The sequence below is a fragment of the Roseibium algicola genome (assembly GCF_001999245.1).
In the GTDB taxonomy this organism is placed as follows: domain Bacteria; phylum Pseudomonadota; class Alphaproteobacteria; order Rhizobiales; family Stappiaceae; genus Roseibium; species Roseibium algicola.
Map to the genome: position 1 here is coordinate 2,167,123 of NZ_CP019630.1, position 115,343 is coordinate 2,282,465.

Genomic DNA, 115,343 nt, shown 5'->3' on the forward strand with positions numbered 1-115,343 from the left:
TTGCTTCCGCACCGTCGCCAATCGCCCATTGACCGGGACCGATCTGTTCGACCAGGCCAAGAGCCTCCAACTTGCGCAGGCGTCCGACCTTCAGGGCGTGGTATTCATCCGGCTGCCTATCGGGATCAGGAGCCATATCAACGATGCCGGAGCTGCGGCCATCTCGAACAAGCTGACGATCGAGCTGTGTCCAGCGCTCAGCCTCGACCTGGCGCTCCAGATGAAGACGGATGTCGAGGTCGGTGCGCGGTCCGAGCTCCAGTGTCGCCAGATCCTGGGCGCGGGCACGCATGCCTTCCTTGATGTAATCCCGGGAGATCACCAGGTCCTGGCCGTCGTCAAGCTTCCCGCGCAGGATGATATGGACGTGGGGATTGTCCGTGTTCCAGTGATCGACGCCGACCCAGTCCAATTCAGTGCCGAGATCCTTTTCCATCTGGCGCATCAAGTCTTGGCTGAAAGATCTGAGATCGGCCAGGTCCGTGGCGTCTTCCGGCGAGACGATGAAACGGAAATGGTGGCGGTCATCCTGGCAACGCTCAGCAAACTCCTTCGGATCGACAGCATCATCGCCTGGACTAAACATCCGCGCCTTTTCCCCGTCACGGGTCACGCCTTCCCGGCCAAGATATTTGAGATGTGCAGCGAGCGGTGCGGATCGTGCCGAATGACGAACGACCCGCGTCTTGATGACCACGACGCGGGACCTGCCGGTCAGCAGCCTATTGGCCTGAACACTGGCCCTCCGGCCGCGTCCGAAGCGCGAGCGCCTGCCGGTGCTGATCCGGCCCGAGCGCGACACATGTCCGCCAGCCTTCTGGGCGGCCGCCAGTGCCTGGGCAATGAATGGGCGGCCCCTTTGCGCACGCGATGACCGTACGCGCCCGGGCCGGATGCGAAAATCGTGCTCATCGGACATGGCGCATCTCCGCAAGGTGCAAAAATCCAAGCAAGTTCAGAACGATAAGCGTTGACCGCACGTTGCGGATTTTGGCAGCACATTGCGAAACACAACAAAAAGACCAACAAAAACAACCGACCGACCCAAGCGCACCTTGCGCCCTTTTATCTCGCCATCCCTCGGCCGCGTCACACGCCGCCGGCTCTAATCCGCTCTGTCCTGCGCGGGAGTACTCCAATCTGCGAAATGCGCCATTCGTCCTCATCGAAAACCCTCACCTGAAGATCTGGAGACAAACAGAGTTCCAGCCGTCCCGGAGCGCGGGTACCTGCGGTCCGTTTCAGCTGCACGCGGGGTTGCACTGGACCTACCGTCGAACTGCTGCCGATTTGCCGTCGCGTTGGCGGTTTTGGGACCCACAAAGAGCGGCGCATCACGCCAATCCGGCGGGCACACGGATACACCGCTGGCATCCGGAAGTGGGCGACCGCCAAGTGCCGGGGCAAGCAGCGCGACATAGGTCCGCGTTTCAACAGGCAATGCTCGGCAGGTTTCCAGATAGGCATCGTAGTGCGCCGGGCCGGCATTATAGGCGGCCAGCATGCCGGTGATATCGCCGTACCGGTCGAACATCTCGCGGAGATATGCGGTTCCCGCGAGGATGTTGTTGCGCGGTTCAAACGGATCGGCGCTAAGGCCGTATCGACCGCGCATCTCCTCCCTGGTTCCGGGCATCAGCTGCATCAGTCCCATGGCGCCGGCGGCGGAGACGGCATTCGGATTGCCGTCGCTTTCCATGCCCAGGACCGCTCGGATCCAATGCGCCGGAACGCCAAAACGCTGCGAAGCCTCTGCGATGTAAGCGGTAAATGGATCGCCTGGTATTGGTTGCCCGGACGTTGCGGTTCCTGCCGACACCACATCTGCCGAAATGCAATCGAGGAACAGGCCGGTAAGGAGAAGGAAGGCAGTGTGACGCATGGCGTTACTCTTGCCCGCTCGATCGGGAAGGCGAGCGGCGGTTCGGTGATTGCTCGAAGCGAGCCGGCTCTTCAGTCCAGACCGGCGTGAGCGTGGCAGTAATCGCAGAGACCAGAAGCGGCCCGAAATACCGGCCGTCAAAACTGTCCGGTGCGTCCGGGTTCATGAGAAAGATTTCGCCGTCTTCGAGCACACTGCAGCCCTGCCATCGCGGCAGAGAACGGTCCAACCGGTCCCGTTCCCGCGCCTGTCCATATGGCCTGCCCTCGACGAAGATTGTTGCCCGCTTGCGACAGACACCGGTACCGGGCAGCGCAAGCACATGCTTGAGCAACGGCACACCGCGCGGAAGGTATCCACGCTCAGCAAGGAAATCGGCGAGATCCTTTGGCGGCGTGACAGCAACCAGATCACCGACCTCCAACCGGCCAGTTGTCGACGCATGATAAAGTCCGACCGGCACACTGGCGGACGCATTCCAGATCAGGCGTGGTTGCCATGTGGAGACGAGCGACGACAGGGTGAGTGCTGCCGACAATCCGGTCAGCACGAAGATGAATTTGCGCCGGCGCATCACAGTACCCGCCGCCGTTTAAGCCAGGCATGATGTTCGGGCCGCGTATAGGGATGGGCTTCTTCCCCGACGGTCAGCCGGTTGTGAAGGTGCCGCCAATAGTCCGGTGAGGCGTCCGCGGGATCGATGGCGAGCGCCTCGATCGCATCGATCGCCTGCAACACCCGCTCGACTTTCGGCCAGCCGTGGATCTTCAAAAGCAATTCCCCGCCGGGGCGCACGAAGGGCAGCGTCTGGTAGGGTGCGCCGCGTCCTACCGCACTCAGGATATCGATGCGCGAGACGATGGTGCCGTAGCCATTCGCCGCCCAACGGACAAAACAGAAGATCGATCCGGGCGCGAAACCGACGATACGATCGCTGCCGCTGAGGATGTGCTCATAGGAGTGGCGTCCAAAGCGGATCCAGTGTTCGATCTTGCCTTTTTCCCAGGTGAGTTCGACCAAGGTCATCTCCGAGGTGACATCGTCAGGCAAGGGATGGCCCATCCATTTGCGGTGCGGTTTCTCGCTCATGGCTTCTCTCCATCGGTGATCGGGAATTCTCGCGCGAAGAGATCGCGCAGCATGTCGGCAACGGTGACCCCGCGCTGAAAAGCCACGATCTTGATCCGGGCACGCTGATCGGGTGTCACATCGATGGTGAGACGTGCGGTAAAACCGTTCGCGGCGCTGGCATTTAATTTGCGCTCAGCCGACTTGATCCAACTTTCGGGATCGGCTGGCCGCGATGCAAAGCCTTGACGCGAGGACTGATTGCTCATGACCCAGACCTTTCGATCCTGAGCCTGTCGATCTCCGACACCAGGGCTGCGATTTCCTGGGCACCAGGCGTGTCCTTGTCCAGTTCGCTCACAAGCCGGCCAGACTGCGCGGCACTCGCAAAGGCAACACGCTGGCCGACGGTTTGGACAAGGACCGGAGGATCGTTGTCGGAAAGAGCTTCAGCCGTATCGCGGGCGATCAGGGTGCGGGCACCGCAGCGATTGAGAACGAAGCGCGCCGTCAGTTGCGGCCGATAGATCCGCGCTTCGTTGATGAGGGCGAGCATCTCCGCCGATGCCCAGCCGTCGAGCGGCGATGGCTGCACCGGAATCAGAACCAGGTCTGCAGCCAACAGCGCCGAGCGCATCAGACCGGCAACACGCGGCGGTCCGTCGATGACAACATGATCTGCGCTCTGGGCGAGATCCGGAGCTTCCCGGTGAAGCGTGTCTCGGGCAAGACCAACGACCCCAAACAATCTCGGCAGGCCTTCCCGACTGCGCGCTTCCGACCAATCGAGGGCCGAGCCCTGCGGGTCGGCGTCAATGAGCGTCACACGCTTGCCGCGCCGTGACCATTCTCCCGCGAGATTGAGCGCTAGCGTCGTCTTGCCGACACCGCCTTTCTGGTTGAGCAGCGCGACGATCATGACGCAAATCCGCGGCGGTTCGGGGACTTATCCGCAGAGGCCCAAAACCGCTCCGGCGTTAGAAGAATTCCAAAGGAATTCTGGTTAGGAAAGTTACGGGAAGCGTAAGCTGTTGACCTGGCATCGAAATTAGGCGTTTTCGGTCCCCGATAGCACGAGGTTCGGGTCCCCGATGGCACGATAGTTCGGGTCCCTGATAGCACGAGTGAATTCACAGCTTTCCCCCAGGGCGAGTGTTGGCGCGGCGTCGATGGCGCGCGCGGGAGACAGACGCCTCACTGGTCGGAGCGAATAACAGGCGCGGCGGTGCATCGGACGCCCGCACCAATTCCAGGCGATAGCCCGGCAGAGGCTGCCGGTAGACAATGTCGCGCAGGTCGTAGGTGAAGTGTTTCAGCGGCGAGAGGCTGCCGGACTTGGCGTGGAGGTGCCTGAGCGAGAAGCTCCAGCCATGTTCCTGGCGTCCGCCATGTTTGCGCACGAGCCGGTAAAGCCACCGCTCAAGACCGCCGGTCAGGCTGAAATACGCCCGGTCGATGGTCAGAACGAGGGCATCTTCAAGAACGGTGGCGTAGAACCAGTCGGGCAGGATCAGCTCGAGGCCAAGAGGACGACCACAATGGTCAGCTCTCTCCTTCCATTCGTTGATCCAGGAAAAACGGTGCATGCGCCGTTCGGCCGGCTGACGGATCGAGGTCGCAACTGTCGTGGATTGCAGTCGATCGAGAGCGGACTTAAGCCTATCGTAATCTCTCCGGCTCACACCCCGGCCGATAAACGTCAGGATCTCGTAAGGAGTGGCTGCCATCAGGCGCGAGGTCCGAAGGCCGGCGTCGCGTGCCTCGACGATCTGCGATGCGGCCCAGATCAGAATATCCGCATCCCAGATTGTCGCCATACCGTGCTCGGCTACTGCCTCGACGCGAATGACGATCGGCCCCGCCTTGAAGTCTATCGGCTTCAGGCGCCTGGATTTGGCAAGCGAGAAGAAGGGATAGGCCATCAGATCCTGCGCATCGCGCGGAGCAAGATCTCCGGGCAGTGCCCGGAAGAAGTCGAGCTGATCGTGAGGCGAAGGCGCCTTGTAGTTCACCACGGCACGCCTCATCGCACAGCGCGGCGGGAACCGCTTGCCTGCTGCGCATTATGGCGCTTTGCCGGAAGCACCTGTCCGCTCGGGTCCGAGGTTGACGTCACAGCACCACGATTGGCCCATGCCTGCAGATCCTCGAGCGAATAGACGACACGGCCACCGAGTTTGCGATAGGCAGGCCCCGTTCCATAGGTCCTATGCTTTTCGAGCGTGCGGCCGGAAAGGCCAAGAAAACGGGCAGCTTCGGGGGTGCGCAGAAAGCGCGGCGGCATTCCGGCGAGCGGATCGGGCATGATCGAACCTCCAGGGACTTGTGAGCACCGCTGGTCAGCAGCGGCCGATGGAGGTCACGATGGCGGAGGGAAGAAGCGGAGGGGGAGTGCGAAGATGAGGATGCGAAAATCGCACCCCTTCGAACTTTCGGGCTTTCTAGCGGCGAAGCAAGTCCAGATAGCCGCCGGCAACCATGGCGAGGCCGTCCCGCACAAGCCTTATGGTCGTGTCGCGAAGGGGAGAGGTTTTCCAGGGCTCTGACGCCACCCGCCTGGCCCCGAAGAGGTTTTCGGCGATTTCCCTGTAGGAGGCACCGTTTGTGCGGCCATCGACCGCGCGCAGCATGGATTTGAACCGAAGGCGTTTCTGTGGGGTGAGACGGCTGTCCGCGCCGATCTCTTTGCCTTCGAGGAAATCCAGGAAGCGCCCCATCGCCCTGTGCCGGGCGCGAGCACCATCGTCCAATGGAGACAAGATCGAGAGCGGATATTCGGTAAATCGAGAGTCCTGAAGCAGAAGATGGACGGATTTCAGCCCTTTTCCGATGATGACATGCAGCCCTTCAGGGCTCTGGCGGGTGATCCCGCTGCGGAGGGTTTGAATGTCGAGAATGCTGAGTTCGTCCGGTTTAGAACCGGTTTCCGCTTTTGTCAGTATTACCTTCGACTTATCGGCTGTCGGCTCCCAGTGAATAGGTTCATCCAGAGCGGTCAGGTCGGGACTTGTCGCGAAATGAGATCCCCCAGCGTGCGCGGAGCATTATGTCCATCTCGTCGGGAGACCTCCCTTCGGCTTTCAGTTCGGCATATTCGCGCTGATATTCGGTATTTCGTCTAAGGCCTTCCCAGCAAAGGTCGGGGACACTCGAATCGTCAAAATACTCGTACGCAGCGGCTGATCGCCACTGCGAGACATCCGGCACCATCGGCAACCTCCTGAAATGCAGGAAAAATGCAATTGGAGGCCGGAACCATCATAAGTTGCAATGGCGAAGGGAACCCCTTGGGTTGGGAGAACATGATGCGCGGAATGCATCGCCAACAGAGGTCACTTCCCCTCGCCTTCCGCCAGGAGTAGCCGATAGCCGTGTTCCGTCATCCAATGCGCACGTGCCAGATGGCTATCGTGAATACGCCTTGCCCGCTCAGGCTCCCGAGCCGGATCGAGACCAAACAAAATCTGTGTGGCTTCTGTCCAGTCCGCACCGTCTGCCTTGGCGTCCAGGAGACGCATATAGAGCTTGAAGTGCTTTTTGTCGTAGTCGGTGAGTTTATCTGTGTCCGGTGCCTGATCGAGAAATCCCGGTTCAGTCATCGCGCGCCCCCTTTACCTTGTGCCGCCGTGAAAGCGGTGGTGCCCATTTCTTTGTAACAATAATTGAGAATAGTTGTAAGGTTAGCCCAATGCATCGCGTGATGCACACGGCGCATCGAAACACGCAAAAAACGCCGAATTTGACCCACGTTAACCGTACAATACGCAGAGATTTTTCTCGGGACGCAAAAAGCCAGCCTCGTAATCAAATTCTTCGAGGTTCTTTTGTAGAGAATACTCCGTGGTAAAATACTCTTCAAGGCGTTGCTCTCCGATTTATGGAAATCCGAGAGGTTTTTGCAAAAAATCTGAGAGCGTTGCGGCAGGCTAAAGGCCTGTCACAGGAGGAACTTGCCCATCAAGCAGGGATTGATCGGACCTACATCAGTGCCCTAGAGCGCAACGTGTATAACGCCAGCATTGATGTGGTTGATAGATTGGCACGAGTGCTGGGGGTGGAAGCCGCACAGTTGCTTAAACCAACGACCACAGACCATGAAGAATTGAAGCTTGAGGCCGATACTTAAAAACAATATGTACTCAGCGATTCTTCAATGGATGATTGTATGAAAGCTCCTCGACGGAGATTTCGTCTTCTTGCGTCAGAAATCGGCTTCGCAGAAGGCCAAATGGCAGTTCGTACACGAATCTGATGGCGCTATCTCACACTTTCGATGGAAGCGTTTCCAACCAGAACGGGTGCGTATCCTGAGCGAAAATGAACCGCAGACTGGTAAGGTTCACTTGCTGGAACTCAGCTCGAAGCGGCTCCTCAACGAGGGCAGATAGAACCCACCAGCAAATAAAATTTTATTCACGACCTCGTTTTGTATTTCCAGATGCGAATATACGGTTAGAACATCTCCGTTGGTCGCTTGAATGCGGCCGTGGCAAAGGCTATCCGGCTAAGTCGGAACATCATGTTGCAGCACCACGTGGGTGTGCAAGTCACCAGCTGACCGCCGCTCGGGCGCTCCGTCTGGCTGCGGCACATTTTTACGGCATCAACCGTGCACTTGTTTTCAGCATCGATATTCGCCAGATCCATCAGCCGCGAGACAAGGACACGACAACTCTCGTTCTTGCCAAAGAGTGGCGCTTAGTCTGAACCGTAAACTTTTCCTGCCAGATGGGCCGATTTGCCCCAAACGAAATTTTCCAAAGCTAAGTCGAAAGTATGGAAAATCACATACAACTATGCACTATGACCTCCTGTTTACTTGGCACAAAGGGCGACATCACGCGTGCTTATTACAGAACTTTCAAATCGATCTGCGCCCGACGGAAAATAATGGATTTCAGAACAGCTTGGTGACCAGTGACCTGTAGAACTTCTGGTCTTCGCCTTCGGACTTGTCGATGCGGTCGAGCAAGTCCTTCAAAGTGACGTCTACCCTGGTCGTCGTACGCGTATTCGGCCGATCAGTCCGGCTGATGCCAGTCACGCCCACATGCGGGAGAATTGCGGCAATCACGCGCTCAACGGTGTTGAACAGGAAGTCGGTGCTGTAACCGGCAAGGAAACCGAACGCGGCGGTGCTGAGATGGATGACCCCACTCTCCTCGGTCGTTATGGTTTCGGCAAAAAGGACAATGGCACCGCCCGAAATCGTTCCCAAGAGAATGCGATTGAAATACTCGGGTTGCCGGCGCATGTCGAAGCTGCGCTCGTAGAGATAAACATGCGCTGAACGCAAGAGGTAGACTGAAGCGCCGAGCCCCCCGTAGAGATAGGGTGCGATGATGCTCGCAAATGCCGTCAACCCGGCCTTCCAGCCCGAGGCGCTGTCACTCTCGAAAGGAAGATGTGCACCGCCCCAATCGAATGCCACGATCACCACGGCAAACACGATCGCCATGATCCAGATCTGGCGCGTAAATTTCTGCGCAAGGGATACTTTTGGAGCATTGGTGTCGCCAGTTTCCGTGTTGCGCAGTGTCTCGGTGGTTACCGGTGCGGTGAACTGTGCCAGCGCCATGTATTGCATCTGGAAGTCGACAAGGTCCGCAACGGCGACGGTTACCGGCAACTCGTTTTCTCCCGGCTTCGATGAGCCTTCAGTCAGCGCGGCGAACCCCTGAAGGGCCGCGACCAACTCCCGCGGCACCGTCTGGCCCTCCGGATTCACGTAGCCGGTCTGAACGACGAATTCCAGAAGCTCGACAGCATCTCGAACCTCGCACAGATTGTCTTCACCCAGCGGAACCTGGCCAGTATCCGGGTCGGCAGGTGGTTTCGTGGTCATCTCGGTCCTCCGTTTCAGGAAAAGGGGATCATTCGTGCAATTCGGAGCTGCTCCCTGATCATGAGGTCGGACCCGGCGTTGGGAATTCCAGCTATTGGGCAGAAGCCGCCGGTTTCTGCCGTGCCGCATCAGTTCTCCGGCAGGGGCTCCGGCTCCGAGACCACGCCGATCATGCCGGGTGGCTGACTGTCCGGAGCGCCCCGTGAAATCCAGTCCCGGATATAGTCGATCCGGACCTGTGCAATCCTCGGCCGATAACGCGGCATTCGCAGAGGGTTCTCCTCAGGCAACCCGATACGCTGAATGATCGCCGAGCCGTCCGGATCGCCGGCCTTGACCGGATTGACGGAACTGGCCAGGAACTGCTGCAAATCGGTGTCTCTCCAGAAGGCCTGATGAGGCGGGCCGACGGAAAAACCGCGCACGGCCTCATCCAGGATTTCAGCAACCTTTCGGAACTCATACGCGGCACCGGATGCGGGCAGATGTCCGCCCGAGCCGAGGAGGTCCGCCACGGCAATGCTGCCAGCATCGTCTTCGACCAGAAACGCCAGGAATGGATCATCCCGGTCTTCATCGGTCGAAGTCAGCTCTCGTGCAAGGTTCTCCGCAGCGCGAAAAACGTCTGCATGGCCCCGCCAGCAATCCGTATCATCGGGGGGCAGATCCAGCCGGTAGGGCAATTCGAACGGTGGTCCGGCCCTGGATTCACCGCCGGCGTCGTTCAGCGGCATCTGAACGAGCTTGCCCGCGATTTTCTTGAGCCGCCGCATCTCCTTGAAGGTCCAGTAGGCAAGCACCCCCTTGGGCGTTCGATCACCGGACTGCACGCCCTGGCGGACGAATACCGGGCCTTCGGACCTGAGTGCGTGGGCCAGGAAACGCAGAAGCAATCTGTATCTCAGGTTGAACAGCTGGGCCCAGGCGCGCGTTCGTGAGGCCGTGATCCGGCCGTCCGGCGCATCACCGGCTCCCTGCCCGGAGGACACGGCCACCGTGACATTCGGGTCGGACACGACCGGCCGGACCGGCACCGTACCCGTTTCCTGCTCGATTTCCGCGAGCAACTTGTAGGAGGCAAGGAACCGCTCGAAATGGGATTCGCCATCCCCCATGTCGACATTGGCCTCTTCTCCCTGGTCACCGATTTCCTGAAGCGCAGACACTGCTGCCCGTCGGGCGTCAGCGCTGTCCACCTGGTCGAACGTGTGCACCAGCACCCTGAGATCGATATCCTTCACGGGGAAAGGATGCGGCCTGTAGCCCCAGTCGTCCCAGCGGGCCTGGCGCGATACCCGGTCAAGCCGGAAATCCTCATCCCTGAGGTCATTGGCGAAAAGCTCACGCAATCTGGCGAACAAGGGACCGACGTGCCGGACCATGTGGCCGTCATTGCTTTTGCGCGCCCTGGGTTCCAGCTCGGTGTCGTAAAGCCGGAGTTCTTCCGCCGTTAGCCCGGCATCAAGCGCGGCCCGGTCGACCGGGCTCTCCGCGATGGCATACTTTGCCAGGCTGTCAAGCGAGACGCGTTCCAGCGCAAACCGAAACGGATAGATCTCGCTCGCATGTGGCGAGTGCTCCCGCCCCAGATGCAAGGGAGCTCCAAGGAGGGTCAACAGGTTCTGCACGGTTATCAGATGCCCCATTTCCTCCCTGGCGATCTGCCGAAGGATGTCCTTGAGCATCCGGACCTTGTCCGCTGCATCACCACCCCGTCCTTCATCCAGCGAGTAGGATGCGAACAGGTAATGCACCATCAGGAAGTGCTCGATTTCCGCGGCCGCCGTAAGCCAGAACACCGCCTCGTCTCTTGGCGCAAGGGGTGGGCTGACAACGGGTGTAGCAGCCGGCGACGCGACGGCCGCAGCCGGTTTTGCCACGGGACGGGCAAACACGTCCGGCGATATGTAGGAACTGATCTTCATCTCCAGAGCGCCTCCGTCGCGCACCGCTTGGTCAGGCCGGCTTGCCAGCGTCGATCCAGCGCTTGAAAAGGGCGATGTCCGTCTCCGGCCATTCCCCGTCGCAGGGCATGGTTCCGTCTTCAAGCCGGGCAAGAATACGATCGGCAGCCTTTGCGACGTCCTCGTAGACGTGAAGGTCGAAGCCGCTGATTGCCTTCATCACCGCCGCGTCCCGCACGCGGAACAGGGGTTTGATGTCGGCGTCGAAACTCGGCGATGCGATCTCGCCGCCTGACGTCGATGCAACCAGTCGCATTTCCGGCATGCCCTTGGGGGCCTTTCCGACAAGAGCGGTCTTCGCGTTTGCAGCGGCGTGAATCCGGACACCGGTCAGAGGTTGGTCCGGTCCCCAATAATTCTCGACATTAGCCAGGAGAATATCCGCGCTGACCGGGACAAGGACCGGCAGGACGATCTGCCCCGGCGCCGCGGGCGTCCCGACCATGTCACAGTCCAGAATGCCGTCCGCGGGTGGCTGGACATAGATGAAGGGACTGAGCCCGATGTTACTCCAGCCGCTGCTGCTGGTGCGACCGGTGGCCATAACCAGAAGTTTGGACGGAAGGCTTTTCAGAAGTGTCAGATCAATTAGATCAACACTGTAAATTCTCGTCGACATGGCTTGCCTCGCTGTGCTGGCTTATTTCCGACTGCGGTGGTGAACGATCTGGCTGACTGAGGTGTCATCCGTAACGATCCGGACGATGAAACTGCCCGGATCGCTTGTCTCGCCGCGTTCATCGGCGAAATCCCAGGTGATCTTGCGTGTCCCGGTGGCCGGAGCGGTCTCGGACAGAAGGTGACGGACTTCCCGGCCGAACCGTTCCCAGATCCGGACCTCCAGCCTCTCGGTGCCTTCGGGAACATCGATGTCGAAGGTGACTACGTTGTCGGCCGCCAGTTCGGTCGGCGGGACGTGCACCATGTCGCGTCGGATGGGCGCCTCCGCCAGCTTGTAAACCGTGTCGCCGCTCGCATAGGCCACACGGACCGGGTCACCGATAAACCGGAACCGGTTCAGTCGAAATCCGACATGGTTGGCGTTGTTCCAGGTCTTGCCACCGTCGAGGGTTTCACTTGTGTAGCCACCCTGGAAAAACAGGTCCCCCCAGCCCCCTACCCAGCCGACGCTGTCATCGAGAAAGCCGATACCCTCCAGATTGGCATTACGTTGTCTGTCGTTGATGGCCAACCTTTCCCAGGTCTGCCCCAGATCGTTGGAACGCAGGATCGCACCGTCATGGAGGTTCTCCAGGGACACCAGCAGGGTGCTCTCGCCAAGCTTCTGGATTTTCCAACCCCATTCCCCCCGGGGAAATTCCCCGATGCCGGTATTGACTTCGATCGCGTTGCGCCATGTGGCCCCGCCATCTTCGGTGGCAAGCACGACAGGCACGACGTCACGCCGCACCGTGTCCCTGTCCGGGTGAAGAACCTCGTCCACACCTCCGACAACCCAGCCTGTACGCTCGTCCTGAAAGAAGATGTCGACCAGGAGTGCCGGCGTGAGCCCGAGATCAAGCAGTGTCCATGTGTTTCCCCCGTCCGTACTGCGCAACACGCCGGCGGTCTCGTCGGGGTAATTGGTGCCGGCGGCGAAAACGACGTCGTCGGTGACCGCAATCAGTCCACATATGCGGGCCGGGCTGTTGTCGGGCAGGCCACGGACCGGTTGCCACGTCTCGCCACCATCCTCCGTTGCGTAGAGCCTGTGTGGTCCCGACAATGTGCCGATCCACCCGCGCATCGGCGAGGAAAAGGTGACGCAGCGAAGATAGCTGTCTGGGAAAAGCTGCAATTCCTCCCAGGTCTGCGCACCGTCCCTGGTACGGAACAGCTTGCCGTCCGAGTTCACCGCCCAGCCAAGCAGATCATCGTGAAACCAGACATCATCCGTTCGCGAGTTCGCCGTCGGCAAGGGTGTGGGGTACCATGTCAATGACACGTCATTGTCCTCCGGTTGTGTATTTTACTTCCGGCTGCACTCACGCTTGAGCGGCCGGCTCCCTCACCCGGGCGGCCACGGCTTCAGGCCGCCGGGAAATCCGGGTCTCGCTGAATGGGCGCATCAACTCGACCGGCGTGCCGTTGATTTCGAGCAACCGGCCGGACCAGACATGGGAATAGAGAACCATCAGGTCCGAGCGGTCCGTGTCGGTGAGACGGCTATCCGGGCCGTAGTTCATGATCGAAAACCGCTCGTGCGTTCCGAAGATCTCGCTGGGAAATGCGGCTTCACCCGTCTTGGCGAAGAAATGGCGAAGCCCGAACACATGCCCCAATTCATGGGCCATGGTCTCGATCTGTTCCTGGCGGCTTTGCTCGAACAGCAGCGGATACAGCGTCAGTCGATGCTGTCCGCCGTCGGGGAAAAAGGCGCTGGCAAGCGTGCAACGTTGTGCGGCATCACAATCGTTTTGCGATGACACGACGATTTCAAAGTCCCAGGGCTGCTGTGCCTCGGTGAATTTCACGGGTACGGCCGGTCCCCACTCGAGCAGAGCTTCACCAAACAGTTCGCGCACAAATCCCTTGACGGCCTCGGGATCGAGAAACCGGGTCAGGGATTGCTCGTTGAACCGCCAGTGAAGCGTCACGTCCCGGCCCCAGAGCGGGATGAACCCCTCGCTCGCATCCACCACCAGTTCTAGTGGCGACCTGTTTTCGGGTGTCGCGTGACCCATGCTGTCGGTCACGCACCTGGCGCCGCCATGATAGATGTGCGTCAGTTCTTCCTCATCTCGCGCGCAGTCGCGCACGTCGCGCAGTGCAAACTGGCTGCGTCCGGATGTCTTTTTCTTGACCATCTTGATGTCCCCCGCGTGGCAGGTTTCTGGATGCTGTGGATGTGGCCGATGGGGCCGGAACCCGGCGGTAGGAATTTCCCGGGCGATATCGTTCCGCCGGGCAGCGCGCCTGAGCGCCGCCCGGCGGAACGGGGCTCATTGCCGCGGTGTGGCCGGAGCGGCTTCCAGGTGGCCGTGCCGGTTGATCCTGACGGCGTCGACCTGTTGATCCGGACCGATCGAACTGCCGCTCAGCAGGCTTGCCGGCAACTTGCGACGAACGAGGAGAGGAACCGTCATGGAGACATTTTCCGCGGACTCGTAGGCCAGCATCTGTTCACGCAGGATGCCGATCGTGATTGCCTCGCCCAGCAACGCGGATTCGATGTAGTCGGTGTAGTAGTGAACCCCGGCGATGTTGCGCGCGTTCGAGATGTTCCAGAGAAGCTTGTTGAGCTCGCCTTCGAGGGTCAGTCCCTTGCCGACCGCGACACCCAGCAGATCGATACTGGTGTCTTCGGCACCTGTCCCGCAGTCGGGCACAAGCGCAGTCCCACCAGGTTCGACCAGATAGGCCGGCTTGTCCGGATGGTCGGGATTGCGCATGTTGAAGAACGCCTTCAGCAGTGTCACGCAAGCCCCCGCTACGGTTGCGTGTCCCGCGCCATAGGCCGGGTGCATCGGGGATCCCTCTGGAAAAGCCATCGGCAACAGCCATTTGGCGATGTCGTAGTCTGACGGATCTTCCCCGTTCTGGCTGGCGTTGTGTTCGCGGATGTCCGTCAGGATGTCTTCCAGGGGCGGCTCCGTCCCGCCACCATTGGGAAAGCTGTAGGTGGCGAACGTCCGGCCGAGCTGGGCGCGTACGCGTGCTTCGGCAGAATCGCCGCCGGTCTCGAACGGCTTGCTCGCGTGTTCGCGGTTCGGGTCGTAGCCCGAATAGATGGTGTGGAACAGGGCGCCGGCCGCCTCGGGCCGCAAACGACGGTGCACCGTGAACTTCTGTGCCCGGACAGCCTTCAGCGCCCGGCTCGACACTTCCGTCAAGAGCGTCAGAAGATGCGGACCACCAAACAATGCGAACGGTTCCCGGTTCCAGCGCGGCGTGTCGTTGCCTGTCTTGCCGTGATACGGAATTCCCGGGTCGAAACTGTATTTCTCCTGCAGCAGGATCAGGGCCGCGTTCAGATAGGCCTGGTAGAGCTGGTCGTCGTGGACATAGGTCGCCATGTCGCGCAGGCGGCTCATGGTTCGGTACTGGACCTTGCCGGCAGGTGCCAGATACTGGCCGATCCCGACAAGCGGCCGCGCGTTCAGGGCGTTTTGCACGTCCAGCCAGTCGCGCCAGGTGGTCATGTAATCCTTGCCGGGCTTGGCAATCCTGACCTTCTGATCGATACGCTGTGCGCCATAACGAATGACACCTCCCGCCCGTCCTTCGGTGTCGCGCGTGCAACCGCCATCGCCCATCACCATAAACTGTGACAGGAAGGGCGAGTGCCACGGATCTTCACCGAGACCCCGGAAAACGGTGGAGGGCGTCATCTCGGTTCCGAACCGCCTGCGCGCACGATGCTCCCGCGCGGCCGTGTCCAGTCCGTTTCCAACTCCACGGAACCAGCGCATACCGGAAAGACGCTTGGCCGCGTCACCGACGTCGCCATTCGCTTTCTGCAGGCGCCCCTTGGTCGCATTCGAAAGGACAGTGCCATCGGCCTTGGTCAGGTCGCCGACCAGGCTGTCGTCCATGAAAGCCGCCACCGGCCAATCGCGCGACAGCGCCATCTGGTAGATTTCGGCCATCTCCGCCGCGAATTCGGCGGAACCCGCCTTCGGTGCGGGTGGCATGGTGACAGCAAAGGGATCCGGCCCCTCGAGAACGTAGGCATGGCCTGCCGTGGGGCTCTCCCATTCCCGATAGGTCTGCTTGTCCGCCGGACATTCCAGGCCGTCGAAATCCGACTGGCTGGCACCGTGGATCACCTGCAGGTCGACATTGAGCGGAACCATCTGGAAAACGGTCGGATCTGATGTCCGGGTGCCCTCGGCAAACAGCTCGAAATCGCCCGGATGGTCCAGCAGCCCATTGTCGAGGTGCAGCAGCCCCTTGGTGAAGCTGAAAACATACGGGAACTGCTCATCCTGATTGGAAAGATGCCGGTCCTGCGGGTTTGCAGTGGAAAGCGCGGTCGCGCGGTTACGAATCTCAGCGGCTTTGGTTTGCCGGTCGGGATCAGGGAACATGTCATGCCTCCGGTTCAAATCGGTGCGGAAAGCATGATCGAGATGCTGTGAGCGCAGCATGAGTGCACCATGAGCACTGCGTGAATATTTCGTGAAAAGTGCAATTACAGGGAGTTGCGACTAAAATTTACATGGATATCCGCCGTATACTGCCGCTACGGCAATGGGCTGAACGGGCTGGTTCACGAGCCGAAGTCACGAGAGTGACTGCCGGCTGCCGGAAATGCCGAACCAGAAGCAATTTTGAAATTCGATATCCAACCGGATGGGCTAAAATGATTTCCAGATCTTTATTTTCCTTCTCTTCGCGCAAGCCGTTGCTTGTCTGCGGTTTGCTGATCGCGGTCGGCATCGATACATCCGCCGAGGCCGCGGAAGTGTGTGCCGGCTTCAGGATGCCGAAAGAGCATTGTCCGGCAGTGGACCTCAGTGTATGTGGCCCGAAAGATCTCAAGTGCCGGGCCGAGCGGCTGATGGCCTGCCCGTCACTCCAGGCACCGCCTTCGGGATATGAGCCCTACCAATTGAAGATCGATTTTCCGCAGACCGAACCCGAGGTGGAAGAACGGCCCTGGCTGAAGTTCGCCCCCTTCAAGGCAGGGTCGCTTCAGGAACGGGCGGACCAGTCCAGAGCCTACCTGTCGGCTGTGCTCTCCTATGTAATGGAAGGAAACAGGGAGGTTGATTGGCGCGTAGAGAAAAACGAGGTGCGTGACTGGTACTATGCACCCTGGATGCATTTCGATGGCGCCAATGGCCGGGAACCTCTGCGCGGCCTGACCAGGGAACTCTGCTCCGCGCCGGGCGTGCTGCACTCCCTGCAGAAGACACCGACGGATTCCTGGGCGGTGGGTTTCTACAACGCTCCCGGCGGCTACCAGATCGGCCAGGTCTGGAAGTCCTGGGTCGAAGCTGCAACCTGTCCTTCCGAACCGGCGGAACCGGTCGACATCGGTTTCCCGGAAGGCACGGTGTCCTTCAAGCTGCTCTTCATCACGGCCACTGCCGATCAGGTCCCCTTTCTCAAGGAGGCGCCGGGATGGGAAGCCTACATCTTTCCGACACCGCCGAAACCGGAAAGGGATTTCTGCGACGCCGGCTATGTACAGGATGTGCACGAACTCCGGCTGCTCCAGCTTGACATCGCCGTCAAGGACACGCGTTCCGGCAATTCGACCGGATGGACATTCGGGACGTTCATCTACATGTATGATGACAAGATCACGGACGTCTGGGAAAGGCTGAAGCCGGTCGGGCTCCAGTGGGGCAACGATCCTCAACGGGAACAACAGGACCTGGCTGGTCTCGAGCCCTCGAAGTGGTGGCAGGTGCCCCTGCTTGAAGGCTGGATCAACCCGGAAGTCGCCGCCTTGTTCCGCTCTGAAGGCCGCGAATGGCTTGGCCTGCACGGGCGGCTGAACGGCCCGGTCGACAACTGGAAATCCGGCTGCACGTCCTGTCACTCGGCCCAGGCCGTCGGTCACAAAGAAGGCGATAGCATTCTGGAGCGCCCGGGCGAAGACACGCTGCCATGGCACGCATGTGGAACGGCTGACCCGAAAATAGGTGAACCGTGCGAGGTGAATTCTCTTTTCACGAAATTCTTCGCCAATCGAAGAGGGGACGTGTCCTACGAGCCTGGCTACCTGCCCCTGGACTATTCCCTGCAACTCGCCAAAAGCCTTCAGTTCTACGTCGACTGGCTGAATTCGGCTCGAGTTTCAAACACCTCCACAGGGAGCTACACCAAGTCCGACGGCCCCTACCTGACGGGTTCCGAAACCGGCACCTACCAGGATCTGCAAATCGAGGTTCCGGCCCCCAAGGGCGCCAATATCCGCCGCTAGCCCTATTGAAGTCGGCGTCAGATATCGCGTTTCAGGTCACCTGCACGACCGGTACCCTTCCCGGCCCCTGCGTTTGAATGAAAAGGACCGGGATGAGTACTCCCCGGAGCTCACGATCAAGACAAGGCGGACTTCACGCGGTCTGCAATCTCCTTGACATGTTCGTGCGTGAACCCCTGGTGGAGGGTCATGCAGATGGACGTATCATGGTAGAACTCGGCATTCGGGAGCTGGATATTGTTGTAATCGTACTTCCGTCCCGAGACGACTTCCGCAGGCCACACGCCGCCCGGGAAAAAGGCCTTCTGCTGAACGACGGGATAGCGGTGAAGCAGGTTCTGATATCCCCGAGACGCATCCCATCTGCCGCTGGCGTCAAGCAGAAGCCTTTCAAGTACGGCTTCCCGGGTCGCATTGTCTGCGAGACGGAAAGTAAACAGGAAATAGGAAGACGAGGAGTCCCCGGGGTCTGATTGGGGCACGACACCGGGAAGTCCGGCCAGCAGATAGCGCAAGGCATCACCTGCGGCCTTCCGGCGCGCCACGAGATCGGCGAGCCTCGGCAATTGGTCGAGCGCAAGAGCGCTTTCAAGTTCGTTCAGCCTGTAATTCAGCCCGATGCGATGGTTCTTGACGTTCTTGCCGGAGTCCGGCGAATTGAGCCGATCCCAGTATTTGTCGGCAAAATGGTGACACTTTTCAAACAGTGCCCGGTCCCGGGTGGCAACGAAGCCTCCCTCACCAGTGGTGACATGCTTCCAGTGATTGAGACTGAATGCTCCGAGGGTCCCGAGCGTACCGCAGGGTTTCCCCTTGTATGTCGCACCAAGTGCCTGCGCCGCATCCTCGATCACCGGGATGTTTTTTTCATTGCAGAGTGCAAGGATCGGATCCAGGTCAACTGGCGTTCCCGAATGGTGCATCACGATGACGGCCTTGGTGTGCTCGGTAAGAACCGCCTGGATTGTCTCGGCGGTCACCATGCCGCTGTCCCGGTCCACATCGGCAAAGACCGGAATGAGGTTCTGGAAGATCGCGGGCATCAGCCCGCCGACATCCGTAATCGGCGGTACGACGACTTCCATACCCGCATCGATTTCGAGGCTGGCGAGAGCGGTATGAATGCTGGCCGTGCCCGAGGACGTCGTAGCGACGTAGTCGATATCAAGATGGTTCCTGAACGCTTCAATTGCCTCGTCCGCAAAGGACTTCGTACCGTCGAATCGTCTGTAAAACAGATGATTTGAACTCAACACGCTTCCTATAACATCAAGTGTTTTCTGATCGAACCGGGCTGGAAGCGGCGGTGTGCTTGTCATGACGTCCTCCTTGAAAATTGCTAAAAACCGGAAGGTTGCTGAATTTCCTCCATCAGCGGCAAACGCCGCAGGGTTGTAACTGGATAGGTCGGATCAAGAAATTTCGATGCTGTGAAATCAGGCTCGTATCGCTGCATGGACGTGATTGACCTGTCCGAAGCCGGCGCATGGTGCTGTCTCAGGGTCAGTGCGATTTCATAGCGCCTCACCGAGACAAATTCCGGCTTCATGAACAGCGCCATTCTGGCGTGTGCGAGCGCCTTGTCGTATTCGGCTAGCGAGGCAGCGGCCATGCAGGCAAAATGCTCGAAGAAGAATTGCTGGTAACTGCCGGTGGCAAGCCTCACGGACCGCTCCGCAGCTGCATAGCTGTCTGTCTGCGCGCCATTGACCGCAAGGGCGTTAGAATACATGGCCCAGCTGAGCGGATTCGAGGCATTCGCGTTGACAGCGCTTTGCGAGAGTTGCAGCGACGTGCGCGTGTCGCCCTCGTGAACATATTCAAGTTGTGAGGCAATCGCTTGAACCGTCACGCTCTCCGGTGAATACCTATAGGCTTCAACGGCCAGTTCCTGCAGGCTTGCGCCTTGCCCGAAATCGAGGCGGCGATGCTGGAAAAAGGCAAGGTTTCTCAGGAAGGCCCTCCAGGCGAGATGCGCTCCATGCGGCGTGATCTCGAAGGCACGCTGAAGCAGTTGATCTGCGGATGCCAGACTGTCCCAGTCCAGCTGGAAGATCCTTCTGTGCGCACGACGCGCCAGCACGGAAGCGAACTGGGTGGCGGAGAGTTCGGATTTCGGGTCAGAAATCGCGTCCAGAACTTTCTCGGACGCGCGAAAACAGAACCTGTCGAAGCTGAGGGATGTTGCCGCGTCCGCAAAAAGGGCCGGCACCAGCGCACCCTCGGACCAGAGCTGCATTCCGCTGGTCGGCAGGAAGGTCGAGAAGGACATGTAGGTCGCGTCATCCGCGGAATTGACGCAGACGCGAAGCGCAACGCAATTGCGGTTCCTGTTCGAGCTTTCCAGAACAAAGCCCGTTCCAGCGATGACAATGATGTCATGTTCCGAGAGCTGATTGTGCAGCCTGTCCCTTGCGAGTTGCAGGATCAACTGGTTGTCGCTCTCGTCGCCCGACACGAATTCAAGGATGATTACGGGCTTGTCGCTCCGGGGTGCCGTAAAGTCAGGGACCGTGTGGGAGTTTTTCCCGAGCAGCATTCGAATGTCACGCAGCAGATGCTCAAATTCACGATCCTTGATTTCGTCCAGACCTTCAAAGACATCCGCGCGAAGAGTGACATGAGAGTCCACCGGCGGTGTTGAGAAATCAATCTTGATCCGATCCCGGTCCAACGAAACGACTGAGCCGTCGGTGAGCAAAATATCTCGATGAGGTCCGAGTGCAGTTCTGATGTCGCTCAAGGCTCTGCGCAGACTTCCTGCGGCCTGCGCACTCTGCCGATCACTCCATAGCCGTGTTTGCAACCAGGAGCGGCTTCGCGCCTGATCAGGCGCAACCGACAGGAGCGCGAGCACCGCGCGCGCTTTCGCGCTGCGCGGAGCGTGCTCTTTCCCGTCTTCGTCCAGTATTCGGAACTGTCCTACAGCGCACAGAGTTAACAAATTCGCCCCCAAGCGATACAACCTGTGATAACTATATAAGCAGAAATTCGGTAAACTGTCTAAGCCTTAGATAGATTGACGTAAAGTAACACTAGAAAGTAGCATGTATTGATATTTGCATAATCTAAGGTTGTATTTCAGCTTCGGCTGCTTCCCAGTACTTCCAGCGCGCGGCCACATGCTGGAAGGAACGTTCTGCCGAAGACCGGGCACCCGGGATAACATAATGTTCCGGCTATTGAGCCGGGGGTTTCATGGCTTACAAATTGATCAAGGGCGAGTTTCATATCTTTTATCCCGACCTTCCAAGACAAGGTCCGGAACCGGACGGCGACACCCTGAAATTCAAACCTTACAATCGGTCCTTCGTGGAAACGCTTTGGCGACCCGGTGTCCCCAGACCCGGTTTCAACGGACGCGACATGATCAATTTGCGCTTCGAGGGCCTGGACGCGCTCGAAACGCATTTTTCCAACGGGCATCAGAACCTTGAACTGGCGGAAGCTTCGCGTGATTTTCTTCTCGAAGCCGCCGGCTACGGGTCGGTGGCCTTCTGGGATGACCTGCCCAACAAGGTCAAGTCGGTTCAAAACCACCCAGTGCCTGGATACATCATCTCGAATGGCCTCGACGGTCACGGCCGCATTGTTGCCTTCGTCTATTTCGGTGAAATCGAAGAAGCGGACGGAAGTGAACTCCATCTCGACCCAGCCCGCGTTGCACAGAGCTTCAATGCTCTCAGCCTAGCAAATGGCCAATCCTATCCATTGTTCTACATGTCTCTTCCGGTTGACCTCACTCGGCCTCTAGGCGCCATTGCGCGCGAGGCGCGCAGCAACGGCGAAGGCCTTTATCCGAACGACGCGTCACTACCTGGAAAGACCTTTGAGGTGACGCTCCAAAAGTACCAGCAGCTCGCGATCTGGCTAAACTATTCCGGCGACTGCACAACTATTTCTCCGACGAGTTCTTCGACCTGTCCGGCTTTGACACATGGCTGAGAGCCGACTTAAAGGATCGCGGCGACCGTGTATTTTTGCCGGAAAATTATGATGCGCATTTTCACAATGTCGTCGAGGTGATTTCTCCAACACAAATGCGCCTGAAGGTGGATCCTACGGACATCGTCATAGTACCCGACGATTTTATCATGCCGGACCTGGGTTTGCATCCCAGCTAGACTACTCGAGTTGGCTTATTTTCCTATTGTTCTCGACGACGCGTTAATTCTGTTCACAGTGTCAATTACATAATTAAATTTAACCAATGGATAGTAGTCGTCTGATTCGCAACAACTGAAACAAGACATTCGGATTTCGGCCCCGTTTCAGTCATTCGCAACGGATACGATTGACGCCAAGTAGAGACAATGCAATTTGACTCCAAAAAAGAGCCCGGCGAATTCCTCCGTCGGGCTGAAGATACCCGCCTCAAAACGGGATTTCATCCTGGTCACCAGGCTCGTCGCCTTCGGTCTCGGTCTGCTTCGCCCGACTCAGGAAATCGACCGTCTCGGCGATGATCTCACAGCCGTAGCGGTCGACGCCCGCCTGATCAGTCCACTTGGTGTAGTGAATGCGGCCACGGACCATGACCTTCATGCCCTTCTCGCAATATTCCTGGACCGTCTTGCCGAGACCGTTGAAGCAGGTGATGCGGTGCCATTCGGTGTCCTGGACGCGGTGACCTTTGTCATCACGGATCACCTTGCCTTCGGAGTAGCGCGGGCGCGAGGTGGCAAGGGTGAAGTGGGTGATGGAGGTGCCGCCCTGGGTGATGCGGGTTTCCGGGGCCTGACCGATGTTGCCGGCGAGAATGACGATGTTCTGCATTTTAGTGTCTCCGTTGCTTCAACCGGAGGAACCGTCCCTCCGATGATGCCCGGCCAAGACCGTCGGGAGAAGCCTGCACGGATGCCCATGGCATCCGCTCGACCCCCAAGACGGGACGTGGTGCGGGCAGGCGCGGCACGCGACAACACGGGTCCCGCCGCGGGGGTTGCCGGCCGAAACCGAACGGGCTTAGGGGATCACAGAAGAGGAGGGATAGGGTCTTTCGGGAAAGCGTCCTTGGAGACGTGGTGCGGAAACATCATTCCCGCTGGCAGGATTGCATCGGTTGCCTCGGCCACCCCGGCGACAATCGCGGTGCCGGGCCACGTCGTTATCCGCCACCTGCGCCGCAACTCCCGCAGTCAGTAGACGCGCGCGAGTAGTTTCGCGTTTGGACACCTGACACCGAACTTGTCGGAAGTCCGCAACGAAACGGCGCGCAGTATTGCGGAAATGCATGAAGTTTGGGTCCGGTGCGGTGGCGGCACCCACTAACCCGTGCCGGCGCGCAACGTCCTTTGGCACTGCGGAGATATTCGACACCTCGAACCCCACATCCGGCCGGGGCAGGCCAGAACCAGGTGGAGAGGCAAAGACCGGTTGTTAGTCGCTCGGGAACGGAAGGTCCCAAGGTCCCGGCGAGGTGTCCGGCGTCTCTGCCATGCGAAGCAGCGGATGCCTCATCAAGCCTTTACCTTGTGCCTGGTTACCGGGACAGCACATTCTCACCGAGCGCGCTGTGATTGATGATCGCGGCGATTGCCACGATCAACCCGCAAGCTCCGCAGAGTAGATTGAGCGCGAGCGCGGAGTCGAGAGCGTGTTTCGCGACCCCATGAGCAAGCGCATAGCCCGCGACCGCCGCCGGTGCGGCGAACATCGTCAGCGCCGCAAGGCGAAGAAGCGGGTTCCTGGCAAAACCCAGGACCGCGATCACCAGACCGACAGAAAATACTGCCCCACCAAGTGCCGCGAGCGCCGACAGGCCAAATCCAGCTCCAGCGGCGTGAACGTGCTGGAACACCGTGGTCCCGGCCATGACCGGCAGCGCGTAGATCGCGAAGTTGAAAGCGAGCACGCAGAGCATGATGGAAAGAGAGATGACGAGCAGAATAAGCGTCATGACAGCCTCCGGCGTCAGTGATTTTGAGGGATCACGTCAGGCTGCCGATGGATACGCTCCGCCTGCGACTATGCTGCTTCGCCGGTTCTGCAAGTCTGATCATTTGACTTCAGGACGACGTCCGGGGTCAAGGGTGTCGAAAACGAAAAGGGGGCGCTCACGCGCCGCCCTCGTATTTCAGGATGGGGATGCCGAGCTTGCGGGCCTTGTCGGCTAGGTTTTCCTGGATGCCCGTGCCGGGAAAGACCAGAACGCCGATCGGGAGCGCGTCGAGCATGGCGTCGTTTCGCTTGAAGGGCGCGGCCTTCGCGTGTTTGGCCCAGTCGGGGCGGAAGGCCACCTGCGGCACCTTGCGATGGTCCGCCCAACGGGAGGCGATGAGTTCAGCACCTTTCGGCGAACCGCCATGCAACAGCACCATGTCCGGATGCTTGGTATGGACCTGATCGAGCCTTGACCAGATCAGGCGGTGGTCGTTGAAGTCGGTCCCGCCGGTGATCGCGACCTTCGGCCCCTGCGGCAGGAGCACCTCCGCCTCAGCCCGGCGTTTCGCAGCGAGGAAATCCCGGCTGTCGATCATCGCCGAGGTGAGGTTGCGGTGACTGACCCGCGAGCCGTTGCGGGGCTGCCAGGGCTTGCCCTGATGGCGCTCGAAACCTTCGACGGAGAGGTCCCGGAAGAGCTCCAGCGCGTTCCTGCGTTCGATCAAGCTCTGCCCCTCGGCTGTCAGGCGCTCCAGTTCGACGGACTTTACCTCCGAGCCGTCCTGTTCGCGCTGCAGCCGGCGCTGTGCCTGCTCGTTGTCGTCGAGATCGCGCTCGGTGCGCGTCGTGGCGCGGTGAAAGAGATTGACCGTGCCCCAGAGCAATTCGTCGAGTTCGGGTTCGAGGCGTGTTTCGCCGAGTGTCGCGATCAGGGCGTCGAAGATGTCGGCGACGGCGCTGGAGACCATGCTGTCCTCGGGGAGCGGCCTCGGATCGGGTTCGTCCTCGAACGGACGCCAGCCGTAGAGCTGGAGTTCGGCGAGGACGTGACCAGTCTGGGAGGAACTATGGACTGGTTCATTGGCTGCCAATTCGTTTAAATAGGTCATTTCGGGGTGCCTCGTCGGGTGAGCCGCGCCCATCGCGGCCTTCGTGGCAGCGACCAGCCCACAGGCGGGACGGCCGGGCAGCCCGAGAGAAGCGAGGGTCCCGATGGCCAAGCCCGGCTATTTTGCCTCGCGATGCAAAGCGCCTCCCTGGAGGCGCGGCGGAAAATAGCCGGAGCGCGGCCATTGCCCGGCCGTCCCGTTTGTGGGCCGCCTGCCCTCTCAAGAAGGCCGTGGGCGGCGACGTGTCCGACGAGGAAGACCGGGAGGACCGGATATGACAGGAGGGCAGCAAGCGGCCCGCCACGGTCCTGACCTGTCGCGCCCTCACGCCGCCAGGAACCGCGCCACGTCGTCGGGATGAAGCTGAAGCCGCAGCCGCTCCCGAAGGGCATCGATCCCATCGCACCTCAGATCGTCATTGAAGTCGCCAAGCCTCGACGTCAGCACCAGCGCCTCGATTCCGGCCTCGGCGGCTCTGGCCAAAAGAACCTCCCACGCGCCCTCGCCCGCAGGATCGCGGTCACACAGGACATAGAGCCGGCGGAGACCTTTCGGGAACTGGATGGCGGCAAGATGAGCCGCCGAGAGCGCCGCCAGCACCGGCAGTTCGACACCGGCGGAGCGGGCCGACAGCACCGTCTCGATCCCCTCGCCGGCGGCGAGAACATCTTGCGCCACTCCGAACCGCACCCCGTGGCCGAGCAGGTCTCCCATTGCCCGCCTCGGTGTCTCGACAACCGCTTTGCCGGAGCCGTCCACCGCGAGCCAGGTGCGATGCGCACCGGTCTGACGCCCGCCGAGATCGGTGACGGCGGCGACCATCGCCGGGAGCTGTCTGGTCGCGCCGCCTCCCTCCGGCCGGTAGTAGCAGGCAGGATGGAAGCGCAGGCTTGCGGTTTCATGCAAAGCCGTAATGCCGCGATTGCACATATACGTCTCCACGAGTGTTCCGTTGATCGGTTGCGACATGGCAAAGAGACGCCGTGCGGCCGCGGCAGAACCGGACGGGACCGGCGACACTTGCGGCAACCGTGGCTGTTCTTCCGGCTCCGGACGCGGCAGGTTCAGAAATCGCCGTGCCTCCTCGGCGACATCGCGAAAGTCGGTGAGGCCACAGCGTTCGCGGATGACATCGAGGAGATCGCCATGTTCGCCAGTCGCTGCATCGGTCCATTTTCCCGCAACGCCCTTGCCACGATCCGGTCCCTTGAGCCGGACGAACATCGACCGGCCCGGCGAACCCTGCACATCCCCCACCAGCCAGTAGCGGCCGGATCTTCGGCCGGCCGGCAGGTAGTGGCGGCAGACCGCCTCGGCCTCTCTTGCAAGACGCGCCGCAAGCTCGGAGGCGTCAGCCCGGGACATCAGGCTACCCCGCGATCCGAGATGCGCTCGATCGGCCAGGTCTCGATCAGCTTGTCGAGCACTTCCACACCACTCTCATCGACTGGCACGAAGAAGCGCAGCTTCCAGGAGATGATTTCCGAGAAGAGCCCAAAGGCCTTGAGCCGCTCGCGCATGCCTTCCGTAAAGCCGGATAGCTCGATCCGGTTTGCCCCCATGACGCGGCCCCGCCGGAGCTGCAGACCTTCGGCAAGATCCAGGATGGTGTGACCATCGAGTAGCGCGGCATGGGCTTCATCGGGAGACAGCGTCACCGACCCGGTCGCGGCTACATTGGCCGCCCAGGCCGGCGAGACGCGGCGGCCGATGATGCGCTCACCCTCGTCCGTTTGCAGCCGGTAGATCCTTGTCGACTCGTTCGGCAGACACTTCCACACCGGCAGGAGCAGACCGCTGACCATGTGCAGCGTGCTCTCGGTGAATTCCGGAACCTCCGACAGTTCGTGGTCCCAAGCGGACGCGAAGGTCTCCCGGTCCACCTCGCGCCAATGGCTGCCGGTGAGTGCCTTGAGCGAAAGCGGACTGTGCTCCATCGGCCGGATTAGCCGGACGCGGCGCTCGATCTCACCATCGTCGAGCATCATGGACGGCGCCGGCACCTGAACGGCCGACCGCCCCGACTTGCCGTTGACCAGCAGCCTGGCACCGGGCTCCGCGCCCGCACGGGCAATCGCTTCCTCCAGCGGCATGGGCTGATTGCGGCGCTTCTCGGCGATAGTGAGAAGCCGGGTCTCCGCGCCGGTCGCCGGATGGGTATGGATCGTCCGCCGGTCGGTGACCACAAAGCTCTCGGCCGTCAGTGTCTCCAGCCCGAGATCATAAGTACCGCTGGCGATCGCTCCCTCGACCCTGGCGTCGAGAAGTTGCTCGAAGGCGGCAAAGAGGATGCCCTGAAGCTCGATGGTCAGCGCCAGCAGGCGGTTGAGGAAGGTGGTGATCGGCGGCAGATCGTCCCTGATGCCGTTCGCGTCCGTCAGCTTCAGGCCGGTGGCGGTCTCAAACCGCTCCAGCGGACAGCCCTCGACCTTGCCGCGCACAATCAGGAGGTAAAGCTGGCGTAGCGCGTCGCGGGCATAAAGGCTTTCGAGATTGTCCTCGGGGCGAAAGAGCCCCTGTCCGCCGGTCTGGCGCTGGCCCCGGGTGATGGCTCCGAGCGTGTCGAGCCGGCGGGCGATGGTCGACAGAAACCGCTTTTCCGCCTTTACGTCCGTCGAGACCGGCCTGAAAAGCGGCGGCTGCGCCTGATTGGTGCGGTTTGTCCGCCCGAGCCCCTGGATCGCGGCATCGGCCTTCCAGCCGGGCTCGAGCAGATAATGGACCCGGAGCCGCCGGTTCCTCGCCGACAGGTCGGCGTGATAACTGCGCCCGGTGCCACCGGCATCGGAGAAGACAAGAATGCGTTTGAGGTCGTCCATGAAGGCCGCCGTCTCGGCAAGATTGGCCGAAGCGGCGCGGCTTTCGACTGCAAGACGATCGCCTTTTCGCACGATGCGCCGCGAACGGCCCGTCACCTCGGCAACCGTGTCTGTGCCGAAGCGCTGGACGATCTGATCGAGCGCACCGGGGACAGGCGGCAGCGAAGCGAGCCGCTCGATCAACTCGTTCCGCCGGGCGACCGCCTCGCGGCATTCGACGGGCTGACCGTCCCGGGTAACCGGGCGCGAGGAAAGATTGCCCTCGCTGTCGGTGAAGGGCTCATAGAGCTGCACCGGGAAGGAATGGGCGAGATAGTCGAGAACATATTCGCGCGGGGTGATGTCAACCTGGACGTCATTCCATTCCTCGGTGGGGATCTCGGCGAGCCGCCGCTCCATCAGCGCCTCGCCGGTCGAGACGATCTGGATGACGGCGGCATGGCCAGCCTCCAGATCGCGCTCGATCGACCGGATCAACGTGGGCGTCTTCATAGAGGTCAGCAGATGGCCGAAGAAGCGTTGCTTGGCGCTCTCGAAGGCGGATCGCGCCGCGGATTTGGCCTGCCGGTTGAGCGTGGCTCCACCTCCCTTTGGGCTGCCGGTGATGTTGGCGGCTTCCATCGCCGCGTCGAGATGGTTGTGGATGACGGCGAAGGCGCCGGCATAGGCGTCGTAGATGCGGCGCTGCTCGGCGGTGAGCCGGTGCTCGACCAGCTCGTATTCGACGCCATCATAAGAAAGCGAGCGGGCGGTGTAGAGCCCAAGCGACCTGAGGTCGCGAGCCAGAACCTCCATCGCCGCGACGCCGCCCTCCTCGATCGCCTCGACGAACTCTGCCCTTGTCACAAACGGAAAGTCCTCGCCGCCCCAGAGACCGAGCCGTTGCGCATAGGCAAGATTGTGCACACTGGTGGCACCGGTCGCCGAGACATAGACCATGCGGGCATCAGGCAGCGCATGCTGCAGTCGCAGTCCCGCACGACCCTGCTGCGAGGGCGCGACATCGCCGCGTTCCCCTTTGCCGCCTCCGGCATTCTGCATGGCATGGCTTTCGTCGAAAATGATCACCCCATCGAATTCCGTCCCGGCTTCGGCGCCGGAACCGGACTTCAACCAATCAACGATCTGCTTCACCCTGGAAACCTTGTCGCCACGATCGTCGGAGCGCAGCGTGGCGTAGGTGGTAAAAAGGATGCCTTCCGACAGCGTTATCCTTGCGCCTTGCTGGAAGCGCGACAGCGGCGTGACCAGCAACCGCTCCATGCCGAGCGCCGACCAGTCGCGCTGCGCGTCCTCTAGGAGCTTGTCGGATTTGGAGATCCAGACGGCCTTGCGACGGCCGCGCAGCCAGTTGTCGAGGATGATCGCGGCCGACTGACGGCCCTTGCCCGCACCGGTGCCGTCACCGAGCATGAATCCGCGGCGGAACCGGACAGCATCGCTGGCATCATCAGGCGCGGCCTGGACGAGATCGAAGGTCTCGTCGACGGCCCAGCTGCCGGCGAGATGGCCGGAATGGGCCTCGCCCGCGTAGATCACCGTCTCGAGCTGCGCGTCCGACAGCAGCCCGTCGGTGACGACTTCCGTCGGCAGCATCGGCCGGTAGCCTGGCTTCGGCGGAGCAACGGACGCCATCGCGGCCGACTGCACCAGTTTTGTGGGATGAGCCTGAGACCCGGGAATACGGATCGACTGCAATCCGTAAGCCTCGTAGATCGCGTCGGTGAGCCCGGCGCCGTCGGGCGGTGTCCAGTCGACGGTCTCATAGGATAGCTCAGCGGCCTCGGGGTCGGCGATGGCAGGCCCCGCCGAACGGGACTTTGCAGGGCGCGCCAGAACACCTCGCACCGTACTGCCAGCAGCGGGGGCTGGTGATCGAGAAATCTCGGGACGCGAAACCGGAAGCCGCGGTGGAACCTGGTCCTCGATCCAGCCAAGCAGCGTCGCGACATCCGGCGCCATACCTGGCGAGGTCGGGAACAGTGCCGGATCCTTTGCGGGTACCTTGTCGATGACCGTGAGCCGGGTTGGGAATGTTGTTCCGTGCTTTGAATATGCCGATCCGGCGATCGCGGCGGAGAACACGACGGTGCCGCGCTCCTGCAGGCGTGCAAAGGCTTCGCGCCAGCCGGGCAGTTCCGGACCGACATTTGCCCCGGTGATCGTCACCAGCCGTCCGCCCGGAGCGAGGCGGCTCAGCGCCGAGGCGATGTGCCGGAAACCGGCATCGGCGACACGGCCGGAAACGTTCGCGAGCGCCGTGAAGGGCGGATTCATGATGACGACGGAAGGCACGACGGCAGGATCGAGATGATCGTCGATCTGCGCGGCATCGAACCGCGTGACGTCCAGGGCCGGAAAGAGGGAGGTGAGCAGATCGGCGCGGGTTTCCGCCAGTTCGTTGAGAATCAGCGATCCACCGGTGATCTCGGCCAATACCGCCATCAGGCCGGTGCCGGCCGACGGTTCCAACACAAGGTCGGCGGCGGAAACATGAGCTGCGGTTAGCGCGGCAAGGCCAAGGGGAACGGGCGTGCTGAACTGCTGGAGCGCCTGGCTTTCCTCGGACCGACGGGTCTGCGTCGGCAGCAGCGCCATGATCTTATCGAGCACAGAAAGCCGTGCAGCCGGCGTTGCGGCTTTACGGAAAACCGCCTTGCCGTATTTACGCAGGAACAGAACCGTCGCCACCTCGCAGGCGTCATAGGCGCTCTTCCAGTCCCAGGCGCCGGATGCATCGGACGCGTCGAAAGCAGTTTCCATCGCGGCGCGCAGCATGGCAGCATCAACGTGCTGGCCTTGTTCAAGATGCTCAAAAAGATCATGGGCGGCGGCCAGGATGGCGGGCGCGGGAGCGATCGGTGTGGCCTGGACGGCCACGGGTGCGGTTATGTTCATGTGGGGAATTCCTCGAGAGCAGCAACGGGAAAGCCCGGCCAGCGCTCTCTCGACCGCCCGGGCTCACCCCGTCCCGGCAGTCCTCTCCCTCTCAGGGCAAAAGAAATCGCGCCACACCGGAGCGTGGGCGCGATCAGGCTGGAAGAAGGTCAAAGGTCGGTTTCGGGAAGCAGGAGGCGAGCCTGGCTCCTCGAGAGCCCTTGAGCCCGCCTCGGCCCAATGCGGCAAGTGAAATCAGGAACCGGGGCTCAACGGCCCCGGCCGGCCTGAGGCGATCGCCTCACGAGAAGGGATCGATTTCGAACATCACGGCCACCTCGTCGCCGTCGATTTCGTCGGCGGTCACAGCACCGAAAGATCCGTCGCCGGCCTGGAATACGACGATGGAAACCATCAGCGTGGCGGCGAGGCTGGCGGCGTATGCGGTGGCGTCATGAAGGGACATTGTTCCGGCTCCTATCTTGGGAGGCGGGGGACCATCCCCCGCGCGACAGGCGCTCGATGTGTCTGATCGAGGACGGCAATCACCGCGTGCGTTCGGGCTCGTCCCGGCACCGCGCGGCGGCACGCTCGCGTAAGCCGACCCCATGCGGGTTGAATGCCAAAGCCTCGTTCAGACCAAGGTCAGCGATTGGAAGCGGGGGAAGGTTTTCCGTATCTGTCAGAAGCCGGAAAGGCGTAAATACGATTGCACAGCCGCCTCTGTCCCCTGCCAGCCTCGCAAGAAGGAATGCAACGATGGGCAGGAGCGAAGACGTGAGGCAGGCAACCCGGCGTAACACCAACGGAGCACAATGGTCTTGATGATGCTGGGTACCTAGATAGGTCCGGTAATTGCTGCCCGGCTTGCGCCACCATGAAAAACCCCGGAGCCTTGCGGCTCCGGGGTGAAATCGCGTTACTCGGCCGCCACGAGGGCAGCATCTTCGTCTTCGGCTTCCGCGTTTTCATCGTCGCTGTCATCATCACCGAGAAATGCCGGAAGAGTCTCATCCGCTCCGCTCTCCTCGTCTTCCGTCTCGACCGGCACGGCTTCGCAATCGTCCGTCATGCGCAGCGGCTCCGGCAGCCAGCCGGTGCCGGCCAGCAACCGTTCGGCCTCCTTGGCCATGTCGCCCTTCTTGAGATGGTCGATCAACTCGGCGGCGCGCTCGCCCGCTCCTTCGCGCACAGCTTCGAGAATGCGAGGCTTGGTGACGCGGCCAAGATAGTTTTCGACCGTCGGCGTCCAGCCGGCTTCCACCATGTCGAGATCGACAGCGCGAGCGAGACGATCCGCCTCGGCGAGACGCTGCTGGATGCCGTGCACGGTGACGGTGCCGCCGCCGTAGCGGTCGGCCTTCTCGTAGAGGGCGTTGACGCCGAACGCCGCGCAATGCGCGAAGAGCTCCGCCTGCTCGGTGCCTTCGAGGGAAACAAGCCAATCCCAGAGAGCGGCCTCGTCGTCCGGCATGCGTGCCTCCCAGGCCTTGTGGCGTTCCTCGATAGCCTGTGCCACCGGAGTGTCCTTCAGACCAGGCGCTTGCAGCGCGAAGTCGGTGTTGCGCACCGAGACTTCCATGGCCGGGCTATAGGTCGTGTAGCGGGAAAAGACGTCCCGGCATAACTTGTGCAGCACGGCCAGGAACGCGACGGACGGATTGTTCGCCAGCCTGTCGCGCAGCGCCAGCGTCCGCTCGGCGGTCAGCTCGGTAACCAGGCGTTCCGGAAGCGGCTTGATGACGTCGCCTTCGTCGTCATCTGCATCCATCGGCTGGCTGCCGATGGTGATGACAGCGCGCCGCGCCGAAGAACCGACACCAGTATCAACGTGGTCGATGCCAGCGGCTCCACCGGCCTCTGATCCGTTACTCTCGACGGCGACGTCAAGCTCATCCTCGGGACGGACATAGCCATGATCGACGACAAGTTCACCGTCCCGGCCGATGCTGAGGAAGACACCGGCGCGGGCAACCTCGTCCGGATCGAAGCTGACAGGACGGTTTTCGAATGCTTGAAGTGCGGCCTCGATTTCCGCGAGACGCCGATCGACCTCTTCGGGCAGATCGTCGGCCTCCGCGTATTCCGATTCGAGATTGTCATGCTCGTTGCGGAGTGCCTCGCGGGTCGCCCGTTCCTCTTCGGTGAGGTCCTGCGTCGTGCCGGTGAGTTTGCGCAGGCCGTTGGCGTGGCCGTAGGGAAGTTCAACCGAAGCGTCGATCCACCGCCAGCCTTCGGCCGCAATCTCGTCAGCCTTAACTTTCAGCTTCTCGTCAACCAGGCGGTCGAGAAGGGAGACATCCTGCAGCCAGCCGTCGTCATGTTGAGAGAAGAGGTCGCGCAGGATTTCGCCGCCTGCCTGCTCATAGGCTTCGAGACCGACGAAGCGGGCACGTTTTTCGGAAGAAGGCACCGTGGTTTCAGTTAACAGGCGCCGGATCTGCCACGGCTCCTTCTGCCAGGAATTGCGAATGCTCTCCCAGACTTGTTCCTGACGGACATGATCGGGATTGACCGTAAAAGCCATCAGCATCTCCAGCGTCATGCCGTCCTCGGCATAGACGTCGAGCAGCACGGGGGAGACGGTGGCAAGGCGCAACCGCTGCCGGACGACCTGGACCGTGGTGAAGAAGGCCGCCGCGATCTCCTCCTCGCTCATGCCTTTTTCGCGCATATCAAAGAAGGCGCGGAACTGGTCGAGGGGATGAAGAGCTACGCGCTGGGTGTTTTCGGCCAGACTGTCGTCTTCGGCGAGGATATTCGTCGCGGGATCGCGGACAACGCAGGGCACGGGCGCGGTTTTGGCGAGACGCTTCTGCTTCACAAGGATTGCCAGGGCCTGATAGCGACGGCCACCGGCCGGCACCTCGAACATGCCGGTCTCGTGGCCAGCCTCATCGAGCAAAGGGCGGACATTGAGGCTCTGGAGGAGTGTGCCGCGGCGGGCGATATCCTCGGCCAGTTCCTCGACAGAAACGCCGGACTTGATGCGCCGGACGTTGGACTGGCTGAGGACGAGCTTGTTGAAGGGAATATCGCGTGAGGGCGACAGGGTGAGTTTCTGATTGGCAGTTGCCATTGGGATAGTCTCCGCGACGGGCGCCGAGAGCCTCTCTCTCAACATCCAACCCGTCGTGAAAACCCCACCCCTCCTCTCACTCTCGTAGAGCGCGGTCTGGCCCCCTGCGATTAGAAACCACTGCTTCGCGAATGACGGACGAATGCGGCCGAGGTCAACCAGCCCATCCGCCAATCCATCAGATTTCGCCGCGGGCGCGCAGGCTGACCTCCCGGCCGATGCCGACGATGATATGGTCATGCAGCATAAGGCCCAGAACCTTGCAGCCCTTGTTGATTTCCTTCGTCATCGTGATGTCGGCGCGCGAGGGCTCAGGATCGCCGGACGGATGATTGTGGACCAGGATCAGCGCGGTCGCATTGAGCTCTAGGCCACGTTTCAGGACTTCCCTAGGATAGACCGGAACGTGATCGACCGTCCCGGTCGCCAGGCACTCGTCCGAGATAAGCCGGTTCTTCTTGTCGAGATAGAGCACATGAAACCGCTCCACCTCTCCGCGAATGGTGAGAGCGCAATAGTCCAGCACGGTCTGCCAGGACGACAGCACCGGATTCTGGTTAAGGTGGCGCAACAGAATCTGGCGTGCTTCGTAAATGACAACCTGCTCTTCAGCCGAAATCGGTGCGTGCTGCGGGTCCATGGCAAATGTCTTCTGATGCCGGGTCATGGTCTGGTCTCCCGACGGGCAGCAGGCCCCTTGCCAATGCTCTCAACCCGTCACGAGGAACCGCGCCGCCCTCTTCCTCTAAGAGAGCGACGCAGACCCGCAGAGCAGGGCAGCCGGAGTTCAGGTTCTGCGGTTTTGCGTATCGACGGAATTACTGTTGTGCGCATCAACACTTCGAGGCCGGGCATAAAGCACGCGCTCAGCTGCGCGGATACTGCCGGCTTGCCGGGCCGTTTCCGCCCACACCGAAATCGAGACATCCGTTTGAAACACGATGTCGCGCTCGATGCCCATTCCGAACGGGAGGCGAATTGACTTGAGTTCCTCCAGCGAAAAGCTGCCCAATTCCGGATAGCCGAGATCGGCAAGGCCGAACAGAGTGTCACCGTCAGGATTGAGCTCGGTTGCGAGCCAGACACCCTGGCCGAAAGGATTGAAGAATTTGACGACCGGCACATGGTCGATGTCGCGCTCACGACCGTTGGCAAGCAGGCGTTCGCGCTGTTCGGGTGTCAGGAGGATCATGCCGCCCTCCTGTCCGCAGAGCCGGCGTCAGCGGAACCTGTCTCATCCGCAAGGAAGGAAAGAATCCAGTCGGCCGCCTTGCTGGCCTGCGAGGCGGCCCGAACGATGGCGCGGGAATCCTCGCGCATGACCTCAAGCCACGAGCCGATGTAATCTGCATGGCGCACGGTCGGGACGATGCCGAGCGACGCACAGCAGAAAGCGGAAATCTGTTCGGCGATCAGTTCTTCGAAGGCGTATTTCTTGGTACCGAAGGACCCGGAAAGATCACGATTGAGCCGGCTGTGATGCCCGCTGGCGTGACCGATTTCGTGCAGGGCGGTTCTGTGCCAGTTGATCGGCTCGAAGTAAGCCTGTGGCGGCGGCACGACCACATAGTCCTGGGCCGGAACGTAGAAAGCCTTGTCGCCGCCGATACGAAAATCGATGCCGGTCGCCCTGATGAGCGTCTCGACCTTCGGCTCGATCAGGCCTGATGGCGAGGGGGGGATGGTGACGGCAATATCGTCGGGCAGCCCCTCGCATTGCGCCGTGTTGAACACGGTGAACCTTTTGAGGAACGGGATGGCCTGCGCCTCCTCGCCGGTCTCGCGGACACGCTTCTTCTCGTCCTCGGAAACGAAGCGGTCGGCATAGACGACGGTGGTGCCGCGTTCACCCTTGCGCACATTCCCGCCAAGGGAAAGAGCCTGCCGGAACGTGAGCCATCCCTGATCAGGGAAGCCGTGCTGCACCACGGCGCCCCAGAGAAGCAGGATGTTGATGCCGCTGTAGCTTCGACCCGTGCTGGCATTCTTCGGCAAGCTGAGCGGAGCTTTCGCAGCGGACGTGCCCCAGGGCTGCACCCAGGGCACGCGGCCCGCTTCCAGCTCGGCGATGATCTTGGTGGTGATTTCGTCGTAAAGGTTCGCCCTCGCCGTGTTGGTGCGTGGGGTACGATCATATCTGGACATCGCGGTTCTCCGCGACGGGCGCCGGAAACCTCTTCTCCAGCCCTCAACCCGTCACGGCAAACCGCGCCCGCACTCTTACTCTCAGGGTGCGTTGCGGGGTCTCCCCGCAGAAGGGGTGCGCTGGCAACGCAGTGCCGGTCAAGGGGAAGGCCCTCCCCCAACCGAATACCCTCAGTCAAAAACGAACCAGTTTTCGAGGATCAGAGCAGAAAAATTCCTGCACACAGTATTATTTCGCGCCCCTATAATTTATACTACCACGCCAAAATTTTCGCTCGATCGTCTAATGTAAAAAACGGAAGGCAACCAAGAAAAATTAGTGCTGTCCGCCTTACTTTATCCTATAGCGTCTCACATAAAATCTCTCCGGCGGGACATCGGAACGTCGGCTCTCTGTAAAGCGATGACCAAGGCCCGATTCGGTTACGTATATAAGCGACGGGTCGGCCATATCGATCATCAGGTTGACTGGAACATCAAGATTTTCGGCCAGTGTTTCAACTGGACGGGGACCTCTAGACAGAGGATCGACGATACGAGTCAGCTTGCCATTTCCGCTCACAATACCGCTTTCGACCAACAGGAGATCTCCGTTACTTGCGACAACAAAGCCATCAGGGTTTTCAATGGGGCGTTGGAGTTCGAGACGGCGTAAACGCGAATGACCCGCTTCAGTGCTTTCAACTGCAAAGATGGTCCCAGAACCCAGTACTCCCACAAGAAGAGTGTGGCCGTCCCCGGCCACGGCAATCCCGGCCGCACCGATGCCATTGATGCCGCTGCCATTCGATGCAAGTTGGTTATCGGCAATGAGAACAGACAGCCGGTTTGCATCAGGTGGTAGCGTCAGGATGCGCGGAATGCTTGTGTCTGTTATGAAGAGCGAGCCGTTTTCACCCACTGCGATATCATTGGCAAAGCCTCCGTCAGGCACGAGCATCACAATATCGACTGCGCCTGTTTCGACGTCGCGTGCGAAAATGCGATGCGCGCGCCGCTTGTTGCTTCCGTCTGGCTGCTCTACTCCGAGAAAATCTGGCGAAGCGCCCCACAGCCGACCTGATCCACGGTCATATTTCAAAGTAGTACCTGCGAAGACCGATGGGTCATCTATAGCAAAGCGCTTTTTGCCGTCACTATCGATTTTGAGGATTTGTCCACTGACGACCGAACCAATGAGAAGTGCTCCATCAGGCGTTTGAGCAATCCCATTTGGATACTGGAACCAGGAAGGCAGTTCGATCGGTTTGAGCATTTCAACTTGGGCGGATGTAGGAGATGAAGACACCGCAAGAAAAATGAAAAAGGCTATCAAGCAGCAGATATTCATTTGACTGCCGGTATTTCGCTCCATCGCGCAAATTTCCGTTCGCTCTCGATTGGTTGGTGACTTCATAAGATACCTCCAAACTTGCCAAGTTGCCTGATTACAAAGATTTGGGACGGTTGGAATAGTCATTCGCTGAGATCCAAAGGGGGCGGTCCGGCAGAGTGGAGCCTGCCGAACCGCGAGACTGATTGGCGATCACCTATCTCAGTCAGGAGCTTCATAGGAAAAAACTAGAAGGTTCATTGCACACGGACGCCAATAGGAGTTCGTCGGCATTCCTCCCTGTCAGTGTCTTTCTTGGCGTAGCCCACGTAAGCATCGAACTCTATGCCCGAAACCTGCTCTCTTGGCACGTGAGCGTCAATCACGTGCTGGATCACATCGCTTCCGCAGTGGTAATTCCATACATTGCATTTGATCCATCTAAAACCGAGCCTGTTGTGCTTGTTGCTTGAACAAACAATTGCGAGACCATCTCTTCACCAAGGTTTCAGAAGCAGCAAAAGCGGATAGCTTCCAGGGTCAGGCATTGACCGTTTCTCCCATGTATACGGGCTTTAGGCTGTTAACCAGCGCAACTTGAATAGGTGCAACTGCTTCGTTGACAGCGGTCACACCCATATCGTGCCCCACCTGTGTGCGGACCGGGCGCGGGGCCGACATTTCAATGAGTTCGGCGATCCGTGTCGCAATGTTGCCCGCATCGGTACTGCCATCCTCCTGATCAAACATCCCCTTGAACATACCAAGAAGGCGGTCACGTCCGTTGGAAAGGTCACCATATTGGCTAACGCAAATTTCGTCAGATGGTGATGGCGCGGTAACCACAAGATCGGTGCCGTGCCCGCTTGGCTCGACCAAAATCGATTCAACGCCAAAGGATTCGAGTTCATAATGAAGTGCTTCGGCATAAGCCTCCACGGCCCATTTCGATGCGCAATACAACCCGAAGAATGGCATCCCGAAGCGACCAGCTGCAGAACTGAGGTTTATTACCAATCCTGACTTGCGCGACCGCATTGCCGGAAGGATCGCGCGGTTCATGCGAATGATGCCATAGAAATTGACGTCAAAGAGTTCTTTTGCCTGATCCAGAGTGAACCCCTCAGTCAGACCGACGGGCATGATACCGGCATTGTTGACCAAAACGTCCAGCGGCGCTTCCTGTTCGATCCGCGCAACAGCGGAAACGACCGTGGAGTCGTCGGTCACATCGAGCTCGACAGGTACGATTTGGTGATCGAGGGCTGCAGAGAATTGAACAAGCTCGCTTGCGACGTCTTTGTTGCGGCCTGCCATGTCGCGAAGACCCGCATAGACCCGGTGGCCACGGCGAGCCAATTCTCTAGCAGTCAAGAGACCGATACCTCGGCTCGCACCTGTAATCAGAACTGTTTTGGATGTTGACATGTTTTTTCCTTCAAGACTTAAAGATGGTGCGCATGAATAGCGCCAGGGGTTCGTCGGAACGGCTTGCCTTCATCCGGGTCAGCGCACCACTCCACGAATTCATCAACCAGTCGGCCGCCTGCTCGGGCGTGAGATGCGCCAGGCCGATCTGATCAAGGTCGGAATCGCGCAGACAATCCGCGACTGTCTCGACCATTGCCCTCCAATGACTGGCCAATTCCTCTTGAAACTCGGGGCGTTCGTCGGCGAGTTCGGTTGTCAGGTTGCACATGAGACAACCATGCGCGAACTCGCGCTGCTTCATTTCCGCGCGTGCCCCCTCAAAAAACGCGCGTAGGCGATCCACGGGCGCAAGCGAGGGATCGGTTAAGAACGCGCGTGCCTTTTCGAGTTCTCTTTCGTGATAATGCTGGGCGACGGCAATCCCGAAACTCTCTTTGCTGTCGAAATAGTGGTAAAATGATCCCTTGGGCACTGAACTTTCTTCTAGAATGTCCTTGAGACCGACTGCACCATAACTTCTTTCCCGAAAAAGGTTTTGCGCAACGTCCAGCAGCTTGTCTCGTGCTGCCAAGTATGTGCCTTCGTTTCGTGTCCGTGCCATTAAATCAATTCCCCCTTGCAGGTCTTGAGAATGCCATTTCAAACCTGCGTCATGCCGCCGTCGGCAACGAGTTCGGCACCCGCGACGAATGAGGAGGCGGAAGAGGCAAGAAACAGCGCCGCCTGTGCCATTTCCTGAGGATCTCCAATCCGAGCGAGAGGAATTTGCTCGCTTTGACGGCTTTGAAAGGCGGCAATCTCTTCCTCCGAGAGCCCAGTGCGTTCGTAGGCAGCGGTGGCGACCGGTCCAGGTGTCAGAACGTTGACCCGGATCTTTCTATCCGCCAGTTCCAGGGTTAACGTACGCGCGAGAGAGCGAACGGCGGATTTCGCGGCTCCGTAAACGCTCATCCCCGGCACTGCCCGGCTGTTGGCGCTGGAGGAAACGATGATGATGGCACCGGCGTCGTTCATCTTCGGCAACAGGTATTGGATCGTGAAAAATACACCTTTGAAATTCACGTCGCTTTGGTAGTCGAACGTTTCCTCGGTAACTTCATGAAACGGTTCGATCGTCGCTCCGCCGGCATTGGCCACGAGAATGTCAATGGACCCGAAGCGGTCCTGCACGTCCTTGGCGAGGCGCGCCAAGGCATCGAGTGAGCGTACATCTCCGGCCACCGACAGACATTCGCCGGCGATCGTCTCTTCAGCTCGCCGAAGCGACTCCAGGTCGCGGCCGAAGATCACAACGCGCGCGCCTTGCCGGGCAAATTCCTGTGCCATTGCAAGTCCCATACCGCTGTTCCCGCCTGTTACCAATGCAACCTTTCCTTCAAGTTGTCCCATGTACGATTTCGCTTTCCTCAGTCTGAATTTCCCGCAGTCTGCTGATCACAGCGCGGCATTCGATTTTGAAAATAGTCGACCGGTCTATTAATTAACAGATCTGCAAACTTCACATTGGCTTGATAAGCAGGTGATGCTTTGACTTAAAACTGCTGGAACCAGTGAAATGTAACCCGAAAACCGTTGCCCGCTGCCTCGCGTTCTGGAGAAATTCGTGGGCCATTCCAACGGTAAGTGACACGAAGCTGGTCTCTGGACTTCAGGTGGCCTGACTGGAGAGCGGAGAGGCTTCGACACCCACGATACGTTTCAGAGAGGTCGGTAGAGGTGACGCAGACGTTACGAAACTCGCCCTTTAGTTTACCCCCGTGAACGCTGGCGAAAAGTTATTGGTTCTCTGTCACACCCGACCGAATTTTCAGCGATATCTGGAGATAACAGTGAACAGTAACTTCCTAAATATGAAGTGGTGCCTGAGCATGCCGATGCTCGTCGTCGCAGGCGTTGCATTGACGACCGACGCGCCTCATGCCGCACAGAATGAGCAAGGCACGGTGGAGAACTTGACTGTGTTTGAATGCGGACAAATCACTGGAGTCGACCGGTCTTTCTGGTCACCAGGCGTGGACGTTGGCGTTGCGCACGAGATGGTGGCCAGTTGCTATCTTATCCGTCATTCCAAGGGACTGATGGTGTGGGATACGGGCATTCCGGCGGCAGTTGCAAATATTGAAGAGGGGCTTCAGATCGCAGATGGAAAAATAAATCTAACTGTCGAGCAACCTTTCCCCGAACAGCTACGCTCCTTCGGTGTGGATCCAGGCAATGTCGACTTTCTGGCGATGTCTCACATGCATGCGGATCATGCCGGCAACGCAAATATTTTCTCGAACGCAACATGGTTCATTCAACAGGCGGAGTACGACGCCGCATTTGGCACACATGCAGCCGAGTTTAATTTCAACGCTAAAACCTATGACCAGCTGGATCCTGCCAAAGCCGAGAAACTCACCGGGTATCACGACGTGTTTGGCGATCGTTCTGTGATAATAATTCCGGCACCGGGGCACACGCCCGGGCATCAGGTCCTCTGGGTCAATTTGAAAAGTGGACCAGTGGTCTTGTCGGGCGATCTCTGGCATTTCGAGTCGAACCACGAACACCAGCGTGTTCCAGGCTTTAATTTTGACCGGGAACAGACGTTAAGCAGTATGCGTATGATCGACGGGCTGATTGCCGCGACAGGCGCGCGATTGTTTATCCAGCACGACAAGAATTTGAACGTGAAAATTCCACACGCACCATATTCAATACAATGAAGGAAGTATTTGTCTCAGGTGACCGTCATACAAACCGGCGGTCACCTGGCCTACTTACGCCGCGGTCCCGCCCGAAAAGCGCGTAACTTCAATTGCAGTACTCTGCCCAGAAAACACTACCACGACTATTGGAAGAACCTGCCTCGATCTCTCCAGTCGTTTCATCAGAATTAGGCACATCCCAACAATAATTTGGCAGGACTGCGGAGCCTTCTGGCAGGAACTGGTTCGACGCGGATCCAATTGACATGGGCAAAATCGCGTGGCGAGATTGGACCTCGTGATCAGTCTTGGCCGGAAATACAATATGCCGATTTGGCCCCTCACCATTCCGACTTGATCAGAAACAACATCTAGTGCGGCATAAGGGCAATTAGTTCAGATGCCCGTTCAGGCGAAACCCCCTGACTGCAATCTACGAACAGCCGATGCGAGACTGGATGGAGCAGAATACGCGGTCTCAGCCCCACGGGCTGCCCAACGAGATCACATCGCAGCGCATAGGTTTGACCAGCTTTGTCGAGTTCATTGTATCCTGGCATAGTCACATCGATTTTTCCTGTCGCCTGGAAGGCACTCCCATCCAATCCCAACAATTTGCGGTATTGCGCGTAGTCGGCCTCGGTGACCTTCGCCCAAAGTCCCCATGTAATGGGTTCGTCGTAACCGACAATGGGAATGTCAAGAATTCCCTTAATATAATATCTCTCCCTGTCGATGACACAGGTGTCCGTTCCGAGAACAGCGCGCTTGCCACGATCCATCACCGGGATATCAAAGTAGTCCACCGGCATGTCATACCCATAGGCGGGTATGCCGACGTGCTCTTTGCCGCAGCAATTGCAAACAAAGGAAAATACCTCTGCCTTTTGGGGCAATTTCCCTATCCTTCCCGGTAAGTTTGTTCGAAGTCGGCTTAGAGGCTGCTTATGAATACGCTTTAAACCAGGGACTGAATGATTTCTGCAATCAGCCAACAGATTTCATAGTCGTTACAGTCACCTGTTGGAACCTCACACATCCAGATCGGCTTTCCGGGAAATGGAGAACAGACGCCTCAGATAATAGTAATTGCGAACATTTTCGTATGATCGATAGCTTTTGTCCGCAAACATAAAATTCAATAAAACGAAAGCTTTCATGTCATCGCCCTTATTACGTCTTCACTCAGGTAAACGCGCAATGAATTTTGCATCACTTCTACAAGAAAGGATGACCAATCAATCCTAGTTCGTGAAATATCTTATTTTCACGTTTCTTCTATTTTAATTGATCGATTACATTATCGTACGAACGTGCAGATGCCCCGAAGCTGCAATCAATGGCTCCGCGTAACTTTAGGATCTGCGTTGGGTCGACCTTTTTGAAATTCGCGCATACTCAATCCACCAGTTCCACCGCGACTGCTGTTGCTTCACCACCGCCAAATGCACAGGCTGGCCACACCACGCTTGCCTCCGTTCGCCCGAAGGGCGTGAACAAGTGTGACGATGATGCGTGCGCCGGTTGCGCCGATCGGATGACCTAACACACAAGCCCCGCCTTTGAGTTTAGCTTCTCGCGCGGGATGCCGATTTCTTGTGCGGCAGCCATTGCAACCACCGCAAAGGCTTCGTTGACCTCAAACAGATCTACCTCCTCAGGTTTCCAACCGACTTTTGTCAGCAACTTGCGAATTGCAGGTATAGGCGAAGTGGTGAACCAGACAGGAGCCTGCGAATGACTGGCATGTCCGAGAATACGAGCGATGACCGGCAGGTTTCGATGATTGGCTTCACGGGCACCAGCCAGAACCAGAGCAGCAGCCCCGTCGGCATTGGCTGAGGAACTTGCGGCAGTTATCGTTCCATCCGTACCGAATGCTAAACGCGGGTGGGGAATTTTAGCAGGGTTGATCTGTTCCGGGCGCTCGTCGCGCGACACAGACAATTCCTCCTTTTTTGTCTTCACCGTAACCGGAACGCATTCGGCGTCGAATGCGTCGGAAGCAACCGCAGCACGGGCGCGTTCGAGTGTCTCAACGGAATATGCGTCCTGGTCGGCACGGGAGAAGTTGTTTTTTTTCGCCGCAGCCTCTCCAAAGGCCCCCATTGGACGACCTCGTTCATAGGCGTCTTCCAGGCCGTCTTTCATCATATGATCTAGGATTTCGGCGCTGCCTGCCTTGCGCCCACTACGCATTTCCTGAAGTAAGAACGGCGTGCGCAACATCGACTCCATCCCGCCTGCTACGACGATTCCGGCACGAATTAAGTCGGCCCCTATCATTACCGCTTTCATCCCCGAACCACAAACTTTGTTGATCGTCGTAGCACCTACGGAATCGGCTAATCCTGCGCCGTTTGCCGATTGCCGTGCCGGTGCTTGCCCCAAACCGGCCGGCAAGACGCACCCCATCAACACTTCGGACACATCTGCGCCTTCAAGGGCCGCATCGGAAAGCGTTGCGTGGATTGCCGCCGCCCCCAATTCAGTGGCCGGAGTTTCGGCGAATGCGCCCATGAAGGCCCCCAAAGGGGTGCAACGTGCGGCTACTATTGACCCGGGATCGTTTTCTTTGACGGGCATCAGCGCACTCCTGAATTTTGATTAGAGTACGATCTTAATCGTAGTTGTCACCACTTGGATTATGACTATAATTTTACGGGCGTATTCATAAAGGACCTAATCATGCGGATGAGTCGGCAAGAAGCTGCTAAAAACCGGGAGCGAGTGGTAAATACCGCGAGTGAAATGTTCCGCGAGTTTGGCTATGACGGCATCGGTATTGCCGGATTGATGAAAGCGTCGGGATTGACCAATGGTGCCTTCTACAAACAGTTCGAAAGCAAGGAAGCGCTGATTGCTGAAGCGACCGCGCAAGCCTTTGCCGACAACGCTACGGCTTGGCGGAAAGCGCTCGAAAACGCTGGGGGAGATGCCTTGAAGGCAGCTGAGCAATGGTATCTTTCCGAACCGCATCTGAACCACAGAGGTTTGGGCTGCACATTGGCAACTTTGGCGTCCGAAGCACCCCGCCACGACGAACCTGTGCGTCGCGCATTTGACGAAGGTATTAGGACGATTTTGGAGTTGATTGCTGATACCGGGCCACGTGGAGATACCTCTTGCGACAAAAACTCGGAAATCCGCGAACTTTGCCGGCTCGTTGGGGCGTTGTCTCTGGCAAGAGCCGTATCGGATTCAGGTTTAGCTGAACGCATTTTGGAGGCCAATCGTGGCGTCAAGGAATTCGATAAACGTCAACGAAAACCGTAAACGATTTTTCTGGCTCTTATCACGCGTCAATTTATGCCCAATGAATAGCCTCTCATCTTGTAGACATTTTCTTCCCAAATTTTGAGGCGAGGAGGTCAAGGTGGGCACGTACGGTTTCAGTGACAATTTCAATAGGGACGCGATGGCACAAATTAACGAATGCGGTTATCCGGTTGCGGAAGTTCCGAATTTCTTGGCTGTGACCACTGCCGCACGTCTTCTTTCTGCCCTCACGAGAATCCGTTTAACCAGAAACACTCGAAAATGCTGCGGGCTAGCTTCCTCCGACAATTGATCAGTCACGACACGAAACTCAGTAGGCCAGAAAAAAACTTTGCAGTAGTGGTCGCGATGTGAGCTACCAGGCCCGAAATACCGCCATGTTTTGCTGTAAAAACTCCTCAAGCGATTGCGCCGGGCCCCCGGTGATATCGGCTATAGTGTTGTTGGTCCCCCCGAACCTTCCTTCAGCGTAGTCTTTGTTCACCTCTAACAAATGTTGCGCCAAATAGTCGATCTCATCAAGTTGCTCATTCAACTCTGCCATCGGGAGCTCACTGTTTAATTGACGAATTTGGTCCTTGATTAGCTCACAGAAATCCGCTGCCGGTATCTGCTGGTATTTCAGTTCACGTCCAATAGCGTGCCCCTGCCGGGCCACCATCATCTCGGGGGTCATTTCTTCGGCACCGACTAGCGTGTAGGTTTTGCCAAGGTGCGCTTCGGGTGCGCGAAGCAAGGCAGCGATGACCCTTCCCTGATCAAACCCCGTTACCGGTGCGTGGCTCCCACCGCCAAACGGCAAATAAATTGTATCGCCGCGTGTCAGCATCGGGGCAGTGCGAGTCAACCATTCAGCAAAGAATGTCGGACGCAGGTGGGTCACGTTTATTCCGGAACGATCCAGAACACGCTCTGCCAACCAATGTGCTAGGGCGGCACGACTGGTCGCATCCGGACGCGCCGAAATCTGAGACATGTTGACAATATACTGAACGCCTGCTTCCCGCGCCGCCTCGATAAATTGTGCTGTAGCGGAAACCAGACCCTTCCGTATGGGGAAAACGAAATATGTCCTGTCAATATCGGTTAGTGCTTTGCGGACATCCGAAAAATCCGAAATGTCACCGGTGCAGATTTCGGCACCTAATTGTTCAAGAGCCTTTGCGCGACTATCCCTAGTACGAACAAGCGCTCTGATATGGAAACCTTCAGCAGCCAGTTGCCGCAGGGCGTAACCACCTGTTACGCCGGTGGCGCCGGTAATAAGAATTCTCTTGCCTAGCATGTGAATACCGTATTTGAGGATGTCGCTTTTTGTATTTGGCGTGGACTTAGTTGGAAGACAGCCAGTCCCGCAACAAAGCGTTGAGCCGCGCGGGCTGGTCATGTTGGGCAAAATGACCCGCGTCAGGCCAAACTGTGATCGTCAGTGGGGCGGAGACATAGTCCCAAGTAGCATTTAGCCCAGACACCAGCAGAAACGGATCCTTCGCGCCAAAGACAACAAGCGTGGGCGCCGTGATTTTGATCGGCTTCGTGTCATAGGCACGGTAGGGACGTTTGGGGTAGAGCGTGCGATAGTAGTTGAGCATGGCATCCATCTCGGACCGGTCCATAGCCGAATTATGACGTTCCAGGTATTCGGAATCCGAAATCCAGTTGCTGATCTGCTCACGACTGATGGTGTCAGGCGCCGCCGGGCTCCGGAAAAAATCGACATATTGACTGGCCGCGTCCTGCGCGGGATTTGTCGCAAGAGCTTCCGCCACGGCCCAAGGATGTGGAATATTGACGATCACGAGCCGTGAAATCAACTCGGGGCGTTGCATCGCGACATGCCAGGCGAGGAACCCGCCCCAATCATGACCGATCAATGTGACCGGCGCGCCTCCTAGATCATCGATTACTGCCTCGACATCTGCGATCAGCTTGTCGATTTCGTAGGCGTCTGGAGATGTCGGCTGACTGCTCAAGTTGAACCCGCGCAAATCCATTGCGGCAACGCGGTGATCCGCTGCAAGATCATCCATCTGACGCCACCAGGTCAGCCAGTGGTCAGGAAAGCCGTGCAGAAAAAGGACTATGTTGCCTTCTCCTTTTTCAGCATAGTGTATTTGGACACCCGACGCAGAGACAGTGTGGTGTACGACACCCCTTTCGAAATTCTTCAAGTCGCTTGCGCTTGCCTTATTTACAGTCAGCAAGGCAAGCGCGGCGACAACGAAAGCCCCCACTCTTTTCTGTCCAGGATACTTTCCTAAAAACTGCCTGGTCGGTTCATTCTGCCTAACTAACGGTACACCCAAATTTGACGCACACGATTGGTTTTTATCCATGCGATTAACTCCGCTCAGTGTCACAAGCCCTTTTAGATTATGATTATAATCTAAACAAGCAGCAATTCGCCACGGCGCAATGAACAGAATGTGAAGTGCGACAAGAAAACCAACCAACTCTGCGGCAATCGCAGGCTCGCCAGTTCGCCATCAGGCCGGTATCAAGGACAACACATTGAAGAGATGCCGAGTACCGACTCAGCCCGCGATAAATTACATCAGGATCTGTCACTTTCCTCGCCGCAATCAAGAGCAGGCTGCTAAGTCGCAGAAACATATGGATGTTTCCGCTTGTGACACATCCAAACCGGCAAAACACTTTTCCATCTCGCTCTCCTGTCGTTGTTGCAGCGCCATAGTTCACTGCCGAGGAAAACGGACGCTCAATAACTCAGAGGTTCGCCATGCACCAGGAGCGGTTGGTTGTCTTCTTGTTTCGAAGCGCCTCGTCCGCGATCAGCGCGGCGTATTTCACAATCCAGCGTCTTAGTGTCGTGTAGTCTATCTGAATCCCGCGCTCCTCCATGACCTCCTCGACATCCCGATTAGACACCGAGTATCGAATTGAAGAACACTGCGAGCAAGATCACATCCTTCGGGAAATGTGCACCTTTGAACGGGATCAACTTGCCAACTCCTGCCCTGCCAGAAATGCATTTGTGTGCTTCGCGCCTGATGATTGAGCCAGAAACCACGAAAATGCGTAACAGAACCTTCCGTCCGCACAGTGGACCTTGCAACACTCCGCGCCATCCACTCCCGGACGGACTTGGCAACAACGACTAGCAAGTCTGACCCGGGGCTGACCTCCCTGCACTGTGGCAGCAATTAAGCACTTTTTGCATTTACATTAGAAGTCACAGAACAAACCAAAGACAAGTGGCTCTAAGATGGGTCTCAATATTTTTGCGCATCGTCAGACGTAAACCGGATCACACGATAGGAAGCCACGACAGGACGCCTTTAGACCGAAGTAATCACCCCTGCACCACGCACAAAAAGAAGCCTCTCCACACAAAAGGTGCCTCTGATCGCGATTGGGGCAATCGCGATTGAGAATGTCGCACTGGTCTTACCCGGTGTTAGCTTTCACGCCTGAAAGCAACAGAGAGGTTTGCCATGCGATTTGGATTTGTCGGACTTGGCCAGATGGGCGCACCGATGGCGTGCAACCTGGCGCGCACCAATACCGTCAAGGCTTTTGACACACGCCGCGAAGCCCTGGACGTCGCGGTTGCCGCCGGAGCGGCGGAAGCCGCCTCGGAAAATGACTTTGCCGACGTGGACGTCCTGATCCTGTGCCTGCCCAACGGCGAGGTCGTCGAAAACATGTTGCTCGAACTTGAAACGGGCATTGCGTCGACCCTGACATCGGGCACGACCGTCATCGACACATCTACGATTGAATACGAACGGACCTTGCGTATTTCGCAAGCGCTCCAGGTCCGGGGCATCCGGTTCCTGGATGCACCCGTTTCCGGTATGCGCAAGCGGGCTGAAGACGGCACGCTGACCATGATGATCGGCGGAGAGGCCGGTTTGGTCGAGACGCTTCGCCCGGCACTTTCCGCCATGGCGAGCAACATCCTGCACACGGGCGCCATCGGTAGCGGCCAACTGACAAAACTGGTCAACCAGCTTCTCTTCGACATTAACGCTGCAGCTCTTGCTGAGATCATGCCCATGGCCTGCAAACTCGGTCTTGACCCCGCGACCACCGCCAGTGTGATCAATAGTGGAACGGGGCGTAGCTATGCGTCCGAATACTTCCTGCCGCAGATCCTCGAAGGTGTGTTCGATACCGGATACCCGCTGCAGGCCGCCTACAAGGATCTGGTCAGTGGAGCGGAGATTTCCGCACGTCACCGGATACCGGCTCCGGTTCTGGCAGCGGCAACCGGAACCTATCAACAGGCGCTTCTGGAAGGGCATGGCGCGCTCGACAAGGGAGCGATGGTCAAGGTTTTCGAAAGACTGCTGGAAGTGAGTTGCCGCAAGGAGGCCGAACGATGAGCGCAAGCAATGGGATTCGGGGCGGTCTTACCAATTATGGCGACAAGGACTTCGCCGCCTATCTGCGCCGCTCCTTCGCCAGGTCCATGGGCCTTTCGGGCGAAATGCTCGAAAAACCCATTGTCGGCATCGCGATGACGCCATCCGGTTTCAACAATTGTCACCGTTCGATGCCGGACCTTGTGGAGGCAGTTTCCCGAGGAGTGCTGGCCGCAGGAGCCCTGCCGCGACCGTTTCCGACGATTTCCCTGGGAGAAGTGTTTCTGAATCCGACCAGCATGGTCTACCGCAACCTCATGTCCATGGACACGGAGGAAATGATCCGGGCCCAGCCCATGGACGCCGTTGTGCTGATTGGCGGCTGCGACAAGACCGTACCGGCGCAACTGATGGGCGCGGTCTCGGCGAATGTTCCAGCGGTGCAGCTCGTGACCGGGCCGATGATGACTGGCCGGCACAGGGGAGAGCGTCTCGGAGCCTGTACCGACTGCCGCCGTTTCTGGGGCAAATACCGTGCCGGGGAAGTGACGGACGAGGAAATCGGTGACATCGAGGGCCGCCTTGCCACGACTTCTGGAACCTGTGCTGTGATGGGCACTGCCAGCACAATGGCCTGTATCGCCGAAACAATCGGCATGTCCCTGCCGGGCACTGCAGCGATCCCGGCGGTGCATTCCGACCGGATGGTCGCTGCCGAGCGCTCTGGTCGGCTGGCCGTCGAGTTGATTTCCAACCCACGCCGTCCGAGCGAAATTGTCACCTGGAAATCGGTCGAAAACGCCTTCCGGGTGCTGATGGCCGTCAGTGGCTCGACCAACGCGATCGTGCATCTGACGGCCATCGCCGGACGCCTGGGCATCCGGATCGATCAGGACCGCCTGAACAGGATTTCCGATGAGACACCTGTTCTTGTTGACCTTAAGCCCGTCGGAGAAGGCTACATGGAGGACTTCTTCGCTGCCGGAGGCGTAGGCGCCGTGCTCAGGGAAATCCGCCATCTGCTGCATCTGGACACGGTGGATGTCACCGGCCAGACCCTGGGCGAGCGCTTGTCAGGCGACGCGGATTGGGTGGACCGCCGCGTCATTCGCCCCTTCGAGGACCCGGTATCCCGTGAAGGCGGACTGATCACCCTGACGGGCAACATCGCGCCGTGCGGGGCCATTTTCAAACGGGCTGCCGCGACGCCTGGGCTGTTCGAGACCGAGGCGCGTGCGGTGGTGTTCGATGGGCTCGAGGATCTTGCCAATCGGGTCGACGATCCGGATCTGGACATCGAGGCCAATGACATAATGGTCCTGAAGAATGCCGGCCCGGTCGCCGCGGGCATGCCCGAGGCCGGCTATCTGCCGATCCCGAAAAAACTGGCCCGACAGGGCGTCAAGGATCTGGTGCGCATTTCCGATGCGCGCATGTCCGGTACCGCATTCGGAACCATCGTCCTGCATATGGCGCCGGAAGCGGCCGTCGGCGGCCCGCTCGCGGCTGTGCGTGATGGCGATCGCATTCGCCTTTCGGTCAGCGAAAAGCGGATCGACCTTTTGGTGGACGAGGCGGAAATCACGCGCCGGCTTGCCGAACGCATTCCACCCGCCCCGGCAGGGCGCGGCTATCGCGGTCTTTACAGCCGAACTGTTCTGCAGGCCGACGAAGGCTGCGACTTCGATTTCCTGACCCACAACGGCTCGCCGAAAGAGAATTGAGATGAACCTTTTTGAAAAAATGCAGGCCCGCGCCGCCGAAGGCCGACCTATTCGTGTAGGGATGATCGGTGCGGGCAAGTTCGGCACGATGTTTCTGGCCCAGGCCCTGCGCCTGAAAGGTATTCATATTGCCGGTATCGTCGACCTGAAGCCCGAAACCGCCCGGTCGAACATGGCTTATGTTGGCTGGCCCGATGAAAGCTTTTCGGCCCGCGACCTCGATATGGCGGTGCGCAGCGGAACGACCTGTGTCAGCGACGACTGGGAGACCCTGATCGCCCATCCGGGGATCGAGATCATCATCGAGTGCACCGGCAATCCAATGGCTGCCGTCAGCCATTGCCTTCGCGCCTTCGACCACGGAAAGCACGTTATCAACGTCACGGTCGAGGCGGACGCCTTTGCCGGTCCGGGGCTCGGCGCAAGAGCCCGCAGTGCCGGCGTGATCTATTCCATGGCCTACGGCGACCAGCCCGCCCTTGCCTGCGATCTTGTGGATTGGGCACGGGCCTGCGGGTTCAACGTCGTTGCGGCCGGCCGGGGGCACAAGTGGCTGCCTCATTACCGCCGGTCCACTCCGGACACGGTCTGGGACTTCTGGGGGCTGACGCGGGAACAGGCCGAGCGCGGCCGACTGAACCCGAAGATGTTCAATGCGTTTCTTGACGGCTCCAAGCCGGCGATCGAAAGCGCGGCGATCGCAAATTGCTGCGGACTGGATGCCCCCGCTGGCGGCCTGGCCTTTCCGCCAGGAGGTATTGACGACGTTCCCAACCTGATGCGGCCCGCAAGCGAAGGCGGCGTGCTGGAAAGAAAGGGCATGGTTGAAGTGGCGTCCTGCCTGACCGCCGACGGTCTGCCCATCCCGCACGACATTCGAAAGGGGGTGTGGGTCTGTTTCGAGGGCGACACGGAGTATCTGCGTAACTGTTTCGAGGAATACAAGGTCGTGACCGACGAGAGCGGCCGCTACATGTGCAACTACAAGCGCTGGCATCTGATCGGCCTGGAACTGGGCATTTCGGTCGCCTCGGTCGGCCTGCGCGGCGAGCCGACCGGTGTTGCCACCGAATTCAGGGCCGATGTCGTTTCCGTCGCCAAGAGGACCCTTTGCAAGGGAGAGGTACTGGACGGCGAAGGTGGCTATACGGTATCCGGCGGCCTGCGCCCGGCGGATGTATCGGTGCGCGAGGGCTATCTGCCTCTTGGACTCGCCCACGACGTCCGGCTGGTCAACGACGTTGGCGAAGGAGAACCGGTCCGATGGCGCGATGTTGTCATCGACACGAATTCGGACGCCTACCGTTTGCGCAGGAATATCGAAGCCGGACTTGTCCAAAGCACGGCCGCGTGAAGCGGCAGAAATAACGGAGGACACCCGGAAAGAGCCCGCGGCACATCGGATGCCGCGGGCTTTTTGTTCTTTTGCAGTGGATGCGAGCAGGCATCGTCAGGCGCGATGGGTCCGTTATCGAAGCAATTCTGGGCTTCGCGCGGTCGTTGGCAGATCCTTTCCGGGCAAAGGAGCTCAAGGGAGGAACACCATGAAACTCACCCGGCGTGCCATGTTGAAGACGGCTGCCGCGGCATCGACCATCCTGGCGATGCCTGCGATTGCAGCCAATCGAATTACCGTTCAGGTCAATACCACGATGAAACCCGGCGGATCGGAAGAAGCCGGCATCCTCAGGTTCAGGTCCGCTCTGGAGGACCTGTCTCCGGGCCGATTCGAGGTCGTGCCGTTTTTGAGCGGACAGCTGGGCGGCGAAAATGCGGTTCTGGAACTTCTGAACATCGGCGAGACGCAGATCTCGCTCACCGGAGGCAACTGGCGGGCGCAATATGCGCCCGAATACGACCCGATCTCGATCCCCTTCCTGTTTCCGAACGGGCCGTCGGTCGAAGCTTTCATGAATACGGCTTCCGGCGGAAATCTCCGCCAGGCCGGTCGGGACAAGGGCGGGATCATTGAGCTGGGTGCCCAGATGCGTGCCCCGCGCCACATGACGGCGAACCGCGCGATCATGACGCCAGTCGACCTCGAGGGCTTCCGTCTGCGGCTTCCCGGCATTCCGGTCTGGGTGGACGTGTGGAGCACGCTCGGAGCCCAGACCGTCATCGTCCCGGCAACCGAGATTTACCTCGCCATGCAGACCGGACAGGTGGACGGGCACGAAAACTCGCTGGTCTCGCCATATTCCCGAAAGCTCTATGAAGTGCAGTCTCACCTCATCCTGACCGGGCACGTGCATTTCCCCTGGCACTGGGTCGCATCCGCATCGTGGTTCTCCGGTCTTGCGCCGGAAGACCGGGCGGCGCTCAAGGCTGCGGTGCAGATCGCCCGTAGGGAAGGCACCAGGGTGGAAGCCGAAAAGGACGCGTTCTATCTGGAGGAGCTGAAGAAGCACGGCATGGTGGTGATCGAACCGGATGTCGCTGCCTTCAAGTCGACAGCAAAACCCGCCATCGACAAGGCCCTATCCGCGCTGGCGGACGGCGTCATCGCGGATGTCGAGGCCTCCATCGCCAACAATTCCTGATCCATTGTCTGGCCCGCCGAAGGTTCGGAGGGCCGGACAATCCTGCTGCATATTCGGAGGCATTGATGCAGACAGAACATGTATTTCTCGGCGAAAGGGACCGTTCGCGGCGGACGGCGGAAACGCTGCAACACGCCTTGGTAACGGTCACCGATATCCTGTCCGGAACCCTGCTCATGAGCCTGGTTGGCCTGCTGGTTCTGTCGATCCTGTCACGGGACCTGCTGCACGTGCCAATTCCCTGGCTTGAGGAGATCGCGACACTTGTGACGATTTATGCCGTCGCCTTCGCCTCTATAGGCGCCTGGACGCGCGGTGCCCATATCGCGGTCGAACTGGTGCCGCTGTCTATCAAGGGACGCTGGCACGACCGGTATGGCGTCTTCCTGCAGCTATTTTCGCTGGCCTTCCTCTGTCTCACCGCATGGGGTGCCTTCGAGATGATGGAGCGCAGCGTCAACAACCGGACTACGGCACTGTCGCTGAGCTTCTCGATCTATTACGGCGGCCTCCTGCTGGGCTTTGCGGGCATGGCCCTGGCATCCTTCCTCCGGCTTTGGAGCGCCTTCTCCAACTCAAGTAACCCGAAAGACTGACCGGCCATGGAAATCTTCCTTCCCTTCGTTTGCGGACTCATCCTGTTCATGGCCCTGGGTCTGCCTGTCTTCGTTGCGCTCGGCACAACCTGCCTGTTGGCGTTGGCGGTAACGTCGGCAACTGGCGGACTGCCGGTCGAACTGATGTCACTGAAGATCACGCAGACATTGAACAGCTTTCCGCTGCTCGCCATTCCGCTGTTCATCCTGGCGGCCAACCTGTTGAACCGGGGCAGCGCAACGACGCGGATCTTCGATTTCGCCAACGTCCTCGTCGGCTTCGTCCGCGGTGGGCTTGGGCATGTGAACGTTGTTGCCAGCATGATTTTTGCCGGCATGTCCGGAACGGCTTCAGCCGATGCCGCCGGTCTCGGCGCGCTGGAAATCCGGGCAATGAGCGAAAAGGGCTACAATCTCAGCTACAGTACCGGCATCACCGCTGCCTCCAGCGTGATTGGGCCGATCATTCCGCCGAGTGTCGCCATGCTGGTCTACGGCTGGCAGGCCGATGTCAGCGTCGGCGACCTTTTTCTCGGCGGATTTGTTCCCGGGCTGCTGATGGCGGGCCTGTTGATGGCGACCACTTTCCTCATGTCTTATCGCGTGGAAATGCCGACGCGACCGCTGCCCTCGCCGCGCGAGGTTTTTCAGACCGGTCATCGCGCGATGTTGCCCATGTTCACGCCGTTGATCATTGTCGGCGGCATCTGGAGCGGTGTTTTTTCTCCAACCGAAGCCGGTGCGGTCGCCTGTTTCTATGCGATGGTGCTCGGTATTGCCGTTTACCGGGACGTAAAGGTCTCAGATCTTTTCCGGGTTTTTGTCCACAGCATGGAATTCAGCGCCGTCATCCTGCTGATCATTGCCATCTCCGGTTTTTACGGCTGGCTTCTGGTCCGCCTGCAGGTACCGCAAACTCTCGCGTCCAGTCTGATCGCTATCGGACTTCCGCCGATATTGCTGCTGCTTATCCTGATGGTTTTCTTCATTCTCGTCGGCTGTTTCATGTCGGTGATCGAAAGCGTGCTGATCCTGACGCCGATCCTGGTGCCGGCGGTGTCTGCGACCGGAATCGATCCGCTGTTCTTCGGCGTCTTCATGGTCATCACCCTGTCGGTCGGTGTGATCACGCCGCCCTTCGGAACGGTGCTTTACATTCTGGTGCCAATCACAGGGCTGCGCTTCGAGAAGGTGGTTCTGGCCGTCCTGCCTTTCCTCGTGCCGATCTTGCTGACGATCCTCCTGGTTCTGATCTTCCCGCAGATAGTCTTGACCCTGCCAGGGTTGTTTTGACGGAGGGTGCCATGACCATAGACTGGACAGCGATAGACCATGTGGTGATCACCTGCGCCGACGTTGAACGCTCAGTTGCCTTTTACGGCGACGTGCTCGGCATGCGAGCGGAATTCCTTGCCGACGGGCGCATCGAGATTCATTTCGGCCGCTGCAAAATGAACCTTCAGCCTGCCGGGCGAGCTTTTGGCCCCCTGCGGAATGCAGGAAGGAGCTGGAGCGCCAACATTTGTTTGCTGGTTGAAAACGGTCTCGATCCGGCCATGCACCGGCTGCGACGGCACGGCATTCGCATCGAGGAGGGGCCGGTCGAAAAGATTGGGACGCTTGGACCGATCACGTCAATTTATGTCTATGATCCGGACGACAATCTCATCGAGATAAGCGAGTACCGGAGCAATGCGTAAGCGATTTGACCTTGTCACCCTGGAACTGTTCATCGCAGTTGCGACGTCCAGAAGCATTGCGCAGGCATCTACGTCTGAAAATATTGCCGCCTCGGCGATCAGCAAGCGGATATCGGACCTTGAAATGCTTGTGGGAACACCGCTGCTCTACCGGCAGCAAAAAGGCGTCGAACTAACCCAGGCAGGGGAGGAAATGCTGCGTCACGCCAGGGATGTTCTGCAACTTCTCGAGCGGATGGACGACCACATGGGCGACTTCGCCTCCGGACTGCGCGGCACGGTAAGGATTGCCGCCAACACCTCTGCCATAACGCAGTTTCTGCCGGAAGATCTGGCGTCCTTTGTCCAGCAGCATCCCGACATGCGCATCGATTTGACCGAACAGGTCTCAGAGGAAATTGTAGCCTCGATACGCGATGGTATTGCAGATATCGGCATATACTCGGGACTTATTGCCGAACCCGAAATGGATGTTTTCCTATACAGGCGCGACACACTGGTGGTTCTTGCTCCTCGAAGCTACGCTCTGGGAACCGACGGCCCGATTTCCTTTGCCGAGTTCGCGCAACACGACCTTGTCGGCCTCCAGCGGGGGAGCTCGTTGCAAGCATTCATAAAAAATCGGGCAGCTGAACAGGGACTTTCCTTGAAGATACGTGTGGAGGTGCTGAGCTTCGATGGTGTTCGCCGTATGGTCGAGGCGGGTCTGGGGATTGCCATCCTGCCTTTGGGCGCTGTCGAACCCTATCTGTCTTCTTCGAACCTTCGCATGATCCCCTTGTCCACGGATTGGGCCGAGCGCTCCCTTAAAGTTGTGGTTCGCCAGGTCGATGCGCTGGCGCGGCCGATCAGAACCATGCTGGAGCATCTGGCCATTAATATCGAAAACGGCGATCCGATCACTGACTCCTGACGGCGAACCAAGAACACAGCCGAAATTGCCGTTGTGGCGCGCAAACCAGCGTCATCCCCGCCAATTCAGAAAATCGACAGGAAATCCAGCAATGCAGATCAATCGTGTGGATCATTTCGTCCTGACCGTTGCCTCCATCGAAGCGACTTGCGCGTTTTATTCCAAGGTGTTGGGAATGGGGGTGACGGAATTCGCCGGCGGCCGGAAAGCACTGACTTTTGGATGCCAGAAAATCAATTTGCACGAAAAAGGAAAAGAGTTCGAACCCAAGTCACTTTACCCGACGCCAGGCAGCGCCGACTTCTGCCTGATCACCGACACGCCAATCGAGGACGTTATCATTCATTTGAACAACTGCGGCGTTGCTATTGAAGACGGCCCCGTTGCACGCACAGGGGCGCAAGGTCTGATAAACTCGGTTTACCTGCGGGATCCGGACGACAACTTGATCGAAATTTCGGAGTACGCTTAAACTATTGATTTTCAACGAGAACTGACTCGGCACTTCGACCGCGAATTGGCTCCGACTCACATTTGCCGCTATTTGAAGGCAGGCTTTTGCTGACTCGCAGGAGGACCCGCTAATGCGACATTGAATTCCGCACGCGAGTCTCGCGCCTGACGGCTTTTCAGTAGATGACGTGAAAGTACCAGCGGACGGCGTTCAAATTCAGTTGCGGTCGCCGCAGCCCTTGGGAAGATGTCCGGACTGCGGACGAGTGAGCCCGAGAGTTCAAAACCGATATGTGCGCCGACCTGCTGATCTTCCGCTTTCTGGTCGCCGTGTACTATTGACAATAGCCGCGCGTCGCTTCTGGTGCTATGCGGTCGGCGCATCTTCTGCGAGCAGTTCGATGGCAGTGTATTTGCTCACTATGGTCGGTGTATTCAGCGGCTGGAAACAATCGTCCACCATCTTGGCCTGGTACTCGGCGGCAGACCGGCCGCCGCCTTTGCCAACCGCCTCATGATGCCAGTGAGCAACGACACGCTGCTGCGAGTGGTTCGCCGGCGTATTGCCGATCACTGCGATGATCTCACTGTCATAAGCATTGATGACTTTGCCTTGCGACGTGGCCAGACCTACGGCACATTCGTTTGCGACCTGCCGCGTCGGAGGCCTGTCATCCTCTTGCGGGTCGCGCGCTGGATACATCTCGGTCATGGCTGGCCCAGCATCAGTCGATATCGATCGTCGCTCGCGACCGGGGTGACGGCTACGGCGAGGCCATCACGAAGGCCCTGCCTGATGCGGAGCAGGTCGCCGACCGTTGGCATCCGAAGGAGATTTCCAGCCGGGCCTTTCTTGATTCTGTCAGCAGATCGATGCGCCAGATCAGGCAGACGGTCGGCAGCAATGTCGTTGACCCCAAGCTTTTGACTTATGCGGAAAAGTTGCAACACGAGGGTTATCTGCGCCGCCAGGAAACGAATGAAGCGATCCGGGAGCTGTCGAAAAAAGGGCGCCCCCATTCGGCAGATCGTGCGGCAAACCGGTCATAGCCGCAAGCTTGTCCGCGACGTATCTAGAGGCCAGCGCCTCGATGTCTTTTGAACACGGCCCAGCTCGCTCGATAGCTAGCTGCCGTGACTTAACAGCCGCTGGGACGAAGGGTTCGAAACGCCTTGGCACTTTGGCGCGAGATGCGAGAGAAGGGCTTTCCAGGGCAAAGCGGTGTCGTCTCGCAATGGGCGCAGCGCCGGCGGATGGCAGAGAAGGCCAACCAGAGTGAGCTCGCCCGAACGCCATCCGCGAGGGCTATCGCTCGGTTGATGACTGCCGCACGCAATGATTTGGCGAAGTCCGAGGCAGTCCTGGTGGCGGCGATTGTAATGAGTGTTCCGGAACTGGTGGCCGCGCGCGACGCCATTGGCGACTTCCAATCCATGATTCGTTCGAAGACAACACACAGGCTTGATGACTGGCTTGAAGCAGCCAAGAACAGCTTAGTCGGATTCTTCGCCAACAGCGTCGAAAAGGATATCGACGCCGTCCGAAATGCCATCATCTCTCCTTGGTCGAATGGGCAAACCGAGGGACAGATCACGCGCCTGAAGCTCATCAAACGCCAAATGTACGGCGGAGCAAAACTCGATCTATTGCAGGCGCAATTGATTGGCGCTTCCTAACAGCCTTTCATCAGAAAAAGTGCGCCAGAGCCAGTTCTCGGTCGAAATACCCGGTCATTTCTCCGCGAAGATCAGCATTTCTGGACATCGCGGTTCTCCGCGACGGGCGCCGGAAATCACTTCTCCAGCTTCCGACCCGTCACGGCAAACCCAGTCCGCACTCTCACTCTCAGGGGGCGTTGCGGGGTCTCCCCGCAGAAGGGGGTGGCCGGCAACACAGTGCCGGTCAGAGGGAAGGCCTTCCCCCCGCATAGTCGTAAAGCCGTAAAGGCGGAACGCAGGATTGCAGAAAGCGAACACCACCTGTGCATTTGGCTCGCGCAACCGCGAAACGAGGCCGGAAACGGGCGGGCAAGGGTAGAAGCAGATCTTCTTCCTCTCACATCATGTCCAACCCACCCACGCGCCTCTCACGTCGCGACCCGGACCAACTGACGTTCAGAATAGCGTTCAACATCCTGGTTCGCCTTAATTGCCAAGGTAGCATAGGCCTCAGGCCTCCCCCGTGATGCAGGGTACCAGATCTTGGTGACTTGGAACCATTTATCCCTGGCATGTAAGATGATGGTGTCGCGTTGCTTGAGCGATGTATCGATCACCCTACTCTGAGGAATGCCGCCTTATGCACTGGCGGTTTTAAGGCACCAACACGCCTGCATTCGACCTAGGCATCGCGGCTAAAGATAAATCTATAGCTTTCCAAAAGGCTCTGTCAGATAAATTTCTGGCTTTATCATCCTAATTATCATATCAAGTTATAACTTGATAATTCTTCGTCTTAAATATAATCATGAGTTTATGAAACCCGCGATTCGGAACAGAGCCAGAGATCGGCTCGACAGCAAACTGGCGTCGATCAAACCAATCGACAGCTTCGCCAGGCCACCAAAAGGGTGGGTCCGCGCCATTCGCGACGCGATCGGCATGACAGGCACCCAGCTCGGAAAAAGGCTTGGCATGACCGCCCAGGGCATTGTCAGCCTCGAGCGCTCGGAGGCGAGTGGCACGATCCAGCTCAACACGCTACGCCGCGCTGCTGAGGCGATGGACTGCGTGCTTGTCTATGCGCTCGTGCCCAAGACAAGTCTCACCGAGATGGTCGATCACAGGGCGCGCGAAATTGCGTTGCGGGCGCTCGGCCGCGTCTCACATTCCATGGCGCTCGAGGATCAGCGGGTCGATCGCGACCTGGAGAAGCGCATCCGGAACTATATCGAGACAGCGTTGCGCGATCGCGATCTCTGGGAGACCACGTGAGCGACGTCTTTGCACAGCCCGACGATGCAACGCCCCTTGATGCAGAAGAGCGAGAGGGACTGCTGCAGACGTGGATCACGACCCGTGCCGATCTCAATGAAGCTGAGCAGGCAAATATCGACGATGCGGTCGCCTGGATCGATCGCCGCCGCAATGCAGATCTATTGACCGAAGGTTTCGTTTTCGAGCTGCACAAGAGGATGTTTGGGGATGTCTGGTCGTGGGCTGGCTCGGTCCGGAAAACGGAAAAGAATATCGGCATCGACCCGCAACAAATCCATCTGCAACTCGGCGGCTTGCTGCGCGACGTCCAGTACTGGATTGAGCACCGCTCCTTCTCGCCCGATGAAATCGCAGTTCGGCTTCATCACGGGGTCGTTGCCATAAACCCCTTTCCCAATGGAAATGGCCGTCTCGCTCGACTCATGGCGGATCTTCTCATCGCCCGGCTCAGGGGCGAGCCTTTCAGTTGGGGTGGTGAAAACCTGCGTGACATCGGAATGCTTCGCGCCGAATATATCGCCGCGCTGCACTCGGCCGACAATCACGATTTCGCGCCGCTACTGGCGTTTGCGAGAAGCTGATGATCGCCGTTACGTCCCAGTTTGGCGATGCCAGCTTCCGACCGTTGCTGAGTTTCTGCGTGAGCATCGCGCGGGGACCTGCTCACCCAAACTGGTCTCCATTTCTTGCTCCGATGAGCTTGCGCCTTGTCGAGGAAATGTTATTGGAGCGGGGAATTATCGTGTCCTATGAAACGATCCGCCGATGGGGCGGGAGGTTTGGGTCTGCAATACATCTGTCTGTCAGCAACACGTCCATCTCGGTCTTTCGCGATCTTAAATTCAAAGCCCCTAAGCAGCCATTCGCCGCGCTTTGCAATGAGGTCCTGACCGGGCGGAGAGTGTGAGTTCGCTGCGGTCGGAACGAATGACCGGATTGGGGCCGTGAGCGGACTGTCGGCTTTCAGGCGCCAAATAAGCTAAAGCTAACTTCCGTCCACGGAACAGTCAGGCAATACCGCACCAAAACGTTCATCCTACGCTGGAGGTTAATGTCGCTGCGCAGTTCTCTTCTGCTGTTATTCGCTGCGGATCGCAGAGAGCCTATTTGTCAATTCACCCGTTTACGGCAAGTGATACAACCTTTCCTTGCCATGAATTTTTGGATAAACCCAGAATGAGAGTAAATCGAAAATGAAAGCCTGAGTAGATGTCTGAAAGATGGGTTGGAGTTGTTGTAACTGGTGACAAGGCCATTGTGGTTGACGCCGAAGTTCCTGATGAGGGTCTACTCATTCTTCAAAATGACGAAACATGGAAGCTGCAAGGCGGTGATCGGGCTGCCGCCTACAACGTAATCGGCCAACAGTGTCGTGACTACCTTCGCGCCAACGGCGTTTCGAAGGTGTTGATCAAAGCCAGCGCGGTGTCGCTCGGCGGCACCAAGATCGGACATCTTCGAAGTGCGGAACTGAGAGGTGTAATTAAGGGCGCAGCGGCATCAGTTTGCGAGGTTAAGGAGTTTTCGAAGGCAGCGCTCAGCAGGAATTTTGGTGACAGGAAAGTCGACGAATACGCAAAAGACGATGACTTCTGGAAGACACATTTCACCGGTGAAGACCTCCGGGTGGGCAGCCGAGAGGCCGCGATAATGCTTTTGGCCGAAAGCGGTCGCAATGAATAATCACGTCTCAAATCTTGTAATAGGTGATCACATCGGTAGTGGTCATTTCGGCGATGTCCATGCTGCGGTTGATCAAGTTCATGGCGACGTTGCTGTGAAGATCATTTCTAAAAAGGATGATCAAAGCGACGCAGATTGGGACGCCGCGAAAGCCGAGTTTCTGCGGGAGGCACGGCACCTTGCTGCTGCGGAACACCCAAACGTTGTTCCAGTGTATCACTTGGGCGAAAGCTTGGACGGTAAAAGCATCAGATACTGCATGAAGCTATGCGCTGGCGGGTCACTGCAATCTCAATACGAAGCAGGCCCGATGAGGCTGTCAGACGTGCGGAAAGTGGGGAATGAAGTATTGCTCGGGCTGAGCAATCTGCACGCGAGGGGGATGATCCACCGCGACATCAAACCGGGGAATATTCTGATTGACGAGAACGGCGTCGCGCGCCTCGGAGACTTCGGTCTTGTCACAGATGAATTGCTGCACGGATACGCAATCGGTGCCGGATATCGCGATCACTTGGCATTCGAGTATTGGGAACTTGGAATTACGAGTGCGAAGTCAGACATCTGGGCACTCGGCATGACTCTGTATCGCTTGCTACACGGGCATGAATGGTACTTGGAATCCCAACTGCCGCGAATGGTGATCGCAGATGGCGATTTTCGCGACAAACTCAAGTGGCTCCCGCATATCCCGCAACGTTGGCGTCGAACAATTCGAGCGATGATGCACGACGACACGGATCTCCGCACCCAGAATGTCGCGCAGGTGCAGGCGGCCTTCGCTGGCTTGCCCACTGAACCTGATTGGGAATGTGAGGTCGGTGGCCAGCAGGTGCGTTGGCGAAGACAGCAAGGTGGGCGAGTTATTCGTGTCGAATGGAACCGCAATTCTCTTCGTCGCCACGATTGGCGAGCCTGGAGCGAACCCATCGGCCCGGGACGAACGCGCAATCTCGGTGGGTCAAACGGTCAAGTTGGATCGCAGGTTGCGATTAGAGCGCTTGAGACTTTTCTTCGGACTTAAACAGCTCGACGTTTCGGCGGCAGCGCGTATGGCCCCAAATCCGGCGTCCTGACGGGCGGTTTCGCGCCAAAGGCTTTGATTGCGAGATTTCGTCGGTCTTTGCTGCAGGCGGTACAGAAGTTCTTTGCGGCGACAACACCTTCCTGCGGAAGCCAAGTGCGACCGCAGAACCTGCACACTGGCAAGCGTAGGGCTTTCATAACTGTATCGGCATTTTGGTTGGTTCTCCCGATTGACTGAGAACATACACGGAACATAGGTTAAATGCAATTATTAGGAGCGTCACGTTGAAGAGCGACTCATCGGTGAATCTGATTTGCGTCTTTTTGGCTTAACTCTCCTAAATACAAATAAACTTTCGATGCCTAAGCATTCGCTTCCACAAAACTGCAACCTTGTTTTAAACGTCTAAATTTGACAAATCGATAATTGAATGTTTCTCGCGCCACGAAATGCTACTCACGCTCATTCAAGGCATTCGTTTAGGTTGAAGCGAGCGACTGATTTCATGATTAAATTGAGGCCGGTTAACGCCCGATAAGCGGACATATTGCCGTCGTCCAATTCAGTCGCAGAGAAGGTCAGCTCTGAGCCGTTCTCTGTAATGCAGAGCAGTGCAATAGAGGGCCGGTTTTGGCAAGTCTCGATCAGAGACGCGTGCCTCGCGCTCAAAGGGGGACTCTAACAATGAACATCAAAGGTATCCGCACCAAATTAGCCAACTACCGAAAAAAATGGTTTCAGACCGTCGGCGCAGGCCGCAAGAACGCTGTTCTGGAACAGGTAATAACTCAATACTTACGGTCCGGTGATTTCAACGGCCTAGGCGTAACCTCGTTAGCATACGCTGGTGATGTTGCTGCCATCATCGAGTTGATTGCTGAAGGTAAACTGGACTTGGTGCGCGGCGACGGACATCCTAACCCCCATATTAAAGCTTTTCCGGCGGAACAAGTTAGCGCTCAACTCGAAAAGATTGAGGCTGGTGGCCTTAAGGGGTGCCTCTACCCATCCCCAGATCTGCTCAAAGAAAGAAACGCTGGGGCTGGCGAGAAAGCACCGTACACTAAGGCGCTCAAGGAGGGGGAACCTCAACTCAGTTACCGGACGTTCGATCTTCGTGCACTAGAATGGTATAGAAATGACCCTCGTTTTGACTTTGATGTCGACGACATTCACGGTCGGATACTTCAGAAAGAAGGTACACAGGTAGCAAATCGAGCGGTCGTTCTAGACGGCTTGGATTTTTTTGAATTCGGCTTTGCGTACGATGAAGAGATGCATCGGGCCGTGGCGGCCTTTATCCGATACCTGCACGACTTGCCTGAAGTGCAGCAAATAGAAATGCAGAAACATGAGTTGACGGGAAAGTACCAGTTGCATCCCGATTTCTACCGGACCCAGATTCTTGGAGATTTCCCAGAACGGATATCGATTTATGACGCATTTCTGCAAGAGAAGATTGAAATCAATCAAATTTGCGAACTCATGGGTAAACCCAAGCTTTTCCTTACCGAGTATGGCGAATTAAAACGTCCACGCGGGTTTGGGATATTGATTAGGCCAACCAAGAAAGAATTTCGGGACTTCGCCTTGTTACTAGATCAGTTGTTGAGCGACGATCTGAACCGCAAGTTTTTCAAGGGTGATTTGGACCTCAATCGGAACTTGACCGACGAAGATGGAAACCCAATCACTCAGCCAAAAGGTACGATCCAACTCCTTGAAGAATGGCTTAGCAAGAAGTTCACGCCAGCCGAGCCAACGGAAATGGTGGAGATGTTTGACAACTTCCGAGCGGTACGCAAAGTACGTCAGAAGCCAGCACACAAAGTAGAAGACAACGAATTCGACCAGAAGTATATCGCTGAACAGCGCCAGTTGATCAACCAAGCTTTTAATGCAGTGCGTACACTGCGAATGGCACTGGAGAACCATCCTGCGGCACGTGATCACAAAGTGCCTGATTACCTGCGAGATGCGAAGGTATGGACGATGTAACGGGTGCAGTTACTACGGCGCAGGCGCTCGAGGAGGGCACGCTCAAAGGCAACCCGTTCATGTATCGATAACTTCGTCTGCAGTGCAGACCTTAGTAGAACATTCCACGAATGTTCACACAACGCCCATAGTCATCCTTCGTTTGAGTTGCAAAGAATGACGGCTTTCGGGAATCGACCGAAAACCTGTGATAGTCCGCTTGGGGGACGCGAAGCGGACGTAGACTAGGACGCGTTCAAACGGCAGCTGTGGGCCGACAGCCACCGCAAAAATTGTCCTGACGAATGTCGGCTTAGGTGACCGAATTTCCTGGAGCAGACAGTCTGCTGACGGCCTCAAAACCCGTCAGACGGGCTACCGACTATGCTGCCTGCAGCCGAGAGAACAATTGGAGCCTGTAGCGTATATCCGGTAGGTGTGCGAATAGGCGGCAGCGCTCCTCCGCTACAATCTTTGCTTTGACCAACCAACGGGCATCTCGTTTGAACGGAAAGCGTCAGAATTCCAGAGCGGTCGCCGCGCACGTGCGCTTACGCACGCACGGCAAACGGCACCATTTCGACAGCCTGGACATGACGCAGTGCCAAATACTGCGACTTCCTAGCTCTTCTTAACTTGCTTACATGACTGCAAGCTGAAGAACCGGGCCTGCGGGCTTCAGCGCGAGTCGAAGGGTGATAGTCCTTTCAATTCCGAGCAATGAAACCGAAAGCCACTATCGTCCCGGAAGGATTGACCGGACTGCCAAATCGTTCTTAGGGGCGAAGCGGCTTCCGCTGACTGAGGCCCCACTTAGGCAACCTGAACGACATGTTTTTGGCCACCTTCGAGGCGTTCTGCCAGTATTCTGTTCATTGCAGCTGCCCGTGTATGGCGATCCAATGCATAAGTTGTTCGTGTGAACTGCACTCCGTCCAGAAGGCCCTGAATGTACCCGGCAACCGTGTCTGCCGCCATTATCAACGCCGTATCGACCGAGTGGATATAGCGGCTGGTGATGGTTCCCTGCGCATGGCCCAGAAGAGCCGCAATAGTCGACTCCGTAAATCCGAGATCATTCGCAACGCTGGCAAAGCTGTGACGCAGGACGTGCGGCGTGATATCGACAAGCGGCGAGTTTGCCAGAATCTTGCGCCAATGCTTGGGGAAACCAATGAACGGCTTTCCTTCGACCGTTCCCTCAAACACGGCACCGGCTATCGCATCAGTCTGCCGTGCCTCAAGAAGTTCCACAATCGGCAATCCGATAGGACGAACAGACGCTCCTTCCTTGCTGTCCCGAAGCCGTAAACAGCTATTGTTTGCATCAACTTCCCGCCAGTCAAGATTAATGATCTCCCCACGCCGGCAGCCTGTCAGCGCAAGTGCACGAACCATTGCAGCTGCAGTCGCAAGCTGATCGTCCCGATCAGCATCACAAAGCAATCGACCAAGAAGCCGGTATTCGTCTTCAGAAAGCCTTCGGTTGAGTTTTTGGTCGGCGGCCTTGCGAATTCCATGCGCCGGGTTGGTCTCGATAATGCCATTCTCGCGCGCATAGGTAAGGATGGCACCAAGCAAACCCAATGTGCGCGTACCCGTACCGACGCCACCCCGCACGATCGTTTTGCCATGCTTTCCCGTTTTCTCGGTCATCTTCGTCCTCCCGGAAGCAACATCACGCATGAAGCGCGTGATATCCGCGGATGTCAGATCCTTGACCCGGCGTGTTCCAAGCAGAGGGACAATGTGACGCTTGATCCGTCCCTCGTCGGTGTAGATCGTCGATTCCTTTTTCGGGCGGCGCTTCTTTCCGAGGATGAGCCCAGCCTTGGCATCCTCTAAATATCGCTGGCAGAGCTCCTTGACAGAGATCGCCTTGTGATCGAGTTCACGCTCCTCGGCCGGGTTCTCGCCCTGTGCGACACGCCCAAGCAACACACGGGCTTCCTTGCGGGCAGTCTCGGGAGTCCACACGCCATGCGGACCGATGGTGAACCGGCGCGAGCGGCCCTTGGCGCGGTACTGAACGACATAGCTCCGCCTCCCGGAGGTGAAGACCCGGAGGCCGAAGCCTTGGAGGTCATCGTCCCAAATGAAATAGTCGGCTTTGCCCGTTTCTGCTTGATCTACAATTCGCTTGGTCAGTTTCGGCACGTCAATTCTCCTGAACTAGAGTGGTCCCGGAGGCGCTCTTACGGAAGCACCACGGAAGCACCCGGACGGAAACTGCGACGCGTTCCTGGATACTGACTTCGGTTTGCGGATCTAGAAAAATCTAATTTACATAGTGACTTAGCGTGTCACGGCGAGTGAATAGAAACAGTGGCGAAAACCGTCCAGACGCGCTCCGAAGGCAGAGGTCACAGGTTCGAATCCTGTCGGGTGCGCCAATTCTCCTGACTTTCAGTATCGCAATCAGCCATTGGGCATCGGCTCGCTGCGATGGGTGTTTTTGCCTTTCTGTGAACACCCTTCCCGACCAGATTTTCAAAGCGACCAAATCGGGCGCTCAGACGACCGGCTTGGGCTGGCTGGCTGCAGGATATTTGTTCGAAAGACGGCTTTCTGTTCGTGGGCGAGGCCTGAGGGCACTATGCAGCCCGTTTGCTGTCGACTGAAACGCAAACAGCCCCGGTGGGTAACCGGGGCTGCGCAGGTTGATCAGCTGGAAAGGGCCTGGACTTAGAACTCCAGGGCGCGGTCGCCCTGGGCGTCCTTGATGCGGGTCGGCAGGCCGATGCGGTTGAGGATGCCGAGGAAGGGATGCGGAGGCAGTTCTTCCACGTTGGCCATCTTCTTCACGTCCCATTCCCCGGTGGCGATCAGCATGGCGGCCGCGACCGGCGGAACGCCGGCGGTGTAGGAAATGCCCTGACTGCCGACTTCCTCATAGGCTTCCTTGTGGTCGGCAACATTGTAGATGAACACCTCGTGCTCCTTGCCGTCCTTGGTGCCCTTCACGAAATCACCGATGCAGGTCTTGCCGGTATATTCAGGCGCCAGCGAAGACGGATCCGGCAGACACGCCTTGACCACCTTCAGCGGTACGACTTCCAGTCCTTCCGCCGTCTTGACCGGTTGCTCGGACAGGAGGCCGATGTTCTTCAGAACGGTGAAGACGTTGATGTAGTGCTCGCCGAAGCCCATCCAGAACCGGACGTCCGCACCGTCCATGTTCTTTGCCAGGGAATGCACTTCGTCGTGGCCGCACAGATAGGCCATGCGCTTGCCGACCACCGGCAGGTCATATTCCTTGCCGATCTCGAACATCTTGTTTTCCTGCCACTTGCCCTGCTGCCAGGAATAGACCGTGCCGGTGAACTCCCGGAAGTTGATCTCCGGATCAAAGTTTGTGGCGAAATAGCGCTGGTGGCTGCCGGCGTTGATGTCAACGATATCGACCTCGGTCACCTTGTCGAGATAGTCGTCCTTGGCAAGGCGGGCATAGGCGTTGACGACGCCCGGGTCGAAACCGGCGCCCAGAATGGCGGTGACGCCCTTGGCGGCGCATTCCTCGGCCCGTTTCCATTCGTAGTTGCCATACCAGGGCGGGGTCTCGCAGATCTTGCCCGGCTCTTCGTGAATGGCCGTGTCGATATAGGCCGCTCCCGTCTCCAGACAGGCACTGAGGACGGACATGTTCAGGAAGGCGGTACCGACATTGATGACGATCTGCGCACCGGTTTTGCGGATCAGCGCGCTGGTGGCGGCAATGTCCAGAGCGTTGAGTTCGTGTCCTTCCAGAACACCCGGCTGCTTCAGCGCCTTCTTGGCATGCACGGTTGCGATGATGTCGTCGCATTTGGATTTGGTGCGCGAGGCGATATGTATATCGCCGAGAACATCATTGTTCTGAGCGCACTTATGCGCCACCACCTGAGCGACACCTCCGGCGCCGATGATGAGAACAGTCTTTTTCATTTGATAAAGATACCTTCCTTGGACCTTGGGGGTGTTCGGGGTTCAAGTCTCAAGACAGACTTTGCTCGTAGTCCTGGTATGAAAACTCACGAGCAACGTGGACTGTGCCGTCCACTTCCTTGACCGCAATCGCGGGCATTTTCACGCCATTAAACCAGTTTTTCTTGACCATCGTGTAACCCGCCGCGTCCTGAATGGAAACCCGGTCACCGGTCTTGAGTTCGGCAGGGAAGTTGAACTCGCCGAATATGTCGCCGGCAAGGCAGGACTTGCCACAGATCATGTAGCTGTGCGGCCCTTCGTTGGGGGTCACCTTCGCGGTCTCGCGGTAAATCAGCAGATCGAGCATATGAGCTTCGATGGACGCATCGACGATGGCCAGGTTCTTGCCGTTGAAGAGCGTGTCCAGCACCGTCGTCTCCAGTGTGGTCGACCGGGTGATCGAGGCTTCGCCCGGTTCCAGGTAGACCTGAACGCCGTATTTTTCGGCGAAGGTCTTGAGGCGGTCGGCGAAGAGGTCGAGTGGGTAGTCGTCCCCCGTGAAATGGATACCGCCCCCAAGGCTCACCCATTGCGCCCGGCTCAAAAGCCCGCCGAACTTTTCCTCGATATCGCCAAGCATGCGGTCGAACAGCGTAAAATCGGCATTTTCGCAGTTGTTATGGATCATGAAACCGCTGATCCGGTCCATGACCTTTTCAATCTTGGTGACGTCCCATTCTCCGAGGCGGGAGAAAGGTCGGGCCGGGTCGGCAAGGTCGAAACTGGAGGAGCTGACCATCGGGTTAAGGCGCAGCCCGCGCACGATGCCGGCGGATTTGTCCGCGAACCGTTCCAGCTGGCTGATGGAATTGAAGATGATCTTGTCGGCATGGGAGATCACTTCATCGATCTCGTAGTCGGCATAGGCCACGGAATAGGCGTGGGTTTCCTTGCCGAAGCGCTCATGCCCCAGCCGGACTTCGTTCAGCGACGACGAAGTGGTGCCGTCCATATACTCGCGCATGAAGTCGAAAACACACCAGGTCGCGAAGCACTTGAGCGCCAACAGGGCCTTTGCGCCAGACCGCTCTCGAACGTAGGCGATCTTCTCCATGTTGCGGAGCAGCTTCGCCTTGTCGATCAGATAGTAGGGTGTCTCGATCATCTGGTTCCGTCGCCATCTTTGCCTGCGACCGGTTCGGGCCGCGCGGACAGGTGATTGGGAGCGATTTCCGGTTGCCCGGTTGTCCGGACCGGCCGGTTCGCCACAAGGCGTTCCAGCTTCGCTGTCGGCGTGACGGATACCGTCTCCATGCAGGACCTTGCAAGGGCCCGAGGCGTCTTTCTTGCTACAGCCGGTCAGCCGGCTGAGCCGCAATCTCCCGGTTTCACCGAGTTGCTATGCTTTACGTGAATGGAACGCAGAACAGTTATGCAAAAATAGGAGGGAGATTCGTGCTTTCACTCATTGAAATCTTAACTTTCCTCCCGTATTTGTCCGGCAGATCAAATATTCACCAGCCCGCTCAAGAGTTGGGCAAATTCTGGAGGTCGGCATGACCCGGGACGATCTCATTCGCGAATACAAGGCACAGAGCGGCTCCTGGCCGGCGCTTGTCGGCGTTTACGCCGTTATCGTGGGTGCGATGGCTCTTTCCGGCTACCTGATGGTCGGCTGATCCCGCACGCCTGACGAAAAGTCGGCAGAGTTTCAATCACCCCCGGAGCGACCTCCGGGGGTGATTGCATTTTAAGGCAGGCAAACCGCCTGCGATCAGACGTCGGCGGCTTCGCCAATGGCGTCGGTGCCGCGCTCTTCCAGAAGCGTCGTCAGCCAGTTCGGATCCATTTCGGGAACCGAAGACAGCAGCAAATCCGTGTAGGGATGATGCGGCGGCGTGAACATCTCGTCCTTCGGCCCCTGCTCCACCACCTTGCCGCGTTGCATCACCACAACCTCGTCCGCGATGGAGCGCACCGTCGCCAGGTCATGGGTAATGAACATGTAGGCCAGGTTGAACTCCTGCTGCAGCCGATCGAGCAGCTTCAGTATACCTTCCGCCACAAGCTGGTCGAGCGCGCTCGTCACCTCGTCGCAGATGATGAAGGCCGGATCGGCCGCCAGGGCCCTGGCAATGCCCACACGCTGTTTCTGGCCGCCGGAAAGCTCCGGCGGATAACGATTGTAGAATTTTGACGGGTCCAGCTCGATCAGGTCCAAAAGCTCATCGACACGGTTTTTCAGTTTCGCGCCGTGCAGCCCGCCATAGAACTGGGCCGGACGACCGATGATCTCGCTGATCCTGATCTTCGGGTTCAGCGCGGTATCGGCCATCTGGTAGATCATCTGCGCCTGGCGAAGCTGATCCTTGCTGCGGTCCTGATAGCGCGGCGGCAACGGCTCGCCCTTGAACAGGATCTGCCCCTTGGTGGGCGGCAGCAGACCGGTGATGCAGCGCGCCGTCGTAGACTTGCCGGAACCGGATTCGCCGACAACCGCAACCGTCATGCCCGGATAGATGTCGAAGGAAACATCATCCAACACCTTGGTCTTGCCGTAGGCCGCATCAATTCCCTGCACGGAAACGATCGGAATGGCACCTGCCTCGGTCGGGCGCTGCTTCTGCGGCCGCTGGAAGCTGCGGACGGCCCAAAGGCTCTTGGTGTAGTCCTCCTTGGGAGACCCGAGCATCTGCTCGGTCGGCGCCTCCTCGACTTCCTCGCCCTTGAGCAGCACCTTGATAGTGTCGGCCATCTGCGCCACCACCGCCAGATCGTGCGTGATGTAGATCGCCGCGGTGTTGAACTGGTCGACAATGTCCCGGATCGCCGCCAGAACCTCGATCTGCGTGGTTACGTCCAGCGCGGTGGTCGGCTCATCGAAGATGATGAGATCCGGCCGGCACGCCATGGCCATGGCGGTCATCGCGCGCTGCAGCTGGCCGCCGGAGACCTGGTGGGGATAGCGGAAGCCGATTTCGTTCGGGTTGGGAAGGCGCAGCCGCTCGTACAGCTGCATGGCGTCTTCCTGCGCCTCGACCCGCTTTTGAATGCGGTACTGGATCGGCGCTTCCGTGTGCTGGTCGATAATCCGGTGTGCCGGATTGAACGAGGCAGCAGCCGACTGGGCGACATAGGCGATGCGCGATCCGCGCAACGCGCGGAGATCGCTCTCCGGCGTCGTCGTCAGTTCCATGCCGTCGAACTCGATCGAGCCGCCGGAAATCCGGCAGCCGTCACGGGCAAAGCCCATGGAGGCGAGGCCGATGGTCGATTTGCCCGCACCCGATTCTCCGATCAGCCCCAACACTTCCCCCTTGTGCAGGGTAAGATTGACGCCATGAACGATCTCGACCCATTTTTCGTCCGAGTATCCCTCGATCCGGAGATCGGTGACCCGAAGCAGTACGTCTTTTTTCGGCACCATTCTCAAACCTCCTTCAGGCCGGAAGACCGGAACAGCATCCAGTCGACGACGAAATTCACCGCGACAGTCAGAAGTGCAATGGCGGCCGCCGGGATCAGCGGCGTCATTTCGCCAAATGAAATCAGTGTCGCGTTTTCACGCACCATGGAGCCCCAGTCGGCGGTCGGCGGCTGAATGCCGAGGCCAAGGAACGACAGGCCTGCGATCAACAGGAACACGAAGCAGAATTCGAGACCGAATTCGGCGATCAGTGGCGCTGTCGAGTTTGGCAGGATTTCACGGCGGATCAGGTACCAGGTGCCCTCGCCGCGCAGCTTGGCCGCTTCGATGTAGTCCATCACCACCACGTTGCCGGCAACCGCCCGGGTGAGACGGAAGACGCGTGGCGAATAGATGACGGCAACGACGATCACGATCACCACCAGGTTGGTGCCGAAGATACTGAGCATCAGCAGGGCGAAGATCAGTGACGGTACCGACATGATGACGTCTGCGACACGGCCGATGAGCTGATCGAACCAACCGCCCTTGGTGGCGGCAAGCAGGCCTGCAAATGCTCCCATGAAGAAGGCCAGCATGGTTGCCAGCAGCGCGAGGCCGACAGAGTTGCGCGCGCCGTAGATGATGCGGCTGAACATGTCGCGGCCGAGCTGGTCTGCCCCCAGAAGCATGGTTTCATCCGGCGGTGCAAAGGCCGACGAGATGACCTGTGCTTCACCGAAAGGTGCAATCACGGGGGCAAAGACCCCGGCGATGGCGTAGGTGAAGATCACGAACATGCCGAAGGCCGCTGTGAGAGGTGCGGTCCGCAACTCCTTGGAAACACCGGCGGGCGTGATGATGATCAGGAACTCCCGGAACGCGAAGGATGTCCCGGCGGCCAGTGCCAGAAGACCGGCAGCCGTAGTAATGAACCGGAGCGCCGGAGCGCCGCCGATGATCCCCGCGATGAAGGAGATCATCGTCAGGGAAAAGACAAGAATGAAGATCTTGCGCTTGTTGAAATAGGCCGCCAGGCAGGAAGCCCCGATCAGCAGCGCATAGTAGCCAATAACGAATGTGCTCATGTCGCTGCCCTTACTTCGGATGCCGCAAACGCGGATTGGTCAGGATCGCGCCCACATCGGCTGCCAGGTTCAGCAGGATGAAGGTTGCCGCGAAGATCAGACAGCAGGCCTGCACGATCGGGAAATCGCGTTTGGCAACCGCGTCCACCAGAAGCTGGCCCACGCCCGGATAGACGAAGACCACTTCCACCAGAACCACGCCGGTAATGAGGTAGGCGAGATTGAGTGCGACGACGTTGATGATCGGCGCCCAGGCGTTGGGCAGAGCATGTTTGACGATCACCTTCCAGGGCGGAACGCCTTTCAGCCGCGCCATCTCGATGTAGGGCGAGGCCAGAAGGTTGATGATCGCCGCGCGTGTCATGCGCATCATGTGCGCCGTCACCACCAGCACCAGGGTCAGCGCCGGCAGGAAGGTTCGATGCAACAGATCCCCGAAGCTCATGTCCGCGCTGAGGCTGGCAATGGCGGGGAAGTAGTTGGTCTTGACCGCCAGGTAGAGAATGAGGATGTAGCCGAGAAAGAATTCCGGAGAGGAAATCGATGTCAGCGTGACCACGTTGGCGACCCTGTCGAACAGGGTATTGCGCAGGAGAGCGACAATCACGCCGAGAACGATGGAAACCGGCACCGCGATGACAGCCGCATAGGTCGCCAGGAAAAGCGTGTTGACGAACCGGTCGCTGATGGCAGCACTGACCCGCTCGCCAGAGACGAGCGAGACGCCGAAGTCACCGGTGAGTGCACCGCCGAGCCATTGGAAATATCGCAGGATTGCGGGCTGGTCGAGGCCGAGCTTCTCTCGCAGGGCGGCGACGGTTTCAGGCGTTGCTCCCTGTCCAAGAACGGCCTGGGCAATGTCGCCGGGCAGCAGTTCAACTGCAAAAAAGATCAGGATAGAGACCACTAGTAGCGTGATCGCACCTAAGCCAAGTCTCTTAAGGACCAGCTGTAGGATGTCCCCCATTTGTCCCTCCAGAATAGGAAAGCCCGGCACGGCACATAGCGCCGCCGGACACATATCGGGCAGGTTCCTGTCAGCTCTTTTTGCTTTGCGTTGGCAGGAGCCCTGTCCGTCCAGGTCGGCCCGTCCCGCGTCCGGGGCAGGGCCAAATTGCAGGCGGCGGCCTTAGCCGCCGCCTAACCCCTCAATCAGGACTCGAACCACCAGCGGCTGGCGGCGCGCGCGCCGTCATTTTCCCAGCTGGCAGCCAGTTTCTCAGGCGTGCCTACCTTCGCGCTGTTGGCGTAAACGAAGTTGTTGAAGAACGGGATGATAGTGCCGCCATCGTCCCGGGCCAGCATCGCCATCTCGCGGTACATTTCCGCGCGCCGGGTATCGTCCAACTCGGCCTTGGCCTGAAGCAGAAGCTCGTTGAAGCGCGGGTTTTTCCAGTGAGACTCGTTCCAGGCCGCGTCGTTCTTGTAGGCCAGCGTGTACATGACATCAGGTGTCGGACGCGCGCCCCAGGACACGAGACAGAACGGCTTCTTCAGCCAGACGTCGGAATAGTAACCGTCGTTCGGTTCACGCACGACATTGATGTTGATACCCGCCGCCTTGGCGTGTTCGGCATAAAGCACCGCCATGTCGACTGCACCCGCATAGACGCTGTCCGCGGTGCTGAGGCTGACCGTGAGACCTTCCGCGCCCGCTTTCTTGAGCAGAGACTTGGCCTGGTCCGGATCGTAATCACGCTGCGGGATGTCGTCCGGCCAGTAAGGCTGGGCCGGCGAATGGTGGAAGTCATTGCCCTTGGTGGCTGCACCGAAGGTGATCTTCTCGATGATGTCATCCCGGTTCATGGCCAGCTTAAGCGCGTTGCGCACGTCCGGATTGTCGAACGGTGCCGTGTCACAGAACATCGGCAGCGTGATCGCGCCCGCGGACGGGATGTTGTGGATCTTGATGTTCGGATTGCGCTGCAGCAGACCCATGGTCTTCAGCTCGATCAGCGAGACCGCATCCACATCGCCGGTCACAAGTGCCGTCTGGCGAGCGTTCGGATCGTTCAGGGTGATCAGCTCGACCTTGTCGAAATAGGCGCCCTCACGGTGCCAGCCGTCATGCCTGCTGAGGCTGAACTGGACACCGAACTCGCCGTTGTCGATCTTGTAGGGACCGGTGCCGTCGCCAGACTGCCAGTCGATCGTGCCGTCGTCGTTGGCCGGGCAGATCGCCATGTGATAGTCGGTCATCAGCCATGGGAAGTCGGCGTTGCCGCCGGACAGCTTCACGACAACGGTATAGTCGCCATCCTTGGTGATGTCGGTGACATCCGTCAGCAGCGCCTTGGCTGCGGAGGTTGTCTTGTCGCCGCGGTGGTGGTTCAGCGATGCGATGACATCGTCAGCCGTCAGTTTCCTGCCGCTGTGGAACTCGGCGTTTTCAGTGATCTTGAAGGTCCATTCGGACGCATCCTCGCTGGCTTCCCAGCTGTCGGCCAGATCCGGCCCAAGCGACCCGTCGCCCATGATCATCGTCAGGTAGCTGCGGTGCGTGTGGGCGAGGAAAATCATCACACGGGTCAGATAGGTGCCCGGATCGTGAGAATCTGAGGTGTTGCCGTCGTGGATCCCCCAGCGGAACGTCCCGCCCTGCTTGGGCTGGGCTTTCGCCTCGGTCGACCACAGGCCTGTTGCGGTGCTTGCTGTCAGTCCGGCCAGCACGGAGTAGCGAAGGAAATCACGTTTACTGATCCCTCCCGTGCGGGCCGCTGCTTCAAGCCTTTCGAGCATCTCGGCATCTTTGGACTTCGTCATCTGTCTCCCCTTCCGGTTCTTCTTAAACAGTCACTTGCCAATTTCCCAAACGTAGCATCCGTTGTTTTTTTGTAACCATGATGCTCATTTGCGACATTTACATAGCAAAACACGAACTGCCCCTGCTCGGCCACCCCCATGGGTAAATTCCTCATTTAAAATGTTTAATGTTGACTGGTTGCCCAGATATTGTGCACAGCAACATTATTATGAATGATTTTTGATTTTCAGACAGGCACGGAAAATGCTACGCGCGTATATTCTGGTCTACTGAGACAGATCTCAGATAATTCTTTTAGATGAAAAACGATTATTCTCCAACAATGTCGGAAAATGCAGTGCCAGTTCGTATTTCGGCACTGTCGGGCGGTAAATCAGGCGCATTCTTCTTGTCAAAATAACCGATTACCGGAGAACAAGATGAGTGTTGCCCAACGCAGCCGCAGCGGCGGCCGTGCCGGCCGCCGGGCTATTCGCACCGCTCCCGACCATACCATGCTGCCCGGTCTGCGGCGCACTCTTCCCCTGTGCGAACCCATGGACGAAGAGCAGGTCCGAAAGCTGGACGATGCCTCCATGGCAATCCTGGAAGAGGTTGGAATCGTCTTTCGCGATCCGATTGCCCTTGCAGACTGGAAGCGGGCCGGCGCCAAGGTCGAGGGTGAGAGGGTCTACCTGGACCGGGGGCTGGTGCGTGAGCTCATCAGTTCGATCCCATCCAGCTTCACCTATCATGCCCGCAATCCGGCAAAGAATGTCCCGCTTGGAGGAGATCGTTCGATCTTCGTGCCGATGACCGGGGCACCATTTCTGCGTGATCTCGACAATGAGCGACGCAATCCCACGCTTGCGGACCTGGCCATGTTCCACAAGCTCAGCCACATGCTGCCGGCCCTGCATTCCAGCGCCCACCACATCGTGGAGCCGTACGACCACCCCATCAGCCACCGGCACCTGCGCATCACCTATTCTTCGATCAAGCATTCGGACAAGACCTTCATGGGCATGACGACAAGCCCGAAGAACGCCGAAGATGTCATGGAAATGTGCGCGATCCTGTTCGGTGAGGAGTATCTGGAGACCCATCCGGTCACGACAGGAAACTGCAACGGCAATTCTCCGCTGGTTTGGGACGAGACCATGCTGGGAGCAATGCGGGCCTTTTCGAAACGAAACCAGCCCGTGCTCTGCTCCCCCTTCGTGCTTGGCGGAGCCAATACCCCGGCAAGCGTTGTCCCCGCCGTTGCCCAGCTCAACGCGGAAGCCCTGAGCGCGCTTGCCTACACGCAGGTGATCCGGAAGGGTGCACCTGCGATTTACGGGCATTATCTGTCGACGGTCTCGATGAAATCCGGTGCGCCGATGGCCGGCACCCCCGAGATCAGCCTGATGAACTTCATGATCGGGCAAATGGCGCGGTTCTACGATGTGCCCTGGCGGACCTCCGGATCGCTCGGCGGTGCCAAGACCTTTGACGCGCAAGCCGGGTATGAGAGCGCAGCAACGCTGAGCGCCGTTATCCATTCAGGTGCCAACTATATCTGGCACGCGGCCGGCTGGAACGAGGCCGGGATGCATTGCTCCGTTGCCAAGTTCATTGTCGACGCCGAGCAATGCGCAATGGCCTACCGCATGGCGGAGGGCCCGCGCTGGGACGATTTCGATGAAGGCCTTGCCGCCATTCGCGACGTCGGCCCCGGAGGCCACTACCTGGGGCACCCGCACACCCAGGAGAATTTCCAGCGGGCGTTCTTCATGCCGGAGACCTTCGACAACAATTCCATCGAGCAATGGAAGGCCGAGGGAGAAGTGGAGATCACGGAACGGGCGCTTGGCATCGCCCGCAAGCTTCTGTCCGAGTATCAGGAGCCTGCTCTCGAGACCGCCAAAAACGAGGCCCTTCTCGATTACATCGCGCGGCGCGAGCGTGAAATCCCGGCGGCAGATGCGCTGAACCAGGACTATTGAACCGCGGTACCGGCCAAAAACCGGGCTGCCCGTGCTTTCTCTTCTGCCCTGCGAGGCGGTTCATGAAAATCAAGTCTGTCGAGATCTTCCGCCATGACCTGCCGGTCAAGGGCGGCCCCTACAAGATGGCGAACGCCGAGGTCTGGTCTCTCCAGACCACCCTGGTCAAGCTGATCGCGGACAACGGGCATATCGGCTGGGGGGAAACCTGCCCCGTCGGCCCGACTTACGCCGAAGCGCATTCCGGTGGAGCGCAGGCGGCGCTGCAGCAGATCGCCCCTGCGCTGATTGGCCAGGATGTTCGCCCCCTGACGATCGGTCGCCTCATGAACGGCCAGCTCAACGGGCACAACTACGCAAAGGCGGCAATCGACATTGCCGTTCATGACCTGCTCGGCAAACATCTGGGACTTAGGGTTGCCGATCTTCTCGGTGGTGTCGCCGCGGAACGCGTTCCCTCTTATTACGCAACCGGTGTCGGTGCTCCCGAAGAGATCGCCAGCATTGCCGCGGAGAAACGGGACGAAGGCTACCCGCGCCTGCAGATCAAGATGAGCGGTAAGGACGTCGAGCGCGATATCGAGACGATCCGCAGGGTCTGGGACAAGATCGCCGGATCCGGCATGCGTCTTGCGGTCGACGGCAACCGAGGCTGGACCACACGAGACGCGCTGCGCGTCAGTCGCGAATGCCCGGATATTCCGTTCATTCTGGAACAGCCCTGCAACCGGATCGAGGACCTGGAGAAGATCAGGCCGCAGATCCACCACGGACTTTACATGGACGAGAACGGTGTCGACCTGGCAACGGTCATCCGTGCCGCCGGGCGCGGACTGGTCGATGGATTTGGCATGAAAGTGACCCGGATCGGCGGACTGCAGCAGATGACTGCGTTCCGGGATATCTGCGAAGCCGTCTCGCTGCCGCATACCTGCGACGATGCCTGGGGCGGCGACATCATCGCTGCCGCCTGTACCCATGTAGCTGCGACGGTGAAGCCGTCTCTGCTGGAAGGGGTCTGGCTTGCGGAGCCCATGATCGAGGGCAGTTATTCCATCGGCGAAGGCGTGCGCATCCGGGACGGTCACATTGCCCTGCCACAAGGCCCGGGCCTTGGTGTCGAACCGGATGAGACCCTGTTCGGCACGGCGATAGCTACTTTCTGATCTGGAGGCCGATATGCGCTTTAAAGGCAAACGTGCCCTCGTAACGGGCGCCGCCGGTGGGATCGGCAAAGTCATCTCCCAGATGCTGCGGGCAGAAGGGGCACGCGTGGCCGCAGCCGACCGGAATTGCGATGCCGTTGATGCGGAAGTCCGGATTTCGGGAAACCTGCTCGACCCGGCCTATGCAGACGCACTGCCCCGCACCGCGGCCAAGGCACTTGGCGGCCTCGACATCATCATCAACAACGCCGGCGTCATTACCCGTGGTCCCGTGACCGAGACAACCGATCAGGACTGGGCGCTGTCGATCGGGGTCAATGTCGAAGCTCCTTTCCGTATCTGCCGGGCGGGTATCCCGTTGCTGGCGGAGGCCGGAGGTGGGGCCATCGTCAACATCGCCTCTTGCTGGGGTGTTCACCCGGGCCCGAACCACGCTGTCTATTGCATGACCAAGGCGGCGATCGCTTCGCTGACCCAGTGCATGGGCCGGGACCATGCCCACCAGGGCATCCACATCAATGCCGTCTGCCCGAACGAGGTCGACACACCGATGCTGCGGACCGGGTTCGAAAAGCGCGGCTTTGACCCCGCAACGGCGATTGCCGAACTGGGCAGGACCGTTCCGCTTGGCCGGGTGGCGCGGCCGGATGATATCGCGGACGTCGTTCTGTTTCTTGCTTCCGATGCCGCGCGCTACATGTGCGGTTCACTGGTTGAGGTCAACGGCGGGAAACCGGTGTCATGATGCGGTTCGAAGGAAAGACTGTCCTCGTCACGGGCGGGCGAAGCGGCATTGGTCGTGCGATTGCCCGGCGCTTGCAAAATGAAGGTGCCAGGGTCTTCACGGCCCAGCGCGGCGAGGATACGGAGTTTGAGTATGTCCGGGCGGATTTTGCCGACATGGAAGCCCCTGCCCGCATTATCGAAGACGTGGTAACGAAAGGTGGCAGGCTGGATGTGCTCGTCAACAATGCCGGCCTGATGCAGGAAGCGGCGATCGAAGACATGTCGCTCGCCGACTGGCAGCACTCGTTGGCGGTCAATCTGACCGCGCCTTTCCTGATGATCAAACATGCCTTGCCGCATTTGCGCCAGACACGCGGAAGCATCGTCAATGTCGGCTCCATCGAAGGCATCGGCTGCAATCCGCTACACGCTGCCTATTCCGCCTCCAAGGCCGGGCTTCACGGCCTGACGCGCGCCGTTGCGGTCGATCACGGCAAGGACGGCGTCCGCTGCAACGCGGTTGCGCCAGGCTGGATCGATACGGAACTCAATCTCGAATTCATCAAGGCGACCCCGGATCCAGATGCCTTCCGGCGCGATATTGGCAAGATCCACCCGGCTGGCCGGACGGGCAAGCCGGAGGAAGTTGCCGCCTTGGTCGCTTTCCTGGCAGCGGAGGAAAGCGGTTTTATCACCGGTCAGGTCTACACGGTCGACGGTGGCAGAATGACCAGGTTGAGCTTGCCCTGAAGGGCTTGGAGCGGTTCAAAATGCCTGCCGAATAGCGGACTTCATTGTCCTGACGAGATCCTGATTGGCGCTTGCTGCAACGCCGATGACAAGTTTCGACATGGGTGTCGAGGCAAACCCATGCTCGTTACCAAGCACCTTGAGGTGGCCCGCGAGAGTAGACCGACCCAGAAGTCCTATCGCAATACCCGCTTCCACGGCAGCCGTTACGCCCGCCACGCTCTGGCTTGAAAAGGCAATCCGGTAAGGCCTCCCTCTTGCCTCAAGCGACTTGAGGGCCGCCTCACGCCACCAGCAGGCGCTGTCGAAAAGGGCGACCGGAACCGGCTCTTCGGCCAGAAGATCCCGGTAACGCGACATTACCCAGCAGGTCGGGTCCTCGAAGACCACCTCTTCGTTCCTGCCGATCGTTTCAACCTCGTAGACGGCAAGATCCATCTTTCCCCTGGACAGCAGCTCCGGGAAATCGGTGCTGATCGTACAGGTTACCTCAAGCTCCACCTGCGGGTGCGATTGTGCGAAAGCAGACAAGATCTTCGCAAGCTTTGCCTGGCCATGATCGTCAGGAATGCCGAGGCGAAGCTTTCCGCGCAAACCGTCGGCGGTGATTTCCCTCAGGACGGCATCCAGCCGTTCTTTCACATCCCTTGCGACCGGCATCAGGCGCTGCCCGGTCTCCGTCAGTGTCACGCCTCGGCCGGTCCGCTCGAACAGATCCTGCCCGATCACCTCTTCAAGGCGCATGATCTGAAGACTGGTTGCCGATTGTGACCGGCCGATCAGGCGGGCACCTTCAGTGACGCTGCCCGTCCCGGCGACCGCCAGAAAGGTTCGGAGGAGTTCACTGTCGAGATTATTCATCCAATTTTTCAATATCTGACATTTAAGATATTCGTTTCACCAATACTTAGATCACGCCTAGTCTGAAGCCGTCAATCACTGGAGGCCTTCATGGAAGGACAGACGGCAACAGCCACGTTTTCTGGATCCCGAAAAATTGCCGCCGGAGCCGGAGCTGGCCTTCTCGCCGGGCTTGTCTGGCTGTGGCCGCAGTTCTTCAAACAGGGGATCCTGTTCACCGGACAGGGTCTCCTTCAAGTTGCCCCGCTCGTCGTGCCGGGCATAGCCCTCACGGCCTGGATCATGGCCAGCGGTGCCGACAGGATCATCGGCCGCGCGTTTGAAGGACGGCTCATGCGCGCGGTCCTCGTGGCGTCTGCCATGGGGGCGATTACGCCGGTCTGCGGGGTGACGATCCTGCCTCTGATGGCCGGGTTGCTGGCAGCCGGGGTTCCCCTTGCCCCGGTCATGGCGTTTTGGCTGTCCTCGCCGATTACCGATCCGGCCATGCTGGCGACTACGGCGGCGACCCTCGGTGTCGCCTTTGCAGTCGGCAAGACCGTGGCAGCCTTCGGTCTGGGTGTATTTGGCGGATCCGTCACAGCAGCGCTCACGCGTGAGCAAAGCGGTGAAGCGGCGCTGCGGTCTGGTGGGCTCGCCGCAAAATTGACGGCGCGGTGCTGTGACGGCGCGACATCGTTTGAACCGCGTGTCTGGCGCAACAGCAGCCGGCGCAAGGCCTTCGCGCGGCAGGCAGCAGCGACCACACGGCTGATCCTGATCTGCCTGATCCCGGCCTTCTTCGCCGAATATGCGCTGAATGCGGCTCTGACCCCGGGATCGCTGGCAGCCTATCTTGGCTCGAACACCTGGTGGGCCATACCCGCCGCCGTCTTCGTCGGCGCACCGGCCTATATCGACGGTTATGCGGCCTTGCCGCTGACCCGCGGTCTCATCGACAACGGCATGTCGCCCGGCGCGGCGATGGCGTTTCTGGTCTCCGGAGGTGTTGTCAGCATCTGGGAAGCGCTTGCGATATTCCCCGTACTGAAACTGCGCCCGTTTCTGCTTTACCTGGCGCTTGCCGTTACCGGCTCACTGATCTCGGGCTATGTGTTCGAATGGGTCTACTGACGCCCGGTCGGACTCTGGCCGGGTTCATTCCTCGGCCGCGCGCCATTCCTTCCAGCGTAGCACGGCATTGGCGCCTATTTCCCGGAATGGCTGTGGCGGCAGTTTTTTCGGCCGGGCTTCAGCACCGAAATGACAGGTGATGCTGCTGGTCTGTCCCAGCGCAAGATCAGCAGCGCCCATGCCGGTCAGGGTTCCGCGTGCGGTGCCGAGACCGTTTTGTACGCAACCGGAAAACACGTCCTGCTCCAGTTCTCGCATGACCGCGACACCATTCAGCGACAGGCAAAGGTGTCCTGCCCACTTGTATTCCATCTTCATCCCTGCCAACTGCGGAAACCGCCGGTCGAACTTGCGTTGCATGACACGGGCCGCACGTTCCACGCTTGCCGGTGTCAGCCGCATGTCGGGTTTCAAGACGGCGCGGGTTCTCGTAACGATCCTGTTTCCACCCTGACCGGTGTCGATCCGGCGCAAGGTCGTCCCCATCGGATCAGATGGCGTGATTCCCCAGCGGCTTTGGCCGCCAAGTTTCTTCAACGCCGCACCGTCCAGCTCGGGCGTCATGACGGCAAACAGGAACAGCTGCATCAGCCGGTCTCGTTCGAAACCGAAACTCTCCAGATGACCATTGACCGTGAGGATGACTTTTGCCGTTGAAACGGATCCGGATCGCGTTTCCACCTTCCAGCTTTCGCCTTCCCTGGTGAAAGACAGGACCGGGCTTTGCTCGAAAACCTGCACGCCTTCCCGCCGAAGTCCGGCGGCAAGTCCGCGGATATATCCGGCGGGCTGCAGCATGACGGTACCGGGGGTATAAAGCCCGCCAACGTAGTGCCTGCTACCGGTCAGGTCCGCCATCTGTTGCCGGTCGAGCAGCTCATATTTTTCACCGAGGCTCGTCAGATGGTCGGCATAACTGCGGTTATGATGATCGGCCTTGATGCTAGCCGCACCGTTGATCTTGCCTGCCGGATCAAAATAGTTCCTGTCGATCCCGTAGTCCTCGACCGCGCCACGCGCAAAGCCGATTGCCTCTCGATTGAGGGCGATCAGGGACTTGTCGTCACCGTTACCGGCATAATCCTCCGATGTCAGCTCATGCGGCAGGTCGATCATGAATCCGGAATTGCGTCCGGCCGATCCTTCCGCAACCCGGCAAGCGTCGAGCACGACAACCTTGAGATTTCGGTCTGACTGGAGCAGGCGCCGCGCCGCCGACAGACCGGCAAAACCGGCACCGATGATCGTGACATCCGCGCTGATCTGTTCGCTCAGCAGCTGCGCAGGCTGTTGTCTCGGCAGGATGGTGTTCCAGGCCGCCGGGCCTTGCAGGTTCGGCAGAGTGTCGGCGGCCCGTTTCGTCATCCGACGGCCTCGTCCTCGTCGTCGGACAGATCCAGCCAGATGGTCTTCAGCTGGGTGTACTGGTCGTGTGCCGCCAAACTGTTGTCCCGCCCGCCGAAACCGGACTGTTTGAACCCGCCGAACGGCGTGGTGATGTCGCCTTCGCCAAAGCAATTGACGGTCACGGTGCCGGCCCGGATCGCCCGGGCACCACGCAGCGCCTTTCTGGCGTTGCCGGTGAAGATCGAGGCGGCAAGGCCGTACTGTGTATCATTGGCCAGCGCGATGGCCTCATCGAAGCTTCTTACGGTCAGAACGCTCAAGACCGGACCGAAAATTTCCTCCCGCGCAATGGTGGACCCCGGATCGGTTTCCAGAACGGTCGGTTCGACGAAGGCGCCATCGCGGCTGCCGCCGCCCATCAACACCTTTGCGCCCTTGTCCAGATAGGAACTGACCTTGGCGAAATGATCGCTGGAGACGAGCGCACCGACACGATGCTCCGGATCAAGGGGATCTCCCATCGTCCATTCCCGCGCATGGGCCAGGATACGCTCCAGCAGCGCTTCCTTGATGTCTTCTTCCACGATCAGGCGGGAACTTGCCGAACAGTTCTCGCCCATGTTCCAGAACGCGCCATTGACGACGTGAGCAGCCACCCGGTCGAGATTTTCCGCGTCCTTCAGGACAACGCTCGGGTTCTTGCCGCCCATTTCCAGAACAACCTCCTTCAGGTTGCTGTCGGCGGCGTAGCGCAGGAACCGGCGGCCGGTTTCCGTCGAACCGGTGAAGGAGATCATGTCGACATCCATGTGCCGGCCAAGCGGTTCACCGACGTCCGGACCGGAGCCGGGAACGACATTGAAGACACCCCGCGGAATGCCGGCTTCCATGGCAAGTTCCGCGATGCGCAGGGCGGTGAGCGATGTTTCTTCGGCCGGCTTGACGATGACCGAACATCCCGCCGCCAGCGCCGGACCGATTTTCCAGGCGAGCATCAGCAGCGGAAAGTTCCAGGGCAGAACCAGCCCGACGACGCCAACCGGTTCGCGCACGATCATGGCGATGTGATCATCGGAGGCGGGCGAGACCTGATCGTAGATCTTGTCGATCGCCTCTGCGTGCCATTTCAGGCAATGGATCGTCTCGGGCACATCCACGATTTCGCAATCGTAGATCGTCTTGCCGCTGTCGAGGCTCTCCATCACGGCCAGCTCCCGCCGGTTGCGGGTGATGAGCTTGGCAAAGCGGATCAGCGTGTCCTTGCGGTCCGCCGGATGCAGCTTCGACCACCGGCCGTCCTCAAAGGCTTCCCGGGCCTTCAGCACGGCGAAATCGACATCCTCTGCACCACAGGCTGCCACGGAGGCAAGTGTCTCGCCGGTGGCGGGATTGACCGTCTCGAAGGTCTTGCCCGACGCCGCCGGGCGGTAAGAGCCGTCGATGAAGGCATTTGTCGGCAAGGTCAGGCCGGCAGCGAGCGCCTTGTATTCCTCGCGCGTCAGAAGGTCGGTCATGATCATTCTCCCGCCGTGATGTCTTGAATGGTGGATTTCAGAACCCGGACGACCTGGTCGAGCTGGCGCTTGTCGTCCTTGTTGAGCGCCTTCAACGGCGGGCGCGGCGGACCGGCATAGAGCCCGCTCATTTCCACCCCGTGCTTGACGCATTGAATGAACTTGCCGCCCTGTTCCAGCACGCGCATCAGCGGCATCATTGCCGACATGATCCGCCGCCCCTTGCTGAAATCCCCTTCGACGGCGCAGGCCCGGTAAAGGGCAACATGTTCTTCGGGCAGGAAATTCGAGCCGGCGCACACCCAGCTGCGTGCCCCCCAGGCGAAGAATTCCAGCGCCTGATCGTCCATGCCGCAGGACATCTGGATGTGCGGGTAGTCGCGTGCCAGAAGGTGGACGCGGTTGATGTCGCCAGAGCTTTCCTTGATGGCGCAGACATTGCGCGAACGGCCAACCCGGTCGAGGAATTCCTCGCCCATGTTCACCCCCATCCGTCCTGGATAGTTATAGAGCATGATCGGAAGATCGGCGGCCCGGTCGATGGTCAGGACATTGAGCGCGTTTTCCCGCTCCGTCGGCACCGAATAGGGCGGAGTTGCCACCAGAATGGCATCTGCACCGATCTCCGCGGCACCTTCCGCAAGCGCGATGGAATCCGGTGTCCTCATGGTTCCCGTTCCCACGATCAGCGGCAGGCGGCCTGCAAGTCTTTGCGCGGTAAAGCGCGCCAGTTCGAGACGTTCCTCAACGGTCTGGGCATAGTTTTCGCCCGTTGATCCACCGGAAATCAGGCCGTGCACACCACTGTCGACAAGATGGTCGACAACAGCGGCCAGGGCATCCCAGACCACGTTGCCTTCGCCGTCATAGGGCGTGACCACGGGCGTGTAGATGCCTTCGAACTTCATGATTGGGGTCATCGCGGTGTCTGCCTCATGCGGATTTGAGTTTGGGTGGGATGCCGAGCGGAGCTTCCAGGCCTTCAGGCATGACAAACAGTTCGATCTGGTCACGCGAGAGAGCCCAGTGCTCCAGCGCCAGTTCCGCGGCGCGGTTGTCGTCGCCCTGCTCGATCGCCTCGATCATCTCGTCATGCTGGCGGCCGGCCAGCTCGAGGCGATCTTCCTTCGCACCGGACTTGGGGCGGAAGAAGGTCATGCCGATCCGGGTATGGTCGATCAGCAACCGGTCAAGGCTCGCCAGCAGGTAGCTGTTGCCCGCCATGTGGCCGGTGATGCGGTGGAAACGGTCGTTGGTGAGTGCCCGTTCAATCACGTCGCCACTTGCCATGGCGGCCCGGAATTCTTTCTGAGCCTGACGCAGTTCCTCGATCTGTGCCGGCGTCGCGTTCTGCGCGGCGAGCCGAAGCACGGCGCTGTAGATCAGCGGTGCGGCAAGGAAGAAGTCCCGCAGCGTGTAGTGGGTCATGTCGGAAACGCGCGCACCCCGATTGAGCTGCAGCGTGACATAGCCTTCACCCGCCAGCTGCTGCAGCACCTCGCGCAAAGGGGTCCGGGAGAGGCCGTAGAGATCACACAGATCGGTTTCTTCCAGCGGGCTGCCGGGCTTGCGCTCCAACGTCAAGATCGCACGTTTCAGATCCTCATAGGCATTCGACTTTGCCGTGCCGCGTACAGGGGGCATGTGACGCTCCATTCCGAATTCAGTTGACTCGTTTGTATACATGATGTGTACAATATCAACACAATAATAATACATGCGCCCGAAAGGCCCTGATCGGCCAGAGGCGACAGAGGCCGGAGAAAAGCGACATGTCCCGAACCACTGACGTCACCTTCCTGTTGCTTGAAGATTTTTCGCATATCGCCTTCGCTTGCGCGGTGGAGCCGCTGCGTATCGCCAACCTGCTTCAGGGAGAGGAAATCTACCGGTGGCGACTGGCTTCACCCGATGGTCGAAGGGCGGTCTGCTCCAACGGAACCGTGACGCTGGTGGATCAGGGCCTCGGTCCGTTGCCCACGCGCTCCAGCCTGTTCCTGATCTCCGGTCAGAATGTCGGCGACCGGGCGGCGCCGGAGGTGCTGAGCTTCCTGCGGCGCGAGCGTGCCCGGGGCACCCAGATCGGTGCGATCTGTTCGGGCGCCTATATTCTTGCCAAGGCTGGCCTGTTGAACGACCGCCGCGCAGCCATTCACTGGTCGTTCCACGACAGTTTCGAGGAAACCTTTCCGGACGTGCAGTTGTGCAAGAATGTCTTCGTCACGGACGAGGCCTTCGTCACCGCATCCGGCGGCACCGCGGCGACCGACATGATGCTGCACCTGATCGGCGAAGCCCACGGTACGGACCTGGCGGTCGCGATTGCGGACATGATGGTCTATTCCGGTGTTCGGCCTGCCAACGCGGCCCAGCAGATTTCGCTACAGGCGCGGCACGGAATCCGGAACCCGCATATTGCCGAGGCAATTCGTCTGTTGAACGAAAGCGCACCCTATTACCTGCCGACATCCGAGATCGCCCGGAAGATCGGCATTTCCACCCGGCAGCTTGAGCGGTTGTTCCAGAAACACCTGAAGGTGTCGCCGAAACGATTTGCCATAGACCAGAAGCTCACGCGTGCCCGCAATCTTCTGCTGCAGACCGAACGGTCCGTGTCTGAGATCGCCCTGGCCTGCGGCTACGAATCCGCTTCGCATTTCATCCGCACCTATCAAAACAGGTTCGGCGTGACACCGCACAATCAGCGTCTTTGCTCCACGGGTACACAGGCTGCGTTTCAAAGGGCATGACCGGGTCCTGGGGCTGCGATCTGCCCGCGTATTGAAACGCGGCCCCTATTCCTGGAAAGCCGGTTCCGGCTTCTCCGCCTGGTCCAATGCCCCATCCTCCTTGCGTGTCTTCGGCCCGTGACTTAGATCCTTGTCTGAAGCCGGTCCGGACCGGAGCCCAAACGGAGGCCGCATCCATTCTTCCCGTCAGAATTGCAGGCACTGGACATGCCTTGCCTGCAAAGTCCGTCACCTCGGAAACCCTCGATCTTCAGCTGGGCTTTCCTGCCGGACATCTTCAAAAACTGTCCGGCGTTTCAAGCCGGTTTGTCGCAGCAGAGGAAAGCCAGATAGATCTGGCGGTTGCGGCTTGCCAAGCCGCGCTTGAAAAGGCAGGCCAAACGCCTCGGGACGTCGACCTCGTCCTCGGTGCGTGCGGAATTCCCTACCAGACCCTGCCGGCAACCGCGCCGCTGGTGATGCAGAGACTGGGTTTTGCCGATGGCACGGCGGCGGCCTACGACGTCAATGCGACTTGTCTTTCCTTCCTGACCGCTTTCGAGCTTGCCGCCAACAAACTTGCGCTGGGGCAAGCAACGTCGGTGCTGGTGTTTGCTGCGGACATCGCCTCGCGCGCACTGCCCTGGGAAGACCAGCCCGATGTTGCCGCCCTGTTCGGCGACGGAGCGGCTGCAGCAGTCCTGACGACAGGAGCCGATGATGGCCCGGGCATTGCGGCCTCGCTGCTGCGAACCTACCACTCCGCCTACGCCGCATGCGAGATCGGGGCCGGAGGCACTCGGTTCGATTTTCACAAGGACCGCGAGGCCTTCGCCCGGCATGCCGTGTTTCACATGGACGGCAAGGACCTCTTCCGTGTCACGCACAAGCACTTTCCGCAGTTCGTCGACCAGTTGCTGTCGAAAGCCGGATGGGCCCGGCAGGATATCGACCTCGTCGTTCCCCACCAGGCAAGCCCGCTCGCGCTGGAGCACATGATCCGGGAAACCGGCATGGAGCGCAGCCGGGTGGTCGACATCGGCTGCACCCACGGCAACCAGATTGCAGCATCGCTGCCAACCGCGCTCGACATTGCCTGGCGCCAGGGCCGGATCGAACCCGGCATGCGCGTGCTGTTGCTCGGGACATCGGCCGGTGTGACCTTCGGCGGCATGGCCCTTGAGGTTTGACCATGGGGCGCTTGCTGATCACTGGAGCAACGGGATTTCTGGGCGGAGCCCTGATCCGTCATTTGCGCGCCAAAGGCTCCAACCCGATCGCTCTCGGCCGCAGCGAGTTGCAGTGTCAGCACCTTGAGGCCGAGGGCTTCGACGTCGTTCGCATGGATCTTTCCAACCCCTGCGACAAGGATCAGATCGCGCCTCTTGGTCCGGTCGACGCCATAGTGCATTGCGCGGCGCTCTCCGCGCCCTGGGGACCACGAAGCGCCTTCGTGGCGGCGAATGTCACCGGGACAAAACACCTGCTTGATCTCGCGGAAAAGCTTGGCGTGCGGCGGTTCGTCAACATTTCCTCGCCCACCGTCTATTTCGAGATGAAGGACAAGGAGAACGTGCGGGAAGATGCGCTGTTGCCGCCGCCCATCAACGCTTATGCGGCGACAAAGGCCGAGGCCGAACGGCTGGTGCTGACCCGCGCCGACCTTGGCCCGATCAACCTGCGTCCACGCGGCCTTTATGGTGCGGGGGACACGACACTTCTGCCCCGTTTGCTCGCCGCAGCCCAGAAGCGGCCCTTGCCGGTTTTCCGGAATGGAGCTGCCTCCATCGACCTGACCCATGTTGATGATCTGCTCTCAGCCGTCGAGACGGCCCTTGAAGCCTCTCCGGAATGCGAAGGCGAGACGTTCAACATTTCCGGAGGCGAACCTTTGCCGGTGCGTTTCATTGTCGAGCGTGTCTGTGCCGCCAAGGGCATTCCGGTTCGCTGGCAGAACCGCTCTCTGGCCCCGGCTGTCCTGGTGGCCAGGCTTCTGGAGACGGCAAGTCTGCTTGTGCCTGGCGCCGGCGAACCTCTGGCGACACCCTATACGCTCGGCCTCTTCGCCTTCCGGCAGAGCCTCGACATTTCCAAGGTGGAGCGGTTGCTGGGCTGGCGACCGCAGATCGACTTCGAAAGCGGTCTTGCAAAAACACTTGTCGAAGGGAACGCCCGTTGACCCCGGTGTTTGCAAACAGCGCTTTTGTTTCCGCGCCTGAGCGGTTGGTGGTCCGTAGTGGTGGGCGTCACCCGCTTCGCTTCAAGGTACGCTACGGGGTTCACCAGCACCCGACCGCCGGACTGGTGCTGATCGATACAGGTTACGGTCCCCGGGTCACGGAAGGTTCTGGGCGCAGTCTGCCGCTTCGGATCTATGCCAGTCTGCTCCGGCCGACGCTGATCGAAGAGCATCAGCCCACCCGTGTGCTTGATCGCCTGGGCGCAAGCACAGCAGATGTTGCAGCCATCGTGCTGACCCATTTTCACGCCGATCATGTTGCCGCGCTTCACCTATTCCCGAAGGCGAGGATCTATGCGAAGGCAGCAGTGCACGCTCGTATCGAGGCGCGCTCAAGGTTTTCCAATCTGCGCCACGGCGTCTTTAACGAGTTGCTGCCGCAGGATCTCTCCAGCCGGATCGTCGATATCGATAAACTCTCGGTCAAGCCCGCTCCCAATGGACTTGGCGAAGGGGCTGATCTCTTTGGGGATGGCGAGACGCTGGCCGTCAATCTGCCCGGTCATGCGGAAGGCCATTTCGGCATTTGCTTTGCCGCACAGCCGGTGCCATTGCTTTATGCGGTCGATACCCAGTGGTGTACAGCAGCGCTTGATCCCGGCAAGGCCCCCGGACTGCCCGCGGCTCTTGTCGCTTCGGATCGCCGGGCACTTGCCGCAAGCAGCCGCCGGGTTGCCGCCTTCCGGGAGCAGTGCGGCGATGTTCTGCTGTGCCACGATCCGTCCGACAGTCCATACGATTTGCCGGAGGTCCCGCAATGAACAGGCGTTTTCAGACTGGCATTGCCTTTGCCGAAACGCTCTGGACCGGCCGCAGTGGCCGATCTCGAAAGGCTTTCGAGGACTGGCAGAAACGTCGACTGGATGGCTGGTTGCGCCGGTCGCTTCCCAAGGTCGATTTCTACCGCGACGCGCCGCCGCGCCTCGACAAACTGCCGGTGATCGACAAAGCCATCGTGATGAGCCGGTTCGAAGCCTTCAACAGGGCCCGGATCTCCGCCGAGACCGGGTGGCAGGCATTGGAGGCGGGCGGCGAGATCGACGGGATCAACATCGGAGCCAGTACGGGCACCAGCGGCAACCGCGGCCTCTATGCCATTACCGCACCGGAGCGGTTCCGCTGGCTCGGCACCATTCTGGCCAAGACCTTACCCCGCTTTCTCTGGCATCCGGAACGGGTTGCGATCATCCTGCCGCAGTCCTCCTCGCTTTACGAAAGCCCGGCCAGACTACGGCAACTGCACTTGCGGTTCTTCGATCTGCGCCATGGCATCGCTTCCTGGCTGGACGAACTGGAAACCTTCAACCCGACGACCATCGTCGCGCCGCCGAGGGTGTTGCGGTACCTGGCGGAAACGTCAGGCCGACTTGCCCCTCGCAAGCTATATGCAGGTGCGGAAACGCTCGACCCGATCGACCGGGTCGTTGTCGAAAAGAGGTTCGGCATTCTCCTCGGGCAGATCTACATGGCAACCGAAGGCCTTTTCGCCGTGACGTGTGCTCATGGCCGCCTGCATCTTGCCGAGGACGCCAATTTTTTCGAGTTCGAGCCGGTCGCAAACGATCTCGTCACTCCGTTGGTGACAGGCTTTCGCCGCGATTTCCAGATCATGGCGCGATACCGGATGAACGATCTCCTGCGCCTGTCGTCGACGCCATGCTCCTGTGGCTCGCCGCTTCAGACGGTTGATGAAGTGATCGGACGGATGGACGATATCTTTCTCTTCACCAGCGAAGCGGGAACGGACGTACCGGTTACGCCCGACATCCTGCGCAATTCGGTTCTGGATGCCTCGCGCGAGATATCCGATTTTCGCCTTGTGCAGGAAGCAGATGGATCGGTGACCCTGCAGCTCCCGCCGGAGGTGGCGGAGACGAGCGCTGAAGCGGCCCTTGCGGCACTTGGCAAAACCCTGAGCGCACTGGGCCTCTTACCTGCAATTTCGCTCCGCCGGGACAGGCTGCCCCTGGAAAGCACCCGCAAGCTGCGGCGGGTGGAAAGCCGGTTTAGGCGGCAGGCTCAATCATGACCACAGCGCAGGAGACGGTCATGCGGGACACGTCGGCCAATGGAGGTGTGAGCAACACCCCCGAGACCGTTCATGCCTTCGTGCGTTTGTGCAACGACTTTGCCATGCCTGATCTTGTTGCCAACCTCACGACGCGTGTCAGCTCGCTGGAGATTGCAGGGCGGTGTTTTCCGGTGACGATCAACGAACCGAGCCGTCCGCCGACGTGTTACATCTGTTCACCAAGCGCTGCCTATATCGACTATGCAATCGAGGAAACGCGCAATTTCCTGAAGTCGCCACTGACCTACCATCTGGTACGACCGCTGATCCGGGCTTGTGCGCCGCTGATCGCGGCCAGCGGGCTTGATCGACAGGTGCAGGTGAACAACTGGCTGCTATCAACCAATCCAGTTCCGGAAATCGATGCAGCCGCAGCTCGCGAGATCGCCAGTACCCTTTCTCAGCGCCATCCGGAGCATGCCATTGTCATCCGCTCGCTCAATGACCGGGCGGACCGGTCATCGATGAACGCCCTCAGGCAAGCTGGGTTCAGGCTTCTGGCGGCGCGGCGGATCTATCTCTACTCCGGTGACCAAACACCAGGACGGCCGACGCAAAACCGCAGTTACGACACAAGGCTGATGCGACAGACGCCCTATCGGCTCGCGGAAAACGACAGCTTCGAGGGCTCGGATTTTGACCGTGCCGCGGAGCTCTACAAGATGCTCTATCTCGACAAGTACACACCGCTCAATCCGCAGTACACCGCAACCTACATCCGGGAATGCCACCGCAGAGGCCTGTTCCAACTGCTTGGTTATCGCGATGACAGCGGCCAGTTGGTGGCGGTAGCCGGTTTCTTTGCCAACGGCCGCACATTGACGCAGCCGCTGGTCGGATACGACACCCGCCTGCCGATGAAAGACGGGCTCTACCGGCTGGTCATGGCGGCAGGCCAGGACATTGCAGATCGGCACACTCTCTTTTTCAACATGAGCGCGGGCGCCGGCCACTTCAAACGGCTGCGCGGGGCAGAACCGGAAATCGAGTTCAACGCCGTCTATGCGGGCCATCTGCCCCGGCGCAGGCAACTGGCAGTGCGAAGCCTCGAAAAGCTTCTGTCGCGCATCGGCATTCCCCTTCTGGAGGCCTTCGACCTATGACTTCATCAAGGGATTTCTGGCAGGCCGCGGCGCTTGTAAAAGATTTGAAGCGCGGACCGTCCCGTGTCGAATTCGGCGGCGAACCTGTGGTGTTGTTCAAGAGCGCGTCCGGCATTTCGGCTCTGGCCGACCGTTGTCCGCACCGGCTGATGGAACTGTCGAAAGGAAAGGTCGTCGGAGGCGAGATCGAATGCCCCTATCACGGCTGGCGTTTTGACGGCGGCGGACGCTGCACCGCCATTCCGGGACACATGGGCGACGTGCCAGGGTACCGTATTCCCGGCCTCAAGACCTTCGTGAAGGACGGCGTGGTCTTTCTATCCAAAGGAGACCCCGCAGGTGAACCCTACCTGCACCCGATGGAAGGCAGAGAGATAGTGGTGCGCCTGGTGCGCAGCAGCACCAACTCGACATTGATCGATGCTGCCGAAAACATCCTCGATGCGACCCACACCCATTTCACCCACAAGGGACTGCTGCGTGGCCTCAGCAGCAAGCGGCATCGGGTTCGGGTCGATATCACCGGTGGGCCAGGCTGGGTCGAGGCGGTTTATACCGGGGAGGACCGGCAGCATGGCCTGATCAGCAGGCTGCTGGAAGCCGGGCGGGTGCGGACTGTCGGGCGATATCGTTTTCCCGGTATCGCCGAGCTGGAATATTGGGGCGAAAACGGCCTTGCACTGGCAACCACCTTCCATTTGCGGCAGGCGGCCGACGGACTTGTTGAAGGTATCGGTTGCCTGATCGGACCGAACGAGGGACTGCTCGACCGGGTCAAGTCCTGGATGTTTCAGCCGATGTTCCGCATAGCTCTGGAACAGGACCGCCGCGTGTTGAAATCCTCGCTTGAAAACGCGGCGCGCTTTCCGGACGCAAAACCTCTGATCGGACCGCTCGACTATTTGCGAAGGGACATCGCAGCAATTGAAGAAGGCGAGCTGCCAGATGCGGCAGTGTCCCCCAGAAGGGCCTACATCGAACTTTGATCCGGCCCGTTCCACTCGATGTCCCTCGTGGTGGCGCTTTGAAGACTGATCCGGTTGCGCATGGCTATGGTCGCGATTTCCAGCAAGGCAGGTATTTGAGCACGCCCCGGCGACGGATCGTCCGAGGTTCCGAGGATCTCCTCGGCCGCACCGAGAACCTCCCGGAAACGGGCAAAGTCTCGTGAGCGGAGCGCTGAAGGCAGACCGTAGACCCACATGGCCAGCCGCACGGCCTGATTGCCTGCTACGTCCGGCAAGACTTCGTCACCGCCTTGCAAAAGCGTGCGGACAAACCGGGCCGCGTCCTTGAAAAAATGCAGGCCGCTGGTCGCGCGCGGATTGCATTCCAGCGGGCGCACAGAGCCGTCTTCAAGGCGCATCAGGTCAAACGAAACCTGCCCGGTCCAACCGGTGTTCCCGACGAATGTTCCGATTAAAGCCCGAGTTGCCGGGTCCTTTACCGGTTCAAAACAGATCCCCGCGCCAGCACCGGCCCGGTATAGCGAACGGTATATCGACACTGCCAGCACCTTGCCGTCGCGCGCCAGGACGTAGGCACTGATCTCGTCTCCTTCCAACCGTTCCTGGGCAACCCAGGGCATTGCAGCGCTCGGCACCACTTGCTTCAACTTGCGGGACGCTGGCGACACAAGGACCTGACCGGCGAAGCGCGACCAGACGGGCTTGAACACAAGGCTGTCGGCCTGCTTGCCAAGGTTGGAGACATCTTCCCGAGACGTCAGCAGCCGTGTTTCGGGCACGGCAATCCCGAACCCTTCACACAGCTTGATGAAGTCATGCTTGTTGTGGGACGTCTGAAGCAGGTCGAGACCTGGCGCGAACAGTTCCGCCCCAAGGCCGCGCCTCTCTCGAATTGCCGCCAGGTAGAAGATCTCCTCGCAGGACGGGACAATCAGGGACGGCTTTTCGCGTTCGATCAGCGCCTCGAGCGCATCAGTGAAATCTTCCGGATGAAACCTTGGCGACGGCAGACGCTGATAGAGTGCGCAGGCACGACTTGCCCGGGAGACTGGGCGCGCGGGCATATCGGCCAGAACAACACGCCAACCAGCGGCATGAAACAGCCGGGCGTGATGCAGGGCAACAGGCGCGCGAGCACCCGTTATCAGAACAGTCTGGCCGGAAGAGGCATGGCAGCCGCGCTGCATCGTCGTCAGATTCCCTTATCGAATGCAGATCCCGGCATCCGACGCCCCTCAGCGTTCGGCTTCGTAGCGCGCTTTGGTTTCCTCGTTCATCGGGTAAAGGCCCGGCAGCTTCGCACCTGCGTCGACCTGCTCGACGATCCAGGCCTCCATGCGTTCCTGTTCCGGGGCTTCTTTCAGCACGTCATCAAGCGTGGCTGCTGGGATCACAACCGCACCATCGCCGTCTGCCACAATGATATCGCCCGGAATGATCGCAACACCGCCGCAGCCGATGGTTTCCTGCCAGCCGACGAAGGTTAGACCGGCCACCGAAGGCGGAGCCGAGACACCGCTGCACCAGACCGGCAGATCCGACGCCAGCACACCGGCCAGATCGCGCACTGTGCCGTCTGTGACCATGCCAGCGACATTGCGTTTGCGCATACGGGCACACAGGATATCGCCGAAGACGCCGGCGTCGCGGATGCCCATCGCATCGATGACCGCGACGCATCCTTCCGGCATCTCCTCGATGGCCGCACGTGTTGAAATGGGAGAGCCCCAGGACGCGGGCGTTGCCAGGTCCTCACGCGCAGGCACGAAACGAAGGGTAAATGCCGGCCCGACGATCCGAGGTCTGGAGCGATCGAGCGGCATAGCCCCGCGGATCCAGACGTTGCGCAGTCCCTTTTTCAGAAGGATCGTGGTGAGTGTCGCCGTGCTGACGGATTTCAGGATTTCGACGGCTTCAGCGGACAGGGTCATTAAGGCCTCCGGAAGATGGCGCTGACAAGAAGCAGCAGGACAGAAACGATATCCAAAAAGCGATGCCGCCAGTCCTGCCAAGGGTGGGCTGCCCGCGGCACGGGAGCCGGCGGATCAATCCGCATATTCCGCCGGATCGCATTGCCGGCCAAGGGATTTTTGAAACGGGAAAGTCAGGAACCGGCCTGGCGGATTACGAGCGGTGGAAAGCCTTGCACCGCAGCGACAGGAACTTCATGGCCTGAGGCTCTGAGCAGGATTGCAGACCCTGCCCGATCGCTTGACCGGCGCTTTGCAGGCAACCTTCATGGCGCTGATAGCGCCAGCTGCGGCCTGCGCCGTGATCAGGATGGCCTTGCCGAAATCTTCTCTATCAAGTCCGGGAGACTGGCGGGACGGCTGAAAGCCTGTTGCAACGAGGACGGATATTAGGCCTGCGACATGCGCAATTCATCCGGCCTTCTTGAAACCGAGGCCGGAAGTCTGCGGGCATTTCCGTTGCGCTTGCATCAGCACGTCCTCACGCGCCTGTGTGCGGGATCAGGAAATCGTCAGTTCAAGCGCCGGGTGCAGACGCTGCAGGTTGCGGAGTGATTTCGACTGCCAGGGAATGGACTTGGAGCCCAGAACCCGAACGCCGACTTCCGGCTGCTTTCTGATTTCGATCGTGAACTTTGCGAGCAGGTTGATGCCGGAGCTGTTCAGGAATTCCAGGCTTGTCAGGTCCATGGTGATGAGTTCCGGCTTGGCCGCCAGAACGGAATTCATGATGTCCAGAATAGGTGCGTAGGCATCTGTTCCTGAAAGCCGCATCGTTCCTTCGTAGTGGATGGCGGAGCCTTCAGTCCAAACGCGGTAATCGTTCGTGCTGATTTCCATTGTGATTTCTTCCTTTGGAATATGTCAGCGATCAGGAAAGTCGCAAAGAAGCATATGTCGTCAACTCAACGCCTTCACTTACACGCTCAGACGCGAAAGACCAGCCCAATTTGGCCTCGTAGTCGCTCATAAGTGTGAGCAAACCCAGGCCTGAGCCGGAGGAGTCCGGGTTGAGGGCGTTCTCCTCGATACGTTCCAGGAGCAGCTCTCCCGGTTCGCGGTCGAGCAGGGCTTTCAGGTGACCCTGAAACTTGACGGCCGTTTCCTGGTCGATCCGGTTCACGATCCGGATTTCAAACGTCTGTTCTTCCAGCGAGCTGTGAATCGCGATGTCGCCGCCGTGACGGAACTTGATCGCATTTTCCAGAATCTCGTTGATCATGTAACTGATGCTGTGGCGCGCATCGACAGGATCAATGCCTTTGCCGCAAGCCCTGCTGAAATATTCCCCGATAAAATCCGATGTCAGGCCGCAATGATGCCAGCTCAGCTCCAGCGGCTCTGCCATCAGCGTGAGACAAAATTGTCTCGCGTCTCCGCCGTTCAAAGCAGCCGTCTCTCCAAAATCCTCGACCATGCCTTACCTATGCTTCAAGACAACAAGAGTGATGTCATCAAATACCTTGTAGTCGCCGATATGCGACTTCACATCATTAATGACCGCTGCGGCAATACCTTTAGCGGATTTTTCGCGATTTTCATGGGCGCTCTGGGCAAGCCGGTCGAGGCCATACATCTCGCCCTTCGCATTTTCCGCTTCCGTGATCCCGTCCGTATGCAGGATCAGGATGTCGTCGGGTCCGAACGCAAGATCCAGTGTGGCCACGAAGGGTGAAATATCGGCCTCGAGCCCGACCGGGAAACCGAGATCCATCGTGTCGATCCGCTCGGTTTCGCCATTGGCACGAATGATCAGCACTTCCTCGTGCTGGCCGGACAAGGTGACCTGTCCGTCCTCATAGTCGACGAAGGCAAGGGTCAGGTGCTTGTCGGAATTGGTACGGGTGATGTTCTTGTAGACAGCGCGGTTGAGCACATCCAGGAAGGCAATCGGGTCCTTGTCCCCCTTCTCCTGAAGGGCACGGGCAACCGACTGCACCATGAGCATCAACACGCCGCTTTCCAGGCCGTGGCCGGTCACGTCGCCGATTCCGACCTTGATGCGGCTGCCGTCGAACAGGACGTCGTAGTAATCGCCGCCGACTTCGTCTGCCGGTTCCATGAAGGCGGCAATCTCGATCTGCGGGATGACTTCCAGTTCGCTCAGCCGGGGCAGAACCATTTCCTGAATGCGCTTGGCGACATCCAGCTCGGCCCCGAGGCGCAGGTTTTCCGATTTCAGCCGCTTGTTGAGCTCGCCAATCTCGTGGTTCGCGGTTTCCAGCTTCCTTGTCCGCTCCTCGACGAGATTTTCAAGGTTCTCCGTGTGATAGCTGATCTCTTCCGCCATCCGGTTAAACGCAAGCCCCACGGCCGCAACCTCGTCTCGGGTCGGAATAGCAACGCGAACCGAATAGTCCTTGTTCTGCAGCGCGCGCGCCGCGGCCGCCAGTTGCGACAAGCCCTTGGTGATACGGCCGGAAATGGCATAGACCGCAACGAACACCACGAAGATACTGACGCAGAAGGCGATCAGCTGGTAGTTCAGGATGCGGGCCGTCGCTTCGGAGATGTTGTTGGTGGCATCGATCAGCGACTGGTAGATCTCGCGTTCCGAAACGACAAAGCCCAGCGTCATCGTTTCCGAGGTGATGCCGGTTCCATCCCACAGGTTGGTTGGGTTGAGCTGCTTGAGGACCAGAAGATAGGGAACCTCTTCACCGTCATTTTCAAGAAAGATGTGCTTGATGACGGTCTCGTCCTTGGCACTGAGTTCAAGAGACGAGATGGCGGGCTGGCTGCTTTCCTTGAGGTTCCGGTTCACGCCGGTAACACCCTGGCCGCTGACGTCGCTCGAAACCAGACCCAGTGTGGCCTCGCCGGCTTTCGGCGTTGCCACCACGTTGCCGTCGGACATCGTCAGGAAGCCGAAGCCGCTTTCCGAGATTTCAAGGCTTTCGACGAGCGAAGTGAGCTGTTCGAGCGTGATGTCGACCGCGACCATGCCCGCAACATCCTTGCGATCCTGCGTCCACAGGGGATGGAAGAAGCTGACGATCAGCTTGCCCGTGATCGCGTCGATGTAGGGAGCAGTGGTGACGATATTGGATTCAACCGGCTTGGAAGACGGATCCTTGATCCAGCCTTGCCAACCTTCGTAGACCCCGGGAAAGAAGAAATCCCAGAAGTTCGCGCCCTCGTTATGGCCGGGGTAAAGCAGGTCGAATGTCTGCGCCTGTTCCGAATAAGGGGTCGCGCGCATGATCGACGCGTCCTTGGGGCCGACATAATAGATCTGCAGCTTGGGAGCGCCTGTCGACATCATCGAAGGCCCGACAAGGCTGAGGAAGGAGCTGTTCTTCAGCTCATCTGCGGCCTTGGGAAGCGGGTTCTTGTCTTCATCGAGCAAGTAGCCCCAGACGCTGACTGCGGAAGGAACACCCTCGGTGTTCTGCGACCAGCCGCCTTTTTCGTCGTAGACCAGTCCGGAGGAAAACTCCGAACTGCCTTCAATCGTGTTGCCGACCGCTTCCTGGATATCCGGGTGGTCGATCAGCGTCTGCATCGACGAGGCAAGCGTCGCAAGTTCCGAATGAACACGCTCGATCAGAAGGTCGGCGCGGAACGCAGTCGTATCGATGTAGGTTTCCAGATAGTCTTCGGTCGCGGTGGTCAGGCCTTCACCGACCTGCTCCGTTGCATCCCTGGACAGTTTCTGCACGTTCCAGATGCCGATGCCACCGGCAAGCGCCAGATCGAACAGCACCGCCACGCCGACGACAAGAATGAACTTGGCGCGAAAGCTTCGCAGGGAAAAGCGACCTATCTGCTTTTCACTCTGAGGGCTCTTTACCGGTGCATTCATAGCGGCTTACGCCCCGACGCAACCCAGATCGGCCAACCCGCATACCCCTTGGGGTGGAGCGCTGCGAAAATATGATCATCAAAACCCTTGGCGAAGCGTTCGATGAACTCGGGGCTGTCGCCGCGTTCCTGCGCCATTTTGCCGGCAAAGAGATTTTTCCATGAGGCAATGACGTCTGCGAAATCCTGCGGGTCGCCGTCGGTGTTGGTGACCATGAAGGAGCCTATGGTGACGTTTTCAAAACCACCGTCGATCAGGAGGCGCCGGCATTTCGGGCCGATTTCGATATCCATATCGAAATGGTGCCAGAGTTTGGCGACCTCGTTATAGGTCCACTGGATAGACTCCGATCTCGGTTCGCCGAGGCAATGGGAGTTCTTTTCGTTGGTCACGTAAATGCGGCCGCCCGGCTTGCAGATACGATAGAGCTCCTTGAGGATCAGTTCCGGCTGATCGAACACCTGCAGGGAATGTCGGCAGGTCACGAAGTCGAACTGATTGTCCTCCAGCAGCATGTCCGCGGCATCGCCAAAGACATAATCAATGCCCTTGATGCCGAAGTCGGCGGCGACGCGGCGAGCGTAGTCGAGGCTGGATCTGGAATGGTCCAGCGCGACAAGCCGGTCCGGCTCGAACTCCTTTTGCAGGAGCACGGCGAAATCGCCGATGCCGCAGCAAATATCGGCCACCTGCATCCCTGGCTTCAGGCCGTGGCGGCGAAGGAGTTCCTTCTCATGGCGCCAGGTAAGCTTGGTCTGTGTCCGCAGGACATGGATGAATTCACTGTCCTCGACGAAGGACTGTCCCGGGTAGAATTCGTTGTCGTATTCGCTGACGGTGATCTTGTCGGACATCGTCTCCAGCACAGCGAACTTGCGCGTTGCCCAGCCGACGACACTCGACGTCGTCACATGAACGCTCAGATCACTGCGGTTGCGCACAAGATCCAGGATCTTGCCGGCAAATGCGTGGAAGGCGACGTTGTTCATGCGCACCAGGCGCCTGACGTTGACGTAGAATTTTCCGCTCACCTTGGCGACGGACTGTTCCATCGCGGAAAAGCAGCCATGCAGTTCCTCGGCCCGCTGGGGGCGCAAGCTGCCATGGAGCGAGAACTCCTGATCGTTCTCGTTGAAGGTCCATTGAAAGGCCTGTGTCATATTATCAGCGATCATTCTGTGTCGTCCTCAAGCACGAGCTCTGCAACCAGGCTCATGCGGCCGTCTTCGCTCCGTCCGATGGCGAGCCGGGCGCCGTAGTCGACTCCGAGTTCCAGGAGCCCCAGGCTCGCATCCGGTTCGGCGTCGGCAAACAGCGCTTCCAGATAAAGCGTTTCGGCGTCCTCGCCGTTGACCTTCGCAATGGCGGTCTCGTAGATCTTGTAGGTTTGTTCGTCCGCAGGGAAAGTCAGTTCGATCCTGTCGACATTGCCGTCACGCTGAACCGCGCATTGCAGTTTGCCGCCTGAGCCGTGCGTGCGGTACACCGCTTCCAGCAGCTCGTTCAAAGCCGACGAATAGAGATTGGAAAACAGGAGCGAATCCAGCCGGTTGTGGCTGACCATCCGGGCAATGTATCCCGACATGAGATCGCAATGGGTCCAGTCGGTGCAAAAATCCTTGATGTCCAAATCCAGGTGAATCATCTGCGGCAGACCGGAATTTGATGATATGCCTTCAGAAGGTGCCTGCATTTTTATTCCCCCGCTGGCGTGGTCAATTGCACCTCAAAGCGATGCACTTCTGTTATACGAGAAAGCTGGAAATTTTGGCCGATTGGACTCGTGTCATCGATAATTCATGTATTTAACAATACGGTGTCGCTCATTGCCAAGGATATATCAACCGCGATTGCTCCAATGTTTTCTGCTTCATTAACATAGCAGCAGAACTCTAAACTTTGGGTTTCCACCGCGCGTCCGTAAAGGCATCATATTTACAACATGACAAGCACCAGTAATTTTGGCGCCGCTGCCCAACCAGACACTTCCGCTGGCGAACTCGCGCGAGTGCGCAGAGAACTTGAGGAATTGCGCGCTGAACATGACGACCTCAAGCTGCTTTACGAGGCAACGATCGAACATGGCGAGGCCGTGGAAGACCAGTTGGCCGAATACAACATCCTGCTAACGCGCACCCAGGAGCGCCTGGAAGCGGAGCTTCGTGATGCCGGCAATTATGTTTATTCCATCCTGCCGGAAAGGCGTCCCGAAGCCCCGAAAGCGGACTGGCTTCTGGTGCCGTCGACCGAACTCGGCGGTGATTCGTTCGGATATCACGACCTCGACGACGATCATTTCGCAATTTACCTGATCGACGTCTGTGGCCATGGTGTCGGGGCCGCATTGCTGTCTGTCGCGATCATCAACGTGCTGCGCTCGAATGCGCTTGGGGGCACCGATTTTCGTGACCCGGCAAATGTTCTTGCCAAACTGAACAATGCCTTTCCGATGGAACGGCAGAACAACATGTTCTTCACCATCTGGTATGGCGTCTACCGGCGCTCGACCCGGCAACTGGCCTATGCCTCCGGCGGCCACCCTGCTGCCATTCTCATGCGGCCTTCGGCATCGGGGCTGGACGTCATCGGCCTCGGAACGCCGGAAGGCATGGTTATCGGCGCCATCCCAGATATGGAATTCGATGGCGGTACATTCGACATTCGCCCGGGCGACCGATTGCTCGTCATCAGCGACGGCACCTACGAAATCGAGGATGCGGATGGCCGGACACTGACCTGGGCCGAGCTCGCGGACAAATCGAAATCCGTGGACGGAACCGTCCCTCAAGCCATCTACGACTGGCTGGCCACATTCCACGACAATGCGCCCCTGCCGGACGATTTCTCCATGATGGAATTTGCCTTCTGAGGGAACCGCCTTGCAGCAAGGTGTCCATCAGTCCTTGGCGCGAGGCACCAGAACCGTGGTGTGGTTGACGTTTCCGATCCGTTGGGTCGCAACGTCATCTGCCAGCTGGTGCACCAGATAAAGGCCCAGACCGCCAATGCCCATGTCCTCGACTGTGTCCGCTTCCGGTGGACCGGACGGAATGCCGCTGTTGTCGAATGGTCTCGCCCTGTCGGACAGGACGAGCTTGACGTGTGTCGGCCCAAGCGCCGCCGTGACCGCGATCTGGTCCTTGCCGCCATCCGGATAGCCGTAGGCAACGGTATTGGCGAACAGCTCTTCAACGACGAGGCACAGGGTACGGCGGACCGCGTCGGACAGGCCCGCTCCTGTGCAGAACCGGTCCAGCACGGTATAGACCGCCGGCAGGTCCTCCAGGTCGTTTCGAACTGTCACCGTCTCGAGATCCACCATCCCGTTCCCTGCCGGACGTTGTTCAATTCTAGCTGCTGGGTGTGAGCTTCGTTCAACCCGCCAGCGCCTTTGCGTCTTCCCGGCTTTCCGCCACCTGCATGATCTTCAGAAAGCCGGAGATCTTGAGGACGTCGACCACGGACTGGTTCACCTGGAACAGCACCAGCTTGTCTCCGGACGGAGCCAGAAGCTTGGCAACGATCAACAGTGATCTCAGCCCGAAACTGGTGACGTAGTCCACTTGCCCCATGTCGATCAGCAAGGTTGCCGGCTTTTCCGCGACCAGGTCCTTCAGGTAGGTTTCGAAGGTTTTTGCGCTGAGCGTGTCCAGCTTGCCGACAGGACGAACAACGATCAGGTCGCCGTCCGTCTCGTGGCCGATGGTGATTTCTGCGACGTCTGCGGTCATTGCCATTTCCCAAATCTGCATCGGTGCCCGGACTGCAAAAAGCCGACAGCCTCCGGTTTCAACCGATGAAAGCATCTGCCACGCAATTTCAGCGTGAAACTTGTACATTTTATAAAGGCGCACCACGCGAAAGGCTACGAGACCAGGGATAAGCAAATTTTGCATACTTCCCAGCCGGTCTCGATCCGGCTCGCGTTCGGTCTGCTTGCCGGGGACAGCTATCCAGGCCCTGCGACGGGTGACCTCATCCAGACGAACATGACCGGCGCCTGGCTGGAAACCGGAGACTTCTTTTCCGGAGAATGACTGCGCGTTAAGATCGAACCCGGACTGGTCCTGCGGCCCTTACTCGGGAGAACGTGCGTTTGAATACGGTCGACACTTCTGCCGCTGTTGCGTTGCTGCGATCCGAAGCAGCGACCCGGCGCGGACGCCGACACAAGGTCAATCAGGACAGCCACTTTGCGGCCCCGTCGCATGGGCTCTTCACGATTGCCGATGGCATGGGCGGTCACAGAGAGGGTGACGTCGCCAGCCGTGCGACGGTTCACGCCATCTCGCAACTGACCAACATGCCGCCGAGTAGCCACGAAGCCCGGCAGATTGCCCTGGAAGCCAAGCTCAACCACGTCAATCACGGTCTTTACGCCGGTTTTCTCGCCGTCCCCGAACAAGACATTTCAGGCACGACAAGTCTCAGCCTGATCATCAGCGGGACACAAGCCAGCTGCATCTGGGCCGGAGATTCGCGTCTCTACGTTTTGCGCCAGCAGCAACTGTTCCTCATCTCGGAGGACCATGCCGACAAAGCCGGACGGCTGACTGCCGCTGTCGGCATCCACAACACGCTTCAGCTTGACCGCCGAACGCTGGAGATGATGCCCGACGATGTTTTCGTACTTTGCACCGACGGGCTGTTGAAAGGCATGGACGAAACCACGCTGGCCAGGATGGCCACCGAGGGAACCTCCGGTCTTGCTGACCGGCTTGTTTCGCGCGCTGTGGCAGGCGGATCCTCGGACGACATCACGGTGATAACCGTTTGGACGGAAACAGATGCTCAGCCGCCGGAAGCCGGCAGATAGAAGGAATGCTGCTGGCCCGAGGCCCAACCATCCTGCACGAATGCCGTTACGCCGATCAGATCCTGATCTTCCACCGCCATTCGATCCACTTCGAAAGTGACCTTGTCTGAGAGGGATCTGCTCAGGACTTCCAGGCTCGTTGCGACCGCAGCCTCGCGCTCGTCAGCATCCTGCCCTGTAACCACGGCCTCGCCGAGAGCTTCCTGGAACAGGGAAAACAGGCGGGACACCAGAAGGGCCTGATCCAGCGCGCCCCGACCGTCCTCGCCAGGCTGGACCGTCACGGCCCGACGGAATACGAGGCTGGTTCTGTTGGCGACGCCCTCCAGCACGTTGATGCCGGCAAGTGCGAGCGACGGTGCCGTGTCCGAACCGACGGCAAACCGTGTTGCCATGGCAACTTCACCGCCCATCGACCGGCTTTCGACAAGCTCCAGCGCATCGTAATCCTTCGGCATGCCGACTGGGAGCCGCGGAAACACTTCAGTTTCAAGCTGGACCAGTATTTCGGAAAGGGCGACAAAAGCACCCGACACAAACAGCGCCGGCGCACCGTCCTCTTCGGCGGTCAACCGGGCATCGTTCCAGAACAGTGCCAGGTGAGAGGCGGCATCGCTGGCCCTCAGGCCTGCAAAACCTTCGAAGCCCCGCTTGTCGAGCAACTGATGTGGCGTTTCGATCTCGGCAACTTCCTCACCCGGAACTCCGGCAAAATGCCCGGCAAGCGCGGCAAGCCCGACCGTGTCACTTTCGGCGCATTCCCGCGCAAGCACCTTCAGCCGTTCCGTGTCGCGTGGGCCCAGGCCGATTTCGTTCGCAAACAGGGCAATATCGTAGAGTTCTGCCTGCAGGGCCTCGCCGGTTTCGCCCAGAACCTCCTGCAGATCGACGGCATCAAGATCGTGATCGAGCTGAAGGAGATGAAGTTCCAGCGGCAGGTCGAACGGAACTTCACTCAGGAGCAGGTTCAATCCATGCCAGTTCAGCAGCACCGTGCTCAGTTTCGGGCTGTCGAAGAAGAGACGCGCCTGTGCCTGCTGCAGCGTATCGGCTGGCGCTTCCTTCTTTTTCCCCTCGACGGGAGCACTTGAAACCTGGCCTGTTTCCTGGAGCGTCTTTTGAATGAAGGCGTCCACGGCGGTTTTCGCGGCACTGCCGCTTTCGCCACGAGCAGCCTTTTCCTCCGGAGTGCGGATCATCGACAGGAGGGCGTCGAGCCCCTCGGTTCCCTTGCTGCTGCTCGAGACATCGTTTTCCTTACGCTTGCCTTGCGCTGAAGCCGGCAATTCGTCGTCTTTCAGCAGTCTTTCCAGCAATGACTTCTGCTCGTCCAGTGCCGACTTGCCGATCTTGTCGTAACGCTGGTCATGAACGGCAAGCTGATCCTGGTCACCGGAAGCCGCCGCGAGATCCCGCACGAAGCGAAATTCGCGCAGCAGTTTTGTCGGATGCAGATCTTTCAGGCGCGCGAAGGAAACCTGTTCTTCCAGCTCGGGTGGATGCGAACCGAGCACATTGACCGCCGAGACGGAAAAGGATGGTGTTTTCTGTTCCAGGATTTCCTCGGCGTCCTGACCGGTGACGTTGAAAGCCACGCCGGTTGCCGCAAGGCCGAAGTCTCCTGCGATCAGCACCCTGAAAGGCGGTGCCGGTTTGATCGGGACTGCACTGTGCCCCTTGTTTCCGAGGCCAATCGAGAAGCTGGCGATCCCGCCTTTGATGTCGTCTTCCCCGGTCATTTCGATCAACCCCTATTGATGATTGTAAGTTTCACTCAAATTGACATGAAGGTGAATGTGACTTGCGCGATCAAGATATTGCCGTCGGTCTCATACCCTTGGTGCCAACACACCGTTGCAGCGGGTCAGGGTGTAGCAGAGCCGGTTTCAAGGTTGCGCGCAGTCAATTCCTCTTTCATCCCTCGCCAATAAATCACCTGCCGCTCGGGTAATCTATCAGGGGTGGATGGGCGTTTCAAAAATTGCCCCCGGATCGTTCGACGATCCGATCGACACCCAGGTCATCCAAGCAAAAATGCGCGAAGCCAGCTGGAACAAAACGACTGCAGCGCGCATACTGAGCGTCGGCTGGCGAACCATACCCCACGCGTTTACCCAGCTCTACCTTTGTCGCCCCAACGGCTTGCGCTGCTCCTGTTCCGGGGCCAAGAGAAGCTTCGGGCCGAATTGTCGCCAGGGATCCTGCAGATTTGACGTCAGACATGACCTCCGCCACGCACACGCTGATAACCGCCTTCGTGTCCGGCAAGCTGTCTTATGACGCCTTGTCGAAGCAGCTGCGGACCGGTGCACAGCAATCAGCGAACGCCCTTGATGAAACGCGGCAGGCGATCCGGGATTTTGTCGAAGCGGGCCACCTTCCGAACGAGCTCGGCCAGAGGCTTCTGAATCAGTTGCCGGCGGGCGATGCCAAACCTTCCGGTTACGACGTGAAAGACAATCCGCCACGTCCACATGCTGTTCACGGCACACAGCAGGAACCGGTATCGGCTCCCGCACCTGAGCAGGCAGCAATGCCCCCTGCAAACCTGCCACCATTGCCATTGCTGAACGAGCCAGCCGGGGCAACGGGTGGCGAGACAGCAAGTGACGAAACACGGGGCAAGATGGACGAGGCCATTTTGACCTCACTCGTTTCGGGCTACGCCGGCTTTCGCAGTCGACGCGCGAATGCCGCCGAAGAACCACCACCTCCAGCCGACAGCGGCAAACTGGACAAATATCTGACCGAATTCAAAAGTGCCCGGTTTCGTTCCGACGCGCGCCGCGTTTCCGGCGGCGGACAAAGAGACAGTCTCGACGTCAACAAGTTGGCGACACCCCAGGTGAAACGCGCCGGTGTCGGCTCCATTTTGCGTGACCGGTTCATCCTGGACACCGAGATCGGGAGCGGCGGAATGGGGCACGTTTATTCAGCCGTTGATCGCCGGCGCCTGGAGGCAGCTCACGACCAGCCTTATGTCGCCATCAAGCTTCTGAACGAGAACTATCGCAACGACACCGAAGCCGTGCGGCTTCTGGAGGCCGAGGCGCGCAAGTCTCAGGCACTCGCACATCCGAATATCACCACCGTGTACGACTTCGATCGCGACAAGGCCGATGTGTTTATCGTCATGGAGCAGCTAAACGGCGTGGGACTGGACCGCCGGATCGGGCGGGCCCTTGGCAAACCTCTACCTCTGGGCGAATGCGCCCGGGTCCTGCGCGGCACCTGTGCAGGTCTGTCCCATGCGCACAGCCGGGGTGTCGTTCATTCGGATCTGAAGCCCGGCAACATCTTTCTGCTGACGGACGGCACGATCAAGCTCCTTGATTTCGGCTTGGCGGCAGCGGAAACCGCCAGTGCGGACCATCCGATCCGGGATAGCCTGACCTCGGCCTACGCAAGCCCCGAGCAATTCCGGCGCGCGGACCGTGATCCCCGAGACGATGTCTTTGCGCTTGGCTGCATCGCGTACCAGATCCTGACCGGCGGCCATCCGTTCCAGTTCCGACCGATAGACGAGGTCGCGCGGGAAGGTCTCGTGCCGGCGCCTGTCGAGGGGCTCTCCCCGCAAGCCTGGAACACCTTGCGCCAGGCGCTCGAGTTCGACCGCAACAAACGCCTTGGAGACGTCGACAGTTTCCTGAAGGGCCTGTTTGAAATGCAGGACTGAGCCGAGACCACCCGGCAACCTGGCCTGCAAATGTAATCACTCGATGGAATCGACGATCGTCTCGATTGCCCGCGTGAATCCGTGGTCCGGCTGCTGGGTGCTGATCAGGCCTGTGCTGCCGATCTGGATGAGATCCGTCGACAACGGCAGGACAGCTGCCACCGGCGTGCGGTAGTTGGAAAAGATGCGCTGTGCCAACTCGTTGAAATCGAAGGTTTCCAGAGCCTTGTTGACCACCAGAAACAGCTGCGGCACCTCAAGCTTGCGCGCCAGTTCCAATGTGACTGCGGTGCCCTGATAGTCCTGGATGTCAGGACGAAGGATCAAAAGCAGCGCGTCGGAGATAGCGATGGAAAGCAGTGTTTCCTCGTTGACGCCCGGGTGGGTATCGATCAGCAGATAATCGAGTTCCAGGCCGCGGCAGAGGTCGACAAAACCCCGGTTCAGATCCTCGACATCATATTTTTCCTTCAGGATCCGTGCGATCTCACCGGTCTTGATCGATGAAGGCACCAGAAAGACCTTGCCACCGTCCGGCACCGTTGGGTTGCCGTCGCCATCGACCACGTTTTCCGTGACATCGACCGCCGTATCAGTCACCGAACAATGCCCCCACAGGTAGTTGTTCAGAGTGTTGTTGACCGTGTTGAGATCAACCTTGAAGAGGGTGTGGATGCCTGGGGACTGGATATCCGTATCGACAATGCCGACCCTGTGACCACGCAGGGCAAGCACCGCGGCCAGGTTGGCCGTGACGTTGGATTTGCCCGTGCCGCCGCGATAGGAATGAGTGGAAATGATTTTGGTCACGGATCAATCTCGAAGGATGTTTTGAAAGTTCAGGACTTGTACCGGGATCGAAGATCCTTGGCGCGGGACTGCAGGGAGCGGAAATAGTCGGAATCGCTCACCTGTTCGATTTCAGCCTGCGCCTGTTCCTTGTCGTAGGTGACTTCGAACTTGTCCAGCCGGGTTTTCAGCTCGGCATTTTCCTTGCGCAGCTTCGCTTCGGCCGCTTCCAGCTGGCGCTTGGTTTCCGTCAGTTCCGCAATGAGCTGGCTGGAATGGAATTCGCGTGCCTCTACCTGCACGACCATGCCTGAAAAGGTTTCCGCCAAAGCGCGGATATCGTGTTCGACACCCTCGTCCGTGATCACCTGATAAAGCTCCTCGACCTCGTCGAAGCGCCCGTTGGCGATCGCTTCGCAGGTCCGGGCCAGACTGGCCAGAGCAGGTTTCATGGTGTCGGATGAGGTCATTCAGCCCTCCGCAGGCGCTCGAAGATAGCCCGGTTAAATCACGCCTTGCCGGGTAACCCAAGATGTTTGTTGAAGGGGCCTGCGATCGCTCCGGAGCATTTGCTGCATTGCGACGGGTTCCTTTCGAGACCGTCACTGGCGGCAAGATGCCCGCACCTTGCCGCCAGTGTTCTTCCCAACACCAGAAAGTTTGCCGCCTTATCGTTTCGGCAGGATGTTGTGCTCCGGTCCAAACGGGAAACCGGTAATGTTCTCAGCCCCGGTTTCCGAAACGATCAGGATGTCGTGTTCCCGGTAACCGCCTGCTCCGGCTTCGCCTTCAGGGATCATGATCATCGGCTCCATCGAGACGACCATGCCCGGTTGAAGCACCGTGTCGACATCCTCACGCAACTCCACTGAGGCTTCACGGCCGTAGTAGTGGCTGAGCACACCGAAGGAATGGCCGTAGCCGAAGCTGCGGTACTTCAGGAGATCGTGGCTACGGTAGATGTCATTCAGCTCGCTTGCGATATCGCTGCAGCGGGCACCCGGCTTGATCAGCTTCAGTCCCTCGCGGTGGACATGGCAGTTGATCTCCCAAAGCCGCAGGTGCTCGTCGGAGGCATATTCGCAGAACAGGGTCCGCTCCAGCGCCGTGTAATAGCCGAAGATCATCGGAAAACAGTTGAGGCTGAGGATATCGCCGGCTTCCACCTTTTTGTTGGTGACCGGGTTGTGCGCTCCGTCGGTGTTGATGCCGGACTGAAACCAGGTCCAGGTGTCCATCAGCTCGACGAACGGGAAGGACTTCGCGATTTCCCGGATCATGGCATTGGTTGAGGCCATGGCGACTTCGTGTTCCGGAACGCCGGCCTGAACCGCCTCCACCAGAGCCGCGCCGCCAACGTCGCAGATGCGCGTGCCTTCGCGGATCAGCACGTGCTCCTCGGCGCTCTTGATCGTGCGCTGCGCCATTGCGTCGGCGGCAATGTCGACCAGCTCGACGCCCGGAAGCGCGGCTTCCAGAAGCTTCAGCATGTCGAGGGAGACGTGGTCGAACTCGATGCCGATGCGCTTGACCCCAGGATTGGGCATCCCAAGCAGCGACTGGATGGCGTGGAAGTAATTGTCCCGGCGCCAGTCGGTGTAGATCACGGTGTCGCCGTGGGTCCTGCGCCAGGGCTGACCACCGTCAATACCAGCCGCAATCGTGGTTGCCTTGTCCTGTGTGACCAGAAAGCCGTATTTGCGGCCGAAGTAACAATAGAGGAAGCCGGAGTAGTAGCAGATGTTGTGATAGGAGGTGAACAGGGCGGCATCGATCTGCCGGTCCGCCATCAGCTTGCGGAGTTTTGCCTGGCGGCTGTCCATTTCGGCAGCCGAGAAGGGCGAAAACGCCTTCTCGCCATTGTTCATTTCATAAATGCGGATCATGTCGTTGCTCATTGAAGGCTCCTTCCGTTCGTTCGAGCTTCGGTTTCCGGGGGCCTGAAACGCAAAACGGGCCGGCTTCCGCGAAGAAGCCGGCCCGCCAGGCCCAAATTCAAAATGTCTTGCTACCGGGAGACCCTGTCTCCACCCGGTGACTGGCGTTCCGCCACCGGCTCACCCTGAAAGCAGCGGGGCGCTCCTCGCGCCCGCCCGGGATCAGCCCGGGGACAGACCTCTCAGGCGTTCGGACCTGCGGCGCAGCAGCTCCAGTACGGTCAACAGGCAGATGGAAATGGCCACCATCAGGGATGCCACCGCCAGAATGGTCGGCGAGATCTGTTCTCGAAGGCCGGTGAACATCTGCCAGGGCAATGTCTTCTGCCCGGCGGATCCCAGGAACAGCACCACCACCACTTCATCGAAGGAGGTGATGAAGGCAAACAGCGCTCCGGAGACGACACCTGGAATGATCAGGGGCATCTGCACCTTGAAGAAGGTGGTGACCGGGTTGGCGCCCAGGCTGGCCGACGCCCGCACGAGACTGCGGTCGAAACCGACCAGTGTCGCCGTCACCGTGATGATGACAAAGGGCGTTCCAAGCGCGGCATGGGCCAGAACAACCCCCCAATAGGTGCCCTGCAGGCCGATGCGCGAATAGAAGAAGTACATGCCTGCCGCCGAGATGATCAGCGGCACGATCATCGGCGAAATCAGCACTGCCATGATCGCGGACTTGTAGGGCACATGGGACTGGGACAGGCCGATGGCCGCCAGGGTGCCGAAGCCCGTCGCCAAGATGGTGGCGACAGGTGCGATCAGCACCGAGTTGGTCAGCGCCTGCTGCCAGTCCGGATTGGTGAAGAAGTCCTGGTAGTGCTTGAAGGAATAGCCTGCCGGGTCGAGAGCCAGCATCGCCTTGGTGAAGGTGAAGAAGTTCTCCGCGTTGAAGCTGAGCGGCAGGATTACCAGGATCGGGAAGATCAGGAAGAAGAAGATCAGCCCGCAGATCACCCGGAACGTATAGTACCAGGTCCGCTGGAGAGGAGACGCGTAGGGAGGAAGTGCACTCATGCCGCCACCTATCCGAGTTTCACGTTATCGATGCCGACGATCTTGTCGTAGACAACAAAGAGCACCAGAACCGCGACGAGCAACAACGTGCCGAGCGCTGCGCCCAGACCCCAGTTGAGCGACGACGAGATGTGGTAGGCAATCCGGTTGGAAATGAAGATGCCCGACGTTCCGCCCACCAGTTCCGGTGTGATGTAGTAACCGATCGACAGAATGAAGACGAGCACGGCACCCGCGCCGATGCCCGGCACGGTCTGCGGGAAATACACCCGCCAGAACGCGGTCCAGTCGTTGGCGCCAAGGCTCTTGGCCGCGCGCACATAGGACGGCGAAATGGTTTTCATGACCGAATACAGCGGCAGGATCATGAACGGCAGCAGGATATGCGTCATGGCGATGATGGTGCCGGTCTGGTTGTTGATCATCACCAGGCGTCCGGCGTCGCTGATGATGCCTGTCCAGACAAGGAAGTCGTTGATCACCCCCTGTTGCTGCAACAGCACCTTCCAGGCCGACGTCCGCACCAGAAGCGATGTCCAGAACGGCAGAAGCACAAGGATCATCAGCAGGTTGGAGGAGCGCAGCGGCAAGGCCGACAAGAGGAACGCGATCGGATAGCCAAGAAGCAGGCACGACACGGTGATCGCGATGGACAGGAACAGGGTGCGGCCGAACAGGAACATGTAGATCCGTTCGTCTTCCGGCTTCAGTTCGATCCCGTTCGCGGTCTGCTGCGCGTCGAAGGCATTCAGGAAATAGCCGGCCGTATAGCGCGGCGAGAACCGTTTGAGGACCTGCCAGGTCTCGACATTGCCCCAGTCCTTGTCCAGGTCAATGAACTGTTCCTTGTAGGGACCGGCTTCGTCCATGCGCTTGACGCCGCGCCCTGTCTTGCGGAACAGGCTGGAAACGCCGGTTTCCTCGTAGTTGAGGCGTGAGCCGAGGCGGGTATGGGTCTTTTCTTCGACGGCGACGACCAGGTCGTCGTAAAGCGCCGCGAAGACAACCTCATCGGGCACGTTGCCGGAGGTTGGATCCCACTCCTGAAGAGCGATGACGGTCTTGGGAAGCGTGTCTTCCACGATCCCGTTTTCGACCGAGCGGAACAGCATGTCCACGATCGGGGCAACGAAGGTGAGCAGGACAAAAATCAGCAGGGGCGCAATCAGCGCCAGGGCGCGCAGCTTCTCGCGGCGCAGCGCCTTGGCAAGGGCCGCCTTCAGCGGCTTGCCGTCTTGCGTCGTCAGAACCTCGCCCGCGTGGGTATCGCTCATGAAACAGTCTTCCGCAAATCCGTTGGAAGATCCGGGTGAGGCATCGCCTCACCCGGACCGGTTTCTCATCTGTTGATTACTGGGCCAGCCACGCCTGGAACTTGGCGTCGATGTCGTCCCGGTAATCCGCCCACCACTCGTAGTTATAGAGGAAGGTGTTCTTGGCGTTGTTCGGGTCGGTCGGCATGTGCGGAGCCATTTCGATGCCGAGGTCGGCGTGCTTGCCAACCAGCGGTGCCGAGGACTTGCGAGCCGGGCCGTAGGAGATGTACTTCGCCTGATCCGCCAGACGCTGGGTGTCGGTGGCGTATTTGACGAAGTCCTTCACCATGGCGAGGCGGTCTTCCGGCAGACCGGCCGGGATGATCCAGCCGTCAAGGTCGAACACCTGAGCGTCCCACAGCATCTTGACCGGCTGCTTCTGCTCTTCGATCAGGGAGAACAGACGGCCGTTGTAGGTGGAGCCGATCACGACTTCCTTGTCGGCCAGAAGCTGCGGGGTTTCCGCACCAGCAGACCACCACACGACGTTGTCCTTGATGGTGTCGAGCTTCTTGAATGCCTGCTCCTGGCCTTCTTCGGTCTCAAGAACGTTGTAGACTTCTTCCTTCGGCACGCCGTCGCACAGAAGAGCCCATTCCATGTTGTTGATCGGGCGCTTTTCCAGCGAGCGCTTGCCCGGGAATGTTTCCAGATCGAACACGTCACAGATGTCGTCCGGCTCCTTGCCGTTCCATTCCGCAATGTCGGAACGATAGCCGAAGGTGGTGGAGTAGACGATCTGCGGAATGAAGCACTCGGAGACCAGCAGGTCGCCGAAGTCTTCAGAAGCCTTGGTACCGTCCGGTGCATCGGCAAGGTCGGTATCCGGATCGATTTCCAGTGCCAGGCCTTCGTCGCACAGACGGATCGCGTCGGAAGCAACCACGTCGACCAGATCCCACGTGATGTTGCCGGCTTCGTTCATGGCGCGCAGCTTGGCGACAGCCTCGTTCGAAGACTCGTCCCAGATCACGTTGATGTCGGAGTTTTCCGCGACATACGGATCGGCGTAGGCGTTTTTCTGGGAGGCCTGATAGGCGCCGCCCCAGGAAACGATGGTCATGTCCTTCGCCATGGCCGCGCTGCCGGCAAATGCCAGAGCGGTGCCTGCGAGAATTACAGTTTTGAGCTTCATGTGAGTTAGCTCCCTCTTTTAGGATTTAACGGATTTTTCCGTTGTGGTCGCTGGCGGCCGGTTGCCGGCCGCCGGGCGATTTCAGACAACCGCATCGAGCGCTTTACAGTCGTTCAGCGCCCAGCCGACGCGGACTGTCTCGCCGACGGCGAGTTTGCGCTTTTCTCCGCGGTTGCGAACCTTGACGATGAACTCGTCGTTGCCGCCCACGTTCATGCGAACGCGGATATGGTCACCGAGGTAGATGAGTTCCTCGATCCGGCCGTTGACCAGATTGTCCATCGTGTCGTGGGTGTCGAACTCCACCCGTTCCGGCCGCAGGGACAGGGTCGTCCTGTCGCCGACGGCGGACACGTTGACCTTGTCAGCCTTAAGCTTAGTGCCGTCATCGAGTTCAACAAGGCACTCAGAGCCGTTGATCTCGACGACCTTGCCATTCAACTTGTTGTTTTCACCGATGAACTGGGCGACGAAGGAATTCTTCGGATCTTCATAGAGATCGTCCGGCGTCGACAATTGCTGGATGACACCATCGTTGAACACAGCCACGCGGTCCGACATGGTCAGCGCTTCAGTCTGGTCGTGGGTCACGTAGACGACGGTGACACCAAGGTTCTCGTGAATGTGCTTGATCTCGTACTGCATCTGCTCGCGCAGCTGCTTGTCGAGCGCACCGAGCGGCTCGTCCATCAGCACCAGCTCCGGATCGAACACCAGGGCACGGGCCACTGCGACGCGTTGCTGCTGACCACCGGAGAGCTGTGCCGGACGGCGGTTGCCGAACGAACCGAGCTCGACCATCTCGAGAGCCCGCTTGACCTTTTCCTGCTGGTCAGCCTTGCCGACACCGCGCACCTGAAGCGGAAAGGCGAGGTTCTCGGCCACCGTCATGTGCGGAAACAGGGCGTAGTTCTGGAACACCATGCCGATGCCGCGCTTGTGCGGGGGCACGTTGTTGATCGGACGGTCGTTCAGGTAGATTTCGCCATGCGTTGCCGGTTCGAAACCGGCCAGCATCATCAGGCA

Annotated in this window: 97 protein-coding genes and 3 pseudogenes (2 of these 100 only partly in view); 35 read left to right on the top strand and 65 right to left on the bottom strand. The window is 59.1% G+C overall.

What is annotated here, in order from left to right:
* The 11 genes from B0E33_RS10150 to B0E33_RS10200 form a co-directional block, all read right to left on the bottom strand.
* Positions 1–919 carry the 5' portion of a relaxase/mobilization nuclease domain-containing protein gene (locus B0E33_RS10150; protein ID WP_077291132.1) on the bottom strand. 821 nt of this gene lie to the left of the window's left edge, so the window shows 919 of its 1,740 coding nt (coding positions 1–919); its start codon is at positions 917–919; its stop codon lies off the left edge, out of view.
* Between the two features lie 243 nt (positions 920–1,162).
* Positions 1,163–1,882, bottom strand: coding sequence for a lytic transglycosylase domain-containing protein (locus tag B0E33_RS10155; RefSeq protein WP_077291133.1), 720 nt, complete (start codon positions 1,880–1,882; stop codon positions 1,163–1,165).
* 4 nt (positions 1,883–1,886) lie between these two features.
* Complete coding sequence (locus B0E33_RS10160; protein ID WP_077291134.1) at positions 1,887–2,456, bottom strand: S26 family signal peptidase; 570 nt, start codon at positions 2,454–2,456, stop codon at positions 1,887–1,889.
* Entirely contained in the window at positions 2,456–2,971 is a 516-nt protein-coding gene (locus tag B0E33_RS10165) for a DUF2840 domain-containing protein (protein WP_077291135.1), read from the bottom strand. The genes B0E33_RS10160 and B0E33_RS10165 overlap by 1 nt, the downstream gene beginning before the upstream one ends.
* Positions 2,968–3,219, bottom strand: coding sequence for a ribbon-helix-helix protein (locus B0E33_RS10170; protein WP_077291136.1), 252 nt, complete (start codon positions 3,217–3,219; stop codon positions 2,968–2,970). The genes B0E33_RS10165 and B0E33_RS10170 overlap by 4 nt, the downstream gene beginning before the upstream one ends.
* Positions 3,216–3,869, bottom strand: a complete 654-nt coding sequence (gene parA, locus B0E33_RS10175) for a ParA family partition ATPase (RefSeq protein ID WP_077291137.1) — start codon at positions 3,867–3,869, stop codon at positions 3,216–3,218. The genes B0E33_RS10170 and parA overlap by 4 nt, the downstream gene beginning before the upstream one ends.
* 211 nt (positions 3,870–4,080) lie before the next feature.
* The gene (locus tag B0E33_RS10180; RefSeq protein WP_228148119.1) at positions 4,081–4,962 is read right to left on the bottom strand and encodes a replication initiator protein A; all 882 of its coding nucleotides are present in this window, start codon (positions 4,960–4,962) and stop codon (positions 4,081–4,083) included.
* Between the two features lie 11 nt (positions 4,963–4,973).
* Positions 4,974–5,255, bottom strand: a complete 282-nt coding sequence (locus B0E33_RS10185) for a helix-turn-helix transcriptional regulator (RefSeq protein WP_077291139.1) — start codon at positions 5,253–5,255, stop codon at positions 4,974–4,976.
* 136 nt (positions 5,256–5,391) lie between these two features.
* Complete coding sequence (locus B0E33_RS10190) at positions 5,392–5,709, bottom strand: DUF2285 domain-containing protein (protein ID WP_228148077.1); 318 nt, start codon at positions 5,707–5,709, stop codon at positions 5,392–5,394.
* Between the two features lie 223 nt (positions 5,710–5,932).
* Complete coding sequence (locus B0E33_RS31625) at positions 5,933–6,160, bottom strand: transcriptional regulator domain-containing protein (RefSeq protein ID WP_077291141.1); 228 nt, start codon at positions 6,158–6,160, stop codon at positions 5,933–5,935.
* A gap of 122 nt (positions 6,161–6,282) precedes the next feature.
* The gene (locus B0E33_RS10200; RefSeq protein ID WP_077291142.1) at positions 6,283–6,549 is read right to left on the bottom strand and encodes a DNA -binding domain-containing protein; all 267 of its coding nucleotides are present in this window, start codon (positions 6,547–6,549) and stop codon (positions 6,283–6,285) included.
* Between the two features lie 278 nt (positions 6,550–6,827).
* On the opposite strand from B0E33_RS10200, the gene B0E33_RS10205 reads away from it, so the two are divergent.
* Positions 6,828–7,076: a helix-turn-helix domain-containing protein gene (locus tag B0E33_RS10205; RefSeq protein WP_077291143.1), complete on the top strand. Its 249-nt coding sequence runs from the start codon at positions 6,828–6,830 to the stop codon at positions 7,074–7,076.
* 771 nt (positions 7,077–7,847) lie between these two features.
* Here the strand turns inward: B0E33_RS10205 and B0E33_RS10215 are convergent.
* From B0E33_RS10215 to B0E33_RS10325, 20 genes and pseudogenes are all read right to left on the bottom strand, one after another.
* A complete protein-coding gene (locus B0E33_RS10215) occupies positions 7,848–8,795 on the bottom strand; it encodes a hypothetical protein (RefSeq protein WP_077291145.1) in 948 nt (315 codons plus the stop codon).
* A 128-nt stretch (positions 8,796–8,923) separates the two neighbouring features.
* A pseudogene (locus tag B0E33_RS10220) lies at positions 8,924–10,525 on the bottom strand (ferritin-like domain-containing protein); the annotation flags it as partial.
* 226 nt (positions 10,526–10,751) lie between these two features.
* Positions 10,752–11,378 (bottom strand): hypothetical protein, encoded by a 627-nt coding sequence (locus tag B0E33_RS31205; protein ID WP_206051428.1) that lies wholly within the window; start codon positions 11,376–11,378, stop codon positions 10,752–10,754.
* 21 nt (positions 11,379–11,399) lie between these two features.
* Entirely contained in the window at positions 11,400–12,704 is a 1,305-nt protein-coding gene (locus B0E33_RS10230; RefSeq protein ID WP_077291147.1) for a YCF48-related protein, read from the bottom strand.
* 40 nt (positions 12,705–12,744) lie between these two features.
* A complete protein-coding gene (locus tag B0E33_RS10235; protein ID WP_156912375.1) occupies positions 12,745–13,566 on the bottom strand; it encodes a matrixin family metalloprotease in 822 nt (273 codons plus the stop codon).
* A 135-nt stretch (positions 13,567–13,701) separates the two neighbouring features.
* On the bottom strand, positions 13,702–15,789 hold the full coding sequence (locus B0E33_RS10240) for a phosphatase PAP2 family protein (protein WP_156912376.1): 2,088 nt from the start codon (positions 15,787–15,789) through the stop codon (positions 13,702–13,704).
* Between the two features lie 6,221 nt (positions 15,790–22,010).
* Positions 22,011–22,412, bottom strand: a complete 402-nt coding sequence (locus B0E33_RS10265; protein WP_077291153.1) for a single-stranded DNA-binding protein — start codon at positions 22,410–22,412, stop codon at positions 22,011–22,013.
* 706 nt (positions 22,413–23,118) lie between these two features.
* Positions 23,119–23,535 carry a hypothetical protein gene (locus B0E33_RS10270; protein ID WP_077291154.1) on the bottom strand — a complete coding sequence of 139 codons (417 nt, stop codon included), beginning with the start codon at positions 23,533–23,535 and terminating at the stop codon, positions 23,119–23,121.
* Positions 23,536–23,692: 157 nt separating this feature from the next.
* The gene (locus tag B0E33_RS10275) at positions 23,693–24,628 is read right to left on the bottom strand and encodes a DUF2493 domain-containing protein (protein ID WP_077293222.1); all 936 of its coding nucleotides are present in this window, start codon (positions 24,626–24,628) and stop codon (positions 23,693–23,695) included.
* 324 nt (positions 24,629–24,952) lie between these two features.
* Positions 24,953–25,993, bottom strand: a complete 1,041-nt coding sequence (locus B0E33_RS10280) for a DUF7146 domain-containing protein (protein WP_077291155.1) — start codon at positions 25,991–25,993, stop codon at positions 24,953–24,955.
* Positions 25,993–30,345 carry a strawberry notch family protein gene (locus B0E33_RS10285; RefSeq protein WP_077291156.1) on the bottom strand — a complete coding sequence of 1,451 codons (4,353 nt, stop codon included), beginning with the start codon at positions 30,343–30,345 and terminating at the stop codon, positions 25,993–25,995. Before B0E33_RS10285 ends, B0E33_RS10280 begins: the two co-directional genes overlap by 1 nt.
* A gap of 280 nt (positions 30,346–30,625) precedes the next feature.
* The gene (locus B0E33_RS31100) at positions 30,626–30,790 is read right to left on the bottom strand and encodes a hypothetical protein (RefSeq protein ID WP_167579520.1); all 165 of its coding nucleotides are present in this window, start codon (positions 30,788–30,790) and stop codon (positions 30,626–30,628) included.
* Between the two features lie 453 nt (positions 30,791–31,243).
* A complete protein-coding gene (locus B0E33_RS10290; protein WP_077291157.1) occupies positions 31,244–33,403 on the bottom strand; it encodes a ParB/RepB/Spo0J family partition protein in 2,160 nt (719 codons plus the stop codon).
* Between the two features lie 178 nt (positions 33,404–33,581).
* A complete protein-coding gene (locus B0E33_RS10295) occupies positions 33,582–34,070 on the bottom strand; it encodes a JAB domain-containing protein (RefSeq protein ID WP_439126687.1) in 489 nt (162 codons plus the stop codon).
* Between the two features lie 120 nt (positions 34,071–34,190).
* Complete coding sequence (locus B0E33_RS10300) at positions 34,191–34,595, bottom strand: DUF2958 domain-containing protein (protein ID WP_077291158.1); 405 nt, start codon at positions 34,593–34,595, stop codon at positions 34,191–34,193.
* Positions 34,592–35,548 (bottom strand): ArdC family protein, encoded by a 957-nt coding sequence (locus tag B0E33_RS10305; RefSeq protein WP_077291159.1) that lies wholly within the window; start codon positions 35,546–35,548, stop codon positions 34,592–34,594. The genes B0E33_RS10300 and B0E33_RS10305 overlap by 4 nt, the downstream gene beginning before the upstream one ends.
* 331 nt (positions 35,549–35,879) lie before the next feature.
* Positions 35,880–36,944 (bottom strand): SMP-30/gluconolactonase/LRE family protein, encoded by a 1,065-nt coding sequence (locus tag B0E33_RS10310; protein WP_156912378.1) that lies wholly within the window; start codon positions 36,942–36,944, stop codon positions 35,880–35,882.
* Between the two features lie 456 nt (positions 36,945–37,400).
* Positions 37,401–38,288 (bottom strand): SDR family oxidoreductase, encoded by an 888-nt coding sequence (locus tag B0E33_RS10315; RefSeq protein WP_077291161.1) that lies wholly within the window; start codon positions 38,286–38,288, stop codon positions 37,401–37,403.
* 10 nt (positions 38,289–38,298) lie between these two features.
* Complete coding sequence (locus tag B0E33_RS10320; protein ID WP_208997795.1) at positions 38,299–38,862, bottom strand: TetR/AcrR family transcriptional regulator; 564 nt, start codon at positions 38,860–38,862, stop codon at positions 38,299–38,301.
* Between the two features lie 68 nt (positions 38,863–38,930).
* A complete protein-coding gene (locus B0E33_RS10325) occupies positions 38,931–39,629 on the bottom strand; it encodes an SDR family NAD(P)-dependent oxidoreductase (protein ID WP_265733549.1) in 699 nt (232 codons plus the stop codon).
* Between the two features lie 491 nt (positions 39,630–40,120).
* Between B0E33_RS10325 and B0E33_RS10330 the strand changes: the two genes are divergently transcribed.
* A complete protein-coding gene (locus B0E33_RS10330; RefSeq protein ID WP_156912379.1) occupies positions 40,121–40,999 on the top strand; it encodes an N-acyl homoserine lactonase family protein in 879 nt (292 codons plus the stop codon).
* A gap of 353 nt (positions 41,000–41,352) precedes the next feature.
* Here the strand turns inward: B0E33_RS10330 and B0E33_RS10335 are convergent, their stop codons facing one another.
* Together B0E33_RS10335 and B0E33_RS10340 are read right to left on the bottom strand one after the other, a co-directional pair.
* Complete coding sequence (locus B0E33_RS10335) at positions 41,353–41,877, bottom strand: DUF2199 domain-containing protein (RefSeq protein ID WP_167579521.1); 525 nt, start codon at positions 41,875–41,877, stop codon at positions 41,353–41,355.
* Between the two features lie 502 nt (positions 41,878–42,379).
* Positions 42,380–43,567 (bottom strand): annotated as a pseudogene (locus B0E33_RS10340) (acetyl-CoA C-acyltransferase).
* A gap of 102 nt (positions 43,568–43,669) precedes the next feature.
* Here B0E33_RS10340 and B0E33_RS10345 point away from each other — a divergent pair.
* Complete coding sequence (locus B0E33_RS10345) at positions 43,670–44,257, top strand: TetR/AcrR family transcriptional regulator (RefSeq protein ID WP_156912380.1); 588 nt, start codon at positions 43,670–43,672, stop codon at positions 44,255–44,257.
* Positions 44,258–44,615: 358 nt separating this feature from the next.
* On the opposite strand, the gene B0E33_RS10350 is transcribed toward B0E33_RS10345, so the two are convergent.
* The 3 genes from B0E33_RS10350 to B0E33_RS31675 all read right to left on the bottom strand — a co-directional run bounded on the left by B0E33_RS10350 (position 44,616) and on the right by B0E33_RS31675 (position 47,149).
* On the bottom strand, positions 44,616–45,647 hold the full coding sequence (locus tag B0E33_RS10350; protein WP_206051429.1) for an NmrA family NAD(P)-binding protein: 1,032 nt from the start codon (positions 45,645–45,647) through the stop codon (positions 44,616–44,618).
* A complete protein-coding gene (locus tag B0E33_RS10355) occupies positions 45,592–46,596 on the bottom strand; it encodes an alpha/beta fold hydrolase (protein WP_077291168.1) in 1,005 nt (334 codons plus the stop codon). Before B0E33_RS10355 ends, B0E33_RS10350 begins: the two co-directional genes overlap by 56 nt.
* A 391-nt stretch (positions 46,597–46,987) precedes the next feature.
* Positions 46,988–47,149, bottom strand: coding sequence for a hypothetical protein (locus B0E33_RS31675; RefSeq protein ID WP_156912382.1), 162 nt, complete (start codon positions 47,147–47,149; stop codon positions 46,988–46,990).
* Positions 47,150–47,715: 566 nt separating this feature from the next.
* On the opposite strand from B0E33_RS31675, the gene B0E33_RS10360 reads away from it, so the two are divergent.
* The 15 genes and pseudogenes from B0E33_RS10360 (at position 47,716) to B0E33_RS10440 (ending at position 64,159) form a co-directional block, all read left to right on the top strand.
* Positions 47,716–48,609 (top strand): NAD(P)-dependent oxidoreductase, encoded by an 894-nt coding sequence (locus B0E33_RS10360; RefSeq protein WP_077291169.1) that lies wholly within the window; start codon positions 47,716–47,718, stop codon positions 48,607–48,609.
* Positions 48,606–50,312, top strand: a complete 1,707-nt coding sequence (locus tag B0E33_RS10365) for an IlvD/Edd family dehydratase (protein ID WP_077291170.1) — start codon at positions 48,606–48,608, stop codon at positions 50,310–50,312. The genes B0E33_RS10360 and B0E33_RS10365 overlap by 4 nt, the downstream gene beginning before the upstream one ends.
* A 1-nt stretch (position 50,313) precedes the next feature.
* The gene (locus B0E33_RS10370; protein ID WP_077291171.1) at positions 50,314–51,666 is read left to right on the top strand and encodes an NAD(P)H-dependent oxidoreductase; all 1,353 of its coding nucleotides are present in this window, start codon (positions 50,314–50,316) and stop codon (positions 51,664–51,666) included.
* Between the two features lie 190 nt (positions 51,667–51,856).
* Positions 51,857–52,852: a TRAP transporter substrate-binding protein gene (locus B0E33_RS10375; protein ID WP_077291172.1), complete on the top strand. Its 996-nt coding sequence runs from the start codon at positions 51,857–51,859 to the stop codon at positions 52,850–52,852.
* A gap of 65 nt (positions 52,853–52,917) precedes the next feature.
* On the top strand, positions 52,918–53,448 hold the full coding sequence (locus B0E33_RS10380) for a TRAP transporter small permease (RefSeq protein WP_077291173.1): 531 nt from the start codon (positions 52,918–52,920) through the stop codon (positions 53,446–53,448).
* Between the two features lie 6 nt (positions 53,449–53,454).
* Positions 53,455–54,741: a TRAP transporter large permease gene (locus tag B0E33_RS10385; RefSeq protein WP_077291174.1), complete on the top strand. Its 1,287-nt coding sequence runs from the start codon at positions 53,455–53,457 to the stop codon at positions 54,739–54,741.
* A gap of 11 nt (positions 54,742–54,752) precedes the next feature.
* Positions 54,753–55,148 carry a VOC family protein gene (locus B0E33_RS10390; protein ID WP_077291175.1) on the top strand — a complete coding sequence of 132 codons (396 nt, stop codon included), beginning with the start codon at positions 54,753–54,755 and terminating at the stop codon, positions 55,146–55,148.
* Positions 55,141–56,061, top strand: coding sequence for a LysR family transcriptional regulator (locus B0E33_RS10395; RefSeq protein ID WP_077291176.1), 921 nt, complete (start codon positions 55,141–55,143; stop codon positions 56,059–56,061). The genes B0E33_RS10390 and B0E33_RS10395 overlap by 8 nt, the downstream gene beginning before the upstream one ends.
* A 91-nt stretch (positions 56,062–56,152) precedes the next feature.
* Positions 56,153–56,533, top strand: a complete 381-nt coding sequence (locus B0E33_RS10400) for a VOC family protein (protein ID WP_077291177.1) — start codon at positions 56,153–56,155, stop codon at positions 56,531–56,533.
* A gap of 124 nt (positions 56,534–56,657) precedes the next feature.
* Positions 56,658–58,191 (top strand): annotated as a pseudogene (locus tag B0E33_RS10405) (ISL3 family transposase).
* Positions 58,192–58,989: 798 nt separating this feature from the next.
* Entirely contained in the window at positions 58,990–59,448 is a 459-nt protein-coding gene (locus B0E33_RS10415; RefSeq protein ID WP_077293224.1) for a mobile mystery protein A, read from the top strand.
* A complete protein-coding gene (locus B0E33_RS10420; protein ID WP_077291179.1) occupies positions 59,445–60,032 on the top strand; it encodes a mobile mystery protein B in 588 nt (195 codons plus the stop codon). Before B0E33_RS10415 ends, B0E33_RS10420 begins: the two co-directional genes overlap by 4 nt.
* 628 nt (positions 60,033–60,660) lie before the next feature.
* Positions 60,661–61,134 carry a hypothetical protein gene (locus B0E33_RS10430; RefSeq protein ID WP_077291181.1) on the top strand — a complete coding sequence of 158 codons (474 nt, stop codon included), beginning with the start codon at positions 60,661–60,663 and terminating at the stop codon, positions 61,132–61,134.
* Complete coding sequence (locus B0E33_RS10435; protein WP_077291182.1) at positions 61,127–62,158, top strand: serine/threonine-protein kinase; 1,032 nt, start codon at positions 61,127–61,129, stop codon at positions 62,156–62,158. Before B0E33_RS10430 ends, B0E33_RS10435 begins: the two co-directional genes overlap by 8 nt.
* A 687-nt stretch (positions 62,159–62,845) precedes the next feature.
* Positions 62,846–64,159, top strand: a complete 1,314-nt coding sequence (locus B0E33_RS10440; RefSeq protein ID WP_077291183.1) for a hypothetical protein — start codon at positions 62,846–62,848, stop codon at positions 64,157–64,159.
* 792 nt (positions 64,160–64,951) lie between these two features.
* Here B0E33_RS10440 and B0E33_RS10445 read toward each other — a convergent pair.
* The 3 genes from B0E33_RS10445 to B0E33_RS10455 all read right to left on the bottom strand — a co-directional run bounded on the left by B0E33_RS10445 (position 64,952) and on the right by B0E33_RS10455 (position 69,209).
* A complete protein-coding gene (locus B0E33_RS10445; protein WP_077291184.1) occupies positions 64,952–66,295 on the bottom strand; it encodes a tyrosine-type recombinase/integrase in 1,344 nt (447 codons plus the stop codon).
* Positions 66,296–66,823: 528 nt separating this feature from the next.
* On the bottom strand, positions 66,824–68,062 hold the full coding sequence (locus B0E33_RS10450) for a saccharopine dehydrogenase family protein (RefSeq protein ID WP_055657047.1): 1,239 nt from the start codon (positions 68,060–68,062) through the stop codon (positions 66,824–66,826).
* A 49-nt stretch (positions 68,063–68,111) separates the two neighbouring features.
* Positions 68,112–69,209 carry a carboxynorspermidine decarboxylase gene (locus B0E33_RS10455; protein ID WP_077291185.1) on the bottom strand — a complete coding sequence of 366 codons (1,098 nt, stop codon included), beginning with the start codon at positions 69,207–69,209 and terminating at the stop codon, positions 68,112–68,114.
* A gap of 391 nt (positions 69,210–69,600) precedes the next feature.
* Here B0E33_RS10455 and B0E33_RS31500 point away from each other — a divergent pair, with 391 nt between their 5' ends.
* Complete coding sequence (locus B0E33_RS31500; RefSeq protein WP_022999159.1) at positions 69,601–69,723, top strand: hypothetical protein; 123 nt, start codon at positions 69,601–69,603, stop codon at positions 69,721–69,723.
* A gap of 95 nt (positions 69,724–69,818) precedes the next feature.
* Here the strand turns inward: B0E33_RS31500 and B0E33_RS10460 are convergent, their stop codons facing one another.
* The 4 genes from B0E33_RS10460 to B0E33_RS10475 all read right to left on the bottom strand — a co-directional run bounded on the left by B0E33_RS10460 (position 69,819) and on the right by B0E33_RS10475 (position 75,301).
* On the bottom strand, positions 69,819–71,471 hold the full coding sequence (locus tag B0E33_RS10460) for an ABC transporter ATP-binding protein (RefSeq protein ID WP_062490987.1): 1,653 nt from the start codon (positions 71,469–71,471) through the stop codon (positions 69,819–69,821).
* Positions 71,472–71,473: 2 nt separating this feature from the next.
* On the bottom strand, positions 71,474–72,538 hold the full coding sequence (locus B0E33_RS10465; protein ID WP_022999161.1) for an ABC transporter permease: 1,065 nt from the start codon (positions 72,536–72,538) through the stop codon (positions 71,474–71,476).
* A 10-nt stretch (positions 72,539–72,548) separates the two neighbouring features.
* The gene (locus B0E33_RS10470; RefSeq protein WP_031268720.1) at positions 72,549–73,505 is read right to left on the bottom strand and encodes an ABC transporter permease; all 957 of its coding nucleotides are present in this window, start codon (positions 73,503–73,505) and stop codon (positions 72,549–72,551) included.
* A gap of 185 nt (positions 73,506–73,690) precedes the next feature.
* Positions 73,691–75,301, bottom strand: a complete 1,611-nt coding sequence (locus B0E33_RS10475) for an ABC transporter substrate-binding protein (protein WP_022999163.1) — start codon at positions 75,299–75,301, stop codon at positions 73,691–73,693.
* Between the two features lie 420 nt (positions 75,302–75,721).
* Between B0E33_RS10475 and B0E33_RS10480 the strand changes: the two genes are divergently transcribed.
* The 4 genes from B0E33_RS10480 to B0E33_RS10495 all read left to right on the top strand — a co-directional run bounded on the left by B0E33_RS10480 (position 75,722) and on the right by B0E33_RS10495 (position 79,911).
* Positions 75,722–77,269, top strand: a complete 1,548-nt coding sequence (locus B0E33_RS10480; protein ID WP_077291186.1) for a trimethylamine methyltransferase family protein — start codon at positions 75,722–75,724, stop codon at positions 77,267–77,269.
* 62 nt (positions 77,270–77,331) lie between these two features.
* Positions 77,332–78,435: a mandelate racemase/muconate lactonizing enzyme family protein gene (locus B0E33_RS10485; protein WP_077291187.1), complete on the top strand. Its 1,104-nt coding sequence runs from the start codon at positions 77,332–77,334 to the stop codon at positions 78,433–78,435.
* Between the two features lie 13 nt (positions 78,436–78,448).
* On the top strand, positions 78,449–79,180 hold the full coding sequence (locus B0E33_RS10490) for an SDR family NAD(P)-dependent oxidoreductase (protein WP_077291188.1): 732 nt from the start codon (positions 78,449–78,451) through the stop codon (positions 79,178–79,180).
* Positions 79,177–79,911 carry an SDR family NAD(P)-dependent oxidoreductase gene (locus B0E33_RS10495; RefSeq protein WP_077291189.1) on the top strand — a complete coding sequence of 245 codons (735 nt, stop codon included), beginning with the start codon at positions 79,177–79,179 and terminating at the stop codon, positions 79,909–79,911. Before B0E33_RS10490 ends, B0E33_RS10495 begins: the two co-directional genes overlap by 4 nt.
* A 15-nt stretch (positions 79,912–79,926) precedes the next feature.
* Here the strand turns inward: B0E33_RS10495 and B0E33_RS10500 are convergent, their stop codons facing one another.
* Positions 79,927–80,772 carry a LysR substrate-binding domain-containing protein gene (locus B0E33_RS10500; RefSeq protein ID WP_077291190.1) on the bottom strand — a complete coding sequence of 282 codons (846 nt, stop codon included), beginning with the start codon at positions 80,770–80,772 and terminating at the stop codon, positions 79,927–79,929.
* 90 nt (positions 80,773–80,862) lie between these two features.
* On the opposite strand from B0E33_RS10500, the gene B0E33_RS10505 reads away from it, so the two are divergent.
* Complete coding sequence (locus tag B0E33_RS10505; protein ID WP_077291191.1) at positions 80,863–81,885, top strand: permease; 1,023 nt, start codon at positions 80,863–80,865, stop codon at positions 81,883–81,885.
* 24 nt (positions 81,886–81,909) lie between these two features.
* On the opposite strand, the gene B0E33_RS10510 is transcribed toward B0E33_RS10505, so the two are convergent.
* From B0E33_RS10510 to B0E33_RS10525, 4 genes are read right to left on the bottom strand one after another with little or no spacing between them, the layout of a single operon-like run.
* Positions 81,910–83,250 (bottom strand): NAD(P)/FAD-dependent oxidoreductase, encoded by a 1,341-nt coding sequence (locus B0E33_RS10510; protein ID WP_077291192.1) that lies wholly within the window; start codon positions 83,248–83,250, stop codon positions 81,910–81,912.
* Positions 83,247–84,746 (bottom strand): aldehyde dehydrogenase, encoded by a 1,500-nt coding sequence (locus B0E33_RS10515; protein WP_077291193.1) that lies wholly within the window; start codon positions 84,744–84,746, stop codon positions 83,247–83,249. Before B0E33_RS10515 ends, B0E33_RS10510 begins: the two co-directional genes overlap by 4 nt.
* Positions 84,747–84,748: 2 nt before the next feature.
* Complete coding sequence (locus tag B0E33_RS10520; protein WP_075283745.1) at positions 84,749–85,654, bottom strand: dihydrodipicolinate synthase family protein; 906 nt, start codon at positions 85,652–85,654, stop codon at positions 84,749–84,751.
* A gap of 25 nt (positions 85,655–85,679) precedes the next feature.
* Positions 85,680–86,390 (bottom strand): GntR family transcriptional regulator, encoded by a 711-nt coding sequence (locus B0E33_RS10525; protein ID WP_031268723.1) that lies wholly within the window; start codon positions 86,388–86,390, stop codon positions 85,680–85,682.
* A 128-nt stretch (positions 86,391–86,518) separates the two neighbouring features.
* Here B0E33_RS10525 and B0E33_RS10530 point away from each other — a divergent pair, with 128 nt between their 5' ends.
* The 7 genes from B0E33_RS10530 to B0E33_RS10560 all read left to right on the top strand — a co-directional run bounded on the left by B0E33_RS10530 (position 86,519) and on the right by B0E33_RS10560 (position 93,874).
* Entirely contained in the window at positions 86,519–87,496 is a 978-nt protein-coding gene (locus B0E33_RS10530) for a GlxA family transcriptional regulator (RefSeq protein WP_077291194.1), read from the top strand.
* Positions 87,497–87,708: 212 nt separating this feature from the next.
* A complete protein-coding gene (locus B0E33_RS10535) occupies positions 87,709–88,665 on the top strand; it encodes a 3-oxoacyl-ACP synthase III family protein (protein ID WP_228148079.1) in 957 nt (318 codons plus the stop codon).
* A gap of 2 nt (positions 88,666–88,667) precedes the next feature.
* A complete protein-coding gene (locus B0E33_RS10540) occupies positions 88,668–89,654 on the top strand; it encodes an NAD-dependent epimerase/dehydratase family protein (RefSeq protein WP_077291195.1) in 987 nt (328 codons plus the stop codon).
* A gap of 5 nt (positions 89,655–89,659) precedes the next feature.
* Entirely contained in the window at positions 89,660–90,475 is an 816-nt protein-coding gene (locus tag B0E33_RS10545; RefSeq protein ID WP_228148120.1) for an MBL fold metallo-hydrolase, read from the top strand.
* The gene (locus B0E33_RS10550) at positions 90,472–91,743 is read left to right on the top strand and encodes a CoF synthetase (RefSeq protein WP_077291197.1); all 1,272 of its coding nucleotides are present in this window, start codon (positions 90,472–90,474) and stop codon (positions 91,741–91,743) included. The genes B0E33_RS10545 and B0E33_RS10550 overlap by 4 nt, the downstream gene beginning before the upstream one ends.
* On the top strand, positions 91,740–92,888 hold the full coding sequence (locus B0E33_RS10555; RefSeq protein WP_077291198.1) for a GNAT family N-acetyltransferase: 1,149 nt from the start codon (positions 91,740–91,742) through the stop codon (positions 92,886–92,888). Before B0E33_RS10550 ends, B0E33_RS10555 begins: the two co-directional genes overlap by 4 nt.
* The gene (locus B0E33_RS10560; protein WP_077291199.1) at positions 92,885–93,874 is read left to right on the top strand and encodes a Rieske 2Fe-2S domain-containing protein; all 990 of its coding nucleotides are present in this window, start codon (positions 92,885–92,887) and stop codon (positions 93,872–93,874) included. The genes B0E33_RS10555 and B0E33_RS10560 overlap by 4 nt, the downstream gene beginning before the upstream one ends.
* On the opposite strand, the gene B0E33_RS10565 is transcribed toward B0E33_RS10560, so the two are convergent.
* The 7 genes from B0E33_RS10565 to B0E33_RS10595 all read right to left on the bottom strand — a co-directional run bounded on the left by B0E33_RS10565 (position 93,859) and on the right by B0E33_RS10595 (position 101,324).
* Positions 93,859–95,043 (bottom strand): ATP-grasp domain-containing protein, encoded by a 1,185-nt coding sequence (locus B0E33_RS10565; RefSeq protein ID WP_077291200.1) that lies wholly within the window; start codon positions 95,041–95,043, stop codon positions 93,859–93,861. The genes B0E33_RS10560 and B0E33_RS10565 overlap by 16 nt on opposite strands.
* Before the next feature lie 48 nt (positions 95,044–95,091).
* Positions 95,092–95,787 (bottom strand): ribonuclease activity regulator RraA, encoded by a 696-nt coding sequence (locus B0E33_RS10570; RefSeq protein WP_022999182.1) that lies wholly within the window; start codon positions 95,785–95,787, stop codon positions 95,092–95,094.
* A 540-nt stretch (positions 95,788–96,327) separates the two neighbouring features.
* Positions 96,328–96,666: a slr1659 superfamily regulator gene (locus B0E33_RS10575; protein ID WP_022999184.1), complete on the bottom strand. Its 339-nt coding sequence runs from the start codon at positions 96,664–96,666 to the stop codon at positions 96,328–96,330.
* A 31-nt stretch (positions 96,667–96,697) separates the two neighbouring features.
* Positions 96,698–97,243, bottom strand: coding sequence for a slr1658 superfamily regulator (locus tag B0E33_RS10580; RefSeq protein ID WP_051990044.1), 546 nt, complete (start codon positions 97,241–97,243; stop codon positions 96,698–96,700).
* Positions 97,244–97,246: 3 nt separating this feature from the next.
* Complete coding sequence (locus B0E33_RS10585) at positions 97,247–99,631, bottom strand: SpoIIE family protein phosphatase (protein WP_055657017.1); 2,385 nt, start codon at positions 99,629–99,631, stop codon at positions 97,247–97,249.
* A complete protein-coding gene (locus B0E33_RS10590; RefSeq protein ID WP_022999187.1) occupies positions 99,628–100,806 on the bottom strand; it encodes a class I SAM-dependent methyltransferase in 1,179 nt (392 codons plus the stop codon). The genes B0E33_RS10585 and B0E33_RS10590 overlap by 4 nt, the downstream gene beginning before the upstream one ends.
* Entirely contained in the window at positions 100,803–101,324 is a 522-nt protein-coding gene (locus B0E33_RS10595; RefSeq protein WP_077291201.1) for a hypothetical protein, read from the bottom strand. The genes B0E33_RS10590 and B0E33_RS10595 overlap by 4 nt, the downstream gene beginning before the upstream one ends.
* Positions 101,325–101,639: 315 nt before the next feature.
* On the opposite strand from B0E33_RS10595, the gene B0E33_RS10600 reads away from it, so the two are divergent.
* A complete protein-coding gene (locus B0E33_RS10600; protein WP_062491026.1) occupies positions 101,640–102,500 on the top strand; it encodes a PP2C family protein-serine/threonine phosphatase in 861 nt (286 codons plus the stop codon).
* A 27-nt stretch (positions 102,501–102,527) separates the two neighbouring features.
* On the opposite strand, the gene B0E33_RS10605 is transcribed toward B0E33_RS10600, so the two are convergent.
* A complete protein-coding gene (locus B0E33_RS10605) occupies positions 102,528–102,953 on the bottom strand; it encodes an ATP-binding protein (RefSeq protein WP_077291203.1) in 426 nt (141 codons plus the stop codon).
* A gap of 52 nt (positions 102,954–103,005) precedes the next feature.
* A complete protein-coding gene (locus B0E33_RS10610; protein ID WP_167579522.1) occupies positions 103,006–103,362 on the bottom strand; it encodes an STAS domain-containing protein in 357 nt (118 codons plus the stop codon).
* 159 nt (positions 103,363–103,521) lie between these two features.
* Here B0E33_RS10610 and B0E33_RS30880 point away from each other — a divergent pair, with 159 nt between their 5' ends.
* Both B0E33_RS30880 and B0E33_RS10615 read left to right on the top strand, forming a co-directional pair.
* Entirely contained in the window at positions 103,522–103,668 is a 147-nt protein-coding gene (locus B0E33_RS30880) for a hypothetical protein (protein WP_156912383.1), read from the top strand.
* Between the two features lie 53 nt (positions 103,669–103,721).
* On the top strand, positions 103,722–104,447 hold the full coding sequence (locus tag B0E33_RS10615) for a PP2C family protein-serine/threonine phosphatase (protein WP_077291205.1): 726 nt from the start codon (positions 103,722–103,724) through the stop codon (positions 104,445–104,447).
* On the opposite strand, the gene B0E33_RS10620 is transcribed toward B0E33_RS10615, so the two are convergent.
* The gene (locus tag B0E33_RS10620; RefSeq protein ID WP_156912384.1) at positions 104,423–106,186 is read right to left on the bottom strand and encodes a hypothetical protein; all 1,764 of its coding nucleotides are present in this window, start codon (positions 106,184–106,186) and stop codon (positions 104,423–104,425) included. The genes B0E33_RS10615 and B0E33_RS10620 overlap by 25 nt on opposite strands.
* A gap of 482 nt (positions 106,187–106,668) precedes the next feature.
* Here B0E33_RS10620 and B0E33_RS10625 point away from each other — a divergent pair, with 482 nt between their 5' ends.
* Positions 106,669–108,123 (top strand): serine/threonine-protein kinase, encoded by a 1,455-nt coding sequence (locus B0E33_RS10625; RefSeq protein ID WP_077291207.1) that lies wholly within the window; start codon positions 106,669–106,671, stop codon positions 108,121–108,123.
* Between the two features lie 36 nt (positions 108,124–108,159).
* Here the strand turns inward: B0E33_RS10625 and B0E33_RS10630 are convergent, their stop codons facing one another.
* The 7 genes from B0E33_RS10630 to B0E33_RS10660 all read right to left on the bottom strand — a co-directional run.
* Positions 108,160–108,933, bottom strand: coding sequence for a MinD/ParA family ATP-binding protein (locus B0E33_RS10630; RefSeq protein ID WP_055657002.1), 774 nt, complete (start codon positions 108,931–108,933; stop codon positions 108,160–108,162).
* Between the two features lie 29 nt (positions 108,934–108,962).
* Positions 108,963–109,382, bottom strand: coding sequence for a hypothetical protein (locus B0E33_RS10635; RefSeq protein ID WP_077291208.1), 420 nt, complete (start codon positions 109,380–109,382; stop codon positions 108,963–108,965).
* 198 nt (positions 109,383–109,580) lie between these two features.
* Entirely contained in the window at positions 109,581–110,810 is a 1,230-nt protein-coding gene (locus B0E33_RS10640; protein WP_077291209.1) for a M24 family metallopeptidase, read from the bottom strand.
* A gap of 201 nt (positions 110,811–111,011) precedes the next feature.
* Positions 111,012–111,866 (bottom strand): ABC transporter permease, encoded by an 855-nt coding sequence (locus tag B0E33_RS10645; RefSeq protein ID WP_031268731.1) that lies wholly within the window; start codon positions 111,864–111,866, stop codon positions 111,012–111,014.
* An 8-nt stretch (positions 111,867–111,874) separates the two neighbouring features.
* Positions 111,875–113,140: an ABC transporter permease gene (locus B0E33_RS10650; protein ID WP_022999201.1), complete on the bottom strand. Its 1,266-nt coding sequence runs from the start codon at positions 113,138–113,140 to the stop codon at positions 111,875–111,877.
* Positions 113,141–113,216: 76 nt separating this feature from the next.
* Positions 113,217–114,317 carry an extracellular solute-binding protein gene (locus B0E33_RS10655; protein ID WP_022999202.1) on the bottom strand — a complete coding sequence of 367 codons (1,101 nt, stop codon included), beginning with the start codon at positions 114,315–114,317 and terminating at the stop codon, positions 113,217–113,219.
* Between the two features lie 81 nt (positions 114,318–114,398).
* Positions 114,399–115,343, bottom strand: the 3' portion of a protein-coding gene (locus B0E33_RS10660) for an ABC transporter ATP-binding protein (protein ID WP_022999203.1). 150 nt of this gene lie beyond the right edge of the window; 945 of the gene's 1,095 nt are visible here — the last part of the coding sequence; the start codon falls outside the window, past its right edge; its stop codon occupies positions 114,399–114,401.

Coding starts and splice junctions, on each gene's coding strand:
- B0E33_RS10275 (WP_077293222.1), bottom strand. CDS start 24,628: ATGACCTATTTAAACGAATTGGCAGCCAATGAACCAGTCCATAGTTCC.
- B0E33_RS10520 (WP_075283745.1), bottom strand. CDS start 85,654: ATGAAGTTCGAAGGCATCTACACGCCCGTGGTCACGCCCTATGACGGC.
- B0E33_RS10350 (WP_206051429.1), bottom strand. CDS start 45,647: ATGACCAGCCCGCGCGGCTCAACGCTTTGTTGCGGGACTGGCTGTCTT.
- B0E33_RS10565 (WP_077291200.1), bottom strand. CDS start 95,043: ATGCAGCGCGGCTGCCATGCCTCTTCCGGCCAGACTGTTCTGATAACG.
- B0E33_RS10640 (WP_077291209.1), bottom strand. CDS start 110,810: ATGAGCAACGACATGATCCGCATTTATGAAATGAACAATGGCGAGAAG.
- B0E33_RS10465 (WP_022999161.1), bottom strand. CDS start 72,538: ATGAGCACATTCGTTATTGGCTACTATGCGCTGCTGATCGGGGCTTCC.
- B0E33_RS10540 (WP_077291195.1), top strand. CDS start 88,668: ATGGGGCGCTTGCTGATCACTGGAGCAACGGGATTTCTGGGCGGAGCC.
- B0E33_RS10495 (WP_077291189.1), top strand. CDS start 79,177: ATGATGCGGTTCGAAGGAAAGACTGTCCTCGTCACGGGCGGGCGAAGC.
- B0E33_RS10635 (WP_077291208.1), bottom strand. CDS start 109,382: ATGACCTCATCCGACACCATGAAACCTGCTCTGGCCAGTCTGGCCCGG.
- B0E33_RS10325 (WP_265733549.1), bottom strand. CDS start 39,629: ATGGGACTTGCAATGGCACAGGAATTTGCCCGGCAAGGCGCGCGCGTT.
- B0E33_RS10625 (WP_077291207.1), top strand. CDS start 106,669: ATGACCTCCGCCACGCACACGCTGATAACCGCCTTCGTGTCCGGCAAG.
- B0E33_RS10560 (WP_077291199.1), top strand. CDS start 92,885: ATGACTTCATCAAGGGATTTCTGGCAGGCCGCGGCGCTTGTAAAAGAT.
- B0E33_RS10300 (WP_077291158.1), bottom strand. CDS start 34,595: ATGATCCTCCTGACACCCGAACAGCGCGAACGCCTGCTTGCCAACGGT.
- B0E33_RS10345 (WP_156912380.1), top strand. CDS start 43,670: ATGCGGATGAGTCGGCAAGAAGCTGCTAAAAACCGGGAGCGAGTGGTA.
- B0E33_RS10480 (WP_077291186.1), top strand. CDS start 75,722: ATGAGTGTTGCCCAACGCAGCCGCAGCGGCGGCCGTGCCGGCCGCCGG.
- B0E33_RS10620 (WP_156912384.1), bottom strand. CDS start 106,186: ATGACCGGGGAAGACGACATCAAAGGCGGGATCGCCAGCTTCTCGATT.
- B0E33_RS10385 (WP_077291174.1), top strand. CDS start 53,455: ATGGAAATCTTCCTTCCCTTCGTTTGCGGACTCATCCTGTTCATGGCC.
- B0E33_RS10580 (WP_051990044.1), bottom strand. CDS start 97,243: ATGGTCGAGGATTTTGGAGAGACGGCTGCTTTGAACGGCGGAGACGCG.
- B0E33_RS10555 (WP_077291198.1), top strand. CDS start 91,740: ATGACCACAGCGCAGGAGACGGTCATGCGGGACACGTCGGCCAATGGA.
- B0E33_RS10295 (WP_439126687.1), bottom strand. CDS start 34,070: ATGACCCGGCATCAGAAGACATTTGCCATGGACCCGCAGCACGCACCG.
- B0E33_RS10240 (WP_156912376.1), bottom strand. CDS start 15,789: ATGTTCCCTGATCCCGACCGGCAAACCAAAGCCGCTGAGATTCGTAAC.
- B0E33_RS10380 (WP_077291173.1), top strand. CDS start 52,918: ATGCAGACAGAACATGTATTTCTCGGCGAAAGGGACCGTTCGCGGCGG.
- B0E33_RS10170 (WP_077291136.1), bottom strand. CDS start 3,219: ATGAGCAATCAGTCCTCGCGTCAAGGCTTTGCATCGCGGCCAGCCGAT.
- B0E33_RS10375 (WP_077291172.1), top strand. CDS start 51,857: ATGAAACTCACCCGGCGTGCCATGTTGAAGACGGCTGCCGCGGCATCG.
- B0E33_RS10510 (WP_077291192.1), bottom strand. CDS start 83,250: ATGACGAAACGGGCCGCCGACACTCTGCCGAACCTGCAAGGCCCGGCG.
- B0E33_RS10650 (WP_022999201.1), bottom strand. CDS start 113,140: ATGAGCGATACCCACGCGGGCGAGGTTCTGACGACGCAAGACGGCAAG.
- B0E33_RS10165 (WP_077291135.1), bottom strand. CDS start 2,971: ATGAGCGAGAAACCGCACCGCAAATGGATGGGCCATCCCTTGCCTGAC.
- B0E33_RS10270 (WP_077291154.1), bottom strand. CDS start 23,535: ATGACGCTTATTCTGCTCGTCATCTCTCTTTCCATCATGCTCTGCGTG.
- B0E33_RS10305 (WP_077291159.1), bottom strand. CDS start 35,548: ATGTCCAGATATGATCGTACCCCACGCACCAACACGGCGAGGGCGAAC.
- B0E33_RS31500 (WP_022999159.1), top strand. CDS start 69,601: ATGACCCGGGACGATCTCATTCGCGAATACAAGGCACAGAGCGGCTCC.
- B0E33_RS31100 (WP_167579520.1), bottom strand. CDS start 30,790: ATGTCCCTTCATGACGCCACCGCATACGCCGCCAGCCTCGCCGCCACG.
- B0E33_RS10155 (WP_077291133.1), bottom strand. CDS start 1,882: ATGCGTCACACTGCCTTCCTTCTCCTTACCGGCCTGTTCCTCGATTGC.
- B0E33_RS10475 (WP_022999163.1), bottom strand. CDS start 75,301: ATGACGAAGTCCAAAGATGCCGAGATGCTCGAAAGGCTTGAAGCAGCG.
- B0E33_RS10485 (WP_077291187.1), top strand. CDS start 77,332: ATGAAAATCAAGTCTGTCGAGATCTTCCGCCATGACCTGCCGGTCAAG.
- B0E33_RS10280 (WP_077291155.1), bottom strand. CDS start 25,993: ATGTCCCGGGCTGACGCCTCCGAGCTTGCGGCGCGTCTTGCAAGAGAG.
- B0E33_RS10505 (WP_077291191.1), top strand. CDS start 80,863: ATGGAAGGACAGACGGCAACAGCCACGTTTTCTGGATCCCGAAAAATT.
- B0E33_RS10440 (WP_077291183.1), top strand. CDS start 62,846: ATGAACATCAAAGGTATCCGCACCAAATTAGCCAACTACCGAAAAAAA.
- B0E33_RS10235 (WP_156912375.1), bottom strand. CDS start 13,566: ATGGTCAAGAAAAAGACATCCGGACGCAGCCAGTTTGCACTGCGCGAC.
- B0E33_RS10455 (WP_077291185.1), bottom strand. CDS start 69,209: ATGATCGAGACACCCTACTATCTGATCGACAAGGCGAAGCTGCTCCGC.
- B0E33_RS10430 (WP_077291181.1), top strand. CDS start 60,661: ATGTCTGAAAGATGGGTTGGAGTTGTTGTAACTGGTGACAAGGCCATT.
- B0E33_RS10610 (WP_167579522.1), bottom strand. CDS start 103,362: ATGACCGCAGACGTCGCAGAAATCACCATCGGCCACGAGACGGACGGC.
- B0E33_RS10585 (WP_055657017.1), bottom strand. CDS start 99,631: ATGAATGCACCGGTAAAGAGCCCTCAGAGTGAAAAGCAGATAGGTCGC.
- B0E33_RS10310 (WP_156912378.1), bottom strand. CDS start 36,944: ATGAAGTCACCAACCAATCGAGAGCGAACGGAAATTTGCGCGATGGAG.
- B0E33_RS10655 (WP_022999202.1), bottom strand. CDS start 114,317: ATGAAGCTCAAAACTGTAATTCTCGCAGGCACCGCTCTGGCATTTGCC.
- parA (WP_077291137.1), bottom strand. CDS start 3,869: ATGATCGTCGCGCTGCTCAACCAGAAAGGCGGTGTCGGCAAGACGACG.
- B0E33_RS10265 (WP_077291153.1), bottom strand. CDS start 22,412: ATGCAGAACATCGTCATTCTCGCCGGCAACATCGGTCAGGCCCCGGAA.
- B0E33_RS10605 (WP_077291203.1), bottom strand. CDS start 102,953: ATGGTGGATCTCGAGACGGTGACAGTTCGAAACGACCTGGAGGACCTG.
- B0E33_RS10355 (WP_077291168.1), bottom strand. CDS start 46,596: ATGGATAAAAACCAATCGTGTGCGTCAAATTTGGGTGTACCGTTAGTT.
- B0E33_RS10595 (WP_077291201.1), bottom strand. CDS start 101,324: ATGCAGGCACCTTCTGAAGGCATATCATCAAATTCCGGTCTGCCGCAG.
- B0E33_RS10315 (WP_077291161.1), bottom strand. CDS start 38,288: ATGTCAACATCCAAAACAGTTCTGATTACAGGTGCGAGCCGAGGTATC.
- B0E33_RS10200 (WP_077291142.1), bottom strand. CDS start 6,549: ATGACTGAACCGGGATTTCTCGATCAGGCACCGGACACAGATAAACTC.
- B0E33_RS10360 (WP_077291169.1), top strand. CDS start 47,716: ATGCGATTTGGATTTGTCGGACTTGGCCAGATGGGCGCACCGATGGCG.
- B0E33_RS10645 (WP_031268731.1), bottom strand. CDS start 111,866: ATGAGTGCACTTCCTCCCTACGCGTCTCCTCTCCAGCGGACCTGGTAC.
- B0E33_RS10515 (WP_077291193.1), bottom strand. CDS start 84,746: ATGACCGACCTTCTGACGCGCGAGGAATACAAGGCGCTCGCTGCCGGC.
- B0E33_RS10490 (WP_077291188.1), top strand. CDS start 78,449: ATGCGCTTTAAAGGCAAACGTGCCCTCGTAACGGGCGCCGCCGGTGGG.
- B0E33_RS10500 (WP_077291190.1), bottom strand. CDS start 80,772: ATGAATAATCTCGACAGTGAACTCCTCCGAACCTTTCTGGCGGTCGCC.
- B0E33_RS10575 (WP_022999184.1), bottom strand. CDS start 96,666: ATGGAAATCAGCACGAACGATTACCGCGTTTGGACTGAAGGCTCCGCC.
- B0E33_RS10160 (WP_077291134.1), bottom strand. CDS start 2,456: ATGCGCCGGCGCAAATTCATCTTCGTGCTGACCGGATTGTCGGCAGCA.
- B0E33_RS10590 (WP_022999187.1), bottom strand. CDS start 100,806: ATGATCGCTGATAATATGACACAGGCCTTTCAATGGACCTTCAACGAG.
- B0E33_RS10415 (WP_077293224.1), top strand. CDS start 58,990: ATGAAACCCGCGATTCGGAACAGAGCCAGAGATCGGCTCGACAGCAAA.
- B0E33_RS31625 (WP_077291141.1), bottom strand. CDS start 6,160: ATGGTGCCGGATGTCTCGCAGTGGCGATCAGCCGCTGCGTACGAGTAT.
- B0E33_RS10370 (WP_077291171.1), top strand. CDS start 50,314: ATGAACCTTTTTGAAAAAATGCAGGCCCGCGCCGCCGAAGGCCGACCT.
- B0E33_RS10400 (WP_077291177.1), top strand. CDS start 56,153: ATGCAGATCAATCGTGTGGATCATTTCGTCCTGACCGTTGCCTCCATC.
- B0E33_RS10205 (WP_077291143.1), top strand. CDS start 6,828: ATGGAAATCCGAGAGGTTTTTGCAAAAAATCTGAGAGCGTTGCGGCAG.
- B0E33_RS10570 (WP_022999182.1), bottom strand. CDS start 95,787: ATGACCCTGTCCGCTGAAGCCGTCGAAATCCTGAAATCCGTCAGCACG.
- B0E33_RS10390 (WP_077291175.1), top strand. CDS start 54,753: ATGACCATAGACTGGACAGCGATAGACCATGTGGTGATCACCTGCGCC.
- B0E33_RS10525 (WP_031268723.1), bottom strand. CDS start 86,390: ATGCCCCCTGTACGCGGCACGGCAAAGTCGAATGCCTATGAGGATCTG.
- B0E33_RS10530 (WP_077291194.1), top strand. CDS start 86,519: ATGTCCCGAACCACTGACGTCACCTTCCTGTTGCTTGAAGATTTTTCG.
- B0E33_RS31205 (WP_206051428.1), bottom strand. CDS start 11,378: ATGTCGACGAGAATTTACAGTGTTGATCTAATTGATCTGACACTTCTG.
- B0E33_RS10365 (WP_077291170.1), top strand. CDS start 48,606: ATGAGCGCAAGCAATGGGATTCGGGGCGGTCTTACCAATTATGGCGAC.
- B0E33_RS10470 (WP_031268720.1), bottom strand. CDS start 73,505: ATGGGGGACATCCTACAGCTGGTCCTTAAGAGACTTGGCTTAGGTGCG.
- B0E33_RS10550 (WP_077291197.1), top strand. CDS start 90,472: ATGAACAGGCGTTTTCAGACTGGCATTGCCTTTGCCGAAACGCTCTGG.
- B0E33_RS10215 (WP_077291145.1), bottom strand. CDS start 8,795: ATGACCACGAAACCACCTGCCGACCCGGATACTGGCCAGGTTCCGCTG.
- B0E33_RS10285 (WP_077291156.1), bottom strand. CDS start 30,345: ATGAACATAACCGCACCCGTGGCCGTCCAGGCCACACCGATCGCTCCC.
- B0E33_RS10395 (WP_077291176.1), top strand. CDS start 55,141: ATGCGTAAGCGATTTGACCTTGTCACCCTGGAACTGTTCATCGCAGTT.
- B0E33_RS10435 (WP_077291182.1), top strand. CDS start 61,127: ATGAATAATCACGTCTCAAATCTTGTAATAGGTGATCACATCGGTAGT.
- B0E33_RS10460 (WP_062490987.1), bottom strand. CDS start 71,471: ATGGTGCCGAAAAAAGACGTACTGCTTCGGGTCACCGATCTCCGGATC.
- B0E33_RS10290 (WP_077291157.1), bottom strand. CDS start 33,403: ATGGCAACTGCCAATCAGAAACTCACCCTGTCGCCCTCACGCGATATT.
- B0E33_RS10185 (WP_077291139.1), bottom strand. CDS start 5,255: ATGCCCGATCCGCTCGCCGGAATGCCGCCGCGCTTTCTGCGCACCCCC.
- B0E33_RS10450 (WP_055657047.1), bottom strand. CDS start 68,062: ATGAAAAAGACTGTTCTCATCATCGGCGCCGGAGGTGTCGCTCAGGTG.